Raw genomic sequence first — 111720 nt, 5'->3', positions numbered from 1 at the left:
CCAACGGTTCGATGATGGTGTGTGTGTCCGGGTGCAAGAGCCGGCGTTTGGTGCTAGATCTTTAAAGTAAATCTCGTGCTTGCTCACGCGTCGTTTGAACCGGCCCTCGCGGCCGGTTTTTTTTGCGCCTGGTTAGGGGGGCGTGCATTTAGCGGGTTCACCCGTGAACAGGCCTGAACGGGCAACAGAACCACGCTGGTGCACATTTGCCCATTCGCTGGGCAGATCGGTAACCCAACTTCCGGGCTGTTCCAGATACGGCACAAAATAATGCGTTTCAAATATAAATAACTGTTTTATATGGATATTTTACAACTTTAAAACACTGGCACAAAACCTGCTCCATTCCCTGTGCAAAACAACATATCACCCCTGAAACAAAAAACCCGCAATCCAGGGCGACGCTCCCTTATTGCCTGGGGAAAACTACTTAATCTTGCAGGGCATGGCATGAACAAATATGTGATAAGCCTCGGTTTCATTCTCGGCAGTTGCGCAAGTCTCGCCTCCGAACCCGGCCCCGCCGCCCCCGACCAGCCGCCAGCGGTCAAGAAGCCGTTCCCACACATCGCCTGGCGCAGTGACGATGGGCAAAGCAGCCTGGATATCGGCGGAGCCCTGCGCATCAACTACCGCGACGAGCACTGGGACACCACCGAGAACAATGGCCGCTTCCTGTTCGACACCTTCCGCCTGGATGTCCAGGCCAGCCACCGCCAGTTATTCAGCGATGTCGGCTACTGGTTCCAGGATGACGGCAAACGCTCCATCGACCGCGGCTTCGTCGGCTACCGCCTCAGCCCGCAAGCCAACCTGCAACTGGGCGCGCCGTTTAAACCCTTCGGCCTGGAACCCTACCCGCAATTTGGCTGGAGCTATCACATTCCATTTTTCATGGGCTACGGCGTGAGTGCCGGTACGGGCCTCAAATACAGCTACAAGGATGATCGATGGGACCTGCAGTTGGGGTACTTCCCGCGCATGTTGCCCTCCAGCCTGCGTTACTCGCCAGAAGTCGGGCGCTATGCCGACTTGAACGACAACGCCGTTCCCTTCACCCAGTCTCGCCAGGACAACGAAAAGCGCCACCAGGTCAACGCGCGCGTGGCCCGCACGTTCAGTGGCGAAGGTTGGAAATCCGAACTCGGCGCGTCGCTGGCAGCGGCTGAACTGTACAACGCCACCACTGACGATGACGGCGACTACTGGGCTGGCGGCGTGCATGCCCTGTTCAATCACGGGCCATGGACAATCACTGGCCAGGCGATCCGCTATGCGTACGACCCGAAGAACCCGGCAGGGGTCAGTGACGACGCCGTATTGATGGGAGGCAACGGCCTGACGCCGGCCTACCTGATTGCCTCGAAGGCGACCATCGGTGCGGTGAACGTCGGCTACGACGTGTTCACGCCCAACCTGGGGCAATTGAAGAAGATCAAGTTCTACACCGACTACAGCCGGATGATGAAAGATAAAAGCGGTTGGGACGACTCGCAGATGTTCACGGTCGGCGCCCAGTTCCTGGCCATGCCGATCATGGCCTGGGTCGATTTGACCTGGGCACGCAATGCCAACCCTTTCGGCGGCGCGGAGAACGGGACCGGTTGGACCAGCACCCGCTCGGTGGGTAGCAATGACTGGTATTACCGGACCAATATCAATATTGGGTATTATTTTTGATGGGCTTGTCGGTGGCATTGTGCCGCGTTTGAGATCGAGCGCCGCCCGCGCGGCGCATCGCGAGCGCCTACGTTTGTTTCGGGCCAATTATGCCTGCGCGAATTGCGCGCGACGTACACACAAGGCGGTCGCGCGCACCTGTCACAGGCGTTTTGGCCGAATACAAACGTAGGAGCGAGCGTAGCTCGCGATGCGCCGCGCGGGCGGCGCTCGGTTTCGAATACGCAACAAAACGCTCGGCATGCCCCAGGTGGCCCCTACCCAATCTCAATCGGTACAGACACCCAAGCCAAACCGCATTACGATAGGCAGCCCTCCCGACACGTAACGCCCCATGCCCCCCGAGCAAACCCCAGCCTACAAGATCGTGCTCTGGCGCCTGGAGCAGGATGCCCAAGGTTACCCACCCGCGTCGGTCGAAGGCCTCTGGGCAAAGCCCACCGTAGCTGGCTACAAGGTCGACAGCATTCCCTTCTATGCCTACGGCATCGCTCCCGGCGACACCATCAGCATCCGTGAAGACGGCGAACAATGCTGGTTCGAAACCCTGCTGCACGGCGGCGGTGCTTCGGTGTTCCGCATCCTGGTAAAAGCCGCAGGCGACCTGGAACAAGTGCGCGCAGCGCTCGAGGATTTTGGCTGCCCCTACGAAGTCGAAAAGGCGGTAAGGATGCTGGCCGTCGAAGTCCCGCCTGCACGTTCACTCGACACCGTGCTCTACTATCTGCTGACCCAGCGCGAAGCCGGCACACTGGACTTCGAGGAAGGCGTGCTGCGCCACACCATCCCCGAAGAGTTCCGCTAAGCGCTTACGCCTCGGCCAACCGTGCCGCCGGCTTGCGGAACACGAACAGCAGACCGACCACGATCAGCCCCATGCCCAACAAGCTGAGCGGCGCCAGGCGGTTACCGAAGATCAGCAAGTCCATCACCGCCGTCACCGCAGGCACCAGGTAGAACAGGCTGGTGACGTTGACCAGGTTACCCCGCGCAATCAGCCGGTACAGCAGTAAGGTGGCCAGCAACGACACCACCAGCCCCATCCACAGCAGCGCGCCGATGAAGCCACCGCTCCATTGCACATGCAGCGGTTGCAGCGGTGCGAATAGCCCGCACAGGGCAAAACCGGCCAGGTACTGCAGCGGCAAGGTGCCCATGGGGTTGTCGGTGATGCGCTTTTGCAGGATCGAACCCAACGTCATGCTGGCCAGCGCCAGCAATGCGAACAGCATGCCGGCCAGCGATACCCCGCCCAGGTTGATGCCCTGAAACACCACCATCACCAACCCGCCAAGCCCCAGGCCCAGACCGAACAGCCGGCTCCAGGAACGCTGGCGTTCCATGATCACCACGGTGAGGATCGGTTGCACGCCCATCACCGTGGCCATCACCCCAGGGGTGACGTGGGTGTCGAGCGCCAGCAGGTAGAAGATCTGGTAGGCGCCCAGCAGCACGCAACCGGTGCCCAAGGCCCGCAGCACCGCCGCACGGCCTCGCGGCCAACGCAGTCCGAGCAACGGGCTGATCAGCAGCAGACCGGCCAAGGCCAGCGCCGAGCGCAGCAGGAGAAAGGCAAACGGGCTGGCATGGGCCAGACCGAGCTTGGAAACGATCGCACCGCTGCTCCACAGCAGGACGAACAGACTGGTCGTGGCCGCCGAGGCCACGGACGCTTTGGAAAAGACAGACATGTATGCCACCTGTAATCGGGCAAAAAAGCCGAACGGAGGGCGTGTGCTTCAGTGAGGGAAGTCGCCGACCGTGTTCAGTAGGTTGCGGGTGCGAAGGGAGACGGCCAGAAGCCGATCAGCCCAGCACGACCCCGCAGCGAGGCGGAGCTACGCCGCCTACGACGCCACTGACAGGTGGTGGGTAATGACTGATCATGACCGGCTGCTGACTGCCACGCACGCCCCTGCCCGCGACTGGCGCGATGGCAAAGCATGTGGTGGTAGGGATGGCAGGCATGAACAGGGTCTTCGAGGAAATGACTGCGAAGGACTATAGCGGTGGATTGTTCCTGCGACAAGCACTCGATGAGCGGTGGCAGCGGCCTTGTGTCGCGAAAGGGCCGCCACGCGGCCCCAGGGCGACCTTTCGCAACAATCAGAACAACCAGCGATACAGCAGGTACGCCACCACCACTGCCAGCACTGGCCGCAGGATGCGGTAGGCCTTGGGGTTGGCGCGTTTGAACTGCTTCATGCGGGTGCTGATCTTGTTGCTGAAGCGCTTGCTCCAGGCGTACGCCTGGTTGATGCCGCCAACACGCTCGTCATCAGTGTTCTGCGGCGCGGTGGCACGCCCGAGGAAGGCGCTGACCTTACGGTTGATGCGGGTCATCAGCGAGCTGCTGAGCGGGCGCTCGATGTCGCAGAACAGGATCACGCGGGTGACGTCGGTTTCATTCTTGACCCAGTGCACGTAGGTCTCGTCGAACATCACGTCCTCACCGTCACGCCAGGCATACACCTGCCCGTCGACATAGATACGGCAGGCATCGGAGTTCGGCGTGGACAGCCCAAGGTGATAACGCAGGGAGCCGGCGAACGGGTCGCGGTGCGGGTTCAGGTGGCTGCCTCCGGGCAACAGCGCAAACATCGCGCCCTTGACGTTTGGAATGCTGCTGACCAGCTCGACGGTCCTGGGGCACAGTGCCTCGGCCGATGGCAGCGGCTTGTCGTACCACTTCAGGTAGAAGCGCTTCCAGCCTTTCTTGAAGAACGACCCGAAGCCAGCGTCGTTGTCCTTCTCGGCAGCGCGAATGTAGCCCTCGTCGAACAGGCGCATGGCCTCTTCGCGGATTTCCTGCCAGTTATCCTTGAGCACATCCAGCTCAGGAAAGCGTGTGCGGTCCAGGTAAGGCTTGGACGGCACTCCGGAGAACAGGTACATCAGCGCGTTGTAGGGGGCGAACAGTGCCGAATGGTTGACGAACTGGCGCAACACCGGGAGCCGCGCCTTGCCACGCAGGTGCACGAACAGCACGCTGCCGAAGAACACCAGCAGCACACCTGCCTTGGCGACGAAGGAAAAGGTCATGCAACACTCCTTGCTGAGCAGCAGGCCAGCGCTGCCTGATGCTGACGAAAATCATCCGGCCATCATAAACCGATCCCGCTCCGGTAAAAACAACCGGAACGGGATGGCTGTATTAAAGATTTTGTAATAAACCGGTTCGCCGAGTATTGCCCGGTGTCAGCTTACTGCTGGTTTTCCTGCTCGCTGAACATGTCGCTGAACAGCATGCTCGACAGGTAGCGTTCGCCGGAGTCGGGCAAAATCACCACGATGGTCTTGCCCTGCATCTCCGGCTTTTCGGCCAGGCGCACCGCCGCCGCCATGGCCGCGCCGCAGGAGATGCCGCAAAGAATGCCCTCTTCGCGCATCAGGCGGATGGCCATGGCCTTGGACTCTTCGTCGGTGACCGTCTCCACCTGGTCGACGATCGACAGGTCGAGGTTCTTCGGTACGAAGCCTGCGCCGATGCCCTGGATCTTGTGCGGGCTGGGCTTGAGCTCTTCGCCGGCCAGGGTCTGGCTGATCAGCGGCGAAGCCACCGGCTCCACGGCCACCGAGAGGATCGACTTGCCCTGGGTGTGCTTGATATAGCGCGATACACCGGTAATGGTGCCGCCGGTGCCAACGCCTGCGACCAGCACGTCGATGGCGCCGTCGGTGTCGTTCCAGATTTCCGGGCCGGTGGTCTTTTCGTGGATCGCCGGGTTGGCCGGGTTGTCGAACTGGCCGGGCAGGAAGTACTGAGCAGGGTCGCCAGCGACGATTTCATTGGCCTTCTCGATCGCCCCCTTCATGCCCTTGGCAGGCTCGGTGAGCACCAGTTCGGCACCAAGGGCCTTGAGCACCTTGCGTCGCTCCAGGCTCATGGACGCCGGCATGGTCAGGATCAGCTTGTAGCCTCGGGCCGCTGCAACGAAAGCCAGGCCGATACCGGTGTTACCCGAGGTGGGTTCGACGATGGTCATGCCCGGCTTGAGCTTGCCGCTGCTCTCGGCGTCCCAGACCATGTTCGCGCCAATCCGGCATTTCACCGAATAACCAGGGTTGCGCCCTTCGATCTTGGCCAGGATGGTCACCCCACGCGGGGCGATGCGGTTGATCTGCACCAGCGGCGTATTGCCGATGGAATGGGCGTTGTCTGCGTAGATACGGCTCATGGCAGTGTCCTTGAACATGAGATGCAGGGAAAGACTTCAAGGTTAAGCCTGCCCCGGTGGCCAGTAAAGCCTGTTCGAACTCCCCCGCCAGCCCCGTGGTCCACCCTTCAACCTGCCCAGGAGAGCCCCAATGACCGCTCGCTACCGTTGGCCGCTGGTCGGCCTGGCCAGCCTGCTCGTGCTGCTGGCGGCCCTGCACCTGGCACTGCCTTACCTGGTGCGCGACTACCTCAACGAAAAACTTGCCGATATGGGCGACTACCGCGGCCAGGTCAGCGATGTGGACCTTGCCTGGTGGCGAGGGGCTTACCAGATCAACGGCCTGAAGATCGTCAAGACCACCGGCAAGGTGCCAGTGCCCCTGCTCGACGCCCCCCTGATCGACCTCTCGGTGAGCTGGCGTTCGCTGTGGTATGACCGGGCAGTCGTCGCTGAGGTCACCTTCGTGCGCCCCGAGCTTAACTTCGTCGATGGTGGCAACAAGCAGTCCTCGCAGACCGGCCAGGGTACCGACTGGCGTCAACAGCTGGAAAAGCTGCTGCCCATCACCCTCAATGAGGTACGTATCGAAGACGCCACCCTGAACTTTCATAACTTCAACTCCAGACCGCCGGTCGACCTCAAGGCCACCCAGCTCAACGCCAAGGTGCTCAACCTGACCAACGTACGCAACGAAAAAGGCCGTCGTGACGCCCGTTTCGACGGCAGCGCTCGCTTGCTGGGCGATGCGCGGGTAGAAAGCCGCGCGACCTTCGACCCGTTCAGCGACTTCGACAACTTCGAATTCCGCCTGCGTGCCACCGGCATCGAACTGCGCCGACTGAACGACTTTGCCAGTGCCTACGGCAAGTTCGACTTCAATGCCGGCCATGGCGACCTGGTGATCGAAGCCCAGGCCAGCGACGGCAGGCTAAGCGGCTACATCAAGCCGCTGCTGCGCGATGTCGATGTGTTCGACTGGCAGCAGGATGTCGAGAACAAGAACAAAGGCTGGTTCCGCTCGATCTGGGAGGTGCTGGTCGGTGCCAGTGAAACCGTGCTGAAAAACCAGCCCAAGAACCAGTTCGCCACCCGCGTGGAACTCAGTGGCAGCGTACACAAGCAGGATGTCAGCGCCTTCGAGGCCTTCCTGCAGATACTGCGCAATGGCTTCATCGAAGCATTCAATGCACGTTATGAGCAGCCTTCTCCTGATTCCGACTGAATATTAGCGCGACGCACCATTCAGAGACTGAATGCCCGGTCTGCGTTTCCAGCTGCCTGGGCGCGGGTTATAGTCGCTGGCAAATGACAAACCTGTGTTGTCCGTTTCGGCCCTGTCGCCGACAACCCGGCTCCCTCCGGTACGCCGCGAGGGCCAATACGGACACCCACCGAGGAGCGGTTCATGAAGTTCGAAGGTACCCGTGAATACGTCGCCACAGACGATCTGAAACTGGCAGTCAACGCAGCGATCACCCTGGAGCGCCCGTTGCTGGTCAAGGGTGAGCCGGGTACCGGCAAGACCATGCTCGCCGAACAACTCGCCGCCTCCTTCGGCGCCCGTTTGATCACCTGGCACATCAAATCCACCACCAAGGCCCACCAGGGCTTGTACGAGTACGATGCGGTCAGTCGCCTGCGCGATTCGCAGCTGGGCGTGGACAAGGTCCACGACGTGCGCAACTACCTGAAAAAGGGCAAGCTGTGGGAGGCGTTCGAGGCTGACGAGCGGGTGATCCTGCTGATCGACGAAATCGACAAGGCCGACATCGAGTTCCCCAACGACCTGCTGCAAGAGCTCGACAAGATGGAGTTCTACGTCTACGAAATCGACGAGACCATCAAGGCCAAGCAGCGCCCGATCATCATCATTACCTCCAACAACGAAAAAGAGCTGCCCGACGCCTTCCTGCGCCGCTGCTTCTTCCACTACATCGCCTTCCCCGATCGCGACACGCTGCAGCAGATCGTCGACGTGCACTTCCCGAACATCAAGCAATCGCTGGTCAGTGAAGCGCTGGACGTGTTCTTCGATGTGCGCAAGGTACCGGGCCTGAAGAAGAAGCCGTCTACCTCCGAGCTGGTCGACTGGCTGAAACTGCTGATGGCCGACAACATCGGCGAAGCGGTGCTGCGCGAGCGCGACCCGACCAAGGCCATCCCGCCGCTGGCCGGGGCATTGGTGAAGAATGAACAGGACGTGCAACTGCTGGAGCGCCTGGCCTTCATGAGCCGACGCGGCAACCGCTGACAGGAGCCGGCCATGCTGCTCAACCTGTTCAATGAAATGCGCGCGGCCAAGGTACCGGTGTCGGTGCGCGAGTTGCTCGACCTGCTCAATGCCCTGCAAAAGCGTGTGGTGTTCGCCGACATGGACGAATTCTACTACTTGGCACGGGCCATCCTGGTCAAGGACGAGCGTCATTTCGACAAGTTCGACCGGGCGTTCTCGGCCTACTTCAAGGGCCTGGAAAACCTCGACCGACACCTTGAGGCGCTGATCCCCGAGGACTGGCTGCGCAAGGAGTTCGAACGCTCGCTCAGCGATGAGGAAAGGGCGCAGATTCAGTCCCTGGGCGGCCTGGACAAGCTGATCGAGGAATTCAAGAAGCGCCTCGAAGAACAGAAGGAACGCCACGCCGGCGGCAACAAGTGGATCGGCACCGGCGGCACAAGCCCGTTCGGCTCGGGCGGGTTCAACCCCGAAGGCATTCGCGTGGGCGAGGCCGGCAAGCGCCAGGGCAAGGCGGTCAAGGTCTGGGACCAGCGCGAGTACAAGAATCTAGACGACCAGGTCGAACTCGGCACCCGCAATATCAAGCTGGCCCTGCGCCGCCTGCGCAAGTTCGCTCGCGAAGGCGCCGCCGAAGAGCTTGATATCGACGGCACCATCGACCACACCGCCCGCGATGCCGGGCTGCTGAACATCCAGATGCGCCCCGAGCGGCGCAATACGGTCAAGCTGTTGTTGCTGTTCGACATCGGCGGTTCGATGGACGCCCACGTCAAGGTGTGCGAAGAACTGTTCTCGGCCTGCAAGACCGAGTTCAAGCACCTGGAGTATTACTACTTCCACAACTTCGTGTACGAGTCGGTGTGGAAGAACAACCTGCGCCGCACCTCGGAGCGCTTCTCCACTTTCGACCTGCTGCACAAGTACGGCGATGACTACAAGGTCGTGTTCGTCGGGGATGCGGCGATGGCACCTTACGAAATCACCCAGCCCGGTGGCAGCGTCGAGCACTGGAACGAAGAAGCCGGGTATGTGTGGATGCAGCGCTTCATGGAGAAATTCAAGAAGATCATCTGGATCAACCCCTATCCTAAGCAAGCCTGGGACTACACGGCTTCGACGCATCTGGTACGGGATCTGATCGAGGACAAGATGTACCCGCTGACCTTGCAGGGGTTGGAGGATGGCATGCGGTATCTGTCGAAGTAGGCTCGGTCGATAGCGGCCCTGTCGCCACGGGTCGTCGGGGCGACAGGGCCTTTGGCGTTACCCCCAACGGCGCAGGTAAGCCTGCTGCTCCCGCCAGGCATCCTCCTGAAGCACTGCCCTGAACCGCACCGTCGCCCCCGGCATGCACTGGGCCAATCGCGCCAGTGCCAGCGGCGTCAATGCCCCCAGTCGTGGATACCCACCAATGGTCTGACGGTCATTGAGCAGCACGATCGGCTGCCCATCCGGTGGCACCTGCACGGCTCCCAGGGGGATACCCTCGGAAATCATCGGCGCGCCCTGGTAGACCAATTGCGGTCCCAACAGGCGAATCCCCATGCGATCGGCGCGGCTGTCCAGCGTCCAGTCCGAATTGAACGCCTCGAACAGACTGGTGCCGCTGAAATCCCCGATCTGCGCGCCCATCACCAGGTCCAGAACAGGCTTTGCGCCATAGCCTGGACGCAGCGTTTCGGGCACCTCACTCAAGGCCGATGCGCTGCCTTCGAACGTCAGCACCTGCCCCTTGCTCAAAGGCGCCCCGCAACCATCGACGCCGCCCAATGCTTCACGCACGACCGTGGCGCAGCTACCCAGGACAGCTTCGGCATCGACCCCACCGGGCACCGCCAGGTAGGCTCGAACGCCCTGTTTAGGCTGCCTGAGTGTCAGCCGCTGCCCTTTGGCCAGCGTGAACGCGCGCCAAGGCGATAAAGGTTGATCGTCAAGCCGCGCATCCAGGTCAGCGCCGGCCAGGGCCAGCACGCAATCCTGCTCGGCCAGGACGGTAAAACCGCCCAGCGCCACTTCGATTACCGGCGCGCCCAATGGATTACCCAGCAGCCAGTTGGCCCAGTACATCGCCACCCAATCCAACGCCCCGCCCTGGGTCACCCCCAGATGCCGGACGCCAAAGCGCCCTGCGTCCTGCACCTGGCACAGCGCGGTGCTGGTTTCGATCCTCAACTGCTTCATGCCTGTGCCTCCAGCGGGCTGTCATCGCCACCCAACGCCAGGAACCGGGCATGGGTGACCGCCACGAAGCGCACCCGGTCACCCGGTTGCAGCAAGCTGTAGCCCTCGCGTTGTCGGTCGAACAAACGAACCGGGGTGCGCCCGATCAAGTTCCAGCCCCCTGGCGATACTGCCGGGTAGGCCGCGGTCTGGCGCTCGGCAATACCGACGCTGCCCGCCGCCACGCGTTTGCGCGGAGTGCTCAGGCGTGGCGAGGCCAAGCGCTCGTCCACCAGCCCCATGAAGCCGAAACCGGGGGCGAAGCCCAAGGCGAAAACCGGGTATTCGCGCTCACTGTGCAAACGGACCACCTCGTCCTCGGACAAGCCGCTGCGGGCGGCCAGCACCGGCAGTTCAGGGCCGACACTGGCGTGGTACCACACCGGAATCTCATGCCGATACCCGCTGTTGCCTGTATCTGGCTGCACACCTTCCAGCGCGTGTACGATCAACCTCCTCGCCTCTGCCGGCGCCAGGTCGCACTGCACCATCAACGTGGTATAGGACGGCACCAGATCCACCAGGCGCTCTCCGAAGGCCGCCCGAAGCCGCTGGCTGGCCGCCAGGATCCACGGCATGTTGGCTTCGTCGATGGCGTCGAACAGGCGCACCATCAGGCTGTCGATGGCCACGACCTCGATACGCACCTTCATGCGCGCTCCAGCGCATCGAGGGCTTGGCGAATCTGGCGCACGGCGGCCACGGAGCTGTCGTTGTCGCCGTGCACGCAGAGGGTGCTGGCGTTCAGGCGCAGCGCGCTGCCATCGCTGGCGACCAGGGCCTCGCCATGGGCCAGGTGCAGGGCCTGTTCGACCACCAGCGCCGGGTCGTGGTGAACAGCGCCCGGCAAGCGGCGGGAGACCAGATGCCCACTGGCGGTGTAGGCGCGGTCAGCGAACGCCTCGAACCACAGCGGCACGCCAATTTCATCACCCAGCGCCTGGGCCGCGCTGTCGTCGGCGGTGGCCATCAGCATCACTGGCAAACCGGCGTCATAGGCCGCCACGGCTTCGAGTACGGTGCGCAGCTTGATTGGGTCGGCCATCATGTCGTTGTACAGCGCACCATGGGGCTTCACGTAAGCCACCCGGCCGCCAAGCACCCTGCAGATGCCGTCCAGCGCACCGATCTGGTAGTGCAACAGATCGCGGATTTCCTCGTTGCTGCAGGCCATCGACCGGCGACCGAAGCCAACCAGGTCTGGATAGGCCGGATGGGCACCGATGGTCACTCCGTGATCCAGCGCCATGGCCACGGTACGGCGCATGATGCTCGGGTCACCGGCATGGTAACCACAGGCAATGTTGGCGCAGTCGATGTAAGGCATGACGTCAGCGTCCAGGCCCATGCGCCAGTTGCCGAAACTCTCACCCATGTCGCAATTGAGTAGCAGGCGTTTCACCTTGCGTGCTCCCGTGTCGATGTTCATATGCCTACCTTAACGTGCCTGAAGCTGTTTGCCGCGGGTTTCCGGCAGGCTCAGCGCCGCCAGGATCACCACGCCGTACGAAACTGCGGAAAACACGCCAATGCCCAGCCCCAAGGGCACCTTCTGGCCGAGCAGCCCGATCATCAACGGGAACAGCGCGGCGATCACCTTGCCGATGTTGTAGCAAAAACCCTGCCCCGATCCCCGGATACGCGTGGGGAACAGTTCGGTCAGGAACGCCCCCATGCCGCTGAAGATGCCCGAGGCGAAGAAGCCCAGTGGGAAGCCCAACCACAACATCACGCCATCGCTGACCGGCATCTGCGTGTACAGCAGCACGATGACGAACGAACCCACGGCGAACAGGATGAAGTTCTTCTTGCGCCCCAGCAGATCGGACAGGTATGCACTGACCACATAGCCCACGTACGAGCCAACGATCACCATGGCCAGGTAACCGCCCGTGCCCAGCACGCTCAGGCCGCGCTCGTTCTTGAGGAACGTCGGCAGCCAGGAGGTAATGGCGTAGTAGCCGCCCAGGGCGCCAGTGGTCAGCAGGGAGGCTCGCACGGTGGTCCAGAGCATGCCGGGGGCGAAGATCTCGTAGAAATGCGCAGGCGCCTCGGCCTTTTCCACCGCCTTGGCCGCACGATAGACCTCCGGGTCCTTGACCAGACGACGGACGAAGATCACGAACACCGCCGGCACCAGCCCCAGCAGGAACAACGCCCGCCAGGCTTGCTCCGCCGGCAGCCAGGAGAACAGCAGCGCGTACAAAATCGCCGTGAGCCCCCAGCCGATGGCCCAGCCGGATTGCACCATGCCCACCGCCTTGCCACGGTCCTGGGCGCGGATCACTTCGCCGATCAGCACCGCGCCAGCGGTCCACTCGCCACCGAAACCGAAGCCCATCAAGGTACGGGCAATCAGCAACTGCTCGTAGTTCTGGGCGAAGCCGCACAGGAAGGTGAAGAAGGCGAACCACAGCACCGTCAGTTGCAAGGTGCGCACGCGACCGATGCGGTCGGAGAGAATACCGGCGATCCACCCGCCAATGGCTGAGGCGATCAGGGTGCTGGTATGAATCAGCCCGGCCTCGGTGGTGCTGATGCCCCACATCAGGATCAGCGTGGGAATGACGAAGCTGAGCATCTGCGTGTCCATGCCATCCAGGCCATAGCCGATCTTGCAGCTCCAGAAGGTGCGTCGTTGCTGTTTGTCGATGTCGCGATACCAGGCCAATGGCCCGGTCGAGCTGGGGGAAGACATCTGTTGCACGCCGGATGGGTTCATGCTTGCCTCGGCTTGTTGGTATTGTTTTATGGACGACGTCTGGCGTCGCGGCCTGTCACCATTGTTCAGAGGCCGTGCGGCTTGAGTCCAACGAGAAAAACCGCCGGTCTGGAACAAGAAAAACTGATCATGAACCTCCGTTTCCTCGAAACCTTCGTCTGGGTCGCGCGGCTCAAGAGCTTCCGCCTCACCGCGGACAAGCTGTTCACCACCCAGGCCTCGGTCTCCAGCCGTATCGCCGCGCTGGAGGCGGACCTTGGGGTTAAGCTGCTGCTGCGCGACTCGCGGGGCGTCAGCCTCACACCGGAAGGCAGCAAGGTGCTGGAGTACGCCGAGCACATGCTCGATACCGCCAAAGCGATGAAACAGTCGCTGGACAGCGACCGGACCAAGGTCGGGCGCATTCGCATCGGGGTGATGGACACGGTGATCCACACCTGGATGAGCGCGCTGGTGGCCGAGCTGACCGAGCGCTATCCGCACGTGGAAATCGAACTGGTGGCCGACACCGCGCTGAACCTGCGCGAACAGCTGCAAAAGGGCTTTCTCGACGTGATTCTGCAGACCGACCTGCTGCGCGAGCAGTCGATTCGCAGCCTGGACCTGGCCCGTTACCCGATGGGCTGGGTGGTGGCCACAGGCTCCAGCCACCACCGCGAATACGCCTCGCTCGCCGAACTGGGACGCGAACGGATCGTCACGTTTTCCAGAAATTCGCGGCCACATCAGGAAGTGCTCAGCCTCCTCCAGGGCGCGGGGTGCGAGATGCCCCGGTTGAACTGCGTGAACTCGGTGGCGGCGATTACCCGGCTATTGCGTGACGGCTTTGGTATTGGTGCGCTGCCGCCTGCGCTGGTGGATGCGGAACTGAGTCGCGGCGAGCTGGTGTTGATCGAAGGCCTGCAACCGCCGCCGAGCCTGGAACTGGTGGTGGCGTGGCAGACCGGGGTGGCCTTGGTCGACGAAGTGGTCAGGGTGTGCAGGCAAGTGCTGGAGGGCTATGCGCGGGATGTCGGCGGCCAGCGGATCGTGCTGGTCTGACGGTCTTGTCGCCCAAGACGCCCCTGTAGCGGGTGCGTTGCAGGCGCTGGCGACAATCGACTAGCGCCAGCTCTCTTTGACTGCCTTGCGCCGTCCACCCAGAATCACCCAGCCAAGCAGCACCAGCAGGCTCTCGACGGCAAACGCCAGCACGAATCCAGTGCCGATCCCCCAGCCAATCGCTTCAGGCACCAGCAGAAGCTGGTAGCTGTAGCCCTTGAGCGTCTCCTCGCGCAGTTGTGGCTCTGGCTGCACCAGCACATGCCAGGTGCGGCTCACCCACGAGCCTTGCAACGCCTGCCATTCATCCTCGAGCAACTGGTTGCGAATCAACAGGCTCTCGATGCTGTTGGCATCGCTGTTGAACACCGGGTCGTCGCTGCCGCGATAGTGCTTGAGCAATGCCTGCAGGTCACCGTTGAAGAACCGCTCGGCCGTCTGCTTGAAACCGTCGAGTGCCTGGCGCGACTCGAACAGGTGCGCCTCGACCCGCTGGGTGTAGTCCTTGACCAGCCCCGGAACCTGGATACCGGCCAGCAGGCCGAACGTGAACAGCAGCAACCGCAGATAACTTCTGAACATGCAGCGTCCTTAGCTCTGGCCGTGGGAAACGCACTCTCCGTGCCGCCACAACGCCCACTGGCCCGGCTCGTAGCGGTTCCAGGTTTCGTTTTCGGTGAGCGCTTCGGTGGCGATCACCGTGACCACGTCGTTGGGGGTGGTTTCGGTGTGAAAATCGACGATCAGGTCGACATCCTTCAAACGCGCGGCACCGAATGGCGCGCGTCGGGTAATGTGTACCAGCTTGGTCGAACAGAAGCAGAACAGCCAGTCGCCGTCGCTGAGCAGGCAATTGAACACGCCCTTGCCACGGTAACCGGCACAGGCCTCCACCAGCACCGGCAGCAACTGCTCCACCTCCACAGGCTCGGGGAAAGCCGCACGGATGCGGTTGAGCAGGTCGCAGAAGGCCGCTTCGCTGTCGGTGTCGCCCACGGGCCGGTAGAACGTCGCCTCGCCCTTGAAGTCGCCCAGCTGGCCGTTGTGTGCGAAGCACCAGTTGCGCCCCCACATTTCACGGACGAACGGATGGGTGTTGGACAGGCAGACCCGGCCGACGTTGGCCTGGCGGATGTGGCCGATGACCACTTCGCTCTTGATCGGGTAGCGCTGCACCAGGTTGGCGACTTCCGATTCGCTACTCGCCGCCGGGTCCTGGAACAGCCGCAGGCCACGGCCTTCGTAAAACCCGATGCCCCAGCCATCACGGTGCGGGCCGGTACGCCCGCCCCGCTGCATCAGGCCGGTAAAGCTGAAGACGATGTCGGTAGGGACGTTGGCACTCATGCCCAGCAGTTCACACATGCTCGTCGCTCCGTTTACAAGCGCGGTTCTACCCGGCCACGGCCGGTCATCGGCGTTGGCGCCGGGTCGTCGCGGTAGCGGTCGCGGCGGTCGGCACCGAAGGCGGACTCGGACGCGACCTGCTCATCCTCGGCTGCCTGACGCTTGGCGGTAGCCTCGGCATTCGCACGGCGCTCGCGGGCGCGTTTTTCCAGCGGCCAGCGGACCAGCACGAACAGTGCATACAGCGCGAAGGCGATCATGCCGTACAGAGCGAAATCGGAGACCGCGCGCCAGGCGTTGTTGCCCACCTTGAAGGCAACGTCCAGGGTGGTGATGGCGATGGCCGGGGCGAAGCTTTCCTTGACCGGGTCTACGATGGTTGGGGTCAGCAGCAGCACCGCCAGGATCACCCGCAGCGGTTCACGCAGCCAGCGCCACATCCAGCCGGTGAGTTTGAAGCCCACCAGCAGGCAGCCCAGGGCGGCAAGGGCGTAGAGGCCCCAGGCGAGGGTATAGTCGTTCTCGGTCATGGTGATCGTGCAAGCCAGGCAAAGAGATGCCTATGATAAACACTTTTCAGGGCGCAGGCGCCCCCCGGCGACAGCGCTAGCCTGTTAGGGCCTCTTCGCGGGTTTCCCCGCGAGGGGGCAGGTACGCGCACCGACAGCCCCCAGCCAAGAGATCCCCGATGCCCAGCAAACCTCAGCCCCCCATCGCCCGCCAAGGCTCGGCAACCGACCCCTACGCCTGGCTGCAACAACGCGACACCCCTGAAGTACTGGCCTACCTGCAAGCGGAAAACACCTACCAGCAAGCCTGCCTGGCCGACCAGGCGCCCTTGCGCGAGCAGCTGTTCGAGGAGATCAGGGGCCGTATCCAGGAAACCGACCTGTCGCTGCCCTCGCCCTGGGGCCCGTACCTGTACTACACCCGCACCACGGCGGGCGACGAATACCCCAGGCACTATCGCTGCCCGCGCCCGGCGGACGACGCCAACACCGTCGATGAAAGCCGCGAGCAGCTGCTGCTGGACCCCAACGCCCTGGCCAATGGCGGCTTCCTGTCGCTGGGCGCGTTCAACGTCAGCCCCGACCACCGCTTGCTGGCCTACAGCCTGGATACCAGCGGCGACGAAATCTACACGCTGTACGTCAAGGACCTGGCCGACGAGAGCGTCACCACCCTGCCCTTCGACGACTGTGACGGCAGCATGACCTGGGCCAACGACAGCCAAACGCTGTTCTTCGCCGAGCTGGACGACACCCACCGCCCGTGGCGCCTGCGCCGCCACACCCTCGGCGAGGCCTCGGCAGCGACGGTGTTCGAAGAGACCGATGGCCGCTTCTTCCTGCACTGCTACCGCTCCAGCTCCGAGCAGCAGCTGGTGCTGCTGCTCAACAGCAAGACCACCAGCGAGGCTTGGGTGCTCGACGCTAGCACCCCGCAAGCCGAATTCACCTGCCTGGCACCGCGCCAGGAAGACCACGAGTACTTCCCGGACCACGGCCAGCTTGACGGTGAGTGGCGCTGGTTCATCCGCACCAACCAGGATGGCATCAACTTTGCCCTGTACCACGCACCGGCCAGCCAGGTACCAACCCGCCAGCAATGGCAGGTGCTGGTACCGCATCGCGATGAAATCATGCTCGAAGGCCTGAGCCTGAACGCCAGCGCCCTGAGCCTGAGCCTGCGCGAAGGCGGCTTGCCGATCATCGAGGTTCGTCCACAGGGCCTGCAGCCGTACCGTGTCGAATTGCCCGATGCGGCCTACAGCCTGTATGTGCAGGACAGCCTGGAGTTTTCCAGCCCCCGCATTCGCCTGCGCTACGAGGCCCTCAACCGCCCGGCCCAGGTACGCCAGCTGGAACTGGCCAGCGGTGCCCAGCAAGTGCTCAAGCAAACCCCGGTGCTAGGGCCATTCGACGCCGACGACTACGTGAGCGAACGCTTGTGGGCTATCGCCCAGGACGGCACCCGTGTGCCGATCAGCCTGGTGCGCCGGCGTACGGATGCCGGCAAGGTCGTGCCACTGTACCTGTACGGCTACGGCGCCTATGGCGAGAGCCTCGACCCATGGTTCTCCCATGCCCGCCTGAGCCTGCTGGAGCGCGGCGTAGCCTTCGCCATCGCCCACGTCAGGGGCGGCGGCGAGCTGGGTGAGGCTTGGTACCGCGCGGGCAAGCAGGAGCACAAGCAGAATACCTTCAACGACTTCATCGCCTGCGCCGAGCACTTGATCGCCGAAGGCGTGACCTGTGCCGATCGCCTGGCCATCAGCGGCGGCAGCGCTGGTGGGTTACTGATCGGCGCCGTGCTCAACCTGCGCCCGGAGCTGTTCCGCTGCGCCATAGCCGAAGTGCCGTTCGTCGACGTTCTCAATACCATGCTCGACCCCGACCTGCCGCTGACCGTCACCGAGTACGACGAATGGGGTAACCCGCAAGCGCCAGAGGTGTATGAGCGGATCAAGGCCTACGCCCCCTACGAAAACGTGAAGGCCCAGGCCTATCCGGCCATGCTGGTGGTCGCCGGCTACAATGACAGCCGCGTTCAGTACTGGGAGGCCGCCAAGTGGGTGGCACGCCTGCGCACGCGCAAGACCGACGACAACCTGCTGCTGCTCAAGACCGAAATGGGCGCCGGCCACGGCGGCATGAGCGGTCGGTACCAAGGGCTCAAGGACGTGGCCTTGGAGTACGCGTTCGTGTTGAATGAGCTGGGCGTGGCGTAAATCGCGTTTTTTGTTGTCATACCCAGCGCAGCGCACCTGAAGGTCCTAACGCCGGCAATCCGGCTCCAGAAGGTGTGCCCCACGCTCTCGGACAACAGCCGCGAAGAAGAACGACACATGCCCGACCAAACCCTTCTGAACACCGAAATCCGCGACATGCTCATGGACTGCGGCCAGTTCGACAACCTGCAGCTCAGCGACTTCCAGGCCGCCGCTGGTTATTTCAGCCTGACCGAAATCCGTGAGGGCCATACCATCTTCAACGAAGGCGACGCCGGTACCTTCATGTGCATCCTGCACCAGGGCGTGGTCTCGGTGCGCAAGACAGACAGCACGGGTGCCCAGGTCGAAATCGCCACCCTGCGCAAGGGCCGCGCCTTCGGTGAAATGGCCGTACTCGACGGCGAACGGCGCTCGGCCAGCTGCATCGCCGCCAGCGACTGCCTGCTGTTGACCCTGGGCAAGGACTCGCTGGAAAAGATGCTCAATGAGGCACCCCGTATCGCCGCACGGATCATCCGCGCGCTGGCCGTGACCCTTTCGAAACGCCTGCGCATGCAGGATGGCCAACGCCTGGCACTTTAATCGTCGTCAGGCGGTGGTTTCACCGGTTCAGGGCGCAACCCAGGCAAAGGCTGGTCCTTGGGCGGTCCAGGCACCGGCATCGGTGGCAACAGCGGGCCACCTGGCTGGCTGTCATTCGCCTTGGGCGGCGTGCTCGGGGTGATTTGCGGGTAAGGCGTTGGCGTCGGCGTGCCAGGCGCTCCAGGCACGGGTGTGTTGATCCGCGGTGGCGTACCCGCGGCTTCGACTGTTGGCACCACGGCGAGCAGCAGCGCGGTGAGGATCGCACGGACCATCTGCAACCTCCTGTCGGGACCAATCTACAGGCTACGCCTTCCTGGCACTTTTTGCCTGTCCGAGGGCCCCGCAAGCGCGCTAGACTCAAGAGTAGAACCGTCATTTGCCTGATCAAGACAAAGGAAACACCATGAGTTCGGCCTCCACTTCCGCCGCCACCGCCCGCCTCGACCGCATCCTGGCCGACGCCAAGCGCGACAAAGAAATGGGCTACCGCGACAAAGCCCTGAAAATGTACCCGCATGTGTGTGGCCGCTGCGCCCGTGAGTTCTCCGGCAAGCGCCTGAGCGAACTGACCGTGCACCACCGCGACCACAACCACGACAACAACCCCCAGGATGGTTCGAACTGGGAGCTGCTGTGCCTGTACTGCCACGACAACGAGCACTCGCGCTACACCGACCAGCAGTATTTCAGCGAAGGGTCGACCAGCACGCCAAGCATCGCCAAGGCCACCCACAACCCATTCGCTGGGTTGGCGGGCATGCTCAAGAAAGACTGAACGTCGTTTCGCCCCCCCACTGCCGCCGGGTAGCCCGTATAATCGCGCTTTTTTGCGAAGGACCCCGGCACGTGGCAAACAAACGGTACAGCTGCATCGGCCTGTTCAATCCCAAATCAGCGGAGAACGTAGGTTCGGTGATGCGCGCAGCGGGTTGCTACGGCGTCAACTCGGTGTTCTACACGGGCAAGCGGTATGAACGCGCGCGTGACTTCGTCACCGACACCAAGCGAGTGCACTACGACATCCCATTGATCGGCATCGATGACCTGCAGCGCATCATTCCGCTGGGGTGCACACCCGTGGCGGTGGAGCTGGTCGAAGGCGCCCGCCCCCTGCCCGAGTACACCCACCCCGACCGCGCCATCTACATCTTCGGCCCGGAAGACGGCAGCCTGAGCGCCGATGTTCGGGCGTGGTGCGAAGAGACCATCTACATTCCGACCGAGGGTTGCATGAACCTGGCGGCGACGGTGAACGTGGTGCTGTATGACCGCTTGGCCAAGGGGTTGAATACCCGCTCCGGGCCCAAGTTCAAATAAGCGAACCGCGCTGGCGGCGGCCTATCAGTCGCCCGAAGCCAGGACCTTGCTTTGCAACGCCTCGGATCGGCGCCCCAGCACGTTTTCGCTGATCTGTACGAACGCCTCGGTGCTGACGCTCGGCAGGCGCATCAAGGCCCGGGCCACATCATCCAGCGAGCGCTTGGCCTGGGTGTGAAGACGGATCTCCTTGTCCAGCGCCTGCAACAACAGCACACCACGCGCCACCTGCGCCGGGGTCGCGTGCTCGCCGCCCAAGTGAGAGACCTTGGCCGCCTGCTTGTGCAGGCGCGCCTGCCAGGCCTGGTAACGGTCATCGCTGACACCGCCGGCCCGGCGTAACAATTCGCTGGCGTAGTAGTCGGTGAGGCTTTCGCCGATCCAGTCACTGTCCTCGTGGCCGTGGATCTGTGCGAACAACTGCACCAACTCGCGCAACAACGGACTGCTGCCATTTTCGCCCACCATGGGTCTGGCGCTGTGCAGGTACAACGATCCCTGCGCCGCCATCGCCCCGCGCCACATGCCATCGCGGGCCCCCACCACCAGCAGCTTTGGCGGGTTACGCGGGAACACCGCCTGCAACTGCGGCCAGACGAAGGTCAGCAGCGTCAGGTTGTCCATTCGGCGCATGCCCTGTCCCACCGGAGCGGCGACAGTGACCTCGGTCTCGCCCAGACGAGCACGGCGGCTGCCCAGATTGCCCGCGAGCATCCAACCGGTCGGGCGGTCGAACAAGCGCGACACGTTGTCGATGCGAAATTTGTCCTTGCCGATACGCGGCCACGCCGTCTCGACGCTTTTCCAGCCGGCAGGCAGGTCGAATGCCAGGCGCGCCACCAGCTCGGTACCGTCCTGCTGGTCGAGGCGCGCCGACGGCACCAGTTGCTCGCCCTGGAACAATGCCCAGTGCGGGGTCATGCGCGATGAATACGCGCCACTACGCAGTTTCTGGTCCAGTTGCACCCGGTAGCTGAGGCTGGTCTTGCCCGCCGCCGGATGCCACACGCCACGCTCACCCTGCTGTTGCCATTGCCCATCGGCCTGAAAACCGCTGTACGCACCCGCCTTGCCCAAGTCGAAATCCAGCGAGCGTACGGCGCTGCCATCGCCCAAGGTCAGTCGCACTTCGGCCTGGCCTTGTTCGGGCAACAGGCGCACCTGGTAATCGAGATCGACCTTCTTGGCCCAGGCTGGGGCACAGGCCACGAGGCCCAACAGCAACAACAGCTGACAACGCATACAGAAACTCCTTGTTTCCCAGAGGCGACTGGGCGCGCCGTTTCAGCTGGCGCGGAAAATCAGGTGGTCTTCCCAGTCGTCTTCATCCACATCATGCTCGCTGAGCATACGCCCGGACTGGGAAATGCGCTGTTCGTGGACTTGTTTGCGGTCACCGCACACCAGAGGGTGCCAGGCTGGCAGGTCCTTGCCCTCGCTGACCAGGCGATAGCCGCAGGTGCTGGGCAACCATTTGAACTGGTCGGCCTTGCCCGGCGTGAGCTGGATGCAGTCGGGCACATGGGCGAAGCGGTTGGGGTAGTCGCTGCACTGGCAGGTGTTCAGGTCCAGCAACTTGCAGGCGATGCGGGTGTAATAGACGCTGTTGTCGTCCTCGTCCTCGAGCTTTTGCAGGCAGCACAAACCACAGCCGTCGCAAAGCGATTCCCACTCCTGCGGGTCGAGTTGTTCGAGGGTCTTGCGCCGCCAGAACGGCGCGTCGTCAGCAATCATCACACGGGTTTCCTGCAGTCATCTTGAGTCCGCGGCGCGCGGCGGCGCCAGTCTAGAGCCTGGCCTTCGGCAAAGCCAGACCGCTTGTCAGTCCCGCGCGCAGGCAGTAGCGTGCGGTATTTCCCACCCATTGCAGGAGCAGCCATGAGCGCCAACCCTCGCATCGCCGATTACGCCATCAACGAGCAGTTCATCAACCGCTGGTCGCCCCGCGCCTTCACCGCCGAGCCGATCAGCGAAGCAACCTTGCTCAGCTTCCTGGAAGCCGCACGCTGGGCGCCATCGGCCTACAACTCGCAGCCGTGGCGTTTCCTTTATGCACGCCGGGACACCGCGCATTGGGAGCGCTACCTGGACCTGCTGGTGCCGTTCAACCGCAGCTGGGCGCAACAGGCCTCCGCGCTGGTGCTGATCATCTCCAAGACCACATTCGCCGCACCCGGCACCCACGAAGAGAAGCCGGCCCTGTGGCACACCTTCGACACCGGGTCCGCCTGGGGCCACCTGGCACTGCAAGCCAGCATCAGCGGTTGGCACACCCACGGCATGGCCGGGTTCGATCAGGCGTTGGCCCGCGAAACACTGAAAATTCCCGAGGGCTACGAGTTGCACGCCATGGTGGCGATCGGCAAGCTGGGCGACAAGGCCAGCCTGGACGAAGCGCTGCAAGCCCGTGAAGTGCCGAGCCCACGCCGACCGCTGAGCGAGTTGGCGGCCGAGGGTGATTTCAGCCTCTGAGCCTTTGGCTGGCTTTCCGGCTTGATCGCCGGCAAGCCGGCTCCTGCGTGGGGTTGGCCGCAACGCTGCAGATAGTTCAGTAACCCCGGGCGAAAGCCACTTCGCCACGCAACCCCTCGCCCGCCTGATACCCGCGCACATTCTCGACGAACAAGCGCACCATCGCCACCGGCGACGTCGGTGCCGAGCTATGCCCGGTCAGCAGCAAACCCCAGGCGGTCCAGAACGGATGCCGCTGGGGCAAAGGTTCTTGCCGGCAGACGTCGATCACCGCACCCGCCAGGTGCCCTTGCTTCAACGCCTCGACCAGGTCGGCATCGACCACGGCCACACCTCGACCGGCATTGATGAACAACGCACTGGGCTGGAACCGCTGGAACAGCGCTGCGTCGTACACATCATGGGTCGCTGTGGTATCCGGTAGCAGGTTGAGCACGTAGTCGACCTGCCCCACCAGCCGCGGCAAGTCCTCCAGGCCAGCCACCTCGACGAACGGCGCCTGCTCGCGGGCACGGCTGGCAACGCCGTACAGCGTCACCCCGAACGGCTGGAGAAACTCGGCCACGCACTGGCCGATATCACCGGTACCGACGATCAGCACCTTGCGCCCTTGCAGCGAACGCCCAGGACGATCATCCCAGCGCCGCTCGACCTGGCTGACCAGGCGTGACAGCACTTCGCGCTCATGGACCAGCATATAGGTCAGCATGTACTCGGCCATTACCTGGCCAAAGATGCCCACCGCCCGGGTCAAACGGTAATCACGCGGCAGGCCCTGGGCCAGCAACGGGGTGATGCCGGCCCAGGTCGATTGCATCCAGTCGGGTTTGTGGCCCTGGCGCAGCAGGCTTGCCAGCAAGTCCGGCTGGCCCAGCCATACCGGGCATTCTGGCGCCTGGCGCGCCAGTTCGGCGGAATCGCCGCTGGTCAGGATTTCCAGATCCGGGGCCAACTCACTCAGCAGGCGGGCATAAGTGGCATGATCCTGTTCAGCGATCAGAACGCGCATCGACGTGACAACCTTGACAGATAACGACAGCGGCCCGATCTGCGGGCCGCCTGGCAAAAGTGGGTAACCGCGCCTGGGTCAGGCGGGATCGTTACGGCGCAGCAACTCTTCGGGCAGGTGCTCGATGTAGTCGTCTTCAGGTGGCGGCATCTGCAGGTGATAGCCCTGGTTCTCCAGGTTCTCCAGCACCTTCGCGATGTCTTCGCGGGCCAGTTTGCGCTCAGGGGTCAACACCAGGTCGAAGGCGTGCACGGGGGTGCCGAAGAACGGCAGCAGGCCTTCGGGTACGCGCTCCAGGCCGTCGGCCTTGAGCACATAGAGGTACATTTCGTGCTTGCGGGGGCTCTTGTAGATCGAGCAGATACGTTTCATTGGGTCTCTCCGGCGCCCGCCAGGTTGTCCAGCAGGGCCTGGCCCATGCGCTGGCGACGCCAGCCGCGCAGCGAATCGGGCAGTTGATAAGGGCCATTGGGATAGCCGCTCTTGAGCAAGGCTTCCAGGGTCTTCTTGCGCAGCATCAGTTCCGGGGCGATGCCCAAACGTTCGCCTTCGGCCTGGCCAACGGCGCGCAGGCGCTTGAGGATGCCTGCGGCTTCGATCGGCAGTGGTTCGGGCAGCGCCTGCGGCCATTGCTCCTTGGGCAGGCCGGCGGCACGCTTGATCAGCTGGATCAGGAACTCGCCGTCCTGCCGAATGGTGCGCGGGTGCATCTCGTCGATCTTGGCCAGGCCCGACAGACTGTCGGGTTGGGTCCTGGCCATCGGCCACAGCGAGTGCTCCTTGAGGATGCGATTGCGCGGCACATCGCGGCTGCGGGCCTCTCGCTCGCGCCAGGCACAGAGTTCGCGCAACACCGCCAGTTGCTGGGGCGACAGCTTCCAGGCCAGCTTGACCTCACGGTAGAGGGTTTCAGGCTCGACCTCACGGCGCAGCTGAGCCACCAGCTCGGCACCGTCTTCCAGCACCCAGGCGTACTTGTCATCGGACAACCGCGGACGCAGGGCGGCGAACAGCTCGGCCAAATGCACGGCATCCTCGGCGGCGTAGCTCACCTGGGTTTCCGACAGCGGCCGCTGCAGCCAATCCGAGCGGGTTTCGCCCTTGGGCAGCTCGATGCCCAGCACTTCCTGAACCAGGCGCGAATAGCCCATGGAGAAGCCCAGGTTCAGGTAACCAGCCGCCAACTGGGTGTCGAACAGCGGCTGCGGCAGCTTGCCGGTAAGGCGCAGCAGCACTTCGAGGTCTTCGCTGCAGGCGTGCAGCACCTTGACCACGGCGCTGTCATCGAGCAGCTCGGCCAAGGGTTGCCAATTGCCGATCAGCAGCGGGTCGATCAAGAACGCCCGCTGGCCATCGCCGATCTGGACCAAACCGGCCTTGGGGTAAAAGGTGTCGACGCGCATGAATTCGGTATCGAGCGCGACGAACGGCAGTTCGCGCCAGCGCAGGCAGTGTTCGGCCAGGCTCTGGTCGTCACGAATCCAGTGTATTTCGATGGCCACGAGGCTCTCCCACTAACATTGGCGCGCAGTATATACGGCGCGGGCACTGCTGGTGAAACCTGCGCCATCCTTGAGGTCGATCAGTGGTGTCCTGGAAGCCTTGATGAGGGGGCTGGACATTCTCTCAGCGCTTGGCCGCCAGCCAAGGCCGGCAGCTGGCGAACATGTCCAGCGACTGCTGGTAGACCTCGGTGTGCACCTGCAGCAGGCCGAGCATCGAGTGGAACAGGTTGTCCTGGGACAACGGCGCGTCGCTGAGCTTGGCCAGGCAGTCGTTGTCGATGCCGAAGTCTTCACGGTAGCTGTCGGAGAACCAGGTCAGCAGCGGCACATGCTTTTGCTGCTCCGGTGCCATCATGTAGGGCGTGCCATGCAGGTACAGGTTGTATTCGCCCAGCGACTCGCCATGGTCGGACAGGTAGATCATCGCGGTATCGACCTTGTCCTGCTTGCTGCGCAGGATGTCGATCAACGAGGCCAGCACCTTGTCGGTGTAGGCAAGGGTGTTGTCATAACCGTTGATGATCTCCTGCTGGCTGCACTGGTCCAGCGCATTGCTCTGGCACACCGGGCCAAAGCGACCACTGTCCGCCGGATAACGCTTGTAGTACTCCGGCCCATGACTGCCCATCTGGTGCAGCACCAGCACGGTGTCCTTGTCGAGGTTGTCGATCAGATCGCCCAGGCCCTGCAGCAGGATTTCGTCATGGCATTCGCCGTTGGCGCAGAGCGTCGGGTCCTTGAGGTTGCTGACATCGACGAACTGCACACGGTCACAGGTGCCCTTGCAGCCGGACTGGTTGTCGCGCCACTGCACGGCAAGACCCGCGCGCTGGAGGATGTCCAGCAGCCCTTCGCGATTCTTGGCCACCCGTGCGTCGTAATCCTTGCGCCCCATGCCGGAAAACATGCAAGGCACCGACACGGCAGTCTCGGTCCCACAGGAGTGCACATCGGAAAATGCTACCAGGCCCTGCTCCTTGGCAAGGCTTGGCGTGGTGTCGCGGTCGTAGCCGAGCACCCCGAAGTTCTCTGCCCGTGCGCTTTCGCCCACGACCAGGACGGTCAGCGATTTGCGCTCATGGTGCTGCCAGGCGGCATCGCGACGGGCATCTTCGCCGTAGTTCTCGAACGGCCGCGCAGCCGTACCGACCCGCTCGCTGACATAGCCAATGGAAGCACCGACGATGTTGCTGGGGGTCAGCATCAGGCGCAGTTCGTGATGGTTTCGAAACAGCGACGACAGCCCTTGGTAGTTGACCAGCGCCACCGAGCCCAAGGCCACGACACAGGCACCGCTGACCACCAGTTTGCCGAGCAGTTCTCGGTGCCAGGCGCGGTAGGCGATGGGGGCCTTCCACAACAGGACCGAAGGCAATACACCGAGCAAAAGTATATAAAGCGCAAACTTCAAGGAGAGCAAGTCACGCACTTCGGCAACATTGGTCTCGGCGATATTACGAAACATCCCCGAGTCAATTAGCACACCATATTGGTTCATGAAGTAAGCGACCCCCGCGCCACTCATGAACAAGAGGATCAATAGCGGTTTTAATACGTAGCGGAAGGCAAACAGCGTCAAGATCAGATTGAAGGCGAACACCATCAGCAGGGCGAACGCCAACCCCAACCAAAGCCCGGTCATGCCCGGCGGCAGGATGTGCTCCAGGTGCTGCCAGAGGAAGGCATTGAAGCCGATCAACAGGTAAAGGCTGGCAAGCAGCGTAACCCATTCGGTCCGCAGGTATTTGAAGTTGAGCATCAGCGTTCGCAATCAAGAGTGATTATCAGCCAAGGCCTGAAAGGCACCTTGGTAAAGTTGGCGAAACTCTAGAAAGCGAACCATCAATTTTTCGTGAAAAAGACGCCAACAAATTCGTGAGCCAGCATCTTTTTCAAATTAGAAGCCGTTCATTCAGCTGTCATTCAGCCTGGCAGGTGGAGTTTGGCGTACGGCACTCGCTCGATGTCCAGTACCTCGACACACAGCTGAAGGTCCAGGCCGGGGTGCTGCGGGATGGCGTCGCGTAACACCTCGAGCAGACTGGCAGACAGTTGTGCCTTCACCTGGGGCGAACGTCCATCGAGGATGGCCAGCCGCACATGGGCGAAGGCCCGCTCACCCGGCGCGGTGCCGACCCGGTAGCGGGCAAACGCCTGGGCCCGGCTCTTGATGTCCCGTTCATCGGCGAACTGGCCACTCCCGACCAGCGCATGGTTCAGGCGCAGCAGCAGCGTATCGACATTCAGTTCACGCAGGTTGTCGCTGTATTCCAGGTTCAGATGGGGCATGGCGCAGGTTCCGGTTCGCCGAAGGGAGGCGACAGCCTACCCCAGTCCCCTACCTGCGCAAAGGCGGCTATCCTCAAAGGTCAGGACCTTACCGACAACCCGACAGAGGTGAAGAAATGCCAGTTCCGCACGATTTGCTCGCTGACCTGCACGTATCCGCCGACCAGTTCCAGGCACTCATCGACAAGGACCAGGAACTTCACAAGCTGCACAAGGAATACAACGCCAAGGACAAAGAAGTAGTGACTGCCGAAACCAACGGCACCAATGACGATGTGATCAATCGCCTGCGCAAGGAACGGTTACTGCTCAAGGACAAGATCGAACGGATCATTCATCCGCCCAAATCCTGATTCCACGCCCTATCGCCGGCAGGCCGGCTCCTGAACGGAGCCGGCCCAGCCTTCACACCGCAGCGGACGCCTTGAGCGCCCCGTCCAGATCCTCGATCAAATCGCGGTAATCCTCGATCCCCACCGACAGGCGCAACAGGTTTTCGCTGATCCCCATTTCGCCTTTCTGCGCCGGGCTCAGCGAATTGTGGGACATGCTCCAGGAATGGTTGATCATGCTCTCCACCCCGCCCAGGGAGTCGGCCAGGACAAAGATCCGCAACGCCTCCACCAGACGATTGAGCGCCGCCCGGTCACCCCCTTTGACCTTCATCGCCACCACCGCTCCGCCAGCGCGCATCTGACGCTTGCACAGCTCATGCTGCGGGTGGCTTTCCAGCCCCGGGTAATAGACCTTCTCGATCTGCGGGTGGCTTTCCAGAAAACGCGCCACCTGCAACGCATTGGCGCATTGACGCTCCATGCGCACGTCGAGCGTCTTTAGCCCCCGCAGGGCCAGATAGCAGTCGAACGGTCCCTGGATCGCGCCCACCGCCATGCTGATCTTGCGCAGGCGGGCCAGCAATTGCTCGTTGGCGGCCACCACCACGCCGCCGGTGAGGTCGGAATGGCCGCCGATGTATTTGCTCGCCGAGTGCATCACCAAGTCCACGCCCAGGGTGATCGGGCGCTGATTCCAGGGCGAACAGAAGGTGTTGTCGATGCAGGTGAGGATGCCGCGCGAACGGGCCAGGTCGCACACCGCCTTGATGTCGACCAGGTGCAACAGGGGGTTGGTCGGCGACTCGATCCAGATCAATTGGGTCTCGGGGCGAATCGCTTGCTCCACCGCGTGAATGTCGTTGAGGTCGACGTAGGTAGTGGTCAGCCCTGAGGTACGCCCGCGGTAGTCCTCCAGAATTCGGAATGTACCGCCATAGACGCCGTTCATAACCACCACATGGGCATCCTTGGGCAGCAGCTCGAGCACCGTGGCGGTAGCGTTCACGCCAGAGGCGCACGCCACTGCGCCAACGCCCTCTTCCAAGGCGGCGACACAGGTTTCGTAGGCATGCCGCGTCGGGTTGCCCACACGGCTGTAGGCGTACTCGGGGTTATCGTCCAGACTGCGCTTGATATACGAACTGGCGGTGTAGATCGGCGGGAAGATCGCATTGTCGGCGACGCTGGACTGTTCACCGGCGTGGATGGTACGGGTGGCGAAATTACGCGGCTTGTCGGACATGGTCGGGTCCATTGGTCGAAGGGAGACAGGTTGAAGAGCGCCACTATCTCACACCCGCGCAAGAGGCTCCTATAGCAGTATTTTTTGCTATTTCACGCTACCCTCGGAGAATAATTTTTCTCACTTGATCGCCAAAGGCCCATGGACAGTTTCGACCAACACATCCTGACCCTGCTCCAGCGCGACGCTTCGATTTCCCTCAAGGACCTGGCCGAGGCCGTCAACCTGTCCACCACCCCGTGCTGGAAGCGGGTCAAACGGCTTGAAGAAGACGGCTACATCATTGGCCGCGTTGCGTTGCTCGACCCGCAGCGGCTAGGGCTGGGCTTGACCGTGTTCGTCCAGCTCAAGACCCAACGCCACGACAGCGCATGGCTGGAGCAGTTCGCCACGACGGTGAACGGCTTCGAGGAGGTGATGGAGTTCTACAGAATGTCCGGAGACTGGGACTACATGCTGCGTGTGGTGGTGGGGGATATCGCGGCATATGACCGTTTCTACAAGAAACTGATCAACAGCACCGACGGACTTTCCAACATCACTTCCAGTTTTGCCATGGAGCAGATGAAGTACACCACGGCGTACCCGGTGCATCGTTCGTGACAGGTGCCAGCCTCATCACCGGCACGCCGGCCCCTGCAGCATCAGCGTGACGGCGATGATGGGCTGTGTTCAGTCCGCTGCCAGCACGGTGCCGATCCGGTTAACGGCCTTGGCTTTCTCCAGTCGAATGGCCACGAATTTGGAGGTTGGCGTGTAGGTCCCTTCGCCGTAACTTTCCAACGGTACCAGCGGGTTGGTCTCGGGGTAGTAAGCCGCCGCCTGCCCCTCGGGCACGTCATAGGGCACCAGACGGAACCCCGCTACACGACGCTCGCGGCCATCCTCCCACAGCGACACCATGTCCACCTGCTCACCCGGCTCGAAGCCCAGGCGGCGAATGTCAGCCTCATTGACGAACACGACCTCGCGCAGGCCGAACACCCCTCGGTAGCGGTCATCCAGGCCGTATAGCGTGGTGTTGTACTGGTCGTGCGAACGCAGCGTCTGCAGGATCAGGTCCGGCTTGTCACCACGGGCCAGCACCTGGGCATTGACCAGGTGTTCAGGCAATTGGCTGGCGCTGAAACGCGCCTTGCCAGTGGCGGTGCGCCAACTGCGCTCGGCGGCACTGTTGCCCAGGTGGAAGCCCCCCGGATGCTGCAGGCGCTTGTTGAAGTCGGCAAAACCCGGAATCACATCGGCGATCAGACTGCGTATGCGGCCATAGTCGGCGATGGCGTATTCCCAGTCGATGGGCTTGTTGCCCAAGGTGGCCTTGGCCATGCCGGCGATGATGGCCGGTTCTGAACGCAGATGGGGCGACCGTGGACGCAGTTGACCGTGGGAGAGATGCACCATGCTGAAGGTGTCTTCAACGGTAACACCTTGCGGACCGGTGGCCTGCAGGTCGATCTCGGTACGGCCCAGGCAGGGCAGGATCAGCGCATCGCGCCCGGTAACCAGGTGCGAGCGATTGAGCTTGGTGGAAATCTGCACCGTCAGCGCACAGTTGCGCAAGGCTGCGTGGGTACGGGGCGTATCTGGCGTGGCTTGGGCGAAGTTGCCCCCCAACGCGACGAAGACCTTGGCCCGCCCCTCTTCCATCGCCTTGATCGCCAGCACGGCGTTGTGCCCAGGGTTACGCGGAGCGCGAAACTGGAAGCGCTTCTCCAGCGCATCGAGCAGCCCAGCCCTTGGTTTCTCGTCGATGCCCATGGTGCGGTCGCCCTGCACGTTGCTGTGGCCACGCACCGGCGACAGGCCTGCGCCCGGCTTGCCGACGTTACCGCGCAGCAACTGCAAGTTGACGATTTCCTGCACCGTAGCCACCGAGTGACGGTGTTGGGTGATCCCCATGGCCCAGCACATGATCACTCGCTCGGCCTTGCGGTACATACGTGCTGCCAACTCGATCTCGGCCAGGGTCAAACCCGACTGCTCGACGATATGCTCCCAGGAGGTGGCATCCACCGCGGCCAGGTAGGCCTCGACGCCACTGGTGTGCTCCGCGATGAAAACATGGTCGAACACGGGGGGTTCCCCCTTGGCCAGGGCTTCGCGCTCCCACTGCAGAAGGAACTTGGCGATGCCGCGCATGGCAGCCATGTCGCCGCCGAGGGCCGGGCGGAAATACGCGGTGTTGGTCGGCTCGGAGCCATTGCTGAGCATCTCGAAGGGATGCTGCGGATGCTGGAAGCGCTCCAGTCCACGCTCCTTGAGCGGATTGAAGCACACCACCTGTGCGCCACGCTTGACCGCCTCGCGCAGGGGTTCGAGCATCCGCGGGTGGTTGGTGCCAGGGTTCTGGCCGATGACGAAGATCGCATCCGCCAGCTCCAGGTCGTGGAACACCACCGTGCCCTTGCCCACGCCAAGGGTTTCGGACATGCCGGTACCGCTGGCCTCATGGCACATGTTCGAGCAGTCGGGGAAGTTGTTGGTGCCGTAGGCGCGCACGAACAGCTGGTAGAGAAATGCCGCCTCGTTGCTGGCCCGACCCGAGGTGTAGAACTCGGCCTCATCCGGCGAGTCGAGCGCTTGCAGGTGCTGGGCGATCAGGGCGAATGCGTCGTCCCAAGTCGTTTCCACGTAGTGGTCGGAGGCCGCGTCATAGCGCATCGGGTGGGTCAGGCGACCCTGGTACTCCAGCCAGTAATCGGTCTGTTCGGCCAGGGCACTGACGCTGTACTTGGCGAAGAATGCCGGGTCGACCGACCGGCCGGTTGCCTCCCAGTTCACCGCCTTGGCGCCGTTCTCGCAGAACTTGACCATGTCGCTTTCCGGCGACTCGCCCCACGCGCAACCTGGGCAGTCGAAGCCGCCGTTCTGATTGGTCTTGAGCATGGCACGCAGGTTCTTGAAGGCGTTGTCACTGCCCAGCCAGCTCTTGGTCACGCTCTTGAGCGCGCCCCAGCCGGCGGCGGGGCCTTTGTAGTCCCTGATGTGTTCGTCTTGGCTCATGGGATGGATCCTCACGCGGGGCATTCGAAAAAGGCCGCCAGGTCGGTTGCCCGGCTTTTTTCCAGCGTATGGAGCCCGAACCGAGGCCGTCCAATCGAAATACCTTACGGCTCGATAAGCAGGCTCGATGATGCCCTACAGCCCATGCCACACGGGACGTGCAGCCACGATAGAGGGTATTTATCAATTAGTCGGAGAAAGCAATTTGACGGGGGTGGCGCCAGGTTATAGCTTGAACCTGACACGCGGCGTCCGCCGCCCCTACCTCATTCGAGCGCGAACGTGGAACAGAACAGCCGGCCCCTGATCGACGGCTTCAACCGGAAAATCGACTACTTACGGATGTCGGTTACTGACCGCTGCGACTTCCGCTGTGTCTATTGCATGGCCGAGGACATGCAGTTCCTGCCGCGCCAACAGATCCTTAGCCTCGAAGAGCTGTTCCAGGTCGCCGAACGCTTCGTCGCCCTGGGTACCCGAAAGATCCGCCTAACCGGCGGCGAGCCTCTGGTACGCCAGGGTATCGTCGAGCTGTGCCAGCGCATCGCCGCCCTGCCCGGCCTGCGTGAACTATGCCTGACCAGCAATGGCTCGCAACTGGGGCGAATGGCCCAACCGTTGTTCGACGCCGGCGTCTCACGCCTGAACATCAGCCTCGACAGTCTGAATGCCGAGCGCTTCAAGCAGCTGACCCGCACAGGCGACCTCAGCCAGGTGATCGCGGGTATCGACGCCGCCCGCCGCGCCGGTTTTCACCGGACCAAACTCAATTGCGTGGTGCTCAAAGGGCGCAACGACGATGAACTGGTCGACCTGGTGCGCTTTGCCATCGACCGTGACCTGGACATCACCTTCATTGAAGAAATGCCCTTGGGCGTTATCAGCGAACATGAGCGGGGCGAGTCGTTCTGCTCCAGCGACGAGGTGCGTGAGCGCCTGGCCGAGCATTTCACCCTGGTAGAGTCCACCGAATCGTCCCAAGGCCCGGCACGTTACTGGCGCCTGGCCGAGGCGCCGGACAGTCGGGTCGGCTTCATCTCGCCGCACAGCCACAACTTCTGCGCCACCTGCAACCGCGTGCGCCTGACCGTCGAAGGTCGCCTGCTGCTGTGCCTGGGCAATGAGCACTCGGTGGACCTCAAGCACGTGCTTCGTGCCCATCCGGGCAATCCCGAACGCCTGGAAAAAGCCATCCGCGACTCACTGCACCTCAAGCCATACCGCCATCATTTCGAAGTCGGCGGCGATGTGCAGATCCTGCGTTTCATGAACATGACCGGCGGCTGAGTGCCCGCCTCTGGACTTCCATGATCGTCCACTCCCGCCCTGATGTGCTGCGCGTGTTGTTCACCCTCAAAGGGTCGATCATCAAACGCATTGCCTTGCGTTGCCTCACGGTTACCTTGCTGGCGGCACTGATCGTGTTGGTCGAGCGGCACTTCCCGGCGTTCTTCTACCCGGTCAGCGCGACCCCGTTCACCCTGCTGGGCCTGTCGTTGTCGATCTTCATGAGCTTTCGCAACAACGCCTGCTACGACCGTTGGTGGGAGGGCCGCAAGGCCTGGGGCATGCTGATCATCGAGACCCGTTCGTTCGTGCGCGAGAGCGTGGCGATCACCGACGAGCAGTTGCGCAGCCAGTTGCTGCGCAGCCTGTGTGGCTTCGCCCATGCACTCAATGCCAGGCTGCGCAACGAAGACGACCTTGCCGCGGCACGTCCCTGGCTGGCCGACACGCACGGTATCAGCCCGCACAACGTTTGCGACGGCATCCTGCGCCAGGTCGGCGCGCAGTGCTCACGGCTGGCCGAACAGAACCACATCAGCGAGTGGCGCTACACCTTGCTGGAGCAGCGATTGACGGGACTTTCGCAGGTGCAGGCTACCTGTGAGCGGATCAAGGGCACGCCGTTGCCGTTCCCCTACACCCTGTTGCTGCACCGCACCATCTACATTTTCTGCCTGTTGCTACCGTTTGCCCTGGCCGAGCCGCTGGGCTGGCTGGCGCCGCTGTTCACCACCATCGTGGGTTACACCTTCTTTGGCCTGGATGCGATCGGCAATGAGTTGGAAGACCCGTTCGGGCGCGATGAGAACGACTTGCCCACCGATGCCATGGTGCGCACCATCGAACGGGATGTGCTGGCGGGGCTTGGGGTCGAGCCATTGCCCGAGGCGTTGCAACCGGTCGATCATGTGTTGAGCTGATGCCCCAATCGCCGCGGTTTACCGACGACTGGGGGCCGACATCAACCGCGGCTCTCGCACACCGCAATCGGCTTGAGGTGCGGTACGAAATTGCACGGCCGGTGGCGGGCGTCGAGCTGCTCGGCCAGGATCCCCTCCCAGGCCGTGCGGCAGGCACCGGTCGAACCTGGCAGGCAACAGACCAAGGTACCGTTGGCCAGCCCGGCCATTGCCCGGCTCTGCACCGTCGAGGTGCCGATATCGAGGATCGACAGGGCACGGAACAACTCACCGAAGCCATCGATGCGCTTGTCCAGCAGGCACTGCACCGCTTCAGGCGTGCTGTCGCGCCCGGTGAAACCAGTGCCGCCAGTGACCAGCACCACCTGCACGTTGTCGTCGGCTATCCAGGTGGCGACCTGGGCGCGGATCTTATACAGGTCGTCCTTGAGCAGCGACCTCGCCACCAGGCGATGGCCCATCTGCACCGCGCGGCTGGCCAACAGCTCGCCGGAGGTGTCGTTGTCGTAGGTTCGGGTATCGCTGACGGTGAGTACAGCGATGTTCAGCGGTACGAACACTGCATCGGGTTTGACGCTCACAGGGTGTGCTCCTCGAATGGCATTGCCGCCACGCTAGAGGCCTGGCCGCCAGGCGTCCAATCGATATGGCGAACGGGTTCATCGATCGGCTCTATCGGCCCATGCTACAGGCACCGGCTTGCCAGCAACACGGCCGGACACCATCAAACAATGGCCAGCCAGCCAAGACTTGGTTAAGGTCCACTTACCCAGCACACCAGGCCGCACCATGGACATCAAGCAACTGAAATTCCTCATCGCCCTCGACCAGACCCGCCATTTCGGCCAAGCCGCGGCGCTGTGCCATATCACCCAGCCCACGTTGTCGATGCGCTTGCGCAACCTGGAGGACGAACTGGACCTGGTGCTGGTCAAGCGTGGCCAGCGCTTCGAGGGATTCACCGAAGCCGGCGAGCGCATCCTGGCCTGGGCGCGCACCTTGCTCGCCGCCCACGACGGTCTGCAGGCCGAGGCCGCCAGTTGCCGTGGCCAGGTGGTCGGCAGCCTGCGCCTGGGCACCGTACCGCTGGCCAGCTTCAACCCCATGCACCTGCTGATGCCGCTGCGCGCCAAGTACCCTGAGCTGCACTTTCAGCTGAGCTCGCTCAGCTCCGAGCAGATCATCGACGGGCTGAGCCGCAACCAGCTCGACCTGGGCATCTGCTACCTGGACCAGGTCAACACCAGCTTCTTCGACGTGATCGAACTGGGCATCACCACCATGGGCCTGTTGCATGACACGCGCTTTTTCCAGTTCGACGCCCCACGACTGCACTGGGACGAACTGGCCGACATTCCGCTGGGCCTGCTGAGCAAGGGCATGCACTACCGCCAGTCGCTAGACCTGAGTTTCCGCAGCCGCGGCCTGGAGCCGCTGGCGGTGCTGGAAAGCGACTCCAGCTTCCAGCTGGTCCAGGCGATCACCGCCGGCGTGTGCTGCGCAGTCATGCCGCTGGACTGCGGGCTGGAAGCGCTGAGCGCACACATGCGCATCATCCCGGTAGTTGACGCCAGCATCCACAGCCCGGTGGGCCTGCTGCTACGTCGTAGCGAGCCACGCTCGGCGATTGCCGAGCAATGTTTCGACGAAGCTCGCGCCCTGTTTCAACCTTCCTGAGTTGCCGTCGCCTGGCGGTATTGCCTGGGTGTGAAGCCGGTCAGTTGCTTGAACTGCCGGCTGAACGCGCTGTGGTCGGTGTAACCGCATTGCAAAGCCACCTCGGTGATCGGCAAGTCGCTGTGCAGCAGGCGATGGGCGTGCTCCAGGCGCGCCTTGTGGATCATCTGCCGCGGCGTGAGGTGGAACACCCGCTTGCAGTAGCGCTCCAGCTGCGCCACGGAGATTCCAGCAATTCGGGTCAACTGGCCCATGCTGATGGGCTGGTGAAAGTGCAGACGAATGTGCTCGTCCACGGCGGCCAGACGCTGGTAGGCAGGGTGGGTATCGGCGGCTGACTGCAAGTCTACCGAGATGCCGACCAGGCCGATGATGCGCCCCTGCGGGTCGTACAACGGGCGCTTGTGGGTCAGGCACCATCCAGGCTCGCGGCTACCGTACAGATGCAGTTCCAGTTGGTCTTCCAGCACCAGGCCATGCTCCAGCACGCGACGGTCCTGTTCGGTGTAGCCCGGGCCCAGCTGTGCAGGGAACACTTCGGCGCTGGTCTTGCCCAGTAATGGCTGCAATTGCTTGAGGCCACAGCGCTGGACCAGGGTGCGGTTGGCCAGGACATAGCGGGCCTGGGTGTCCTTGATGAAGATGGCGGCGTTTGGGATGACGTCGAGCATCGGGAGCAACAGGGTGACGCTTGCCAGCAACACCTCGAGGGTGGCGGGGTTCTGTGCTTCCAGGGCTTGGTACAGGGCGTGGTGGGGCATCGGGATTCTCGGTTGATTGTGACGGCGCTTTCGCGGCACTCAGAATCGGCACCGCTTGTGCGGTGCATCGCGAGCGAGGCTCGCTCCTACGCTCGTTACGGGCCTGTTGGGCCTGTGACAGGCGCAGCAGATTGCCCTGTGCCACGCATGGAATCGGTACTGCTTGTGCGCTGCATCGCGAGTGAGGCTCGCTCCTACGCTCGTTGCGGGCCTGTTGGGCCTGTGACAGGCGCAGCAGATTGCCCTGTGCCACGCATGGAATCGATACCGCCTGTGCGCTGCATCGCGAGCAAGGCTCGCTCCTACGCTCGTTACGGGCCTGTTGGGCCTGTGACAGGCGCAGCAGATTGCCTTGTGCCACGCATGGAATCGGCACCGCCTGTGCGGTGCATCGCGAGCAAGGCTCGCTCCTACCCTCGTTGCGGGCCTGTTGGGCCTGTGACAGGCGCAGCAGATTGCCCTGTGCCACGCATGGAATCGGTACCGCCTGTGCGGTGCATCGCGAGCAAGGCTCGCTCCTACGCTCGTTACGGGCCTGTTGGGCCTGTGACAGGCGCAGCAGATTGCCCTGTGCCACGCATGGAATCGGTACCGCTTGTGCGGTGCATCGCGAGCAAGGCTCGCTCCTACGCTCGTTGCGGGCCTGTTGGGCCTGTGACAGGCGCAGCAGATTGCCCTGTGCCACGCATGGAATCGGTACCGCTTGTGCGGTGCATCGCGAGCAAGGCTCGCTCCTACGCTCGTTGCGGGCCTGTTGGGCCTGTGACAGGCGCAGCAGATTGCCTTGTGCCACGCATGGAATCGGCACCGCCTGTGCGGTGCATCGCGAGCAAGGCTCGCTCCTACCCTCGTTGCGGGCCTGTTGGGCCTGTGACAGGCGCAGCAGATTGCCTTGTGCCACGCATGGAATCGGCACCGCCTGTGCGGTGCATCGCGAGCAAGGCTCGCTCCTACCCTCGTTGCGGGCCTGTTGGGCCTGTGACAGGCGCAGCAGATTGCCTTGTGCCACGCATGGAATCGGCACCGCCTGTGCGGTGCATCGCGAGCAAGGCTCGCTCCTACCCTCGTTGCGGGCCTGTTGTGACTGTGACAGGCGCACATTGCCTTGTAGGAGCGAGCCTTGCTCGCGATGCGGTTGCGCTACAGCCAACACGCCACGATGCCTACAGCCTATCCAAGCGCACGAACGAATCGCCAGCGCTTTTCGCAATTGTGCCGATTTCGTCACCCACCCTGCAGAAAACCATCAAGAACCCATCCCCTCCCCCAGTCCACTCTATGCCCCACGCAAGCCGCACCACACCTACAAGAGCACGGCCAGAAAAGCCGCACATCGTGACATCAGACCTGCCTATCCAATAACCAACAAAAAGGCGAACCCATGTCAGGCAAATTCAAGAAACAGCTGTCATTGCTCGACCTCACCTTCATCGGCCTTGGCGCCATCTTCGGTTCAGGCTGGCTGTTCGCCGCCAGCCACGTATCGGCCATCGCCGGTCCTGCCGGTATTTTCTCCTGGTTCCTCGGCGGGTTCGCCGTCTTGCTGCTGGGCATCGTCTACTGCGAACTGGGTGCCGCCCTGCCCCGCGCCGGAGGCGTTGTGCGCTACCCGGTTTACTCCCACGGCCCGTTGCTCGGCTACCTCATGGGGTTCATCACCCTGATCGCATTTTCCAGTCTCGTCGCCATCGAGGTGGTCGCCTCGCGTCAATACGCGGCAGCATGGTTTCCCGAACTGACCAAGACCGGCTCGAGCGACCCGACGCTCCTCGGTTGGTTGGTGCAGTTCGGCCTGCTCTGCGTGTTCTTCCTGCTCAACTACCGCAGCGTTAAGACCTTCGCCAAGGCCAACAATCTGGTCAGCGTGTTCAAGTTCATCGTGCCGTTGCTGGTGATCGGCGTGCTGTTCACCTTCTTCAAGCCAGCCAACTTCGAGGTCCAGGGCTTCGCCCCGTTCGGACTGTCGGGCGTGGAAATGGCAGTGTCCGCCGGTGGCATCATCTTCGCCTACCTGGGCCTGACGCCGATCATCTCGGTCGCGAGCGAAGTGAAGAACCCCCAGCGCACCATTCCCATCGCATTGATCCTGTCGGTGCTGCTGTCCACTGCGATCTACGTGCTGCTGCAACTGGCGTTCCTCGGCAGCATTCCGACCGAGATGCTGGCCAATGGCTGGGCCGGCGTGACCAAGGAACTGGCCCTGCCCTACCGTGATATCGCCCTGGCGCTGGGTGTGGGCTGGCTGGCCTACCTGGTGGTGGCCGACGCGGTGATCTCGCCCAGCGGCTGCGGCAACATCTACATGAACGCCACTCCACGCGTGGTCTATGGCTGGGCGCAGACTGGCACCTTCTTCAAGGTCTTCACCCGCATCGACGAACAGTCCGGCATCCCACGTCCTGCGCTGTGGCTTACCTTCGGCCTGTCGGTATTCTGGACCCTGCCGTTCCCATCCTGGGAAGCGCTGATCAACGTCGTCTCGGCCGCTCTGGTTCTGAGCTATGCCGTAGCTCCGGTCTCGGTCGCCGCCCTGCGCCGCAACGCCCCGGACATGCACCGTCCTTTCCGGGTCAAGGGCATGGGTGTGCTCGGCCCTCTGTCGTTCATCATCGCCGCGCTGATCGTCTACTGGTCGGGTTGGAAAACCGTGTCGTGGTTGCTGGCCCTGCAGATCGTGATGTTCGTGTTGTACCTGCTGTGCGGCCGCTTCGTGCCCACCCAGCATCTCTCGCTTGGCCAACAGGTGCGCTCGTCCGCCTGGCTGATCGGCTTCTACGCCGTGACCATCCTGCTGTCCTGGCTCGGCAGCTTCGGCGGACTGGGTGTCATCGGGCACCCGATGGACACCCTGGTCGTCGCCGCCTGCGCGCTGGGCATCTACCACTGGGGCGCCACGACCGGCGTGCCGGCCCACCTGGTGCGCCTGGACGGTGACGACGAAAGCGAAGCCAGCGCCGAACCGCACCCTGGCCACCGCCCTGTCGCGGTCGCCTCTTGAACCCTGGCCCTTCTTCAATGGACACGACCATGAAACGCATCCATGTCATCGACTCCCATACCGGCGGCGAACCGACTCGCCTGGTGATCAATGGCTTCCCCTCGCTGAGTGGCCGCAGCATGGCCGAGCAACGCGACGAACTGCGCGAGCTGCATGACCATTGGCGCCGCGCCTGCCTGCTGGAACCACGCGGCAACGATGTGCTGGTCGGCGCGCTGTACTGCGAACCGGTATCGGCTGACGCCACCTGCGGGGTGATCTTCTTCAACAACGCCGGCTACCTGAACATGTGCGGCCACGGCACCATCGGCCTGGTCGCCTCGCTGCAGCACCTGGGGCTGATCGAACCCGGCGTGCACAAGATCGACACCCCGGTCGGCCAGGTCAGCGCCACGTTGCACGAGGACGGCGCCGTGACCGTCGGCAACGTACCCGCTTACCGCTATCGCCGGCAGGTCGCAGTCGAAGTGCCCGGTTACGGCGTAGTGCACGGCGACATCGCCTGGGGCGGCAACTGGTTCTTCCTGGTGTCCGAGCACGGCCAACACATCGAGCTGGATAACGTCGAGGCCCTGACCAACTACACCTGGACCCTGCTCAAGGCCCTGGAAGCGCGCGGTATCACCGGTGAAGACGGTGCGCCCATCGACCATGTGGAGTTGTTCGCCGACGACGCCAATGCCGACAGCCGCAACTTCGTGATGTGCCCCGGCAAAGCCTACGACCGCTCCCCTTGCGGCACCGGCACCAGCGCCAAACTGGCCTGCCTGGCCGCCGACGGCAAGCTCGCCGAAGGCCAGACCTGGACCCAGGCGAGCATCACCGGCAGCCAGTTCCAGGGCCGCTTCGAGCGTGAGGGCGAGCGCATCCGTCCGTTCATCACCGGTCGCGCCCACATGACCGCCGACGCCACCCTGCTGATCGACGAACAAGACCCTTTCGCCTGGGGCATCTGAACCGCCCCGGCTTCAACCCTCGACACCTGATTACCGCTAGGAGTGACTACCATGACCGACAACATCTTCACCGGCTGCATGCCTGCCCTGATGACCCCCTGCACCGCCGCCCGCAAACCGGATTTCGATGCGCTGGTGCGCAAGGGCCGCGAGCTGATCGAAGCCGGTATGAGCGCTGTGGTGTACTGCGGCTCGATGGGTGACTGGCCGCTGCTGACCGAGGCCGAGCGCCAGGAAGGCGTTGCGCGCCTGGTGGCGGCCGGCATCCCGACCATCGTCGGCACGGGTGCGGTGAATACCCGTGAAGCGGTGTCGCACGCCGCCCATGCCGCCAAGGTCGGTGCCGCCGGCCTGATGGTGATTCCACGGGTGCTGTCCCGTGGCGCCTCGCTGATCGCCCAGAAGCACCATTTCGCCGCCATTTTGCAGGCTGCGCCGAAACTGCCAGCGGTCATCTACAACAGCCCCTACTACGGCTTCGCCACCCGTGCCGACCTGTTCTTCGAACTGCGCCGCGAGTACCCGAACCTGATCGGCTTCAAGGAGTTCGGCGGCGGCGCCGACCTGCGCTACGCTGCCGAACACATCACCTCCAAGGACGACGACGTGACCCTGATGGTCGGTGTCGACACCCAAGTGGTACATGGCTTCGTCAACTGCAACGCCACGGGCGCCATCACCGGCATTGGCAATGCCTTGCCCCGCGAAGTGCTGCACTTGGTGAGCCTGAGCAAGCAGGCCGCCAAGGGCGACGCCAAGGCCCGTCGCTTGGCCCGTGAGCTGGAGTCGGCGCTGGCGGTACTGTCGTCGTTCGATGAAGGGTGCGACCTGGTGCTGTACTACAAGCACCTGATGGTGCTCAACGGCGACAGCGAATACACCCTGCACTTCAACGAAACCGACGTACTCACCGAGGCCCAGCGCAACTATGCCGAACAACAATACGCGCTGTTCCGCCAGTGGTACGCCAACTGGTCGGCCGAACAGAACATTGCGTGACTCTAGGGGGGCTGCTGCGCAGCCCTTTCGCGGCGCATCGCGCCCCAAGCTCTGATTCAGATTTCGAAGGAAGCCCCATGCACCTGACAGGTAACCTGCTGATCGGTCAAAACGCCGTGACCGGCAGCCGCGAAGCGCTTCGCGCCATCGACCCTGCCACCAACCAGGCTCTGGAACCGGCGTATGCCGGCGGCACAGGCGAGCACGTGGCTCAAGCCTGTGCACTGGCCTGGGCAGCGTTCGACGATTATCGCGAAACCTCGCTGGAACAACGCGCCCGCTTTCTCGAAACCATCGCCGAGCAGATCGAAGCATTGGGCGATGCCCTGATCGACCGCGCCGTCGCCGAGACGGGCTTGCCCAAGGCGCGCATCCAGGGCGAACGCAGTCGAACCTGCACCCAACTGCGCACCTTTGCCCGGGTCATACGATCAGGTGAATGGCTGGACGTGCGTGTCGACAACGCCCTGCCCGAGCGCCAGCCATTGCCACGCCCCGACCTGCGCCAGCGCCAGGTCGCCCTGGGCCCGGTGGCGGTGTTCGGCGCCAGCAACTTCCCGCTGGCCTTCTCGGTTGCCGGTGGCGACACCGCCTCGGCACTGGCCGCTGGTTGCCCAGTCGTGGTCAAGGCCCACAGCGCCCATCCTGGTACCAGCGAGCTGGTCGGCCATGCCGTGGCCCGCGCCGTGAAACACTGCGGCTTGCCCGAGGGCGTGTTTTCGCTGTTGTACGGGGCAGGCCGTGAAGTCGGCATCGCCCTGGTCAGCGACCCGCGTATCAAGGCTGTCGGCTTCACCGGCTCGCGCAGCGGTGGCATCGCTTTGTGCCAGGCTGCCCAGGCGCGCTCGGAACCTATCCCCGTCTATGCGGAAATGAGCTCGATCAACCCGGTGTTCCTGTTCGAAGCCGCGCTGCAAGCCCGTGGCGAGGCACTGGCCCAAGGCTTCGTCGCCTCGTTGATCCAAGGCGCGGGCCAGTTCTGCACTAACCCCGGCCTAGTGATCGCTCGCCAGGGGCAGGCCCTGCAACGCTTCATCCAGGCAGCCAGCGAGCAGCTCCGGCAGGCGGACGCACAGACCATGCTCGCCCCTGGCATCTTCGCCGCCTATGAAGCCGGCGTCGGCGCCCTGGCCGCGAACGCCAATGCCCAGCATGCGGCCAGCGGCAAGCCGCACACTGGCCCGAACCAGTGCCAGGCGCAGCTGTTCATCACCCAGGCCAGTGCATTGCTTGCCGACCCGGCGTTGCAGGCAGAAGTGTTCGGCGCGGCTTCGTTGGTGGTGGCCTGCGACAACGACGAGCAGATGCGCCAGGTTGCCGAACACCTGGAGGGCCAACTCACCGCCACGCTGCACCTGGACGATGCCGATATCGGCCGCGCACGTGCCCTGCTGCCGACACTTGAACGCAAGGCCGGGCGCATTCTGGTCAACGGCTGGCCGACCGGCGTCGACGTGTGCGATGCCATGGTCCATGGCGGGCCGTTCCCGGCCACATCCGATGCACGCAGCACCTCGGTCGGTACTGCGGCGATCCTGCGCTTCCTGCGCCCGGTGTGCTACCAGGGCATGCCTGATGTACTGCTGCCGCCGGCACTCAAGCACGACAATCCGTTGCAGTTGCGCCGCCTGCTCGACGGTAGACGGGAAAGCTAGCCATGGTCGAAACCCTTGAAACCGATATCGCCGTGGTTGGCGCCGGCATCGTCGGAGTCGCCTGTGCCCTGCAACTGGCCCGACAAGGCCGCCGCGTGCTGCTGATCGACCGTCAGCAACCAGGCCTTGGCGCCTCCTACGGCAATGCCGGACACCTGGCGACCGAGCAGGTGTTCCCTATCGCCGACCTGTCGATACTCAAGCGCCTGCCCCGCATGCTGTTGGACCCGATGGGCCCGTTGCGGCTGGACTGGAAGTACCTGCCAAAGGCCTTGCCCTGGTTCACCCGCCTGCTGCTCAACCTGCGGCCGGCACCGTTCCAACGCAGTGTGGCCGGCATCCGGGCGCTGAACGAAGCCAGCCTGGGGGCATGGCAGCGGTTGCTGGGGTCGATCGGGCGCAACGACCTTTTCAAGGAAGATGGCTCGTTGCTGGTGTTCGAGCGACCGGAAACGCGGCAGGCGCTCGATGCCCTGCAGGCGCGCATGCGTGAGCAGGCCGTGCCGGTGGAATACTGGTCCGGTTCTGCTGTTCAGACGGCGGCGCCGCAGCTCAATGCGCAGATCCAGGGCGGCTTGTTCTTCCCCCGTACCGGGCATTTCCTGGACCCTCACCGCGTGGTCGCCGAGCTGTTCGACGCTGCACGATCCTGTGGCATGCAGTTCGCTCGCCATGAAGTCGTGGGAGCCACACTGGAAGCGCATGGCGTGACCTTGGCCACCGCCCAACGTCAGCTCAAGGCGCGCCAGGTGCTGATCGCCTGTGGTGCCCATTCGGCGAAACTCACCAGCGCGCTGACCGGCAAACCGGTGCCGTTGGACACCGAGCGCGGCTACCACCTGATGTTGCCTGACGAGCAGCAGCGGTTGCCGTTCGCCGTCACCTCGTTCGAACGCAAGTTCATCATGACGCCCATGGCCGAGGGCCTGCGCCTGGCCGGCACGGTGGAATTCGCCGGGCTCGACGCGCCGCCGAGCATGCAGCGTGCCTGGCAGTTGCACCGTTTGAGCAAAGGGTTGTTCCGGCGAGACCTGAGCATCGAGGGGGCCACGCCATGGATGGGCTTCAGGCCATCATTGCCGGACTCGTTGCCGGTGATCGACCAGGTGTGCGAAGGACGGGTGATATTGGCGTTCGGGCATCAGCATCTGGGGCTGACCCAAGCGGCGGTGACGGCGCAATGGATTGCGCAAATGGTGGCGGGTAAGAGGGGATCGCAGATGGAGGCTTACCGGCTGGACCGGTTCTGATCCCCATTGCAAAGGCCGCGTCCACCTGTGGAAGCGGCCTTGCGTCGCGAAAGGGCCGCTCAGCGATAGCGCTCGAGCCAGTGTGCATATGGCGCTGGCAAGGTCCACGAGGCTTTATCGACCCCCAGTTCCTTGGCCGCGAAATACGCCCAATGCGGGTCCGCCAAATGGGCGCGGCCCACCGACACCAGGTCGAGCTGATCGGCCTTCAGTGCCCCTTCCGCCAACTGTGGCGTACCGAAGCCCCACGCCGAAGTCACCGGCAGACCCGCCTCACGGCGCACACGCTGGGCAATCGGCCCCATGAAGGCGGGCCCCCACGGAATGTGGGTGTCGGGAATGGTGAAACCGACGCTGACACTCAGCAGGTCCAGGCCACCCGCCTTGAAACGGCGCGCCAGCTCGATCGACTCTTCAAGGGTCTGCTCGTCGCGACCGTCATATTCCAGCACACCAAAACGCGCGGTCAGCGGCAGGTGCTCTGGCCACACTTCGCGCACGGCGGCGAGGGTTTCCAGCAGAAAGCGGCTGCGGTTCTCGAAGCTTCCACCATAGGCATCGGTCCGCCGGTTGGAATGCTCGGAGAAGAAGCTCTGGCCCAGGTAGCCATGGGCGAAGTGCAGTTCGATCCACTCAAACCCGGCATCGCGGGCACGGCGGGCGGCGTCGACGAAGTCCTGCTTGACCCGTGCGATATCCTCCAGGGTCATCGCACGGGGTACTTTCGGCAAGTGGGCACCGAAGGCGATGGCCGAAGGGGCGATGGTGTCCCAGCCTCGGGCGTCGTCGGCAGCGATATGGTCATCGCCCTCCCAGGGGCGGTTGGCACTGGCCTTGCGGCCGGCGTGGGCGATCTGGATGCCCGGCACCGAGCCTGCGGCCTTGATCGCCTTCACCACCGGGACGAAAGCTTCGGCATGCGCATCGCTCCAGATGCCCGCGCAACCGGGGGTAATGCGCCCTTCTGGCGATACTGCCGTGGCCTCGACCACCAGCAGGCCAGCACCACCCCGGGCAAGACCTGCCAAGTGCACATGGTGCCAGTCATTGATCATGCCGTCCTCGGCCATGTATTGGCACATCGGCGGGATCGCGATGCGGTTACGCAGGGTGACATCCTTGAGGGTATAGGGTTCGAACAGCGCGGACATGGACAGACTCCAAGGGTTAACGACATTTACGATAGTTCGATCATATTCGAACTATGGCAATTTGTGAAACCCCCGTTATCATGGCGACCATGCGAGCCTACAAACATCCCAACCCCGAAGACCTCATCCTGGAGCGCGTGCTCTACGCCCTGAGCGACCCTGTGCGCATGGAGATCGTGCGCCATCTGGCAGGCGTGGCCGAGGCCAGTTGTGGCGAGCTGGACGGCGGTCGGCCAAAATCCAGCATGTCCCATCACTTCCGGGTATTGAGGGATGCGGGGCTGGTGCATACGCGCAACGTCGGCACCACCCACATGAATTCACTGCGTAGCGAAATGCTCGATGAGCGCTTCCCTGGCTTGCTGGGGTGCATCCTGCGGCAGGTGTAGAGAACGAACGAGCTTCTCGGTGCCCGCACCGGCCCTTTCGCGGGTGAACTCGCGTCTGCAGGCTCCATCACTGCCTACCCAAGCCAAAAAAAAAGCCACGAGGTCACCCCCCGTGGCTTTCGTTCACGACGCTGCCGCTTACAGCGCCATGTCGTTCTCGGGCTTACTTTCCAGCGGCTGGCTCACACCGGTGCTGGTACCGACGCTCTGGTCGATCACCGGCGGTTTCTCCAGTTGCAGCACTTCAGCGGTGTAGTTCCACTCTTTCTGAGTAGCCGCCGCCGAATCGTTCAACTTGGTGCCGTAGCTCGGGATGATCTGCTTGATCTTGGCCTGCCACTCAGGGGTCGCGACCTTCTCCTTGAACACGGTTTCAAGCACATGCAGCATGATCGGCGCTGCAGTCGAGGCGCCTGGCGAGGCACCCAGCAGGCCAGCGATGGTGCGGTCTTGCGAGGCAACCACTTCGGTACCCAGCTTCAGCACGCCGCCTTGGGCTTCGTCACGCTTGATGATCTGCACGCGCTGACCAGCCTGCCACAGTTTCCAGTCTTCTTTCTTGGCGTTCGGGAAGTAGGTGCGCAGGGCTTCGAAGCGGTCGTCGTCAGACTGCATCAACTGACCGGCGAGGTATTCCACCAGCGGGTACTGGTCGATACCCACCTTGGCCATCGGCCATACGTTGTGGGTGGTGGTGCTGCTCAGCAGGTCCAGGTACGAGCCGTTCTTCAGGAACTTGGTCGAGAAGGTAGCGAATGGCCCGAACAGGATCACGCGCTTGCCGTCCAGTACGCGGGTGTCCAGGTGCGGAACCGACATGGGCGGCGCGCCGGTCGAGGCGATGCCATAGGCCTTGGCCATGTGCTGCATGGCCACGGTCGGGTTCTCGGTGACCAGGAACGAGCCACCCACTGGGAAGCCTGCGTACTCCTTGGCTTCAGGAATGCCCGACTTCTGCAGCAGCTTCAGCGCGCCGCCACCGGCGCCGATGAACAGGAACTTGGCATCGGTAGCCGACTCGGTACCGTCCTTCAGGTTCTTGTACTCGACGTGCCACGAGCCGTCTTCGTTGCGGGTGATGTCCTGCACTTCGGTGGACAGTTTCAGGTCGAACTTGTCCTGGGTCTTGAGGTGACCGACGAACTGGCGGGTGATCTCGCCGAAGTTGACGTCGGTACCGATGGGGGTCCAGGTCACGGCCAGCTTCTGGTTCGGGTCGCGGCCTTCCATCATCAGCGGGACCCACTTGGCGATCTGCGCGTGGTCCTCGGAATACTGCATCGGGCGGAACAGCGGGCTCGCCTGCAGCGCGTCATAGCGCTTCTTCAGGAACTTGATGTTGTCGTCGCCCCACACGAAGCTCATGTGCGGGGTGGTGTTGATGAACGAGTGCGGGTTCTTCAACACGCCCTGGCGTACCTGCCAGGCCCAGAACTGACGCGAGATCTGGAAGGCTTCGTTGATTTCGATGGCCTTGGAGATGTTGACGTTGCCGTCTTTGTCTTCCGGCGTGTAGTTCAGTTCGGCCAGCGCGGAGTGGCCGGTACCGGCGTTGTTCCAGCCGTTGGAGCTTTCTTCGGCGACGCCGTCCAGGCGCTCGACCATTTCCATCGACCAGCTTGGCTCCAGCTCGTGCAGCCACACGGCCAGGGTGGAGCTCATGATGCCGCCGCCGACCAGCAGCACATCGACTTTCTTGGTTTCTTCGGCGTGCGCTTGCATGAAGCTTGCAGCGACAGCCAGACCCAGCAAGGTCTTGCCAGCTTTCTTGAACATTGATCAATTCCAGTCAGTAGAACGAAGGGGGTCTGTGGCTAACCCGGGTATTGCTTGTTCTTCAGCGCAGGCTTGTTGTTGATCATTGTTCAGCAGCCAGAGAACCAGAAAACGACCCAGCCTTTTGTCGTATTGACCGACATGGCTGAATCGTTTCGCCGATTGTATCTGAAATGCCAGCACAAACAAATTGCAGGGCCCAGCGTCAAGGCGACAGGATGTCTCAGTGGACATCCACCGCTTGTGCCTGATTCCCCCCCAGGATATCCGGTCCCCCTGGTAAGGCGCAGTGGGTTTCCCCCCGACTTCTGGGCGCTTTGCCAGCGTACCTCCTAGTGTGCCGACGGCGGGAAGTCGATCTCGGTAGTGGCGATGTTGTTCAGGTAGTTGGTCAGGGTCAACAACGTGACCTGTGCCACCACCTCCACGATCTTGCCATCGTCAAGACCGGCCTCGCGTGCCGCAGCGATCTGCTCGTCGCTCAATTGGCCTCGGCTCTCGGTGATCTGGTGAGCCAGCGCTGCAACTGCGCTGAGTGTGCCGCTGCGGGCTTGGCCAATGGCCTCATCGCTCAGACCAGCCTTGGCACCAAAGAAGGCGTGTGCAGCCAGGCAGTAGTCGCAACCATTGATTTGCGAGGTGGCAAGGGCAACGACTTCACGCTCGGCGGCGCTCAGTGAGCTCTTGCCCAAGGCTTGGGCGAGGCCCAGGTAGCCCGTGAGCGCAGCCGGGGAGTGAGCCAGGGTCTTGAAGGCGTTGGGAATGAAGCCGAGACCTTTTTGAATGCCTTCGAGGGCTGTGCGCGAGCCAGCAGGAGCGTGGTCCAGCGAGAGAGCAGCGATACGCGTCATGGTAGTTCTCCAGTAGGTTGATTAGCCAGCTTGTCGATCAAGCCTGGAGCCAATCTTAGGGAGGTGGACTATCCTTTCGGCTTCAGATCGTCGAATATTTGCAACAGATCGTCTAAATTCGAGTGCGCCATGGACCGATTATCGACACTGCTCAAGCACTTCAACCTGCACGCGTCCACCTTCCACCAGGGTGGTTTCTGTGGAACGACCGGCTTTGATGGGCAACACAGTCTCGGCCACGCACATCTGCTGCGTTCAGGGCGTCTGGCCTTCAGCTGCGCGCGCGGCCAGCTCACCGAGCTGACCGAACCCAGCCTGATTCTGGCGGTGCGGCCGCAGGCGCATCAGCTGCTGGCCAGCGAGGCAGATGAAGCAGAGTTGGTGTGCGCTACCTTGCAGTTCGATGGCGGTGCCAATAATCCGCTGACCCTGGCTTTGCCGGACTTCATCATCAAGCCACTGCGCGAATTGCAGGGCCTCGATGGCACCCTCGACTGGTTGTTCGAAGAGGCCTTCGGCGACGAATGTGGACGGGATGTCATCCTCAATCGGCTGTTCGAGCTGATGGTGATCCAGCTACTTCGCCATCTGATCGCCAGCCGCAGCATTGCCTCGGGGATGATGGCCGGGTTGGCCAATGCTCAGCTGTCCCGCGCGCTGGTGAGTATCCACAACGAGCCACAGCGCAATTGGTCCGTGGCGCAGCTGGCGGATCGCTCAGGCATGTCACGCGCAAGCTTTGCTGCGCACTTTCGCGAGACCGTCGGTGTCACCCCCGCGGATTACTTGGCGAACTGGCGAATCAGCCTGACGCAAAAGCGCCTGCGCGAAGGCCGCCCCATCGCCCTGATTGCCGATGAGGTCGGCTACGAAAGTCCGTCAGCGCTGGCCCGCACCTTTCGCCGAAAGGTAGGCACGAGCCCAAGGGAATGGCTGCAGCAGATCACGCAAGACGCCTAGCCGAACGCTTTCCCCATTGCGTAAGCATCAACAGCACCGGCCTCGGCGTCCTGGTATGCAAGGTGCTCATGCCATCTCCGGCTCCATTTGCGTACGTCGCTCGACGCCGGACCGCTTCAGCATTGCAGCAGGTATCGCCAGGATGAGCATGCCACTGATGAATAGGCACAAGCCCAGCACGTAGGTGCCGTTGTTGATATTGCCAGTGAGGTTCTCCGCCACTGCCGTGATCATCGAGCCGGTGAAGCCGGACAAGTTGCCAATCGCGTTGATCATGCCAATGCCCGCCGCCGCCGCGACTCCCGACAACACGGTGCCTGGCAGCGTCCAGAAGATCGGCATCAGGCTCAGCACACCAGAAGCGGCAACCGTGAGGAAAACAATCGACAGCATGACGTTATCTGCGAACGCGGCGCTGAGCATCAAACCACAGCCGCCGATGAACGCAGGTATCGCTGCATGCCAGCGGCGCTCGCCCGTACGGTTGGAATGGCGCGCATTCAGGAACATCGCAATGACCGCCACGCTGTAAGGAATGGCGGTCAACAAGCCGATCTCCAGGCTGCTGGTCACGCCCGCGCTCTTGATGATCGACGGCATCCAGAAGGCCAAGCCATAGAAACCGGTATTGAACGTCAGGAGGATCAAGACCAGCAACCAGACTCGCGGGTTGAAGAACACATCGCCCAACCGCGAGACCTTACCGTGTTCCTCCTGTTGCAGGTTGGCCTTGAGCAATTGCTTTTGCGCATCCGACAGCCAACCAGCCTTGTCGATGTTGTCGCACAGGCAGGTGAACACCACCACAGCCATGATCACCGAGGGCAAGCCTTCGATCAGCAGCATCCATTGCCACCCCGCCAGGTCATGCCAACCATCCATTCGGGTCATCAGCCAACCCGACAGCATGCCGCCGAGGGTGAGGCTGACAGGCATCGCCATCAAAAAGCCCGACATGACTCGGCTTTGCCGATGAGTCGGGAACCAGTAGTTGAGGTACAGGATTACTCCAGGGAAAAAACCAGCCTCGCAAATACCCAGCAGAAAGCGCAGCACATAGAACATGGTGCTGGACTCGACGTGGAAAAACCCTGCCAACGGCTGGGTGAACGCGACGGCCATCGAAATGATCGCCCAACTCAGCATGATCCGCGCGATCCAGAAGCGCGCGCCGTAGCGATGCAACAGCAGGTTGCTCGGTACCTCGAACAGGAAATAGCCCCAGAAGAACACGCTCGCGCCCAGGGCGTACACGGTGTTGCTGAACTGCAGGTCATCGAGCATGCTCAGTTTGGCAAAGCCGATGTTGACCCGGTCCAGGTAGGCTGCGATGTAGCACAGCAACAGGACTGGCAGGATACGCAAGATGACCTTGCGGTAGGTGCGATCTTCGAACGCCTGATCGGGGGCGGGGGCGACATTGTGTTGAGCCATGGCCAAGCCTCTTGGCATGTCGTGCATGCCTGTTGTTGTTATCGAATGAGCACCGGGTACGACCGCACCCGGTGGTATTGCGCCTATCGGTAGCAGTGTTCAGCGAATCGGTTCACGGGTGGGCTGGCCGTCGACCAATCTCAGCAGCCCCAGGGGGTTGGCGTCGCGCAGTGCCTCGGGAAGCAGTGCATCAGGGAAGTTCTGGTAGCACACCGGACGCAGGAAGCGGTCGATCGCCAGCGTGCCGACAGAGGTGCCACGGCTGTCCGAGGTGGCCGGATACGGGCCACCATGAACCATCGCGTCACTGACTTCGACGCCAGTCGGGTAACCGTTGACCAGCACCCGGCCAACCTTCTGTTCGAGCACCGCCACCCAAGGCGCGGCCTGCGCCAGGTCGCCGGGTTCGCCAATCAGCGTGGCGGTCAGTTGGCCGCCAAGCGCGTGCAACGCGGCAACAAGCTGGTCCTGGTCAGCCAGTTCAACCACCACCGTGGCCGGGCCGAAGATCTCTTCTTGCAGCAGCGGCTCCCCCTCCAGCAACAAGTGCGCATCGGCCTGGAACAGCTGAGGCCAGGCCTGGTTACCCTGCTGCTCGGCCCCTGCAAGAAGGCGGATGCCGGCCCGCGCCTTGAGGGTGGCTACCCCCCGGGCGTAGCTGGCCAGGGTGTCGGCGTTGAGCATGGTTTGCGGCGCCTGCTCGGCCATCTGTGCGCACAGGTGCTCGACGAAGGCGCTGAATTGCGCTGAGCGTACCCCCAGCACCAAGCCTGGGTTGGTGCAGAACTGTCCACATCCCAATACCACCGAAGCGGTCAGTTCACGTGCCACGGCCTCGCCGCGAACGGCCAGCGCCTGGGGCAGCACCAGCACCGGGTTGATGCTGCTCATTTCGGCGAATACCGGAATCGGTCGAGGTCGCGCCGCCGCCATATCGCACAAGGCACGCCCCCCCTTGAGCGAACCGGTGAAGCCGACGGCCTGAATGTCAGGGTGCTTGACCAACGCCTCGCCGACCCTGCCGCCAAACACCATGTTGAATACACCCGCCGGCATGGCGCAGCGTTCAGCAGCGCCGACGATCGCCTCGGCGACCCACTGCGCCGTGGCCATGTGGCCGCTGTGTGCCTTGAACACCACGGGGCAGCCGGCGGCCAACGCTGCGGCGGTATCGCCACCGGCCGTCGAGAATGCCAGGGGGAAGTTGCTGGCGCCAAAGACGGCGACCGGCCCCAGGCCTATGCGGCATTGGCGGATGTCCAGGCGAGGCACTGGCTGACGCTCGGGCTGTGCACGATCGATGCGAGCGCCGGTGAAATCACCTCGTCGCAGTACGGTGGCGAACAGCCTCAGCTGGCCGCTGGTCCGCACCCTCTCGCCCTGGATACGCGCGGGGGGCAAGGCCGTTTCACGGCATACGGTTTCGATGAAGTCATCACCCAAGCCATCCAGGGCGTCGGCGATCGCATCGAGGAACTCGGCCCGGCGCGCGGCGGACAGTGCCCGGTAGACCGGATAGGCTGCAGCTGCCGCACGGGCAGCGGCGTCCACCTCCTGTTCCGTGGCTTGATGAAAGGCGTCGGGCAGTGCCTGTCCGGTGCGCGCATCGATGCTGTAAAGGGTCGCCTGGCCAGTAGCGCGGCGGCCCCCACCGATGAATTGTTGGCCTGCGTGTGACGTCATGGGTGATTCCTCGGCGTTACGAAAGACATGGGGCGCTAATCTAGGCGGCTCTGCGATTCTTGCCCAATGGCTTTTAGGGATCATCCGATAACGGAACGTTATCAATCCTCCGAAACACGACGCGCATGCGTCAGGAGGATCTCGGCAAATTCCAAGGCCGCGCCGCTCAAGGGCTCACCCTTGCGGGTGAGAATGCCGTAGTCCTGGGGTGTGAGGTGCAGTGGCGTGTCCAGATTGACCAGCACGCCACTGGCCAGGTGCGGCTCGACCATCGCCTGGGGCAACATGCCGATCATGGGCCCGCCCAGTAGCACCTTGAGGAAGGTCTGCATGGAAATGGTATCGATGGTGTTGCGCGGCACGGCAACGCCCGCCTCGGCGAAGGCCCGCTCCATGCGTCCGCGGATGGGCGTGCCCTTGGGGTAGAGAATCCACGGCCACTCCAGCAATTGTGGCAAGGTCACCGGCCCAACATTGCTCAAAGGGTGCTGGTCGTTGACCACGAAGCAGAAGGGCTCCGGCGCCAGCGGCTGGAAGTCGAAGCGCTGGCGCTGGGACACGTCGGTAAAGCGGGCCACAGCCAGGTGCAGGATCTTGTCTTCGAGCATGGCCATCAGGTGATCGCTGGTTTGCTCCACCACCTCGATCGACAGCAATGGCTTGCGCTGCTTGATCTCGACGATGGCATCCGGCAACGCCACGGCGGTGGCCGCGAAAATGCCACCCACCTTCAAGTGGCCGTGCCCACCCTGGCGCAGGCTGTCGATCTGATCGACGAAGTTGCGCGCATCGTTCAATGCGACCTGGGCATAGCGCAATACCTGCTCGCCCAATGCGGTGGGCGGCATGCTGCGCGGCAGGCGGTCGAACAGGGCGAAACCGAGCAGGTTTTCGATTTCCTTGAGCATCTTGCTGATCGCCGGCTGGGTAAGGTTCATCTGCTGCGCCGCCAAGTGCATGTTGTGGGTGCGCCCAAGGGTGTCGATGAGCAACAGGTGGCGGAACTTGAGCCAGTTGCAGACGTGGGAGAAAGACAGGTCCGACATGTGATCCACCTTTGTTGCAATAACCATATGTTATCGAATAGTGAAAAGATGCCATTGGAGTTTATCGCGCGGCTTGCCTAGCGTGCAGCTTTCCTGTTCCAAGAGATTTGATGCCATGCCGATAACCCTCACGCCCGCCAACACCCTGCCCGAGGATGGCCTGACCGGCACCCTGATCGGTCGCGCCTGGACCCCCGGCGAACCTGGGGGCCCTTCGCTGATCACCCTGCGAGCCGATGGCGTGTTCGATCTCTCCGAGCGCTTCGCCACCCTCAGCCAGCTACTCGAAAGCCAAGACCCCGTGCAGGCAGTGCGCAGCACCCCAGGCCGCTTCCTGGGCAGCGTAGAGGACTTGCTGGGCAACAGCGGCGAAGCGTTCGACGCCGACCTGCCCTATCTGCTCGCGCCGGTCGACCTGCAGGTGATCAAAGCAGCGGGCGTGACCTTCGCCGCCAGCATGATCGAGCGGGTGATCGAGGAGCAGGCTGGTGGCGATGCCAGCAAGGCGGAGTCCGTGCGCGCCACGGTGCGCTCGGTGATCGGCGACAACCTGCGCGCAGTGCGCCCTGGTTCTCAACAGGCCATGGCGCTCAAGGCACTGCTGATCGAACAGGGCATGTGGTCGCAGTATCTGGAGGTCGGCATCGGCCCGGATGCCGAGGTGTTCACCAAGGCCCCGGTGTTGGCGGCGGTCGGCAGTGGCAGCGCCATCGGCGTGCATCCGCATTCGGCCTGGAACAACCCCGAGCCTGAGGTGGTGCTTGCAGTGGACAGCCGCGGTCGCATCCACGGCGCGACCCTGGGCAATGACGTCAACCTGCGCGACTTCGAGGGGCGCAGCGCGCTGCTGCTGAGCAAGGCCAAGGACAACAACGCCTCCTGCGCGGTCGGCCCGTTCATTCGACTGTTTGACGAGACCTTCGACCTGGACGCGGTGCGCCGCTGCGTGATCGACCTGGAAGTCGTAGGCACCGACGGTTACCGCCTGATCGGCAGCAGCTCGATGGATCAGATCAGTCGCGACCCAGAGGATCTGGTCCGGCAGACGCTCAATGAAAACCACCAGTACCCCGACGGTTTCCTACTGTTCCTCGGCACCCTGTTCGCCCCGACCGAGGATCGCGACCTGCCTGGTGCGGGGTTCACCCACAAGCCTGGCGACCAGGTGCGCATCGCCAGCCCCTTGCTGGGCCAGTTGCACAACCAGGTGACCACGAGTGACAAGGCCCACCCCTGGACCTTCGGCCTCGGCGCGATGATGCGCAACCTGGCCGCTCGAGGGCTGCTGCAACACTGACGCAACGGGCACCCCTGGCACATGAAATCGGCGCCATGCGCTCCGGCGGCCTGGCGCCGGTCCTGGGTATCTTCTGGTCGGCCTGACCGGTGGGGCCTACTGGGTGCTGACGCTCTATACACTGGCGCTGTCTGAGCTAGCCCTGATCGGCACCTGGCTGTCGACCGAGACCCGTGGCCGCGACCTCGCCGCCCTTGATAACGCGATTGGCAGCACCGTCTCAGGGGTGCCCAGCCTTGCCCAGGCCAGCGTGTTGCAACGCCGACCGGTGCCCATAAATACAAGAGAGAATGACATGACCGATACCCTGAAACGCCCGTTGCGCAGCCAGCAATGGTTCGACGACCCGAGCCACGCCGACATGACCGCGCTGTACGTCGAGCGCTACATGAACTACGGCCTGACCCGCGACGAACTGCAATCCGGGCGGCCGATCATCGGCATCGCCCAGACCGGCAGCGACCTGACGCCTTGCAACCGCCACCACCTGGAACTGGCCCAACGGGTCAAGGCGGGGATTCGCGATGCTGGAGGGATCCCCATGGAGTTTCCGGTGCACCCGATCGCCGAGCAGAGCCGCCGACCAACCGCCGCGCTGGACCGTAATCTCGCCTACCTGGGCCTGGTGGAAATCCTCCACGGCTACCCGCTGGATGGCGTCGTGCTGACCACCGGCTGCGACAAGACCACACCGGCCTGCCTGATGGCCGCTGCCACCACGGACATGCCAGCCATCGTGCTCTCCGGTGGGCCTATGCTCGATGGCCACCACAAGGGCCAGCTGATCGGGTCGGGCACGGTGTTGTGGCATGCGCGCAACCTGATGGCCGCGGGCGAAATCGACTACGAAGGTTTCATGGAGATGACGACCGCCGCCTCGCCGTCGGTTGGCCACTGCAACACCATGGGCACGGCACTGTCGATGAACGCCCTGGCCGAGGCACTGGGCATGTCGCTGCCAGGCTGTGCAAGCATCCCCGCGCCCTACCGCGAACGCGGGCAGATGGCCTATGCCACCGGCCGACGCATCTGCGAGCTGGTGATGCAGGACGTACGCCCGTCGTCGATCATGACCCGCGAGGCGTTCGAGAATGCCATTGCCGTGGCTTCGGCCCTGGGCGCTTCGAGCAACTGTCCGCCGCACCTGATCGCTATCGCCCGGCACATGGGGATCGAGCTGTCGCTGGACGACTGGCAGCGCATCGGAGAGGACGTGCCGCTGCTGGTCAACTGCATGCCGGCGGGCAAATACCTGGGTGAAGGCTTCCACCGCGCGGGCGGCGTACCGGCGGTGATGCACGAACTGCGCAAGGCCGGCCGTCTGCACGAGGCATGCGCGACAGTCAGCGGCAAGACCATCGGCGAGGTGGTTCGCGATGCAGTCACCAGCAATCGCGAAGTCATTCTCCCGTTCGATGCCCCGCTCAAGCACAACGCCGGATTCATCGTGCTCAGCGGCAACTTCTTCGACAGTGCGATCATGAAGATGTCGGTCGTCGGTGAAGCCTTCCGCAAGACCTATCTGGCCGAACCCGGCAAGGAGAACAGCTTCGAGGCCAGGGCCATCGTGTTCGAGGGGCCAGAGGACTACCACGCCCGCATCGACGACCCTGAACTGGACATCGACGAGCGTTGCATTCTGGTGATTCGTGGCGCCGGCACCGTGGGTTACCCAGGCAGCGCCGAGGTGGTCAACATGGCGCCACCTGCCGCGCTGATCAAGAAAGGCATCGACTCGCTGCCGTGTCTGGGGGACGGACGCCAGAGCGGTACGTCGGCCAGCCCTTCGATCCTCAACATGTCACCGGAGGCAGCCGTCGGCGGTGGCCTGGCGCTGCTGCAGACCAACGACTGGCTACGGGTGGACCTCAACCAGCGGCGCGTCGACCTTCTGGTGGACGACGAAGAGGTGGCACGCCGGCGTGCAGCCTGGACGCCGAACATCCCTGCCTCGCAGACACCATGGCAGGAGCTCTATCGCCAACTCGTTGGGCAGTTGTCCACCGGCGGCTGCCTGGAGCCGGCGACGCTGCACATGCGTGTGATCGCCAGGACGGGCGGAGTGCCACGGCATTCTCATTGAAGATCCTGAAAAGGGCTCCCACGGTGAACCTGTGGGAGCTGGCGCAGCTTGCGATCGGACGCCATCACCCCCGCACCAGAGGCTGTTGGGCTACGTAAGGGACATGCCCCTCGCGTGCACGATGGACAGCGATGAACGCTCATCCGGGCCTCGCATGACCTGGACCCAATGGCCAAGGCGCTGCTGGAGGAAGCTGCGCTGGGGAGGATAAAACATTCAGACCGCAGCACGGAAAAGCCCCAGAAAACCTACCGTTTTCCAAGGCGTGATGTGCTCCCGGCAAGGGCTGATTCATGGTACCAATAGAACGCCGGTGACATCTCAGTCTTTTAGGTTGGGGGCAAGCGGTAACCAGATGCAGACTTCAAACCCGTCTTCTCGACCTGTTGCCGGGGAGCGCAATTTCATTCTGGCATTCACCCCCTGCACGATGGTTTTGGCAATCGCCAAGCCCAGTCCAGAACCACTGATCTCACTGTGACCGCGCACAAAACGCTCGGTCAGGTGCTCCAAGGTAGACTTCGGCACCGTTGGGCCGCTATTGATAACCCGTAGCTGTGCTTGTTCGGTCAGGCTGACTTCGACCGGTTGGTCCGTTGCTCCATACTTCAGCGCATTTTCAATCAGGTTGCGCAGCAGAATGCCAAAGGCGTCCGGGTCGATGATCGAGTAGACACCCGTCTGGCTTGGCAGTTGCAACTCAATGCGCTGCCCGCTGCGTTGGTTCCACTCGTCCACTCCGTGGGCAAGCAATGGAATCAGGTCCTGTGGCGTTTCGGACAACAGCCCGCCGCCCTCGGCTTTGGCCAGCTGCATGAGTTTTTCTGAAAGCCGTGAAAGCTCGCGCAACGCGTTCTCGATCTTCTGCGCACGCCTTCGCAATGGACCGTCGGGCGCTTCACGGTGTAACCGCTGGATCTGCGCCAGGGTCGAGGCCAACGGTGTGCGTAGTTCGTGGGCACTGTTGGCGGTAAAGCTGCGCTCGGCCTCCAGGGCATTGCGCAAGCGCTCCAGCAGGTGATTGACCGCCTCAGCCAGCGGATCGATTTCAGCCGGCAGGTGCTCCACCTTGATCGGCGACAGATCACCCACACCACGCGCTTCGATAGCACGGCGGTAAGCCAGCACGCTGCCAAGGCTGAAACGCACAAATAACCAGGTGCCCAGCAGGCTGATAGGAATCAACACCAACAAAGGCAACAACAACGCAAACAAGGCCTCCCGCGCGGCTTCGCGACGGTGACCAAGCGGTTCGGCAATCTCGATGAACAACGTCTGGCGCAGTGCACTGGCGCCATACAGTCGGTACTTTTCAGAAGTGGAAAAACCTTCGGTGGGTTGTCGATTGAAGATCTCCGGATTGGCGTCGTGAGACTGCATCAGAATCTTGCCCTTGGCATCGCGCACCAGGTACGTCAGGTATTCCTTGTGCATTTTCAGGGTCGCAACGTGCTGCGCAGTCCGAGGCGCTTGCCGATTGCTGATTTCCAGCTCGACCAAAGGCAGGATGCGTTGCGCTGTCTCTTCCAACGCGCCGTCGAACGCTTCGTTCAACTCGTGTCGCACCACCAGCCAGGCACCAACTGTCGCCAGCAGCCAGAGTAAAGTCATTCCCAGGGTTAGCCCCAGGCCGAGACGTATTTGCAGGCTCGAAGACGGCTTCATGCGGACATCAACCGGTAGCCCATGCCCCGCACGGTTTCAATCAGGTCGCGCCCAAGTTTTTTACGTAGGCGGCTGATGTAGACCTCGATGGTATTGCTTTCGATTTCGGCGCCGAAGGCATACAGCCGCTCTTCAAGCTGCGATTTGGACAGCAGCGCACCGGGGCGTTGTACAAACGCCTCGAACAGCGCCCACTCCCGCGCCGTGAGGTCCACCGTCGCACCGCTGCGCTGCACCGTACGGGCACTCATGTCGACCTGCAAGTCGCCGAGCTTGATCTGTGGATTGGGGTTGCCGCTATAACGTCGGGCCACCGCCGCTACACGGGCCGAGAGCTCAAACAGGTCGAACGGTTTAACCAGGTAGTCATCGGCACCGGCATTGAGACCCGCGATACGATCGGATATCTGGTCCTGTGCGGTCAGGATGATCACCGGCGTCACCTCCCCTGCCGAGCGTTGTTGACGCAGAAAATCCAGGCCAAGCCCATCCGGGAGCATCAGGTCCAGCAGAATCAAGTCGTAAGGCGTAGTACGGACGCTAGTGCGTGCGTGATCCAGGCGCTGCACCCAATCGACGGCGTGGCCGTCATCGGCAATCTGCTCGCGCACCGCTTCCCCCAAGCCTGGAGCGTCCTCGACCAATAGAACTCGCATCTGACACCTCCTGTGATGGTTGTCGGGCGGCACCTTAATCGTCCTAGCTGACGTGAATCTGAAGATTCAGCTGGTTGTCAGGAATGCACCTTAGGGTATGCCACAGACACCGACCCCGGCAGGAGATAGATCATGAAATCAGATTGTATCGCCAATGCCAGGCAGTTGAGCCTGCTGGTCAGCGGTTACGCCCTGGCCGCAGCCCTCGCGCCGAACGACGCCTCACCTGTCGATGAGTTTCAGGTTGCTGTCAGCAAGCAGGTCCAGACTCTCGATCCAACGATCAACAGGACGCTTTCATGAAAAAGATCATTGCAGCAACCTGCCTCGTCGGCGCCATTGCGCTGCCGGCGCTGGCCCAGGCCCGCGAAGTGACCTTGACCACACAACTCAAGGACTACAGCGGTAACGATGCCTACCTGGCGATCTACGTCACCGATGCCAATGGCCAATATCAGAAAACCCTCTGGGTAGCCGGCAAGAAGGCCAAATATTACAAACACTTGGGCGACTGGGCCCGTGGCAGCGGCATGAACCCGAGTGAGTTCGATGGGGTCAGCGGCGCCAGTGTCGGCAGTGGAAGCACGCTCAACGTCAGCGTGGAACTGGCAGACACCCTGATCGATGCCGGGTATCAGATTCGCATCGACAGCGCGGTGGAGGACAAACGTGACGCCCGCGGCGATGTGAGCGTACCCCTGACGTCCAAGGGCTCAGGCAAGCCCGCGGCCGGCAGTGTCTACGTCGACACCTTTACTTACGATCTGTAACACCCGCCACCGCTGGAGGCTGAACATGCTTCGCCAGTTCCATTCTCTTCCTGGCCTGATCGCCGCGCTGTTGGTCATGGTATTGGCCATGAGCGGCGCGATCCTGTCTGTCGAGCCAGCGCTGGAACGCCTACACGCCACGTCCACCTCCGCCGGAGAACGCACCGTCGCCCAACTGGCAGATCGCGTTGCCAACCACTTTACAGGCGTGGAGCAGATCCAACGCTCAGCGTCCGGCACGGTGATCGTCTACTACAACCAGAATGGCCAGGCCCGAGCGGAAAAGGTCGACCCTCTGACCGGCCAAGGCCTCGCCCCTTACGAACCATCCGCGTTCTCCCGCTGGATGAAAAACCTGCACCGCTCGTTATTGCTCGGCACACCGGGACATGGAGTGTCGGCTATCGGTGCCCTGTTCATACTGACGTTGTCAGTGTCCGGCGCGCTATTGCTGGCCCGGCGCCTGGGTGGCTGGCACAACCTGCTGCGGCCGCTGCGGGGTACTTTCAGCCAGCGCTGGCACGCTGAAGTCGGGCGACTGGCCTTGCTTGGGATGCTGCTGTCGGCATTGACCGGGCTCTATATGTCCGCCACCACCTTTGGTTTGATCGCTGAGGGCAATCAACATGAACCCGCCTTCCCCACTCACCTCAATGCCGGCCCGGCTTTGCCGGTGGCGAAGCTGCAAGCCTTGCAGGCCACCGACCTGAACGACCTGCGCGAGTTGGTCTACCCGAGTCCCGGCAACCCCCACGATGTGTTTTCCCTGCGCACGGGCCAGGGCGACGGCTATGTGGACCAGGCCAGCGGCGCCTTACTGTCCTATCAAACGCATGATTCGATGCACAACCTCTACGAACTGGTCTACCAGTTGCACACAGGCGAAGGCCTCTGGTGGCTGGGCCTGCCGCTGGGGCTATGCGCCCTCTGCGTGCCGTTGATGAGCGTGACCGGCATAGTGTTATGGTGGCGCCGCCGCAAAGCCGGCCCGAGCATCCGCCACAACAGCCCGGCTCACTCCGCCGACAGCGTGATTCTGGTTGGCAGTGAAAACAACAGCACCTGGGGTTTTGCCAAGACCTTGCATGACGCCTTGCACCAGAGTGGCCATCAAGTGCACAGCACGGCGATGAATGAATGGTCGGCCGATTACCGTAATGCCCAACGGGTGTTCATCCTCACAGCGACCCACGGAGACGGCGATGCGCCGGCTTCGGCTTCGCAGTTCCTCGCGCGGCTCGCCAAAACCGGCCTCAAGCCCGGCCTGCCCTTCGCAGTGCTGGGCCTGGGCGATCGCCAGTTTGCGCAGTTCTGTCAGTACGCGTACCAAGTGCAGGATGCAATGGTGCAGGCCGGTGGCTCGCCATTGCTGGGACTGGAAACCATCAACCGCCAGTCTTCTCAGGAGTTCGCTCGCTGGGGCCACGCGTTGAGCGACGTGTTGGGACAGGAGTTGGCACTGGTTCACACCCCGAAACAGCCGCGTACCCATTCATTGCAGTTGACAGAGCGGATCACCTATGGCGAAGAAGTGAACGCACCTACCCATATCCTGCGCTTCAAGGCTTGCGGCGAACTGCCAGGCTTCCTGGCCGGCGACCTGGTAGGGATTTTCCCCCCGGGCAGCCCAATCCCCCGCCTCTACTCGCTGGCCAGCGGTTCCCAAGACGGCACGTTGGAGATCTGTGTGCGTAAACACACCGCTGGCCAGTGCTCGGAGTATCTTCATGGCCTGGACATCGGCGCGCAGATCAAAGCCTTCATCCAGCCCAACCCGCAATTTCGTCCCGCGTCGGGCGTGCACCCGGTGATCCTGATCGGCGCCGGTACCGGTATCGGTCCTCTGGCCGGCTTTATCCGCAACAACAAGGCCCGACACCCGATGCACTTGTATTGGGGCGGCCGCAACCCAGCCTCGGACTTTCTCTACGAACCGCAGCTCAACCAATATTTGTCCGACCGCCGCCTAACGGCACTGCGAGCCGCCTTTTCTCAGGTCCAGGACCGCAGCTACGTGCAGGACAGGCTGATCAGCGATGCCCTGGCCTTGCGCAGGCTGTTTGAAAAAGGTGCCCAAGTACTGGTGTGTGGCAGCCGCGAAATGGCCAAGGGCGTCAAGCAGGCCCTTGATGAAGTATTGGCGCCGCTTAACCTCAGTGTACTGACCCTCAGGGCACAAGGACGCTACCGTGAAGATGTCTACTGAACTGAAGCGCTACAGCCTGAACGGCGAAACCATGGGTACCCGCTATACCGCCCTTTTTTATGCCGCCGCCGGGCTCGATATCGACGAAGTTAGGTTGCGCCTGACCCGCGCCGTGGCCCGGGTGGATCAGCAGATGTCTACCTGGAAACCCGACTCGGACCTCAACCGCCTCAATGCAGCCCCCGAGCAGCAATGGGTGCCGGTGCCCAAGGAACTGACAACGGTCCTGACTGCTGCATTGCACGTCAGCCAGCAATCCGGCGGTGCCTTCGACATCGCTGTCGGTGACCTGGTGAACGCCTGGGGCTTCGGCCCAGGGAAGCAGACGGTCACCGCGCAGGCGATCGGCACCCTGATGCCGGGCGCCCGGCTGTTAGCCAGCGCCGCATTGGTGGTTGATCCACAACGCAATCAGGTGCTCAAGCGCGAGCCGTTGAACCTTGACTTGAGTGGCATCGCCAAAGGTTTTGGCGTGGATGAACTGGCCCGTTGCCTGGAGACTCTGGGTATCACTCGCTACCTGGTCGGTATCGATGGCGAGATGCGCGCCCGCGGTCTCAAACCTGACGGCCAAAGCTGGGCCGTGGCCCTGGAAAAGCCCAAACGAGGCGTGCGTGAAGTCATGGGCGTGATGGAACTCAGTGATGCCTCAATCGCGACTTCCGGCGACTATCGACACTGGGTCGACGTGGCCGGTCAGTCCTATGCTCACACCATGAACCCGGCCACCGGCGCGCCGCTGTGCAGTCCGCTCGCCGCCGTCACCGTGGTGGCGGCCTCGTGCATGCTCGCCGATGCCTGGGCCACGGCGCTCATGGTCCTGGGCGAGACCGAAGGCCCGCGTCTGGCTCAGGAACGCGGGATGGACGCGCTATTCGTACTGCGCGAGGGGGAACAGCTCAAAGAACTATCCATTGTCGGCGGACAGTTGCAGACGCAAATCGACACCCGCTGACACGGATGCGGACGTGTTCCTGTCCGCGGTGTACCGCCTGATAACAGTGAATCACGTTGCACAGGCGCAGCGTTCAGGCTACCACTGGCTGGTCAGTGTTATCGGGACACGCAGCGGCGCAGCGGGGCCGTTACGCTGCCCGCACATCTCGTCGTGCACCACCTGTTGGACCAACATGCAGGGAATCGGTGGCATGTCGGCCAGCAAGTGCCGCAGCTCGGTCGTCGAGCGCACGCGAACCGGTTGCCCATGGGCATCGCTCAATGTCACGGGACCGGCGTCGGTCAAGGCACGGAGGACGTAGAAGCCACCCTCCAGCGACAACAGTTCCAATTCCTTTGCTTCGCCGGTCGATACCAGTTGGGTAAGCGCGATCAAGTTCATGATGTACCCTCGGACAGGTGGCGGAAAATAGGTTGGATCGACCGCTCTCCACGCCTGGTCGGCTTGCGTTCGAGCGTCATCCATGAGGTGCATCCAGTCGTCCAGTGCCGCCCGCCGACCGCAGCCCAACGAGCAGCACCCCATAATTCTGTACAAATATAGCACCATGTACAGATATTATACTTACTTGCATAGATTTCCATGCGCAGTGCCCCCGGTCAGGCAACGGCCTGGGCACCGCACGAGGCCAAGCCGGAAAGAAGGATTCGCTCATGCTGTACATAGTCATGCTCGGTGGTCGCCATCCACGGGCACGTATCGAGGTACACGACGTGCTGTTTGCACAGGCCGACTCACTCGAGCAAACGTACCCACAACTGTGCCAAGGCTGGTTCGGGAGCCGCCAGGGCCTGCACATCGACTCGTGGATCGAAGTCAGCGGTGTCGACCACTACCGCGTCGAGTTCAGTCAGGCGGCGCCTGGGTCGGATGACCCTCGACTGTTCTTCATCAACCTTGGAGGCTACGAGGACGGGGTGTTTGGCGAGGCCCACCGTTACCTGCTGGTGGTGGCCAGGGACAAGGCAGAGGCCAAGCGTCTGGGCAAACGACGCCTGCAGGCAAACTGGCTCAAGCAGCATATCGATACGGTACTGGAAGTCGACGACTGTTTGCCGATTGAGTGGGTGAACGGCCGTTACGTGCACCTGATCGAAGGGCCCCATGACGGCTTACGGCAATACAGCGACTATATCGTGCTCTGACCTTGTACAGGTTTAGCCTCGATCAACACTGCAACAGCCCACCGGAGGACCGCCTGATGAATCGCATTGCACCCGCGAAATTAAAGCTCTCCAAATGGACCGCGCGGCACCCTGAGAATAAAGAAAAGCACTTCCTGGTGACGGACCTTGAGCTCGACGACGATGGCATCTTGCTGCGTGTCGAACTGGAAGCGGTGCACAGTGGCCGTAGCCAATGGCTAGATTGGCGAACACTGCGCGACTCAGAGACCTGGATGATGGGCTGGCGCTGAAAACATCCGCCCGCACGCCGTGCACTGCGTCTTCGTGCAAGCCGATCGGGCTCCGCCATGTAGATCGGCTAGAACTCAAACAACACGGCAAATGCGCTGAGCAGCAAGCAGAGGCTCACCACAAGGGTTAAGTACCCTCGCATCGGCAAGTACCATCGAGGCAACGCTTGCGCCAATTTCTGGTCCTGCCAAAGATGAACGATAAAACCGGCAGTCAACATCAAACAGCCCAATGGCACGGCGACAAGTGTACTAACCCAACCAACAAGGGCAGGTATGACGCTCCACACGAGCCGCGCTCGACGATGCTCAGCGAGCATACCCTGCAAGGCCATGGCGAATCCCCAGTGCAAGGCGCCGATGAAGCTCAATATCACAGCGCCATAGCTCACCAGCATAGCCGACCACAACGACCGGTATTGAGCATAAAAAAGGACAAGCAACGTTAATCCAATAAACGGCAGCAAACCGCCGTAACCAAGGACAGCAAAGCGGCTGGGCGATAACGGGGTAGATACTGAATTCATTTGAATGACCCTCTTCGACCGGCACCCAATGGACCAGTCAACCAGACGCTTCTTTTCATACCGGTGTCAGTTATTTCTGCCCGATGAGCTGAAGAAACTCTTGTCGGGTCGTCGGTGAGTCGCGAAATTCGCCCAACATCACAGATGACAGCATGACGGAGTTCTGCTTCTCGACACCGCGCATCATCATGCACATATGCTTTGCTTCAATAACCACTGCCACCCCGGCAGCATCGGTAATATCCTGGATGGCACAGGCGATTTGCCGCGTTAAGTTTTCCTGTATCTGCAAACGACGCGCGAACATGTCGACCACACGAGCAACCTTCGATAGGCCGAGCACCCGTCCTGTCGGCAGGTAGGCGACATGAGCCTTGCCGATAAATGGCAATAAGTGGTGTTCGCACAGTGAATAAAGCTCAATGTCACGGACCACGATCATTTCATCGTTCTGAGACTCGAACAAAGCACCGTTTATGACCTCGTCAAGCTTCAAGGTATAACCGTTGCATAGGTGCTGCATTGCTTTTGCCGCACGCTGAGGCGTATCCAAAAGCCCTTCGCGCTGCGGGTTTTCTCCAATGCCGATAAGAATGTCGCGGTAATACGCAGCTAACGATGGGTACATTTGGACGCCTCACGGGTGCAACGAAGAGCACCGTCGGGATGGGGTAGCCACGCCAAGTGTGGCCTCAAGCGACAGAAAAGCCTGTAACAACCGGCAAGCAGTGGGCGTAAAGGGCGCCAGGCCAGTGGCGCAACATACATGCCCACCCCTGCGGCCCGCCAGCTCCATAGGGTCGCGTCCAAGCCGGTGACCCATAGCCCATTGGCGAACCTCCCATGCAAAGAAGCCTTCAGTTGCTCGACAGTGACGCCCAACGATCCGGGGTCGAAATCCGCATCTCCGATGTCTACCAGAAGCAGCCTGCCCCCCGTCGACCGCCGCCGCAGGAAAGCGATTTCCCTGGCGCACAGTGGGCAAGCACCGTCGAAGTACAACGTCAAAGGCCATTCGCAATACATGTACAACACCTAATTTTTGTATAGGTTTTTGTACAATTTAGCCGACTTCGGGAAATGCGCAATACCCAAGTGGTGCAACCACCACGTTCGAGACGGGGCCGTCTTTCAGGGATGGGGTACAAGACGTAATGGCAGGGCCTGCAGTGGCCGGGGAAAACGCGGACCCTGAACGCGCCCCAAAAACACAAAACCCCTGACTCCTTATCAGGAATCAGGGGTTTCGCGCTTCACATGTATGGCGGAGAGATAGGGATTTGAACCCTAGGTACTGTTGCCAGTACAACGGATTTCGAATCCGTCCCGTTCGACCACTCCGGCATCTCTCCAATGCCGCGCATCATACCAGCGAATTCTGAAAACGCAAACCTTTATTTGCAAAAAAATCGCGTGGTATCAGGCGCTTGCGTGAACATGCGCCTTACAGCGGCACGCCCAGGCGCTTGGCAACTTCTTCGTAGGCTTCGATCACGTCGCCCAGACCCTGGCGGAAGCGGTCCTTGTCCATCTTCTTACGGGTTTCTTTGTCCCACAGGCGGCAGCCGTCGGGGCTGAACTCGTCGCCCAGGACGATCTGGCCGTGGAACACGCCGAACTCCAGCTTGAAGTCGACCAGCAGCAGGCCTGCGTCGTCAAACAGCTTGGTCAGTACCTCGTTGACCTTTAGCGACAGCTTTTTCATCTCTGACAGCTGCTCGGCGGTGCCCCAACCGAAGGCAACGACGTGGGATTCGTTGATGAACGGGTCGCCCTTCTCGTCGTTCTTCAGGAACAGCTCGAAGGTGGACGGCTCGAGCTTGATGCCTTCTTCCACGCCCAGGCGCTTGACCAGGCTGCCCGCTGCGTAGTTACGCACCACGCACTCGACCGGAATCATGTCCAGCTTCTTGACCAGGCACTCGTTGTCGCCCAGCAGCTTGTCGAACTGGGTCGGCACGCCGGCTTCTTCCAGTTTCTGCATGATGAAGGCGTTGAACTTGTTGTTCACCATGCCTTTGCGGTCGAGCTGTTCGATACGCTTGCCGTCGAACGCCGAGGTGTCGTTACGGAACAGCAGGATCAAGCGGTCGGCGTCGTCGGTCTTGTAAACCGATTTGGCTTTGCCGCGGTAGAGTTCGTCGCGTTTTTCCATGATGGAGGGCTCCGCTTGCTTGAGTTGTTGGGCTAGGCGATTTCACGCCAGTCGAGCCCGTGTTCCTGATTCGCCACCTGGAGCCAGTCCGGGTCGCACCCAAGGGTGTCGACAAAGCACTGGCGGGCCAGTTGTGGCAGGTTGTTCTTGCTGCTGAGGTGGGCCAGCACCAGGTGTTGCAGGTGCTGCCAGCCCAGCTCGGCCACCAGGTTTGCTGCCTGGTGGTTGTTCAAATGTCCTTGGCTGCCGCCGACCCTCAACTTCAAGAAGTGCGGGTAATGGCCGCGGGCAAGCAGGTCGCGGCAATGGTTGGCCTCGATGAGCAATGCATCCAGGCCTTGGTAACGCTCGACCAGGTGCCTGTCGTACGAGCCCAGGTCGGTCAGCATGCCAAACCGTCGGCGCCCATCGCTGAACACATACTGCAACGGTTCGAATGCATCGTGCTCGACCCGCAGCGCGCTGACTTCCAGGCTGCCGATACGCAAGCAGTCGCCACAGGCGAGAAAACCGGCCACCTCCACCGGCTTGCGCAAACCGCGCAAGGTGCCCTGGCTGAGGTAGACCGGTACATTGTAGCGCCGTGACAGCAAGCCCACCCCATGCACGTGGTCGGCATGTTCGTGGGTCACCAGCACCGCGCTCAGCTGGGCCGGCGACACACCGAGCAGCGCCAGGCGTCGCTCGGTTTCACGCAGGGAAAAGCCACAATCGACCAGGATGAAGGTGTCACCACTGGCGATCAGCGTGCCATTTCCCTGGCTGCCGCTTCCGAGTACCGCGAAGCGCACTTAGCCCAGGTGGTCCTGAATGGCGCTCAGCACGCGGCGGGCAACATCGGCCGGGGCCACGGTGTTGATGTTCTTCTCGACCGTTACCTGCACGCTCTCGCCCACCTTGCTCAGGCGGACCTGATAACGCTCGGCACGGGCTTCACGCTCTTCCTTGGTTGGCTCGCTGCCGAACATGCGGCCGAAGAAACCAGGCTCGTTCTGCTTGTCTTCAGGCTTTTCCGACAGGTTGATGTAGTACAGGCCCAGACTGCGGTTGATGTCCTCGACACGCCACTCGCCACCCTGCTCCAGGGCACGGCCTACGCTGGACCAAGCGCGGTCCAGGTCGGCGCCCAGGTACAGCACCGGGTTGCCACTGCCGTCTTCGCTCAGACTGACGCGGCTCGGAGCATCGAAGTCGCGGGCCGCGAGCAGCGAAACCGAACCGCCCTTCTCGGCGCTGCGGTTCATGCTGGCAAGCATTTCATCGACCAGCAGGGCATCGGCGCCGGTATTGCTGGAGCTGGACGGGAAGTCAGGCTCGGCGGTGCTACCGGCCGGGCGCTCGACGCTGACGACGTACACCTCGGAGGTGTTGCGCTGCACGCCGGGTTCCATGCGAACACGTACGCGCACTTCGCTGTCGCCGCTGCTGGCGGTGCTCGCCAGGCGCTGGCCGAGCGAAGCGGACAGTTCGTCGAAGCGCTGCCAGGTGGTGTTGAATTCACCGGTCTGCGGGCGCTCTTCGGCAATGCGGAAACCATTGTCCTCGAAGAACTGACGGGCCACCGGCCACACCTCGGCAGGCGAGTGCTGGGCCAGCACCCAACGGCTGTTGCCGCTGCGTTGCAGGCTGTAGTCGCTGGCTTCGGCCGCAGCGGTCAGTGGTTGCGGACGTGGCACTTCGAACTCGCCAGTGGCGCGGTCGTCGGCGACGTTGCGGGGGATCGGCAACAGCGGGTCAAGGCGCTTGACGTTGCTGGCGTCCGGCGGCAGCTGCATCGGCGCGGTCGGGTGCGCTTGCAGGTAGTCGCTGCCGCGGTCGCGGAAATAGCCATCCTCGCCCCACAACCAGCCACAACCACTGGTGCTGGAGATGATCAGGGCGAGCGTGGAAAGACCAGCCAGTCGCTTCATGCGGTGTACTTCCTCGATTAAACCAGTACGCCGGACTGGCGCAAGGCAGTACGGACTTTTTCGTGACAGCCTTCGCTCAGCCAGGTCAGCGGCAGGCGGATGCCCTTCTGCATCAGGCCCATTTCCACCAGCGCCCATTTCACCGGGATCGGGTTGGACTCGCAGAACAGGTCTTTGTGCAGCGGCATGAGTTTTTCGTTGATTGCACGGGCCTTCTCGGCATTGCCCTCAAGGGCGGCCTCGCACAGGTCGGCCATTTCGCGCGGGGCGACGTTGGCGGTAACGGAGATGTTGCCCTTGCCGCCCATCAGGATCAGCTCGACAGCGGTCGGGTCGTCGCCAGACATGACGATGAAGTCCTTGTCGACGCCATCGAGGATGGCCTTGGCACGCTGCAGGTCGCCAGTGGCTTCCTTGATACCGATGATGTTCTTGACCTTCGACAGGCGGATCACGGTCTCGGCCTGCATGTCGCAGGAGGTGCGGCCGGGTACGTTATAGAGGATCTGCGGGATGTCGACGGCTTCGGCGATGTGCTTGAAGTGCTGGTACAGGCCTTCCTGGGTCGGCTTGTTGTAGTACGGGACCACCAGCAGGCAGGCGTCGGCGCCAGCGTTCTTGGCGTTCTGGGTCAGGTGCACGGCTTCAGCGGTGGAGTTGGCACCGGTACCGGCGATGACCGGAATCGGCTTCTTGCTGTGCTTGACGCGCTCGACCACGTGCTTGATGACCAGGATGTGTTCTTCGACATCCAGCGTGGCCGACTCACCGGTAGTGCCGACTGCGACGATCGCATGGGTGCCGTTTTCCAGGTGGAAGTCTACAAGTTTGTCGAGGCTGTCCCAATCAAGACGCCCTTGTGCATCCATGGGTGTGACCAATGCCACCATACTGCCCGCAATCATGTAACTGCTCCTGCCGGAAAAAGAGAGCGGTAATGGTACTGGGGGCATCGGCCTTGCACAAGCGAAGCAGGCGGGCGGAGCATTCCCCTTCGCGTCGGTTTTCGCTACCCTTGATCCTTTGATCGGTGCAGCACGGCCCGCCGGGCCGTCGACCCTGCTCCCCGCCAGCGTCCGCGACCTCGCATGCGAGCCCGGGGCCCTGTCGACCGGAGGCTTTCGCCCGTCCTGTGCCGACCGCTCATCGCTTTAGGAATGCTGCATGTCCACCCCCACCGTCCGCGAACAATTCCTCGTCATCAGCGCCCTGGGGCCCAACCCCATGGAGCTGGCCAATGTCCTCAGCCGCGCCGCCTTCGAAAACCGCTGCGCGGTGGTCACCTCGCGCCTGAGCCGCCATGGCGAGACCAGCGCCCTGGTCCTGCAGGTCGGTGGCAGCTGGGATGCCCTGGCGCGCCTGGAAGCCATGCTGCCGGGCCTGGGCAAGAAACACGGCCTGACCCTCGATGTAGTGCGCAGCGCCGACCAGGAGGTACGCCCCCAGGCCCTGCCATACGTCGCCTACATCAGCGCCGCCTACCGCCCGGATATCATCAGCGAGCTGTGCCAGTTCTTCCTTGACCACCGCGTCGAACTGGAAGCCTTGACCTGCGACACCTACCTGGCGCCGCAGACCGGTAGCAGCATGCTCAATGCCCAGTTCACCGTGATCCTGCCGGCCGGCACCCAGATCAGCTGGCTGCGCGACCAGTTCCTCGACTTCGCCGATGCCCTGAACCTGGATGCCTTGATCGAGCCTTGGCGCCCACAGAACCCCATGTAAGGAAGCTTCCCATGGCCGTAGAACTCGACAAACCCGTCGCCGATTTCCAGGCCCAGGCCACCAGTGGCCAGGCCGTGAGCCTCGCTGCGCTCAAGGGCCGCCAAGTGGTGCTGTACTTCTACCCGAAGGACAGCACGCCGGGCTGCACCACCGAAGGCCAGGGTTTCCGTGACCAGCACGCAGCCTTCGAGGCCGCCAACACCGTGGTGTTCGGTGTTTCCCGCGATGGCATCAAGTCCCATGAGAATTTCAAGGCCAAGCAGGGCTTCCCGTTCGAGCTGATCAGCGACAAGGACGAGGCGCTTTGCCAATTGTTCGACGTGATCAAGCTGAAGAAGCTGTATGGCAAGGAGTACCTGGGCGTCGACCGGAGCACCTTCCTGATCGACAAGGACGGTGTGCTGCGCCAGGAATGGCGTGGGGTGAAGGTGCCGGGGCATGTGGACGCCGTGTTGGCGGCGGCCCAGGCATTGAACAAGGCTTGAGCCTGATGGGGCTGCCCTGCAGCCCCCCCCCAGATTACAACATCGGCGAAACGCTAGGCTCCTGCCGCGGCCAGGCATCCAGTACCGCCTTGATCAACGTCGCCAGCGGGATCGCGAAGAAGATCCCCCAGAAACCCCACAACCCGCCGAACAGCAACACCGCACAGATGATCGCCACCGGATGCAGGCTCACCGCTTCGGAGAACAACAACGGCACCAGCACGTTGCCATCGAGTGCCTGAATGATCGCGTACACCGTCATCAGGTAGATGAACTGATCACCCCAGCCCCATTGGAACAGTGCAATCAGCGTCACCGGCACGGTCACCACCACCGCTCCGACATAGGGCACCACCACCGACAGCCCCACCAACAGTGCCAGCAGCGCGGCATAGTTGAGTCCCAGGCTGATGAAGGCAATGTAAGTGGCAATGCCGCAGATCAGGATCTCGATGCCCTTGCCGCGAATATAATTGGCAATCTGCCGGTTCATTTCGCTGCCAACCCGGTTGAGCAGGCTGCGCTGACGCGGCAGGTAACCGCTGACCCAGCGGGCGATCAACTCGCGGTCCTTGAGGAAGAAGAACACCAGAATCGGCACCAGCACCAGGTAGATCATGGCGTTGACCAGCAAGGGCAGGCTGGACAGCGAGAAGGTCAGCGCCCACTGGCCGAACTTGCCGATTTCACCGCGCACCGACTCGATGGCGTGCAACACCTGCTCATCCGAGACCAAGTGCGGGTAGCGCTCTGGCAACAGCAGCAACAGCGACTGCCACTTGCCCAACATCCCCGGCAACTCGTTGAACAGCGTGATCAACTGGTGCCAGAGCAACGGTACCAGCACCAGCAGGACCACCGCCAAAGCCCCCATGAACAGCGCGAACACCACGCTTACCGCCACCCGCGTAGGTACCCGCAGGCGCTCCAGGGCGTTGACCAGCCCCTGCATCAGGAAGGCCAGCACCAGGCCCGCGAGCACCGGCGCCAACATGCCGCCAAGGGTCAGCACCGCCGTGAAGGCCAGGAACAGCAGGACCGCCAGCACCACCGCCTCCTCATCGGAGAAGTAGCGCTGTATCCAGTCGCGAAGCACTTTGAACATTGACGATCCTTGATTGAGACTCAGGCCTTGCGCAGCCAGTAGGTGAAGACGCCGGCCTCGGCCGTTTCGTGCAGCAGGGTATGACCGGCCAGCTGGGCAAAAGTGCGGAAGTCGCGCTGCGAGCCGGCATCGGTGGCGACCACCTTGAGCACCGCGCCACTGGCCAGGCGGTTAAGCTCCATCTTCGCCTTGAGCAGGGGCAGCGGGCAGTTCAGCCCGCTGGCGTCGAGTTCGGCGTCGCAGGTCAGGGTGTCACTCATTGCAGGCGTCTCCAGAGGCTTGGTCAGGCAGGTTCGCTAGGATACCGCCACTGGTCGCCAACGTGTGAGCGGGCTACAGTAGGGGCTTTGATCCGACGCGAGCTTCGTGCATGAATCTACTGCGCCCTACCCTGCTGACGCTGGCCTGCCTGATGGCCCTTCCCGGCCACGCCGACGACCTGCCGTCACTGGGCGACGCCAGTTCAGCAATCGTCTCGCCGCAGCAGGAGCACCAGCTTGGCCGCGCCTGGCTGAGCCTGTTGCGCGGCAACGTCAACCAGCTGAACGACCCACAACTCAAAGACTACGTCGAAACCAGCGTGTACCGGCTGGCCGAAACCAGCCAACTGCAAGACCGACGCCTTGAGTTCATTCTGATCGACAGCCGCGAACTCAACGCCTTTGCAGCGCCTGGCGGCATCGTCGGGGTCAACGGTGGCCTGTTCCTCAATGCCCAGACCGAAGGCGAATACGCCTCGGTCCTGGCCCACGAACTGGCGCACTTGTCCCAGCGCCACTTCGCCCGCGGCGTCGAGGCCCAGCAACGCATGCAGTTGCCGATGATGGCAGCGCTGCTGGCTGGTATCGTGCTGGCCGCAGGTGGTGGCGGCGATGCCGGCATCGGCGTGATCGCCGGCACCCAGGCAGCGGCCATTCAGGAGCAACGGCGTTTCTCGCGGCAGAACGAGCAGGAAGCCGACCGCATCGGCATCCAGAACCTCGAGAAAGCTGGCTACGACCCGCGCAACATGCCATCGATGTTCGAACGCCTGGCGCGCCAGTACCGCTACGATGCCAAGCCACCCGAATTTCTGCTGACGCACCCGGTGACCGAGTCGCGTATCGCCGACACCCGCAACCGCGCCGAACAGGCGCCCAAGGGGGGGGTGGAAGACAGCCTGCGCTACCAACTGATCCGCGCCCGCGTGGCATTGACCTACGAAGGCACCCCAGGCCTTGCAGCCAAGCGCTTCCGCGCCCAGCTCGACGAAAATCCGAACATGGACGCCGCCCGCTATGGCCTGGCCCTGGCGCAGATCAAGGGCGGCCAACTCAATGAAGCGCGGGAGAACCTCAAGCCGCTGCTGGCCAAGGCACCCAACGACATCACCTACAACCTGGCGCAGATCGACCTGGACATTACCAACAACCGCCTGGCCGATGCCATGCAGCGGGTGGAGCGGATGCGCGGTTTGTACCCGGGCAATTATCCGTTGAAACAAGTGCGTGCCGACCTGCTGGTCAAGCAGGGCAAGCCAGCCGAGGCGGAAAAAGTTCTGGATGACCTGCTCAAGAGCCGCCCGGACGACCCGGACGTGTGGTACGACGTGGCTGAAGTTCGCGGACTGTCAGGCAATACCATTGGCTTGCATCGCGCCCGCGCGGAGTACTTCACCCTGGTGGGCGATTTCGACCAGGCGATCCAGCAGCTCGACTACGCCAAGCGCCGTGCGGGCAGCAACTTCCCGTTGGCGGCGCAGATCGACCAGCGCCAGCGCGAGGTGATGGAGCAGCAGCGGATGGTCAAGGACATGATGGGACGCTGACGAGCGCCCGATCACTGCCAAGCCAGCACCTACAGGCATAGCACTTGTAGGCGCCGGCTTGCCGACGATCAGGTTTCAAGCATTTCCGGAAAGCTTCAGGCGCGCCGCCTGGGTGAAGTCCAGCATGCGATTCAAAGGCTTGATCGCCTTCGGCACCAGCGCTGGGTCCACGAAGATTTCATTGCTGCCCTTGCGCATGCAATCCAGCACCCGCTCCAGGGTGTTCATGGCCATCCATGGGCAATGTGCGCAGCTGCGGCAAGCGGCGCCGTTACCCGCGGTGGGCGCTTCGACGAACTCTTTGTCTGGGCACAGCTGCTGCATCTTGTAGAAGATGCCGCGGTCGGTGGCGACGATGAAGGTCTTGTTCGGTAGGGTCTGGGCAGCCTTGATCAACTGGCTGGTGGAACCTACCGCATCGGCCAGCTCGATGACCGACTCCGGCGACTCCGGGTGAACCAGAATGGCAGCGTCCGGATAAAGCGCTTTCATATCGGCCAGCTGACGCGACTTGAATTCTTCATGGACGATGCACGCGCCGTCCCACAGCAGCATGTCGGCCCCGGTCTGCTTCTGGATGTACCGCCCCAAGTGCTGGTCCGGGCCCCAGATGATGGTTTCGCCGTTGTCCATCAGGCTTTCGACGATTTCAAGGGCGCAGCTGGAGGTCACCACCCAGTCGGCACGCGCCTTCACTGCGGCGGAGGTGTTGGCGTAAACCACCACGGTGCGTTCGGGGTGCTGGTCGCAGAAAGCGGAGAACTCTTCGACCGGGCAACCCAGGTCGAGCGAGCAGGTCGCTTCCAGGGTCGGCATCAGCACGCGTTTTTGCGGCGTGAGGATCTTGGCCGTTTCGCCCATGAAGCGCACGCCGGCGACAACCACGGTTTCGGCCGGGTGATTCTTGCCGAAACGCGCCATTTCCAGCGAGTCGGACACACAGCCACCGGTCTCTTCGGCCAGCGCCTGGATGACCGGGTCGCAGTAATAGTGAGCCACCAGAACGGCGTTCTGGGCCTTGAGCTCGGCGGCGATGGCCGCACGGTATTCGGCCTCCTGCTCGGCTGTCAGCGGGTTGGGCTGCTTGGCGTCAAGATGGGCCTGAACCAAAAGGCGTTCGGAAATCTGGGTCATGATCGCTGGACCTGCGGGCGCGCATGCGCGTCATATCGAGTGTATCACCCGGCCCTGGCAGATCGGCTAGCGGTGCCGGACGGCAGGCATGCCGCCACGGCCCTCTGCGGGCGCGGATTATTATCGGACGCCGAAGGCTACAGACAATCAAGGGAATTCAAAAGCGGTTTTTTGTGTTGCCGGTGCAGGCCTATTGCGGCCTGCGCCTGCTCCAACAGGTGCCACCCCCTGAAGGCTGTGGTTACCCGTATGAGCCGGCGCAGCCAGCAACAAGGCCAGCAGCAGCGCCCCAAAGAGTGGGTTTAGCCCTGAGGCTGCATCGACGCGAAGTGCGCCGCGAGAATCATGGCGAACTCTTCGACGGTCATCTTCTTGCCATTGAAGTCGACCATGCCGTTGGCGTAGTGCAGGCTCGACACCACATCAGTGCCTTGCACGGTCGCCATACCGCTTTGCAGCGCCATCATGCCGACCATTTCGCCGGCCTGGCTCGACTGCTGGGCGATCGCCTGGGCATCCGTCTGGCCCTCGAGCAGCGCCCGCAGGGTAGCCAGGTCTCCGATCATGGGCTTGGACAGCGACAGCTTGCCCTTCACCTCGGTAACCAACTGCTTGCCCAACTGGTCGGGCGGCAGGTCGAACGAGTCGGGCTTGGCGAAGTCCATCGACAGGCTGAAACGGCTCTCGCCATTGGCAGTCTTGAACGACAGGTTCTCCAGGGCCACCTGTGGCTTGGATGCCAGCAACTGCTGCAGGTCACCTTGGAATTTGGCCTTTTCCGCCTCGTCCATCTGGATTACCGGCACCGCCTGGCCAGCCTCCGCTGCCTCCTGGAATTCCGGCAGGTGCGCCTGGTACCACTTCGACAGTGCCTCCATGGCCGGGGCATTCAACGACTTGAGGCTTATCGCCATCTGCGCGCTGCCCACTGCGCGGCCATCCCAGGTGATGTCCTGCACCTTGTAGTCCACGCGACCACCAATGGTGTCCGGGCCATCCAGCGCTTGCACGGCTTTCTGTTCGAAGCCCTTGAGCATCAGCACTTCCTGCTTAAGCCCCAAGGTCGCCTTGGCCTCGGCCAGTAACAGATCGAAGTTGCCGACATAGAGTGCTTCGTGTTCGGTGGCGGCGAGGTTGCCGTCGACAGCCAACCCCTTCAGTTCGAACGTGGCAGGCGGATGATCGTCGCCCACCAGCTTCATCTCGAAACGCTCGGCAGTGCCATGGAACTTCGATGCCTTGCCTTCCCGGTCACTACTGACCGCCAACTGCATACCTGAGAAGTCCAGGGTCGAGCCATTGTCCTCAGTCACCTTCACGGGGGCCAGGAATAGGGTGCCTTCGACGCTGCCGTCATAACCGAGGCTGGTGTGCGACGTCAGGGGCGCCTTGTCCCCTGCCGCGGCATACCAGGCTGCGGTCGAGTCGTCCTTGTCCAGCGCACTGTTGCTGGCCGCCATCACTGGCACAAGCTTGAACGCTTTCACCCGAGACCATGGGAACGGGCCATGCTCGATCTGGTCGGTGACACCCAGATCGAAGCTCAGGGTTTCGCCATCGGACAGGTGAATATCCTTGGCCTTGACGCGATAGTGCGCGGTGCTGCTGAAAAAGTGCTGCTCGAGGGAGGCCACTTCGACGGTCATGCTGCCGCCAATGCCGACCAGGGCTTTTTCAAGCTGTACGTTGGCCTGCTTGACGGAGCGCTCCAGCTCCGCCGGAAGTTGCTTGCCGGTGTACCAGGCGCCCGCGGTGGTTGCGACGGCAATGGCGATGGCCAGGCCGGAAAGAATGCCTACTGATTTCTTCATGAATAGAACCGATTGATGTCCATATGGGCGTGCACGCAGCCGAGGGCTACGTGGCAGCGGAAGAATATCACCGACACCCTTCCGGGGTGATGGCCAAGGGGTAGAAATAGCGTTTTTAGGAAACGCCTGACGCGTGAATTGGCAACGTCCTATTCGTCAATTTTTTCGAACATATGCAATGATCAAAACCGCAAAAAATCGCGCACAAAGCGAACAAATAGGGCTTTACGCTGATAAATATGACGTTTTCGTAACATCTTGTCATGTTTAACTTGACACCCACCCCACCCATCGTTTTTTATTTTTCTCACCTTGCTAGCGCCCGATCCACAAAGAAGAAAAGTCGCGTCGTGATCATGCCTTTTTGCACCCATCCTCACGCACCACCGTCCTAGCCCCAGGACCCGCCATACCCGACACCGGCGCCCGTCCGCGCCTCTTCCTGCTCCACACAATAAAGGTGAACAACATGGAGCCCACCCGCTCGCCCTTGCCGCACGCGCAGCTCGCCGCGCACGCCGTCCACGCCCAGCCGCAGGAGCCATGCCAGCATGCAGACTGACCACAGCGCCTCCGGCAGCCACCAGTTCCGCAAGTCCCTGCGTCTCTGGCATGTGGTGATCATCGGCCTCGCCTACCTGACACCGATGACCGTTTTCGACACGTTCGGCATCGTTTCAGGGATTACCTCCGGGCATGTACCCAGCGCCTACATCCTCGCACTGTTGGGCGTGCTGTTCACCGCCGTGAGCTATGGCACCCTGGTGCGACGCTTCCCTCAGTCGGGCTCGGCCTACACCTACACCCAACGCGCGATCAACCCGCATGTTGGCTTCCTGGTGGGTTGGTCGTCGCTGCTGGACTACTTGCTGCTGCCAATGGTCAACGCGCTGCTGGCCAAGCTGTACCTGTCGGCGATGTTCCCGGAAGTGCCGGAGTGGATGTGGGTGGCTGGCTTCGTCAGCCTGATCAGCCTGATCAACATGCGCAGCATCAACCTGGTGGCACACTTCAACCTGCTGTTCGTGGTGGTACAACTGGCAATCATGTCGGTGTTCGTCTACCTCTGCGTACGCGGCCTGAGCCAGGGCGAAGGCGTGGGCACCACCTGGAGCCTGACACCGTTCACCGACGCCCAGACCCAGTTCAGCGCCCTGGCAGCCGGTGCGACCATCCTATGCTTCTCGTTCCTGGGCTTCGACGCGGTCACCTGCCTGTCCGAGGAAACCAAAGAGCCGGGCAAGATCATCCCTCGGGCGATCTTCCTTACCGCACTGATTGGCGGCGTGGTGTTCATCACCGTTTCATACTTCATGCAGGCTTACTTCCCGAACAACGCACGCTTCCATGACCCGGAAGCAGCCTTGCCGGAAATCGCCCTGTACGTCGGCGGCAAGCTGTTCCAGTCAATCTTCATCGCTTGCACCGTGATCAACACCATCGCCTCGGGCCTGGCCTCGCAGACCAGCGTCTCGCGCCTGCTGTACGTGATGGGCCGCGACAACGTGATTCCAAGCGGTGTGTTCGCCCGCCTGCACTCCCGCTACAAGACCCCGGTGGTCAACATCGCCGTGGTTGGCCTGATCTCGTTGTCGGCGATCTTCTTCGACCTGGTCACCGCGACGTCGATCATCAACTTCGGCGCACTGGTCGCGTTCAGCTTCGTCAACTTGTCGGTGATCAGCCACTGCTACCTGCGCGAAGGCAACCGTCAGGGGCTGGCCAACCAGATGAAGTACCTGGTCCTGCCGACCATTGGCTTCTGCATCATCGCCAAGCTGTGGCTCGACCTGAACGAGCACTCGCTGATGTTCGGCGGTATCTGGGCGCTGCTTGGCCTGCTGCACCTGGCCTGGCTGACCAAGGCGTTCCGGGTTGCGCCACCGAACTACATCGCTGAATGACGCTTGCCCCCGACAACGCCCGCGCCTGATCGCGGGCGTTGCCATTGATCGAAAAGGAAAGCCCCATGCCGCTGCGCCGCCTCTCTATCCAGTGGAAGATCACCCTGCTCGCCGGCCTGTGCCTGCTGGTTATCGTTGCATTGCTGGTATCGACCTCGCTGACCCAGGCCCGCCGCAGCGCGGCGCTGGTAAACCAGGCCAACACCGAAATGCTCGACCACAGCGCGCGCCTGCGCCTGCAAGCCCACGCCGAGACCCAGGCATTGCGCATCCAGCGCTACTTCATGGACGCCTATCAGTACGGCAATGGTTTCGCCCGCCTGGTGCAGGCGCTCAAGGCGCGCGGCGACGCCGACCTGCGCCCGGCCCTCACCCAACAGGCCAAGGCTGCCCTGGCGGCCAACCCGGATCTGTTCGGCCTGTACCTGGTGTTCCAGCCCAATGCACTGGACAATCAGGACACCCAGCACATCGCCCGCAGCAACGAGGGCAGTAACGACGCTGGCCGATTCTCGATGTACTGGTCGCAGCCGCGCCCCGGCACGCTGGAACTGGAAGCCATGCCCGAGTCGATGCTGGCGGACACCACCCTGGGCGTCGCCGGCTTCCCCAGCAACCGCTGGCTGACCTGCCCGCTAGAAACCGCCAAGCCCTGTGTGCTGGACCCTTACTTCGACGAAGTCAACGGCCGACAGGTGCTGATGACCAGCATCGCCCTGCCCCTACTGGAGAACGGCAAGGTGGTGGGCGTGATCGGCCTGGACATCGGCTTGGACAACCTCCAGCAACTGGCCCTCGCGGGCCGCAAGGAGCTGTTCGATGGCCAGGGCCAGGTCAGCATCGTCAGCCCGGCCGGCCTGCAGGCCGGCAACAGTCGCGACAGCAGCCAGCTGTCCAAACCTCTGAGCCAAACCCCTGCCGACGGCTTGCTGCGCATTGCCCGCAGCTTCGCCCCCATTCCCAATGCCGCGCCCTGGCAGGTGCTGCTAGAGTTGCCCGAGGCGGTGCTGCAAGCCCCGGCAGTAGCCCTGAACAAGCGCCTGGACGGGCACAATCAAAGTGCCAATCTCACCAGCCTGCTGATCGGCCTGGGCGCCGCGGTGATCGGCCTGTTGCTGGTATGGCTGACCGCCCGCGGCGTTACCCGACCGATTCTCGCCGTGGCAGCACGCCTGCAAGACATCGCCAGCGGTGAAGGCGACCTGACCCGGCGCCTGGACTATGCCCGCCAGGATGAACTGGGCCAGCTCACTGGCTGGTTCAATCGTTTCCTCGACAAGCTTCAGCCGGTGATCGCCCAGGTCAAAGGGTCGCTGCAGGAAGCTCGCGGGACCGCCGACCAGTCTGCCGCCATTGCCAGCCAGACCAGCGATGGCATGCAGCAACAGCAAAGGGAAATCGAACAGGTGGCCACCGCCGCCAACGAAATGAGTGCCACCGCGCAGGATGTCGCCCATAACGCGGCCCAGGCTGCCCAAGCCGCCCGGGGCGCAGACCAGGCCAGCCGCGAAGGGCTGCAACTCGTTGCCAGCACACGCCAGACCATCGACCAGCTGGCCGCCGACATGGACGCGGCCATGATCGAAGCCCGCAACCTGGAGAGCCGCAGCGAGCAGATCGGCTCGGTGCTGGAGGTGATCCGCGCCATTGCCGAGCAAACCAACCTGCTGGCCCTCAACGCCGCCATCGAAGCGGCCCGCGCGGGCGAAGCCGGCCGTGGCTTTGCGGTGGTGGCCGACGAAGTGCGCAGCCTGGCGCAACGCACCCAGGTGTCGGTGGAAGAGATCCGCCAGGTGATCGAAGGCCTGCAGCAAGGCACCCAGGATGTGGTGGGCGCCATGCATGAAGGCCAGCGCCAGGCCCAGACCAGCGCCACGCACATGGAACAGGCATTACCGGCACTGCAGCGTATCGGCGAGGCGGTGGCCGTGATCAGCGACATGAACCTGCAGATCGCCTCGGCTGCCGAGGAGCAGAGCGCCGTGGCCGAGGAGGTGAACCGTAACGTGGCGGGCATTCGCGACGTTACCGAGTCGCTGTCGGGCCAGGCCGACGAGTCGGCGCGGATCAGCCAGGCGCTGAACCGGCTGGCTAACCAGCAACAGGCACTGATGGAACAATTCCGCGTCTAGCCTGTAAAGGCCCCATCGCCGGCAAGCCGGCGACAAGGCCAACGCAAGACCCGCCCTTTCTGATCGAGCCATGACCATGGATGCACCCAACAAAACCCCATTCTTCGACCTGACCAGCGAACAGGGCCTGCTGCGGGCCTCTATTGCTGTCACCCTGTTCATCGCCACCATTGGTATCGCGTTCGGCGTAGCCTCCGGCTCGTTCTCGATCGTCTTCGATGGCGTCTATTCGCTGGTCGACGCCAGCATGAGCGGGCTGTCACTGGTGGTGGTCAAGCTGATCACCTCCCATACCACCACCCTGCATATGTCGCGCAAGCTGCGCGAGCGCTTCACCATGGGCTTCTGGCACCTGGAACCGATGGTGCTGGCGCTCAACGGAATCCTGCTGTGCAGCGTGGCCATCTATGCTTTGATCAACGCAGTGCTCAGCCTGCTGGAAGGCGGACGCCATCTGGAGTTCGACATCGCGATCATCTACGCGGTGCTTACCGTGATCGCCTGCGTCACCATTGCCATGATCGAAGCCCGCGCCAATCGCAAGCTCGGCTCGGACTTCGTGCGCATGGACGTCAAAGGCTGGATCATGTCGGCGAGCATCACCGCGGCCCTGTTGATCGCCTTCTGCTTCGGCTACGCCGTTCAGGGCACTGCCTGGGAATGGATGTCGCCATACATCGACCCGGCGGTGCTGGGCCTGGTCTGCCTGGTGATCATTCCGCTGCCACTGTCGGTGATCCGCCAGGCGCTGTCGGAGATCTTCCTGGTCACCCCCAGCGACCTGAAACTGCATGTCGATGAAGTGGCCAAGCACTTCGTCGCCCTTCACGGCCTGCAGTCGTACCGCGCCTACGTGGCCAAGGTCGGACGCTCGCGAGAGATCGAACTGTTCTTCATCGTGCCACCGGACATGGGGGCCAAGACCATTGCCGAATGGGACGCACTGCGCGATGAGGTGGGCAATGCGATTGGCGGCGAAGGGCCGGATCGCTGGCTGACGGTGGTGTTTACCGGGGACAAGGAGTGGGCGGAGTAAGGCGCGCTATGGGGCGACCACCGGCAAGCCGATCTGCCCACGTGATTTTTTCGACACCGTCTTTCCACTGACGGGATTGAGCACGCTGCAAAAGCTGCGGACAATGGGGCGCGATACCTCATCGCCCAATACCTTCCCGATGCGAACAGCGCCATGCTCAAAATCTTCAGAGAAAAAAAATTCAAGAAAGCATTCCGAAAAATGGGAGGCAAGGCAGCCGGGGGGCCAGATTCCTTCGCCTCCCGCGCCAGCGCATCCATCGAGGAGGGTGTCAAGCTAGGACACATCCGAGTGGAGCCCCCTTCGTTGTCGATTGGTGCGCATACCTACATCAGAAGCGGGACCAAATTATCCTTGATCGCCGAAATTGGCCGCTTTTGCTCCATTGGGTCTGACTGCACGCTTGGCCAGGAGAAACACACGCACCCAATGGACTGGGTGAGCACACACCCGTTTCAATACGAGACCGGAGCATTGTCCTACTCCCCCCAACTATCCTGGACCACCGTAGGACACGACGTTTGGATCGGGCACGGCGCCACCGTGTTGGAGGGCGTGAATGTCGGTACAGGGGCAATCATTGCGACAAGAGCCTTGGTGACCCGCGACGTGCCACCCTACGCAATCGTGGGGGGAAACCCAGCGAAGATCATCAGATACCGCCACAGCGCCGAAACCATTGAGCGACTTCTCCAAAGCGAATGGTGGAACCTTGACCTCGAATTCCTGAGAAGCCTTCCTCTTGACGATACGGAGGCGTTTCTCAAGATTATCGAAAACAGCGCCGGTCTACCGCAGGCAACGTATTCAAGATTGAAAGTCGCCAAACGCACCGCGCAGTGAACGTCCGCAATGGAGTGAAGGAGCCTTGAAAGGTTCGTGTTCAGGCCACCGGCCATACCATGGCACAGCGACTTTCCGGCGCGAATCCGTGCTTGTACTCCTCGCTCAGTATCGCCGCCAGCCGCTGATCAAGGTCTTTGGGGGCCTTGGCCTCAAAGCCCAGGCGGGCGTAAAAGGGGGCGTTCCACGGCACGCTCGTGAATGTCGTAAGCGTGACGAAACCAAGTCTGTGTGACCGCGCGTGATCCTTCGCCGCTTCGATCAGATGCCGCCCTATACCCTGACCTTGCATCGATTGGTCCACCGATACTTCATGGATGTGAAGTTCATTGCCGTGGCGCTCAGCGCTGAGAAATCCTTGCGGTCGATGTTCGGCATCGATTGCAACCCAGCAGGTCGACTGTGCAATGAGTTGGCGATGACGCTCTACGGACATCGGAGGCGACTCAGCCAGCCAACTCAGCTGATCGATCAGGCGAAAGGATTGAGCGGCGGAAGTTTCTATGGCGGGCAGAAGTGGCGCATCTTCCGGCACAGCGGGGCGGATGATAAGCATGCGTCGTCCAAAAAGGGTCACGGATCGTTCATGAATGCTAGAACGAAAAAGCCCACCATAGAAGGTGGGCTTTTCAACACATCTAAGTGAGGCTTGGGTGCCTCATACAGCAGCATGACCAGGTATGGCTTAGTGAAGCCGTGTTTCCTGTACTCGCGGACTGCTGTGAATATGGTGGGTCGTGTAGGATTCGAACCTACGACCAATTGGTTAAAAGCCAACTGCTCTACCAACTGAGCTAACGACCCGTTGGATGGCGCGTATAATACTGATTTCTAACGGGAAATCAACACCCCATCGCAAAATTTTTTAAAAATATCGCGTCGGGTCCTGTACACCGGCGGCCTTGAAGCCCTCGGCACGCAGGCGGCAGCTGTCGCATTTGCCACAGGCACGGCCGTCATCGTCGGCCTGGTAGCAGGACACGGTGAGGCTGTAGTCCACGCCGCGAGCAAGACCCGCCTGGACGATCTGTGCCTTGCTCATGTTCTGCAGTGGCGCCTGGATACGGAAGCCCTGCCCCTCTACACCAGCCTTGGTGGCAAGGTTGGCCATGCGCTCGAACGCTTCGACGAACTCAGGGCGGCAATCGGGATAGCCGGAATAGTCCACCGCGTTCACACCAATAAAGATATCGCGCGCTTCGAGCACTTCAGCCCAACCCAGCGCCAGCGACAGGAACACCGTATTGCGAGCCGGCACGTAGGTCACCGGAATGCCCTCGCCCGGGGTTTCCGGCACATCGATGCTGCTGTCGGTCAGGGCCGAACCGCCAATACCATCAAGGTTCAGGCCGATGACCTTATGTTCGACGACACCCAGGTCCCGCGCTACGCGAGCGGCTGCGTTAAGCTCGGCACGGTGGCGCTGGCCGTAATCGAAGCTCATGGTATAGCAGCTGTAGCCCTCGGCCTTGGCCATGGCCACCACCGTGGCCGAATCCAGGCCGCCGGACAGCAGAATTACCGCGCGTTTCTCACTCATGTACTGCTACTCCTTCAATCAACGTCCAGGTTCGTCGTTCCACAGCAGCTTGTGCAGCTGCAGCTGGAAGCGCACGGGCAGGTTGTCGGCTACGATCCAGTCCGCAAGGTCGGTGGCGCTCACCTGGTGATGACTTGGTGAGAACAACACTTCCCCGGCACGTTCAGCGAGGTTGTACTGAATGAGCTTGGAAACCGCCCAGTCATAGTCCTCGCGAGAGCAGATGACGAACTTGACCTGGTCATTGTGGGTCAGGTGCTCGATGTTCTCGTAACGGTTTCGGTGAGACTCCTCCGAGCCGGGCGTCTTGAGGTCGACTACACGGCTGACGCGGGTATCGGTGCCGGCGATATCCAGGGCACCGCTGGTCTCGAGGGAGACTTCGTAGCCGGCATCGCACAGCCGCTGCAGCAGCGGCAAGGCGTTGGGCTGGGCCAACGGCTCGCCACCGGTTACACAGACGTAACGCGGCTTGTAACCGGCCACCTGCTCGAGAATGTCGTCGAGGGTGCGGACGGTGCCGCCACTGAAGGCGTAGGCACTGTCGCAGTACTGGCAACGCAGGGGACAACCGGTAAGGCGCACGAATACTGTGGGCAGCCCAGCCGTTCGCGTTTCACCCTGCAAAGAGTAAAAGACTTCGGTGATGCGTAATGTGTCTTGCATGATCGCCACGGGCGTGACAGCTAAACAGGCTGTCCGCCTCCGTCAGGCACTGTTGCGGACTCGACATGGCGTTATCCGCAGCAGCGTGTTTACGAAAAAAGGGCATTGATTCTAACGAAAAAACCCGCGACAAGCGCGGGTTTCTTTCAAGCATTGCAGCTTAGAGCTTCTGCAGGTCACGCTGGGCCAGTTGCGCGGCGGATGTGCCTGGGTACTGGCTGATGACTTGCTGGAGGATGCCCTTGACCTTGTCGGTATGCCCCATACGGCGCTCGACATCAGCCAGTTTGTACAGCGAATCCGGCACCTTGCTGTGCTTGGGGTACTTCTGGCCAACCTGGGCGAAGGCCTGGCTGGCAGCCTGCAGATCGCCCTTGGCCAAGTTCACCTCACCCAGCCAATACTGGGCATTGCCGGCGTACTGACTGTTGGGGTACTTGCGCAGGAAGGCGCCGAAGGCTTGTGCAGCCTTGTCGAAGTCCTTCTGCTTGATCAGGTCGAAAGCGGCATCGTAATACAGCTTCTCTTTCGCCGGATCACCCGGTTCGCTACTGGCGGCCGGTTGTTGCGCAGCAGCGCCAGCGGCGCCTGCTGCAGCACCGGCGGCGGCACCAGGTGCACCGCCGGTAGAAGAATTGTCAGGGGTCGCGGCTGGCGCGGCGCCACTGTTGATGCGACGGTCCAGATCCTGGTAACGCTCCAGGTTTTCCTGCTTCATGCGGGCCACATCGTTCTGCAACTCTTCGATGATGCCCTGCTGGCGGGAAATCTGATCCTGCATCTGTTGCAGCTGCATGAACAGCTGGCCCTGTGCAGAGGCAGGGGTCGAAGCCCCTGCCCCGGCATAGGCGCCGCTCGTGCCATAACCCGAAGGTGGGTAAGCACCTGCGTTGTCATCTACTACAGGAACCTCAGCCCAAGCCGCAAGCGGCAGGCTGAGTGCGAGGACGGTTACTACACGGCGGCACATACGCATGAGAACTTACTTACGCAGTTCTACGCGACGGTTCTGAGCCCAGGACTGCTCGTCGTTGCCAGTGGCAACCGGACGCTCTTCGCCGTAGGAGACCAGTTCCAGTTGAGCAGGGGAAACGCCCTGCAGAACCAGGTAGCGCTGAACGGCCTTGGCACGACGCTCACCCAGAGCCATGTTGTACTCGCGGGTGCCGCGCTCGTCGGTGTTGCCTTCCAGAACAACGCGGTTGCCGTTGGCTTTCAGGTCCTTGGCGTGAACGTCCAGGGCGCGCATGGCTTCTGGCTTCAGATCCGAGCTGTCGTATTCGAAGTAGAAGGTGGTGATTGCGCGCAGGGCGGCTTCTTCGCTCAGGGAGCCGTCGACAGCGCCAGTGTTGGCACCGTAGCCAGCGTTCGGGTCAACAGCGCCTTCACCAGCGTTGTCGCCGCCTTTCGAGGAGCAACCTACAGCTACGGCCATGGCCAGAGCCAGCGCAGCAAATTTACCAAACTTCAGCATTTCCATCGTGAAACTCCTAATGAAACCCCAGTGTGTTAAGCAAAAGTATTACGCCGCAATCAGTTCAGGTAAGGGGACCAGGACGGTTCTCTGACTTCGCCTTGAGCGGTAGGAAGTGGGAGCCTCACGCGTCCATTAAGCGACACGAGCATCAAGACTCCCCGGCCCTGCTGGCGGGTGGCGTAGATTAGCATGGTGCCGTTTGGCGCAACAGTGGGAGACTCATCAAGACTGGTCTCGGAGAGAATCTTTACACTTCCACGTTGCAGATCCTGGGCAGCCACTTTGAAGTTGGTGAAACCCTGCTGACGGTGAATCATCACCAAGGTCTTTTCATCGGCCGAAAGTTTCGGGTTGGCGTTGTAGTTACCCACGAAAGTTACGCGCTCGGCACCACCACCGCTGACCGACTGCTTGTAGATCTGCGGTTTGCCGCCACGGTCGGAGGTGAAGTACAGGGTGTTGCCATCTTTACCCCAGAACGGTTCGGTATTGATACCCGGGCCGGCGGTGACGCGGCTGATCTGGCGCGAGGCAACGTTCATCACATAAATGTCCGGATTGCCATCCTTCGAAAGTACGAAGGCCAGGCGGGTGCCATCCGGGGACCAGGCTGGTGCACCGTTCAGGCCCTCGAAGTTGGTGACCTGTTCGCGGCGACCGGTATCGATGTGCTGGATGAAGATACGCGGACGCTTCTGCTCGAACGAGACATAGGCGATGCGTTTGCCATCCGGTGCGAAGCGCGGCGACAGGATCGGCTCGCGCGACTGCAACAGGGTCACAGCGCGGGCACCATCGTAGTCCGAACGCTGCAGGGTGTAGCGGGTGTTGTTGGCCGAGAAGCGCTCAGCGGTCACGTACAGCATGCGGGTGGAGAATGCACCCTTGATGCCGGTGAGCTTCTCGAACGACTGGTCGGCGATGTAGTGGGACATGTCGCGCAACTGGTCGACACCGCCCGCGACGCTGCCGGTCAGCACTTGCTGCTCGGTGGCGACGTTGAACAGTGCGTATTGAACCTGCAGGCGCCCGCCCGACGGCACGATGCTGCCAACCATGACGTACTGGGCACCAAGGGCTTTCCAGTCACGGAAGATCACTTCGCTGGCCTGGGTCGGCTGGCTGATCATGTTCTGCCGTGGAATTGGCGCGTAGTAGCCAGAGTTGCGCAGGTCGTTACCAATGATATCGGCCATGTCTTCCGGCAGCACGCTACCACCCTGCAGACCGAACGGCACAACCGCGATGGGCGTAGCCCTGTCGCTGCCGCTGGTGACCAGGATGTTCTTTTCCTCTGCCATGGCCATGCCAGCCACGCAGCAGAGCATGACCAGCATTCCTCGAAGGAGTTTAATCACAACGCAAGATCCTCAGGTGTAAATGTCATCTTGAACGAACGGTACGGATTGAACTCGTTCGGCTTCAAGCCCTGCATTTCGGTCAAGCGACCGATGTTCTTCACTGCTGCCACCGCCGAACTGTCGAATGGACCGTCTCCACTGGAGCGAGCCACACTGACGCCGGTAATGGTGCCATCCGGCAGCATGCTGATCTGCAGGACTACCGTCATGCCTTTGCGCGCAGAAGGTGGACGCGCCCAGCCTTCGGCCGCGCGCATACGAATCAGGTCGTCGAAATCACCGGCCACCTGGTCCCCCTGCTCGTCGGCCAGGGCCTGCTGCCGCTCGGTGGTGTCGGACAACAGCTCGGCCAATGCCTGGGCTTTCTTGTCTTCCGCCGCCTTGCGAGCCGCTTCCTGTGCCTTCTTCTTCTGGGCATCTGCCGCGGCCTTTTTCTTGGCCTCTTCAGCTGCCTTCTTCTTCGCTTCCTCGGCCGCCGCTTTCTTCTTGGCGTCCTCGGCTGCTTTCTTCTTCGCCTCCTCGGCGGCCTTTTTCTTGGCCTCCTCAGCGGCTTGTTTCTTGGCTTCTTCCTCGGCCTGCTTCTTGGCCTCTTCCTCTGCCTTTTTCTTGGCGATGTCAGCCTGCTGTTTCTCAGCGGCTTTCTTCGCTTCTTCAGCCTTCTTGGCTTCGGCGGCTTTCTTGGCCTCGGCAGCCTTGGCAGCCTCTTCGGCCTTCTTGGCCTCGGCGGCTTCGCGGGCCTCTTCGGCCTTTTGAGCGGCGTCGGCTTTCTTTTGTTCCGCGGCCTTTATGGCCTCCTGCTCGACCTTCTTCTGCTCCAGCTGCTCGACCTCGGTCTGGCGCGAAGCGGTTTTCTTCGCTTCCCCGGCAATCTTCTGATTGGTCTGGGTGGTCGCCTGGCTCTTGGATTTGAGCTGGTACAGGGTCGCCTGGACGATCGGCTTGGAAGGCGGCAGCTCAGGCGTCATCGCAAAGCTGACGAACAGCATGGCGAACACCAGCACATGCAGGCCGATGGCCCAGATGCTGGGCCAGAAGTAGCTTTCCGAGGCGGATGGCTCTCGCTGCTGCATCAGGGCGCCTCGGTAATCAGGCCAACGTTACCGACACCGGCCTTCTGCAACCCGCCCATGGCGCCCATGACGGCGCCGTAGTCGACAGCCTTGTCGCCACGAATGAAGACCTGGGTCTGTTTGCCCTGGTCGCGACCGGCGGCGATGATCTTGGTCACCGCACTGGTCATTTCCGGCAGGGTCATGGCCTTGTCCATCTGCTTGTCGGTGTCGACTTCGCTGCCGAGGTTCCAGTAGTAGGTTTTGTCGGCCTTGATGGAGATGGTCAGGATCTGGACGTTGTTGTCCTGCGGCAAGGCTTCACTGGAAACCTTGGGCAGGTCGACCTTCACGCCCTGGTTGAGCATGGGGGCCGTCACCATGAAGATAACCAGCAGCACCAGCATCACGTCGATGTAGGGCACCACGTTCATCTCGGCGACCGGCTTGCGTTTGTGGCGAACTCGGGCCATGGGCTTCTACCTGCTTACTCTTCGCTGGTGTGCACTTTACGGTGCAGGATCGCCTGGAACTCGTCGGCGAAGGTGTAGTAACGGCCGATCAGCACTTCACTGCGGGCAGCAAAACGGTTGTAGGCGATGACCGCGGGAATTGCGGCGAACAGGCCGATTGCGGTGGCGATCAGGGCTTCGGCGATACCAGGAGCGACAGTGGCCAAGGTGGCCTGCTGGGCGCTGGCCAGGCCACGGAAGGAGTTCATGATGCCCCATACGGTACCGAACAGGCCGATGTACGGGCTGGTGGAACCGACGGTGGCCAGGAACGGCAGGCTCTGCTCGAGCTTTTCTTCCTCACGGGAGATGGCAACGCGCATGGCACGGCCAACGCCTTCCATCACTGCATCCGGGTCGACGCCAGGTTGCTGGCGCAGACGCGAGAACTCTTTGAAACCGGCACGAAAGACCTGTTCAACACCGGAGTCAGGATCGGGGTTGCTGCCAGCCTGGCGATAGAGCTTGGACAGATCGATACCCGACCAGAAACGCTCCTCGAAAGCATCCAGCGCACGACGACCGGCACGCAGCATGGTGCTGCGCTGGAAGATCATGATCCATGAAGTGACCGAGGCAGCCACCAAGGCCAGCATGACCAACTGCACCACGATGCTGGCATTGCTGACCAGACTCCACATGGAGGTATGGTCGACGACGTTAGCTTCCACGCTTATTCTCCTGCATTCGATTGAGTACCCGTGCCGTCCGCCAGGAAGGCGTCACGCAGCTCTGGGGGAATGGCCCGGGGTTTGAAAGTGTCGGCGCGCACGGCGGCCACCAGGAACTGCCCCTCGCAGAGCAGCGTTTCATCCTTTTCCCGCCAGACCTGCTGTACGAAACGCAGACTGGCGCGATTGAGTTCAAGTACTTGCGCGGTGACCCGGAGCTCGTCGTCCAGGCGCGCCGGCGCGTGATAGCGTGCTTCGCTGGAGTGGACCACGAACAGGAGGTTTTCTCCGGCCAGCTGCGCCTGGGAAAAGCCCAGGTGGCGCAACCGCTCCGTGCGCGCACGCTCCATGAATTTCAGATAATTGACGTAATACACCACGCCACCGGCATCGGTGTCCTCGTAATAGACGCGACAACGGTGTGCGAACGGTTCCAGGCCATTTTGCGCGCGCATACTCTAGTGCTTACTCCTCAGCTTGCCAATCCGCTGTAGCAACTGTTTTTTCTTAAATAATGTCTGATTGCCAGCAACCCTGCGGCATGCCAGCGGTAGGACCACGAAAAGCGGGATTCGATCTGTCATTCATCGCCTGGCTCGCAATAATCGCCCCCCTCCCCCAGCCTTCCGGGCACGTTCAGACCGAAATGCAGGTAGGCATGCCGCGTGACTACGCGCCCGCGCGGGGTGCGCATGATATAGCCTTGCTGGATCAGGTAAGGCTCGAGCACATCCTCGATGGTGTGGCGCTCTTCGCTGATGGCCGCCGCCAGGTTGTCCACGCCCACAGGGCCGCCGTCGAACTTCTCGATCATGGTCAGCAGCAGGCGGCGGTCGGAGTGGTCGAAACCACGCTCGTCGACATCCAGCAGGTTCAACGCCAAGTCGGCCACGGCCTTGGTGATCTGCCCCTTGCCACGCACTTCGGCGTAGTCGCGCACCCGGCGCAGCAGTCGGTTGGCGATACGCGGCGTGCCACGGGCACGCCGGGCAATTTCGAAGGCACCCTGGTCCTCGATCGAAAGCCCGAGGATGCTGGCCGACCGACTGACGATGGTGGCCAGGTCCTGGTTGCTGTAGAACTCCAGACGCTGAACGATACCGAAGCGATCGCGCAGCGGGTTGGTGAGCATGCCGGCACGGGTGGTGGCACCGACCAGGGTGAACGGCGGCAGGTCGAGCTTGATCGAGCGGGCGGCAGGCCCTTCGCCGATCATGATGTCGAGCTGGAAGTCTTCCATGGCCGGATACAGCACTTCTTCGACCACTGGCGACAGCCGGTGGATTTCGTCGATGAACAGTACGTCATGAGGTTCAAGGTTGGTCAGCATGGCTGCCAGGTCACCCGGCCGTTCGAGAATAGGGCCCGAGGTACTTTTGACCGATACGCCCATCTCATGGGCGATGATATTGGCCAGGGTGGTCTTGCCCAGCCCGGGCGGACCAAAAATCAGGGTGTGATCCAGCGACTCGTGGCGACCACGAGCAGCCTGGATGAACAGGGACATCTGCTCGCGCACGACGGGCTGGCCGATGTATTCATCCAGCCGCAGCGGGCGAATCGCCCGGTCCTGGACTTCTTCACGGTCGCGGCCAGTGGCGGCGATCAAGCGGTCGGCTTCGATCACTTGGTAATCATCCCCTTCAGGCTACGGCGAATCAGCTCTTCGCTACTCAGGCCAGCCTTGTCCTTGATGGCGGATACCGCCTTGCTCGCCTCCTGAGGCTTGTAGCCCAGAGACACCAGCGCACTGACCGCATCGGCCTCGGCGTTGTTGGCGCTGCTGACCGACACCGGCCCATCGGAGACGAGCGTGAACATCGCAGGCGAGGTTTCCCAGGCCTTGAACCGGTCCTTGAGCTCGACCAGCAAGCGCTCGGCGGTCTTCTTGCCAACGCCGGGCACCCGCACCAGCGTCGAAGCGTCCTGGGCCTGGACACAGCGCACCAGTTCGTCAACCTCAAGGCCAGACATCAAGGCCAACGCCAGCTTCGGTCCTACGCCATTGAGACGAATCAGCTCGCGAAACAGCTCACGCTCGCGCTTTTCATGAAACCCATACAGCAGGTGCGCATCCTCGCGCACCACCAGGTGGGTATGCACGGTGACCGACTCGCCCACCTTGGGCAGACGGTACAGGGTGGTCATCGGCACTTCGAGCTCATAGCCCACGCCATTGACATCGATAATCAGGTGCGGCGGCTGTTTTTCCGCCAGGGTGCCGCGCAAACGTCCAATCACGTTCCGATCCTTCCTCTCGGGGAGCCGATCAAAGACCGCACAACCCTATCAGCAAAAGCAGCGGGTGAACGTTTCACCCGAGCAAAATGTGTATCAGCGCATGAAGTGCTTACAGACGCAAGCGTCCACCACGCCGCCGAGCCGTCGCCAAGCCGTGAGGCACCAGGCTGGAGCGGGTATGGGCATGACACAAGGCGATGGCCAGTGCGTCGGATGCATCGATCTGCGGTTTCTGGGTCAATTTGAGCAAATGCATGACCATCATCATCACCTGCTCCTTGTTTGCCCCCCCGGTACCGGCAACGGCCTGCTTGACCTGGGTGGCACTGTACTCGGCGATTTCCAGACCCGCCTCGGCGGCGGCAACGATCGCCGCGCCACGGGCCTGGCCAAGCTTGAGCGCCGAGTCGGCATTGCGAGCCATGAACACCCGCTCGATCCCCATGGTCACCGGGCCGTGCTGGGCGATGATTTCTCCGACACCACGAAAGACGATCTGCAATCGCTCATGCAGCTCGCCACTGCCGGTGCGGATGCAGCCCGACGCCACGTACTCGCAACCACGCGCGGTTTGGCGTACCACGCCGTAACCGGTGATCCGCGAGCCGGGGTCGATACCAAGAATCAGAGTCATAGTGCCTGTCGTACAAAGCCCATGTTTAAACACCATTGGGGCCGCTGCGCGCCCCATCACTGCAAGCCAGCGATGGGCTGCACAGCGGCCCCAATAAAGCTACCTGCCTGGCCCGGATGCCCAGGACACCTTAGCCAAGTTTTTCCAGGATCTCTTCGGAAATCTCGGCATTGGAGTAGACGTTCTGTACGTCATCCAGGTCTTCGAGCATGTCGATCAGCTTGAGCACCTTCTCGGCCCCGTCCTGGTCCAGTTCGGCGCTGGTGGTCGGCTGCATCACGATCTCGGCATCGGCGGCCTTGAAGCCAGCTTCCTCCAAGGCGTTACGCACGGCATAGAAGCTGTTGAACGAGGTAAACACATCGAACGAACCGTCTTCGTTGGCCACAACGTCATCGGCATCGGCCTCCATGGCCGCTTCCATCAGGGCATCCTCGTCAAGGCCAGGGGCAAAGCTGATCTGCCCCTTGCGCTCGAACAGGTACGCGACCGAACCATCGGTACCGAGGTTGCCGCCACATTTGGTGAAGGCATGGCGAACGGCCGCTGCGGTGCGGTTGCGATTGTCGGTCATGGCTTCGACCATGATGGCCACGCCACCTGGGCCATAACCTTCGTAGCTGAGCTCTTCGACGTTGTCGCTTTCGTTGGTGCCAGCACCACGGGCCACGGCCCGGTCGATGATGTCGCGGCTCATGTTGGCGCCCAGCGCCTTGTCCAACGCCAGACGCAGGCGCGGGTTGGAGGCCGGATCAGGCCCGCCCTGCTTGGCGGCGACCGTCAGCTCGCGGATCCACTTGGTGAAGATCTTGCCTCTCTTGGCATCCTGGCGCTCTTTGCGGTGCTTGATGTTCGCCCACTTGGAATGACCAGCCATATCGACTCCAAAATCCTTGATACAGAAACAAGTTCCGCCCCGTAGGGCGGAACGCGTGTGATCTTGCGCAAAAGCGCATGGGCGCAACCCTGCGGGTGCGCCCGCGGTCCGCTTACTCGACCTTGGTCTGCTCGCGCAGACGGATGTGCAGCTCGCGCAGTGCCTTGGCATCGACCATGCCAGGGGCCTGGGTCATGACGCACGCGGCGCTCTGGGTTTTCGGGAAGGCGATCACTTCACGGATCGACTGGGCGCCGGTCATCAGCATGACCAGACGGTCCAGACCGAAGGCCAGACCACCGTGTGGCGGTGCGCCGAACTTCAGAGCGTCGAGCAGGAAGCCGAACTTCTCTTCCTGCTCTGCCGCCTCGATACCCAGCAGGCGGAATACCGCCTGTTGCATTTCCTTGCGGTGAATACGGATCGAACCGCCACCCAGTTCGGTACCGTTGAGCACCATGTCGTAGGCACGGGACAGCGCGCCGGCCGGGTTGGCCTCGAGCTCTTCAGGGGTGCACTTCGGCGCGGTGAACGGGTGATGCAACGCGGTGAAGCTGCCGTCTTCGTTCTCTTCGAACATCGGGAAGTCGACCACCCACATCGGCGCCCACTCGCAGGTCAGCAGCTCGAAGTCGTGGCCCAGGCGGATACGCAGCGCGCCCAGGGCTTCGCTGACGATCTTGAACTTGTCGGCACCGAAGAACACGATGTCGCCGTCGACCGCACCCACGCGATCGAGGATCACGTTGAGGTTGGCCTCAGGGATGTTCTTGACGATTGGCGACTGCAGGCCTTCGACGCCCTTGGCACGCTCGTTGACCTTGATGTACGCCAGGCCCTTGGCACCATAGATGCCCACGAACTTGGTGTACTCGTCGATCTTGCTGCGCGGCATGCTGGCACCGCCAGGCAGGCGCAGGGCGGTCACGCGGCACTTCGGATCGTTGGCCGGGCCGGCGAAGACTTTGAAGTCGACGTCCTTGAGCTGATCGGCAACGTCGACCAGCTCCAGCGGAATACGCAGGTCTGGCTTGTCGGAACCGTAACGACGCATGGCCTCCTCGAAGGTCATGTGCGGGAACTCGCCGAACTCCAGGTCCAGCACTTCCTTGAACAGCTTGCGGATCATGCTCTCGGTGAGGCCCATGATCTCGGATTCGTCCAGGAAGCTGGTTTCGATGTCGATCTGGGTGAATTCCGGCTGACGGTCGGCACGCAGGTCCTCGTCACGGAAGCACTTGGCAATTTGGTAGTAACGGTCGAAACCGGCCACCATCAGCAGCTGCTTGAACAGCTGCGGCGACTGCGGCAGGGCAAAGAAGCTGCCAGCGTGGGTACGGCTCGGCACCAGGTAGTCGCGCGCACCTTCCGGCGTGGCTCGGGTGAGGATCGGGGTTTCGACGTCGAGGAAGCCGTTCTCGTCGAGGAAGCGACGAATGCTGCTGGTGATGCGCGAACGCAGGCGCAGCTTGTCGGCCATTTCCGGACGACGCAGGTCGATGAAGCGGTAGCGCAGACGGGTTTCCTCGCCCACGTCGGAGTATTCGTTCAACGGGAAGGGAGGGGTTTCCGCTTCGTTGAGCACATTCAGCTGGTAGCCGAGGATTTCGATGGCGCCGGAGGCCATGTTGGCGTTCACCGCACCTTCCGGACGCTTGCGTACCTTGCCAGTGATCTGCACGACATACTCGCTGCGCACGCGGTCGGCAGCGGCGAAGGTTTCGGCGCGATCCGGGTCGAACACGACCTGAGCCATGCCTTCGCGGTCACGGATATCGAGGAAGATCACCCCGCCGTGGTCGCGGCGACGATGGACCCAGCCGCAAAGGGTGACTTCCTGGCCGTCCAGGCTCTCGTTCAGTTGGCCGCAATAATGGCTGCGCATCATGATGGTGGTTTCGCTTCTCGTGATTCGTGTATTCGGTGGAGGTCTTGACCGCCCAGAGGGCTAATACTGCAAGACCCGACTACTGCAATTCAACTCAGTCGGCCTTGTCGCCGCCTGCCAGATTCTTTTTTGCCCCGGTCTTGAAGTCGGTTTCGTACCAACCGTTACCGCTCAGGCGGAAACCGGGCACCGACAGCAGCTTCTTCAACGCAGGCGCCTGACACGCCGGGCAATCGGTCAGCGGCGCGGCGCTGATCTTCTGCAACACCTCCATCCGGTGATCGCAGGATTCACATTGATAGTCATACAGGGGCATGGATGTCTCTCGTCAACCACAACGCAGGCTGCCGGGGCAGCAAAAAGCGGGATTATATATGGTTAACAGGCGCTGCGCAGCCCGCCCGGCGATCAGCGTCCGCTCGGCGGCTCAAGCAGCCAGGCGACGCAGATCACCCGAATCAGGCCACTGAAGTTCCTCACCCCGCCCTGACGCAGGTGCACCTCGCGGTCCACGTACGACAGCACAGCACTGACCGAACAGCCATTGGCTGCGGCAATCCGCTCCAGGATGCGCCAGTAGACCGCCTCCAGGCGCAAGCAGGTGGAAAATCCGTTGAGCCTTACCGAACGGGACACCGGCTGGATCTGCAACATGTCGAAATCGGCCTTGAACGGGTCGACGCACTGCCGACCTGGCCAGCGCCCTTGATTACCCCCTCGCTTCATCGCTTGCATCGTGTCTTGCATCGGGTCACTCCACTGCCACGGGAACTCAGCCCCAATGAAGCCCGCGACACCCACCGCTAAGCAGCGGCAAGGGTTTCCCGCCAAAACGCCAAAGCCCGATTGCGCTGGGCACAACCGGGCTTTATCAGGATTCCGACGCAATAAGACGACTATTTACCGTCCAACAGCACCCGCAACATCCAGGCCGTCTTCTCGTGCACCTGCATCCGTTGAGTCAGCAGGTCGGCGGTCGGCTCGTCACTGACCTTGTCCACCACCGGGAAAATGCTGCGCGCCGTACGCACCACCGCCTCCTGACCCTGCACCAGCTGCCGGATCATTTCGTCCGCTGCTGGCACGCCCTCTTCTTCCTTGATCGACGAATGTCGCGCGTAAAAGGCATAGGAACCGGGCGCAGGGAAGCCCAAGGCACGAATGCGCTCGGCGATCGAATCGACGGCCAGCGCCAACTCGTTGTATTGCTCCTCGAACATCAGGTGCAACGTGCGGAAGGACGGGCCGGTGACGTTCCAGTGAAAGTTGTGGGTTTTCAGATACAGCACATAGGTATCCGACAACAGGCGAGAAAGCCCTTCGACGATGGATTTGCGATCTTCTTCAGAGATACCGATATCGATTGCCATGAAGTTCCCCTTTTCCATGATGGCTTGTTGAACAAGCGGGCCCGAAACACTGTACCAACACTTTCCCCAACCCGCATGTGACACAAGGCAATGGATCGACGGCAACCGCCCTCGGTTTGAGAAGCCCCCGCCTTTGCTGTTAAATAGGCACGGTGCCACCCGTGCGGATTGTCATTGCCGGGTGCATAGGCTGGCCTGCCACGTGTTCGCGCTCTACACCTCATGCGCACCGTGCCGCCAGCTCTTCCTGTGATCGGCCTTATCAACTGTGAGCCAACCCATGTTCAAGATCGTCCATCTGGTGACGGGCGTAGCGGCTTTGCTGCTGTCGCTCATACCTGGCCTGAAAACCGATGCAACACCTTTCCTGCAACAACCCGACGCGGTCTACCTCGCCCTGCTCGGCCTGCTCAACCTGCTGCTCGCCCCGGTCGTACCGCTGTACTACCGAGGCGCTCGCCAGCAATTGCAACACCTGGCCTGCGCCCTGCTGGTGGTGGCCGTGGTGCTGCAGACCCTGACGCTGCTGGCACGCCCGGAAATGGGCAACCTGGCCGCCCTGGTCTGTGCGGCATTGGCCGTCGCGCTGCACCTGGCCGCTGGCTTCGCGCGCAGCGGCCGCAAAGCCCGCAGCACCCAGCAGGCGCCCCTGGAAGGCGGCAAGCGCGATACCGGCACCGTCAAGTGGTTCAATACCTCGAAGGGCTTTGGCTTCATCTCCCGCGATTCGGGCGATGACATCTTCGTCCACTTTCGCGCCATTCGTGGCGAGGGCCACCGCATTCTGGTCGAAGGCCAGCGCGTGGAGTTTTCGGTGATGCATCGCGACAAGGGCCTGCAAGCCGAAGACGTGGTCGCGGTTACCCGCCGCTGACCGTGCACGGCCCTGGCCACCCCAGGGCCGCCCTTCAATAATGTGGCGGAGGCGCCTCTTCGCCTTCACCACCATATTGCCCGACCATTTCTTCGTATCGCTTGATCAGCTCGGCCATCTGCAACTGCAGGCGCTCGATCACCCGCCCCTGCTCGACCACCACATCATTCAATGCCTGAATGGTGTCATCCTGGAACGCCTGACGGGTCTCCAGCTCGATGATGCGCGATTCGGCAGACATTTCAGGCCTCCTGGTATTGATCATCGAGCCGCGCACGCAGGCGCTGGCGTATGGCGTCGACCTGCCCTGGGCCGTGCTCGATCGCAGGCACCTTGCCCCACACCGGCGCCGGCCAGGCTGCATCGCCATGGCGGCGTACGATGACGTGCATGTGCATCTGGCTGACCACGTTACCCAACGTGGCCACATTCATCTTGTCGCCAGCGAACTCATCCTTGAGGACTTCAGCCAGGTAGGTGGTTTCCTTCCACAACTGGGCCTGCTCATCGGTGCTGAGGTCGAACAGCTCGCTCACACCTTCGCGCCGTGGCACCAGGATGAACCAAGGGTAATTGGCATCCTTGCTCAGCAACACACGGGACAATGGGAAATCCCCCAGCACGAGGGAATCCTGCTGCAAACGCGAATCCAGGACGAACACGGCAAACCTCCTAAGAAAACAGCCCCGTCGAATGCGGGAAAACCTGCGCAGAGGATACCCTGCTTCGCCCCTTTGGACATGCAACGGCTCGAATTGCGCTCACTTTCGGTTCACGGACGAGCCACCTTTGCACGCTTGCGGTAACACTGCGCTACTTTTCGCACCAAAATGATGCCGAAAATGTGGATTCCACCACACATCCCCCCACGCAAACGACTCAACTTGAACAGTCCGCGGTAACACATTGACTTTTAAGGCAGCTTTTGGGCATTTGCCGACGTGCTTCGGCGGTAGACCACCCACCCCGATACCGCCCCGTATTTGCGGGACTTCGCGCCCCTTGCCCGGGGATTTTGTGAAAATTTCATGAAGCGTTGCGAATTTTGAGCACGGTTGTTGCATTCCCTTCACGCCAAGTCGGCACGACACCTGCATTGACCGGGTGGACGCGACAAATAACAACAGCGGCATTGGAGGCACCAGGGAGTTTCTCGAACCGGACTTTCTTATTACAGATCGATTACGGTGACAGAAACAGCGCTGGCGTTGTACGCCTCACTTGGGGAGGCGTGATTTGCGACATGGAACTACCTAGAAGCGACATGGGCGTAACGTTACCGAAAGGATGTTTATTCCCATATCGCCAACAACAGTCAGCGTGCTATACATTTTCGCCGACATAACAAGAAAGAGCTGTCCCATATAACTAAAAAACTTGGGCACAGCGGTACTCTTCCTAAAAACCAAAGGAGCAAATCACGATGCGCGTGATGAAGTGGAGCATGATCGCCCTGGCCGTTGCGGCAGGGACCTCGCAGTTCGCCGTAGCCTCTTCGCAAGACGAAGCAAAAGGTTTCATCGAAGACAGTTCGCTGAACCTTAAGACTCGCGCCATGTACATGAACCGCGACTTCAAGCACGGTGCAGGCAACATTGCCGACCCAACCCGCTCCAGCGGCTTCAAGAGCGGCCACCGCGAAGACAGCGGCGCATCGCTGCTGGGCACCTTCGAATCCGGCTTCACCCAGGGCACCATCGGCGTGGGCGTTGACCTCATGGCCATGGGTAGCGTCAAGTTCGATGGCGGCAAAGGCACTGCCGGTAACGGCCTGTTCCGCACCGACAGCGACGGCCACCCGGAAGATTCGCAAGGCAAAGGCGGCGCAGCCGTCAAGTTCCGCCTCTCCGACACCACCCTGAAGTATGGCCGCCAGTTCGTCGCAAGTCCTGTGTTCGCGACCGATGACAGCCGTCTGCTGCCAGAAGTGGCGGAAGGCACCTTGATCACCAGCAAGGAGATCAAGGGCCTGGAATTGAGCGCCGGTCGCTTCACCGCGCTGAGCTCGCAAACCGGCATGGGCAAGGACAGCATCAACGGCAAGCACACGCCTGGCCTGACGTCGGCCAACATTGCCGGTGCCACCTACTCCTTCACCGACAACTTCGTCGGTACCCTGGCAGCCTCTGATGTCGATGACTACTTCAAGAAGCAGTACATCAACCTCAACTACACCCTGCCGATCGATGATACCCAAGCGCTGAACTTCGACTTCAACGGCTATCGCTCCAAGGACCAGGGCCAGAAACTCTACGGCGAACTGGACAACAAACTGTGGAGCCTTGCAGCTGCCTATAGCCTGGGCGGCCACAAGTTCACCCTGGCCTACCAGCGCTCCAGCGGCGACACCGGCTACCTGTATGGCGTCGATGGTAACGGCACTGTCTTCGTGTCCAACTCCATCCAGATCTCCGACTTCGTCGGTGCCGAAGAGAAATCCTGGCAGGCTCGCTACGACCTGAACATGGCTTCCTACGGCGTACCTGGCCTGAGCTTCATGACCCGTTACGTCTACGGTGACAACATCGAGACTACTTCCAACACCGAAGGTAAGGAACACGAGCTCAACGTCGAGTCCAAGTACGTCATTCAGGAAGGCCCGGCCAAAGACCTGTCCTTCCGCGTACGCTACGCCGTTTACCGTGCAAACAACGCGTACAACGCCGACTACGCTTCGGACAACAACGACCTGCGCCTGATCCTCGAGTACCCGCTGAGCATCCTGTAAGCTTCGGCCAACAGCGCTTCGCAATTGAAAAAGCCCGGCACATGCCGGGTTTTTTCTTGGCTGACAACTGCCAGCCAGTGCTGCATTCTGTACGCTTTCGTTTCGCCCCCGTACAATGCGGGGTCATTTCACATTCAGGCAATCGACACGGCTCACCATGCGCACCAGTCAATATTTGCTCGCCACCCAAAAAGAAACCCCTGCCGACGCCGTGGTCATCAGCCACCAGCTCATGCTGCGCGCTGGCATGATCCGCAAGCTGGCCTCCGGCCTGTATACCTGGCTGCCGATGGGCCTGCGGGTAATGCGCAAGGTCGAGGCCGTGGTCCGCGAGGAAATGAACGCTGCTGGGGCCCTGGAAGTGTTGATGCCAAGCATCCAACCTGCCGAGCTGTGGCAGGAGTCCGGCCGCTGGGAGCAATACGGCCCTGAACTGCTGCGCCTGAAAGACCGCCACAATCGTGACTTCTGCGTCGGCCCGACCCACGAAGAGGTCATCACCGACCTGGCCCGTAACGAGCTGTCCAGCTATAAACAGCTGCCGCTCAACATGTACCAGATCCAGACCAAGTTCCGTGACGAGATCCGCCCGCGCTTCGGCCTAATGCGCGGCCGCGAGTTCATCATGAAGGACGCCTACTCGTTCCATGCCGACCAGGCTTCCTTGCAAGAAACCTACGACCGCATGCACCAGGCGTACAGCAATATCTTCACTCGCCTGGGCCTGGACTTCCGCCCAGTGCAGGCCGACACCGGCTCTATCGGTGGTAGCTACTCTCACGAGTTCCACGTACTGGCCGAGTCCGGCGAAGACGACGTGATCTTCAGCGACACTTCCGATTACGCAGCCAATATCGAGAAGGCCGAGGCCATCCCGCGCGAAACCGTGCGCCCTGCGCCAACTGAAGAACTGCGCCTGGTCGACACCCCGAATGCCAAGACCATCAAGGATCTGGTGGACAACTTCGGCCTGCCGATCGAGAAAACCGTCAAGACCCTGATCGTCCGCGGTGCCGAGGAAGGCAAACTGGTCGCCCTGGTGGTCCGTGGCGACCACGAGCTCAATGAAATCAAGGCCGCCAAGCTGGAACAGGTTGCCGACCCGCTGGTCATGGCCACCGATGCCGAACTGCGCGAGGCCATTGGCGCCGGTGCTGGCTCGCTCGGCCCAATGAACCTGCCGATGGAGTGCATCATCGACCGCTCGGTCGCCCTGATGAGTGATTTCGGCATCGGTGCCAACATCGACGACAAACACTACTTCGGCGTGAACTGGGAGCGCGACCTCCCCGTCCCGCAGGTCGCTGACCTGCGTAATGTGGTCGAAGGTGACCCGAGCCCGGACGGCCAGGGCACCCTGGTGATCAAGCGCGGTATCGAAGTGGGTCACATCTTCCAGCTCGGCACCAAGTACAGCGAGGCGCTCAAGTGCCAGGTACTGGGCGAGAACGGCAAGCCGGTCACCCTGTCCATGGGCTGCTACGGCATCGGCGTGTCCCGCGTGGTCGCCGCGGCCATCGAGCAGAGCTATGACGACAAGGGCATCATCTGGAACGACGCCCTGGCCCCGTTCCAGATCGCCCTGGTACCGCTGCGCTACGAAACCGATGTGGTTCGCGAGGCAACCGACAAGCTGTACGCCGAGTTGACGGCTGCCGGCTTCGAAGTGTTGCTGGACGACCGTGACAAGAAGACCAGCCCAGGCATCAAGTTTGCCGACATGGAGCTGATCGGCATCCCGCACCGCATCGTCGTCAGCGATCGCGGCCTGGCCGAAGGCAACCTGGAGTACAAGCACCGCACCGAGCAAGAGGCTCAGGCACTGCCGCTCAATGAAGTGCTGACCTTCCTGCAGGCCCGCGTTCGCCGCTGATAACCAATGCACGAGTGATCATGTCCAAGCGAAGTACCTTTACCCTGGGGGGCGCCGCTTTGTGCGGCGCCCTGCTGGTCAGCGGCTGCGCCAACCAGATGTCCCAGCGCAGCGAGCACGAGGAACGCGTCGAGCGCAAATTGCTCGAGCACAGTCTGCAGATCGATGTCGGCGAGCCGAAGGTGATGGAACTGCCTCAACGGCGCGTTCGGGTCAATGAGCAGAAGCGCTTCGAAGTCACCGAGTTCGAAGTCACCCGTCGCTATGACCGCTACACGCCCTACCAGCCCTGGCGGGAGATCTACGAGATTCCGCTGGGTGCGGTGGCAGTGGTTGCCGGGATCGGCGCCAATGTGGTCAACGTCTTCGCCTTGGGCAACCTGCCGGACAGCGTCACGCACGATTGGCTCAACTACGGCGTGGCCGGGGTAAACCCGTTCATGAACGTGCAGTCCAATGGTCGTGCTCAGCAAAACCTTGCAGGCATCAGCGAAGTGCAGAAGGGCAAACGTGAAGAGTTCACCAGCATGCCCTGGAGTGAACGCCTGGTCGAGGTGAAGGCTGGCAAGCAAACCCACGAGCTGACCACCGACAGAAACGGCGTCTTGCGCCTGAACCTGCTGGACAGCCCGTTCTCCGAGCAGCACCTCAACCACGTCGGCACCCTGCACCTGCATGTGGCTGATGAAGAGAACGCCGTGCGTGGCGATGCCAGCTTGTTGGTCAGCGCCACGCTGCGCAACAAGTTGCTCGAAGCCCATGAGCTGATTTTCGATGACCTGGAAGACGATGACGTCGGCCAGTGGGTACACCGGGTCAAGCGCCTGTCGGAGCTGGGCCTGGAAGAAGAGGCCAGTGAAATGGAGCAGAGCCTGATCGAGCTGACCCGCAACGATCCGGAGCTGCAACAGGAGTTCCTGCAAGCGCTGACCAAGGCTACCGGCCGGTTGGTGGCAGATCCGGGCGTGCAGTAATAAAGCATCGCTGATAAACCGGCCTCTCCAGATACCGCTAAAAAAGCCAGACGCTCGACTCCGTGAAAGCGGCCTTGCGTCGCGTTAGGGCTACACAGGAGCTCTATCGTGACGCAAGGCCGCTTTCACGAGGTTGGCCGACACTGCATTGCTCACGGCCCTGGGAACAGCTCCAACTGCTCATGGGCCCCTCGCAAGTCCCGCAGCCTCACCCCTACCCCCAGCAAACGCACCGGCTTTCCGCCACGGGCAAAAGCCTGGCTCAGCAACTGCCGATAACTTTCCAGATCCCTGCCCGCCCCCGCCTGCTCCAGGGTGGTCTGGCTAAAGTCATGGAACTTGACCTTCACGAAAGGTTTGTCCGGTCGATAGCTGCTGTCCATTCGGGCGATTCGCTCATTCAGACTGGCCAACAGTTCAGGTAACCGTTCAAGACAGCTGGCGAGGTCAGGCAGGTCGGTGTCGTAGGTGTTCTCCACACTGACCGACTGCCTGCGACTGTCGTTGTGCACTGCCCGCTCGTCGATACCGCGCGCCAGCCCCCATAACCGCTCGCCGAAACTGCCGAACTCGCGCACCAGCGCAAGTCGCGACCAATCCCGCAGGTCATCGCATGTGTCGATCCCCAGGCGCGCCAGCTTATCTGCTGTGACCTTGCCGACGCCATGCAGCCTGGCCACCGGCAAAGCGGCGACGAAAGCCTCCACCTCATCTGGAGTGATGACGAACAGTCCATTGGGCTTTCGCCAGTCACTGGCAATCTTGGCCAGGAACTTGTTCGGCGCCACACCCGCCGAAACCGTTATGTGCAAGGTGCGCGCGACCCGCCGACGAATATCTTCGGCAATCCGTGTAGCGCTGCCGGAAAACCACTGGCTGTCGCTGACATCCAGATAGGCCTCGTCCAGCGACAACGGCTCGATCAGCTCGGTATAGTCTCGAAAAATGGCGTGGATCTCGCGCGAGGCCTCGCGGTAGGCATCAAAGCGCGGCTTGACGATCAGCAGGTCAGGGCACAGCTTGAGTGCATGCCGCGAGGACATGGCCGAACGCACGCCATAGGCGCGGGCCTCGTAGTTGCAGGTGGCGATCACCCCCCGCTGTTCGGGCTGCCCCCCTACCGCCATGGGGCGCCCCGCCAGACTCGGGTCGTCACGCATCTCGATTGCGGCATAGAAACAATCGCAGTCGATGTGAATGATCTTGCGCTGGGACATGGCCTACCATCGGCACTGTAAATTCATACAGATAGTAGCGTAAGCGCCCCTTATGGAAACAGCCCGCATGCGACAAGACCGGCCAATCGGGCTGAAAGCCACGTCAATCCTGAGCTGCGGACTCATTGCATACGCTAAGAGATTGAACAAAAAAGGTTTTTTTCACGAAACAGCTTGACATAGGGAAGCAAATCCGTAGAATTCGATCTCACAGGCGCGGGATGGAGCAGCCTGGTAGCTCGTCGGGCTCATAACCCGAAGGTCGTCGGTTCAAATCCGGCTCCCGCAACCAGATTCGAGAAAAGGCCACTGTTCACACAGTGGCCTTTTTCTTTGGCCCTTGAAAAAGGCGCGGAAGAAAAATGACGAAAAATCAATGCTTAATGCTTGACAGCCGTCCGCGAAACTGTAGAATGCGCACCACTGACGCGGGATGGAGCAGCCTGGTAGCTCGTCGGGCTCATAACCCGAAGGTCGTCGGTTCAAATCCGGCTCCCGCAACCATATTCGTCAGAACAAACCCCGCCTGTTTAACAGCAGCGCGGGGTTTGTTGCTTTTCCCCTCCAGGAAATTCCCCGCCTTACCCCCCCCTACGGCCAGGCCCCGTGTATTGGATGAACTATCTTTAACCCGCTCGGACGGCTAAAAGCGACGTCGCCCGGAGTAATATCTGGATACGTTTTCCAAAGGGACTTTCTCTTGGCCGCACCTTTCCCCCACCTCGCGCTGTGTGCACGGGGTACCCCATGACCTCCCGCAACCCTGAGCCTCAGGCTACCATCGCCTCGGCCCTACCCAGCGCCGCGCACCAGCTGACCTGGCTGGAGCGCATAAGCCGTTATCGCCAACCCATCGGGCTGGCGGTGACCTTGTTGCTGTTCGCCATGGGCCTGATCGCCTGCCGGCACCTGTTGAGCGAACTCGACATCTATGCCTTGCACGATGCCATGCTCAGCGTGCCGACCCGTGCGCTGCTCGGCGCCTTCGTGGCCACCGTGGTGGGCTTCGTGATCCTGCTCGGGTACGAATGGTCGGCCAGCCGCTACGCAGCCGTGAAACTGCCGCTACGCACTTTGGTGCTGGGTGGTTTCAGTGCGTTTGCGATTGGCAATGCCATCGGCCTGTCGATGCTGTCTGGCGGCTCGGTGCGCTACCGCCTGTATGCGCGCCAGGGGCTGGGTGCCGGGGAAGTTGCGCGGATGACGGTGTTCGCCAGTCTCTCCCTTGGCTGCGCGCTGCCTCCCCTGGCAGCCTTGGCCACCTTGAGCGACCTCTCTGCCGCAGCCACCGCCTTGCATATGGCGCCAACACTGTTGGCAGGTATCGCGATTGCCGTGCTGGCCGCGTCCGTCGTGCTGGTCATCGGGCTATACCGCCGACGCCAGGCCGAACAACCCTTGGCCGACAACCTGCTGGTACAAGTCGGACGCCGTACACTGCGCCTGCCCGGGGCTCGCCTGACGCTGCTGCAGTTGCTGATCACCGCCCTGGACGTCGCTGCGGCAGCCACCGTGCTCTATCTACTGCTTCCAGAGGCTCCGCCATTTGGCGCGTTCGTGCTGGTGTACCTGTTGGCCCTGGCCGCAGGCGTGCTCAGTCACGTACCGGGTGGCGTCGGCGTCTTCGAAGCGATTCTGCTGGCAGCCTTCGCTGATCAATTGGGCGCAGCGCCCCTGGCGGCGGCGCTGCTTCTATACCGCCTGATCTATGTCGTGCTGCCGCTGCTGATGGCATGCGTGCTGCTGCTGGCCAACGAAGCCCGTCGCTTACTGTTCGCCCAGCAGGCTATCAAGGCAGCCTCCGGGCTGGCGGCGCCGATCCTGGCGATCCTGGTGTTCCTCTCCGGCGTGGTCCTGCTGTTCTCCGGTGCGACACCGGAAATCGACACCCGCCTCGAACATATGGGGTTCCTCGTACCTCACCGACTGATCGATGCCTCGCACTTTGGCGCCAGCCTGATCGGTGTCCTGTGCCTGCTGCTGGCCCAAGGCTTGCGGCGCCGACTGTCGGCCGCCTGGCTACTGACCACTGTGTTGCTGCTGGTCGGTGCCTTGTTATCGTTGCTCAAGGGCTTCGACTGGGAAGAAGCGAGCCTGCTGACCGTGACCGCAGCCTTGCTGGCGTTGTTCCGTCGCTCGTTCTACCGCCCAAGCCGCTTGCTGGAACTGCCATTCTCGCCAATCTACCTGGTAGCCAGTGCCTGCGTGGTCGGAGCGTCGGTCTGGTTGCTGCTGTTCGCCTATCAGGATGTGCCCTACAGCCACCAGTTGTGGTGGCAGTTCACCCTGGACGCCGATGCCCCGCGTGGTCTTCGCGCCGCGATGGGCAGTGCGGTACTGCTGGTGATCGTCGCCCTGACCTGGCTGTTGCGCACTGCCCGCCCAGTGATCCACCTGCCAGATGATGATGAACTGCAGCGCGCCCACCAGATTCTGCTGGCCTCCGACCAACCCGACGGAGGCCTGGCCCTGACTGGCGACAAGGCGCTGCTGTTCCACCCAAGCGACAAGGCCTTCCTGATGTATGCGCGCCGTGGTCGCAGCCTGGTGGCCCTTTACGACCCCATTGGCCCTGCGCAAGAGCGCGCCGAAATGATCTGGCAGTTCCGCGACCTGTGCGACCTCCATCATGCCCGCCCAGTGTTCTACCAAGTGCGAGCGGAGAACCTGCCCTTCTATATGGATATCGGCCTGACCGCGCTCAAGCTCGGCGAAGAGGCCAGGGTCGACCTGCGCCGCTTTGACCTCGAAGCCAAAGGCAAGGAAATGAAAGACCTGCGCTACACGTGGAACCGCGGCGGCCGCGATGGCCTGAGCCTGGAAATCCACGAACCCGGCCAAGCGCCCCTGGCTGAACTGAAGGAGATTTCCGACGCCTGGCTCGGCGGCAAGAACGTGCGCGAGAAAGGCTTCTCGCTCGGGCGCTTCAGCGCCGAGTACCTGCAGCACTTCCGTATCGCCCTGATTCGCTTCCAGGGCCGGCCGGTGGCCTTCGCCAACCTGCTGGAAACCCACAGTAACGAACTGGCCAGCCTGGACTTGATGCGCGCTCACCCCGAAGCGCCGAAGCTGACCATGGAATTCATGATGATCGGTCTGATCCTGCATTACAAAAGCCGAGACTATGCACGCTTCAGCCTGGGAATGGTTCCGCTTTCCGGCCTGCAACCGCGCCGTGGCGCCCCGCTGACACAGCGGTTGGGTTCGATGGTGTTCCGCCGCGGCGAGCAGCTTTACAACTTCCAGGGTCTGCGGCGCTTCAAGGACAAGTTCCAACCGGACTGGGAACCCCGTTACATGGCCGTGCCGGCCGGGCTCGACCCGCTGGTGGCACTGGCTGACACTGCCGCCCTGATTGCCGGCGGCCTGACTGGATTGGTGAAACGTTGATGATCCGACGCTATTGGTTGTACGTACTGGTTCCCTTGCTGCTGGCCGCGCTGTGCGGCGCCCTGGCCTTCTGGCTATGGGCTCGCCCGGCGCCCGAGGCGCGCCTTGAACAGCTGACCCTGGACGGCACCAGCATGACCCGGGTAACTCCGGGGGTTCACGCCAAGGCCAGGGTCGCCATCGGCGTACCCCAGGACCAAGCCCTGACCGGCAAGCAACTGCTGGACCTCAGCCAGGCTGGCGAAGCGCAACTGGTGCAAGTGATTCTGCCGCCGAGCGACTGCGCGAAACAGCAACAGGCGATGGACCAGGCCCTGAGCCAACTGTCCGACAAGCCGACCCTGGTTGCCGGTATTGGCCCGGGTGCGGCTCAAGCCTGGCGCTGGCTGGCCAGTCAGAGCGATGACAAGGCCCGCGCCATCTCCGTCGACTTCAGCCTCGAACAGCCGGGCTGTGCCACTGCCCTGCCGAAGTCTGCGGCCCACGGTCACTGGAACGTAGCCTGGAACGACAACCCCGATGACGCCAGCGCTGCGTTCGTGCGCGACCAGGCCAATGCCGAGACCAGCATCAGCGATTACGACATCCATCTGCCGCAGGTACTCAAGACGCAGTTGACCCAGGCATTGGTCGGTCGCGACGGTAACGCGCTTGCCATTCCGGTGGTGGAAGTCCCGGCTGGCCAAACCACCGATACCGTGACCCTGTTCCTCTCGGGCGATGGCGGCTGGCGTGACCTCGACCGCGACGTGGCGGGTGAGATGGCCAAGCTCGGCTACCCTGTGGTCGGTATCGACACGCTGCGTTACTACTGGCAGCACAAGACCCCGGAGCAAAGTGCCGCCGACCTGTCCGAACTGATGCAGCATTACCGTCAGAAATGGGGCACCAAGCGCTTCGTGCTGACCGGTTACTCGTTCGGCGCAGATGTGCTGCCAGCCATTTACAACCGCCTGCCTGTCGAGGATCAGCAGCGAGTCGATGCCGTGGTTCTGCTGGCGTTCGCCCGCAGTGGCAGCTTCGAAATCGAAGTCGAAGGCTGGCTGGGCAAGGAAGGTCAGGAAGCGCCGACCGGGCCGGAAATGGCCAAGCTGCCAGCGTCGAAGGTAGTGTGCGTCTATGGTGTTGAAGAGACCGACGAAAGTGGTTGCACCGACAAGACTGCCGTGGGCGAGCGCCTGAAACTGCCAGGCGGGCACCACTTCGACGAAAATTACCCGGCCTTGGCCAAGCGCCTGATCGGCGAGATCGAGACCCGTCAGGGCAAGTCCAGCGTCGCTGAACAGAACTGAGGCGTAGCCACGCTCCCACAGGATTACCGTGGGAGCGGCTTTGTGTCGCGAATGGGCCGCAAAGCGGCCCCTGATCACAGCCTCCCTGCATCCAGAAGGGCTGCTACGCAAGGCCGCGATGCGCGTCAGATCTCGACTTGAGTCCCCAACTCGATCACCCGGTTCAACGGCAGGTTGAAGAATCGCAGGTTGCCGTTGGCATTCTTCAGCAAGAACGCGAACAGGTTGCCCCGCCAGCGCGACATCCCTTCCAGGCGCGAAGCGATGACCGTTTCACGGCTGAGGAAGTACGTCGTGCGCATCGGGCTGAAATCCAGCTCATCCAGATGGCACAGCTTCAGCGCTTCAGGCACGTCGGGCTCGTCCATGAAGCCAAAGTGCAGCAACACGCGGAAGAACCCATCGCCGTAGGCCTCCACCTCGAAACGCTCCTGCTCCGGCACCCTTGGCCGGTCTTCGCTGACCACGGTCAGCAGCACCACCTGGCTGTGCAGCACCTGGTTGTGCAGCATGTTGTGCAACAAGGCATGAGGCACTGCATCAGGCCGCGCCGTCAGGAACACCGCGGTGCCCTCGACGCGGTGCGGCGGCTGCACGCGGATGCTGCTGATGAACACCGGCAGCGGCAAGCCGCCTTCGTCGATACGGTCCACCAGAATCTGCTTGCCACGCTTCCAGGTGCTCATGAGCAGGTACAACACCCCGCCCGCCAGCACCGGGAACGCACCGCCCTGGACGATCTTCGGCACGTTGGCGGCGAAGAACAGCCCATCCACCAATAGGAAGCCCAGCAGAATCGGCACGGCCAGCACCGGCGGCCACTTCCAAAGCAGCAGCATCACGGCCGACACCAAAATCGTGGTCATCAGCATGGTGCCCGTCACCGCCACACCGTAGGCTGCAGCCAGGGCGCCAGAGGATTCGAAACCGATCACCAGCATTACCACGCCGGCCATCAGCGTCCAGTTGACCGCACCGATGTAGATCTGCCCCTGCTCGTGACTGGACGTATGCTGGATCTGCATGCGCGGGATATAGCCCAGCTGGATCGCCTGGCGCGTCAGGGAGAAGGCTCCGGAAATCACCGCTTGCGAGGCGATCACAGTCGCCAAGGTCGCAAGCCCGACCAAAGGCAGCAGCGCCCAGCCTGGCGCCAACAGATAGAACGGGTTGCGCGCGGCCTCGGGGTTCTGCAGCAAAATGGCGCCCTGGCCAAAGTAGTTGAGCACCAAGCCTGGCAAGACCAAAGCGAACCAGGCGCGGGCGATCGGCTTGCGGCCGAAATGCCCCATGTCGGCATACAGTGCCTCGGCCCCGGTCAGTGCCAGCACGACCGCGCCGAGAATGGCGACCCCCATGCCCGGGTGCACGATGAAGAAGTTCACCGCCCAGCCCGGATTGACCGCCTTGAGCACCTCAGGGCTTTGCGAGATGCCATAAATCCCCAGCGTTCCCAGCACCACGAACCAGGTCACCATGATCGGACCGAACAGCTTGCCGATCTTGTCGGTGCCATGCTTCTGCACCAGGAACAGCGCCACCAGTACCACCAGCGAAATCGGCACTACCCAGTGGTCGATGCCTTCGAACGCCAGGCCCATGCCTTCGACCGCCGACAGGACCGACACTGCCGGAGTGATCATGCTGTCGCCATAGAACAGCGAAGCCCCGATCAGGCCACTGACCACCATCAGCGTGCGCAACCGCGGATAGGCCGCCGTGGCCCGCCGCGCCAGCGCCGTCAGGGCCATGGTGCCGCCCTCCCCCTG

Annotated in this window: 109 protein-coding genes, 4 tRNA genes and 1 pseudogene (2 of these 114 only partly in view); 48 read left to right on the top strand and 66 right to left on the bottom strand. The window is 62.1% G+C overall.

What is annotated here, in order from left to right; all coding sequences use genetic code 11:
- The 3 genes from C4Q26_RS18840 to C4Q26_RS18830 form a co-directional block, all read left to right on the top strand.
- Positions 1–65: the 3' end of a PDR/VanB family oxidoreductase gene (locus C4Q26_RS18840; protein ID WP_023381742.1), read on the top strand. It extends 895 nt beyond the left edge of the window; the window shows 65 of its 960 coding nt (coding positions 896–960); its start codon lies beyond the left edge, outside the window; it ends in the stop codon at positions 63–65.
- A gap of 385 nt (positions 66–450) precedes the next feature.
- Positions 451–1680, top strand: a complete 1230-nt coding sequence (locus tag C4Q26_RS18835; RefSeq protein WP_104883396.1) for a hypothetical protein — start codon at positions 451–453, stop codon at positions 1678–1680.
- A 334-nt stretch (positions 1681–2014) separates the two neighbouring features.
- Entirely contained in the window at positions 2015–2485 is a 471-nt protein-coding gene (locus C4Q26_RS18830; RefSeq protein WP_104883395.1) for a DUF4265 domain-containing protein, read from the top strand.
- 4 nt (positions 2486–2489) lie between these two features.
- Here the strand turns inward: C4Q26_RS18830 and C4Q26_RS18825 are convergent, their stop codons facing one another.
- The 3 genes from C4Q26_RS18825 to cysK all read right to left on the bottom strand — a co-directional run bounded on the left by C4Q26_RS18825 (position 2490) and on the right by cysK (position 5858).
- Complete coding sequence (locus C4Q26_RS18825) at positions 2490–3371, bottom strand: DMT family transporter (RefSeq protein WP_104883394.1); 882 nt, start codon at positions 3369–3371, stop codon at positions 2490–2492.
- A 415-nt stretch (positions 3372–3786) separates the two neighbouring features.
- Positions 3787–4722, bottom strand: coding sequence for an aspartyl/asparaginyl beta-hydroxylase domain-containing protein (locus C4Q26_RS18820; protein WP_023381746.1), 936 nt, complete (start codon positions 4720–4722; stop codon positions 3787–3789).
- Positions 4723–4883: 161 nt separating this feature from the next.
- Complete coding sequence (gene cysK, locus C4Q26_RS18815; RefSeq protein WP_023381747.1) at positions 4884–5858, bottom strand: cysteine synthase A; 975 nt, start codon at positions 5856–5858, stop codon at positions 4884–4886.
- A gap of 130 nt (positions 5859–5988) precedes the next feature.
- Here cysK and C4Q26_RS18810 point away from each other — a divergent pair, with 130 nt between their 5' ends.
- From C4Q26_RS18810 to C4Q26_RS18800, 3 genes are all read left to right on the top strand, one after another.
- Positions 5989–7062, top strand: a complete 1074-nt coding sequence (locus C4Q26_RS18810; protein WP_023381748.1) for a DUF748 domain-containing protein — start codon at positions 5989–5991, stop codon at positions 7060–7062.
- A gap of 183 nt (positions 7063–7245) precedes the next feature.
- Positions 7246–8091: a MoxR family ATPase gene (locus C4Q26_RS18805; protein WP_023381749.1), complete on the top strand. Its 846-nt coding sequence runs from the start codon at positions 7246–7248 to the stop codon at positions 8089–8091.
- Between the two features lie 12 nt (positions 8092–8103).
- Positions 8104–9282 (top strand): VWA domain-containing protein, encoded by a 1179-nt coding sequence (locus C4Q26_RS18800; RefSeq protein ID WP_023381750.1) that lies wholly within the window; start codon positions 8104–8106, stop codon positions 9280–9282.
- Between the two features lie 57 nt (positions 9283–9339).
- Here C4Q26_RS18800 and C4Q26_RS18795 read toward each other — a convergent pair whose 3' ends face one another.
- Genes C4Q26_RS18795 through C4Q26_RS18780 form a run of 4 tightly spaced genes read right to left on the bottom strand, consistent with a single transcriptional unit; the run spans position 9340 to position 13018 of the window.
- A complete protein-coding gene (locus C4Q26_RS18795; protein WP_023381751.1) occupies positions 9340–10257 on the bottom strand; it encodes a biotin-dependent carboxyltransferase family protein in 918 nt (305 codons plus the stop codon).
- Positions 10254–10949 (bottom strand): 5-oxoprolinase subunit PxpB, encoded by a 696-nt coding sequence (gene pxpB / locus C4Q26_RS18790; RefSeq protein WP_104883393.1) that lies wholly within the window; start codon positions 10947–10949, stop codon positions 10254–10256. The genes C4Q26_RS18795 and pxpB overlap by 4 nt, the downstream gene beginning before the upstream one ends.
- A complete protein-coding gene (locus C4Q26_RS18785; RefSeq protein WP_027907425.1) occupies positions 10946–11725 on the bottom strand; it encodes a 5-oxoprolinase subunit PxpA in 780 nt (259 codons plus the stop codon). The genes pxpB and C4Q26_RS18785 overlap by 4 nt, the downstream gene beginning before the upstream one ends.
- Positions 11726–11734: 9 nt before the next feature.
- Positions 11735–13018 carry an MFS transporter gene (locus C4Q26_RS18780; protein WP_023381754.1) on the bottom strand — a complete coding sequence of 428 codons (1284 nt, stop codon included), beginning with the start codon at positions 13016–13018 and terminating at the stop codon, positions 11735–11737.
- 129 nt (positions 13019–13147) lie between these two features.
- On the opposite strand from C4Q26_RS18780, the gene C4Q26_RS18775 reads away from it, so the two are divergent.
- Entirely contained in the window at positions 13148–14059 is a 912-nt protein-coding gene (locus C4Q26_RS18775; RefSeq protein ID WP_023381755.1) for a LysR family transcriptional regulator, read from the top strand.
- A gap of 60 nt (positions 14060–14119) precedes the next feature.
- Here the strand turns inward: C4Q26_RS18775 and C4Q26_RS18770 are convergent, their stop codons facing one another.
- From C4Q26_RS18770 to C4Q26_RS18760, 3 genes are read right to left on the bottom strand one after another with little or no spacing between them, the layout of a single operon-like run.
- Positions 14120–14641: a DUF2937 family protein gene (locus tag C4Q26_RS18770; protein WP_023381756.1), complete on the bottom strand. Its 522-nt coding sequence runs from the start codon at positions 14639–14641 to the stop codon at positions 14120–14122.
- Between the two features lie 9 nt (positions 14642–14650).
- The gene (locus C4Q26_RS18765) at positions 14651–15424 is read right to left on the bottom strand and encodes a class II glutamine amidotransferase (protein ID WP_023381757.1); all 774 of its coding nucleotides are present in this window, start codon (positions 15422–15424) and stop codon (positions 14651–14653) included.
- A 14-nt stretch (positions 15425–15438) separates the two neighbouring features.
- On the bottom strand, positions 15439–15936 hold the full coding sequence (locus tag C4Q26_RS18760) for a hypothetical protein (protein WP_023381758.1): 498 nt from the start codon (positions 15934–15936) through the stop codon (positions 15439–15441).
- 158 nt (positions 15937–16094) lie between these two features.
- On the opposite strand from C4Q26_RS18760, the gene C4Q26_RS18755 reads away from it, so the two are divergent.
- Together C4Q26_RS18755 and C4Q26_RS18750 are read left to right on the top strand one after the other, a co-directional pair.
- Positions 16095–18137, top strand: a complete 2043-nt coding sequence (locus tag C4Q26_RS18755; RefSeq protein WP_104883392.1) for a S9 family peptidase — start codon at positions 16095–16097, stop codon at positions 18135–18137.
- Between the two features lie 117 nt (positions 18138–18254).
- Positions 18255–18722 (top strand): cyclic nucleotide-binding domain-containing protein, encoded by a 468-nt coding sequence (locus C4Q26_RS18750; RefSeq protein WP_023381760.1) that lies wholly within the window; start codon positions 18255–18257, stop codon positions 18720–18722.
- On the opposite strand, the gene C4Q26_RS18745 is transcribed toward C4Q26_RS18750, so the two are convergent.
- Positions 18719–18997: a hypothetical protein gene (locus C4Q26_RS18745; RefSeq protein ID WP_023381761.1), complete on the bottom strand. Its 279-nt coding sequence runs from the start codon at positions 18995–18997 to the stop codon at positions 18719–18721. The genes C4Q26_RS18750 and C4Q26_RS18745 overlap by 4 nt on opposite strands.
- A 131-nt stretch (positions 18998–19128) precedes the next feature.
- Here C4Q26_RS18745 and C4Q26_RS18740 point away from each other — a divergent pair, with 131 nt between their 5' ends.
- Together C4Q26_RS18740 and C4Q26_RS18735 are read left to right on the top strand one after the other, a co-directional pair.
- A complete protein-coding gene (locus C4Q26_RS18740; RefSeq protein ID WP_023381762.1) occupies positions 19129–19500 on the top strand; it encodes a YajD family HNH nuclease in 372 nt (123 codons plus the stop codon).
- Between the two features lie 71 nt (positions 19501–19571).
- Positions 19572–20042, top strand: coding sequence for an RNA methyltransferase (locus tag C4Q26_RS18735; protein ID WP_008095669.1), 471 nt, complete (start codon positions 19572–19574; stop codon positions 20040–20042).
- Between the two features lie 24 nt (positions 20043–20066).
- Here C4Q26_RS18735 and C4Q26_RS18730 read toward each other — a convergent pair whose 3' ends face one another.
- Together C4Q26_RS18730 and C4Q26_RS18725 are read right to left on the bottom strand one after the other, a co-directional pair.
- A complete protein-coding gene (locus C4Q26_RS18730; RefSeq protein WP_027907423.1) occupies positions 20067–21284 on the bottom strand; it encodes a hypothetical protein in 1218 nt (405 codons plus the stop codon).
- A gap of 42 nt (positions 21285–21326) precedes the next feature.
- Positions 21327–21776 (bottom strand): YcgN family cysteine cluster protein, encoded by a 450-nt coding sequence (locus C4Q26_RS18725; protein ID WP_023381764.1) that lies wholly within the window; start codon positions 21774–21776, stop codon positions 21327–21329.
- A gap of 144 nt (positions 21777–21920) precedes the next feature.
- On the opposite strand from C4Q26_RS18725, the gene C4Q26_RS18720 reads away from it, so the two are divergent.
- Complete coding sequence (locus tag C4Q26_RS18720) at positions 21921–22514, top strand: nitroreductase family protein (protein WP_023381765.1); 594 nt, start codon at positions 21921–21923, stop codon at positions 22512–22514.
- Between the two features lie 76 nt (positions 22515–22590).
- Here C4Q26_RS18720 and C4Q26_RS18715 read toward each other — a convergent pair whose 3' ends face one another.
- The 5 genes from C4Q26_RS18715 to C4Q26_RS18695 all read right to left on the bottom strand — a co-directional run bounded on the left by C4Q26_RS18715 (position 22591) and on the right by C4Q26_RS18695 (position 27317).
- Positions 22591–23523 carry a D-2-hydroxyacid dehydrogenase gene (locus C4Q26_RS18715; protein WP_104883391.1) on the bottom strand — a complete coding sequence of 311 codons (933 nt, stop codon included), beginning with the start codon at positions 23521–23523 and terminating at the stop codon, positions 22591–22593.
- A 78-nt stretch (positions 23524–23601) separates the two neighbouring features.
- Positions 23602–23895 carry a YcgL domain-containing protein gene (locus C4Q26_RS18710; RefSeq protein ID WP_023381767.1) on the bottom strand — a complete coding sequence of 98 codons (294 nt, stop codon included), beginning with the start codon at positions 23893–23895 and terminating at the stop codon, positions 23602–23604.
- Positions 23892–25025: a ribonuclease D gene (rnd, locus tag C4Q26_RS18705; RefSeq protein WP_104883390.1), complete on the bottom strand. Its 1134-nt coding sequence runs from the start codon at positions 25023–25025 to the stop codon at positions 23892–23894. Before rnd ends, C4Q26_RS18710 begins: the two co-directional genes overlap by 4 nt.
- A gap of 124 nt (positions 25026–25149) precedes the next feature.
- The gene (locus C4Q26_RS18700) at positions 25150–26787 is read right to left on the bottom strand and encodes a phosphoethanolamine transferase (RefSeq protein WP_023381769.1); all 1638 of its coding nucleotides are present in this window, start codon (positions 26785–26787) and stop codon (positions 25150–25152) included.
- A 164-nt stretch (positions 26788–26951) separates the two neighbouring features.
- Entirely contained in the window at positions 26952–27317 is a 366-nt protein-coding gene (locus C4Q26_RS18695) for a 5-carboxymethyl-2-hydroxymuconate Delta-isomerase (protein WP_023381770.1), read from the bottom strand.
- A gap of 116 nt (positions 27318–27433) precedes the next feature.
- On the opposite strand from C4Q26_RS18695, the gene C4Q26_RS18690 reads away from it, so the two are divergent.
- Positions 27434–27670: a YdcH family protein gene (locus C4Q26_RS18690; RefSeq protein ID WP_023381771.1), complete on the top strand. Its 237-nt coding sequence runs from the start codon at positions 27434–27436 to the stop codon at positions 27668–27670.
- Between the two features lie 52 nt (positions 27671–27722).
- On the opposite strand, the gene C4Q26_RS18685 is transcribed toward C4Q26_RS18690, so the two are convergent.
- The gene (locus C4Q26_RS18685) at positions 27723–28907 is read right to left on the bottom strand and encodes a PLP-dependent aspartate aminotransferase family protein (RefSeq protein WP_023381772.1); all 1185 of its coding nucleotides are present in this window, start codon (positions 28905–28907) and stop codon (positions 27723–27725) included.
- A 129-nt stretch (positions 28908–29036) separates the two neighbouring features.
- Between C4Q26_RS18685 and C4Q26_RS18680 the strand changes: the two genes are divergently transcribed.
- Positions 29037–29498 (top strand): Lrp/AsnC family transcriptional regulator, encoded by a 462-nt coding sequence (locus tag C4Q26_RS18680; RefSeq protein WP_023381773.1) that lies wholly within the window; start codon positions 29037–29039, stop codon positions 29496–29498.
- A gap of 69 nt (positions 29499–29567) precedes the next feature.
- Here the strand turns inward: C4Q26_RS18680 and C4Q26_RS18675 are convergent, their stop codons facing one another.
- The gene (locus tag C4Q26_RS18675) at positions 29568–31898 is read right to left on the bottom strand and encodes an FdhF/YdeP family oxidoreductase (RefSeq protein WP_023381774.1); all 2331 of its coding nucleotides are present in this window, start codon (positions 31896–31898) and stop codon (positions 29568–29570) included.
- 282 nt (positions 31899–32180) lie between these two features.
- On the opposite strand from C4Q26_RS18675, the gene moaA reads away from it, so the two are divergent.
- Together moaA and C4Q26_RS18665 are read left to right on the top strand one after the other, a co-directional pair.
- On the top strand, positions 32181–33185 hold the full coding sequence (moaA, locus tag C4Q26_RS18670; RefSeq protein WP_027907422.1) for a GTP 3',8-cyclase MoaA: 1005 nt from the start codon (positions 32181–32183) through the stop codon (positions 33183–33185).
- 20 nt (positions 33186–33205) lie between these two features.
- A complete protein-coding gene (locus C4Q26_RS18665; RefSeq protein ID WP_104883389.1) occupies positions 33206–34105 on the top strand; it encodes a bestrophin family protein in 900 nt (299 codons plus the stop codon).
- Positions 34106–34146: 41 nt separating this feature from the next.
- On the opposite strand, the gene moaB is transcribed toward C4Q26_RS18665, so the two are convergent.
- Complete coding sequence (gene moaB / locus C4Q26_RS18660) at positions 34147–34686, bottom strand: molybdenum cofactor biosynthesis protein B (protein ID WP_023381777.1); 540 nt, start codon at positions 34684–34686, stop codon at positions 34147–34149.
- 208 nt (positions 34687–34894) lie between these two features.
- On the opposite strand from moaB, the gene C4Q26_RS18655 reads away from it, so the two are divergent.
- Complete coding sequence (locus C4Q26_RS18655; RefSeq protein ID WP_104883388.1) at positions 34895–35782, top strand: LysR family transcriptional regulator; 888 nt, start codon at positions 34895–34897, stop codon at positions 35780–35782.
- On the opposite strand, the gene C4Q26_RS18650 is transcribed toward C4Q26_RS18655, so the two are convergent.
- Positions 35770–36543: an AraC family transcriptional regulator gene (locus C4Q26_RS18650; protein ID WP_023381779.1), complete on the bottom strand. Its 774-nt coding sequence runs from the start codon at positions 36541–36543 to the stop codon at positions 35770–35772. The genes C4Q26_RS18655 and C4Q26_RS18650 overlap by 13 nt on opposite strands.
- A 1381-nt stretch (positions 36544–37924) precedes the next feature.
- On the opposite strand from C4Q26_RS18650, the gene C4Q26_RS18645 reads away from it, so the two are divergent.
- The 5 genes from C4Q26_RS18645 to C4Q26_RS18625 all read left to right on the top strand — a co-directional run bounded on the left by C4Q26_RS18645 (position 37925) and on the right by C4Q26_RS18625 (position 44401).
- A complete protein-coding gene (locus C4Q26_RS18645) occupies positions 37925–39541 on the top strand; it encodes an APC family permease (protein ID WP_023381780.1) in 1617 nt (538 codons plus the stop codon).
- A 29-nt stretch (positions 39542–39570) separates the two neighbouring features.
- Positions 39571–40497: a 4-hydroxyproline epimerase gene (locus C4Q26_RS18640; RefSeq protein ID WP_104883387.1), complete on the top strand. Its 927-nt coding sequence runs from the start codon at positions 39571–39573 to the stop codon at positions 40495–40497.
- Positions 40498–40548: 51 nt separating this feature from the next.
- A complete protein-coding gene (locus C4Q26_RS18635; protein ID WP_104883386.1) occupies positions 40549–41496 on the top strand; it encodes a dihydrodipicolinate synthase family protein in 948 nt (315 codons plus the stop codon).
- A gap of 77 nt (positions 41497–41573) precedes the next feature.
- Positions 41574–43151, top strand: a complete 1578-nt coding sequence (locus C4Q26_RS18630; RefSeq protein ID WP_104883385.1) for an aldehyde dehydrogenase (NADP(+)) — start codon at positions 41574–41576, stop codon at positions 43149–43151.
- Positions 43152–43153: 2 nt separating this feature from the next.
- Positions 43154–44401 carry an FAD-dependent oxidoreductase gene (locus C4Q26_RS18625; RefSeq protein WP_104883384.1) on the top strand — a complete coding sequence of 416 codons (1248 nt, stop codon included), beginning with the start codon at positions 43154–43156 and terminating at the stop codon, positions 44399–44401.
- A 59-nt stretch (positions 44402–44460) separates the two neighbouring features.
- Here C4Q26_RS18625 and xenA read toward each other — a convergent pair whose 3' ends face one another.
- On the bottom strand, positions 44461–45552 hold the full coding sequence (xenA, locus tag C4Q26_RS18620) for a xenobiotic reductase XenA (protein ID WP_023381785.1): 1092 nt from the start codon (positions 45550–45552) through the stop codon (positions 44461–44463).
- A 53-nt stretch (positions 45553–45605) separates the two neighbouring features.
- Here xenA and C4Q26_RS18615 point away from each other — a divergent pair, with 53 nt between their 5' ends.
- Entirely contained in the window at positions 45606–45941 is a 336-nt protein-coding gene (locus C4Q26_RS18615) for a helix-turn-helix transcriptional regulator (RefSeq protein WP_023381786.1), read from the top strand.
- 138 nt (positions 45942–46079) lie between these two features.
- Here C4Q26_RS18615 and mqo read toward each other — a convergent pair whose 3' ends face one another.
- Entirely contained in the window at positions 46080–47717 is a 1638-nt protein-coding gene (gene mqo / locus C4Q26_RS18610; protein WP_023381787.1) for a malate dehydrogenase (quinone), read from the bottom strand.
- 332 nt (positions 47718–48049) lie between these two features.
- Entirely contained in the window at positions 48050–48568 is a 519-nt protein-coding gene (locus tag C4Q26_RS18605; protein WP_027907418.1) for a carboxymuconolactone decarboxylase family protein, read from the bottom strand.
- A 129-nt stretch (positions 48569–48697) separates the two neighbouring features.
- Between C4Q26_RS18605 and C4Q26_RS18600 the strand changes: the two genes are divergently transcribed.
- Positions 48698–49528 (top strand): AraC family transcriptional regulator, encoded by an 831-nt coding sequence (locus tag C4Q26_RS18600; protein WP_104883383.1) that lies wholly within the window; start codon positions 48698–48700, stop codon positions 49526–49528.
- Between the two features lie 66 nt (positions 49529–49594).
- Here C4Q26_RS18600 and C4Q26_RS18595 read toward each other — a convergent pair whose 3' ends face one another.
- The 3 genes from C4Q26_RS18595 to C4Q26_RS18585 all read right to left on the bottom strand — a co-directional run bounded on the left by C4Q26_RS18595 (position 49595) and on the right by C4Q26_RS18585 (position 53691).
- The gene (locus C4Q26_RS18595; protein WP_049818778.1) at positions 49595–50980 is read right to left on the bottom strand and encodes an MFS transporter; all 1386 of its coding nucleotides are present in this window, start codon (positions 50978–50980) and stop codon (positions 49595–49597) included.
- 81 nt (positions 50981–51061) lie between these two features.
- Positions 51062–52645 carry an aldehyde dehydrogenase (NADP(+)) gene (locus tag C4Q26_RS18590; RefSeq protein WP_104883382.1) on the bottom strand — a complete coding sequence of 528 codons (1584 nt, stop codon included), beginning with the start codon at positions 52643–52645 and terminating at the stop codon, positions 51062–51064.
- A gap of 101 nt (positions 52646–52746) precedes the next feature.
- Positions 52747–53691: a LysR family transcriptional regulator gene (locus C4Q26_RS18585; RefSeq protein ID WP_027907415.1), complete on the bottom strand. Its 945-nt coding sequence runs from the start codon at positions 53689–53691 to the stop codon at positions 52747–52749.
- Positions 53692–53806: 115 nt separating this feature from the next.
- Between C4Q26_RS18585 and C4Q26_RS18580 the strand changes: the two genes are divergently transcribed.
- Together C4Q26_RS18580 and C4Q26_RS18575 are read left to right on the top strand one after the other, a co-directional pair.
- Entirely contained in the window at positions 53807–54988 is a 1182-nt protein-coding gene (locus C4Q26_RS18580) for a fumarylacetoacetate hydrolase family protein (RefSeq protein ID WP_027907414.1), read from the top strand.
- A 295-nt stretch (positions 54989–55283) separates the two neighbouring features.
- Positions 55284–57071: an IlvD/Edd family dehydratase gene (locus C4Q26_RS18575; RefSeq protein WP_027907413.1), complete on the top strand. Its 1788-nt coding sequence runs from the start codon at positions 55284–55286 to the stop codon at positions 57069–57071.
- A gap of 321 nt (positions 57072–57392) precedes the next feature.
- On the opposite strand, the gene C4Q26_RS18570 is transcribed toward C4Q26_RS18575, so the two are convergent.
- A complete protein-coding gene (locus C4Q26_RS18570; protein WP_041925532.1) occupies positions 57393–58736 on the bottom strand; it encodes an ATP-binding protein in 1344 nt (447 codons plus the stop codon).
- Positions 58733–59392 carry a response regulator transcription factor gene (locus tag C4Q26_RS18565; RefSeq protein WP_023381798.1) on the bottom strand — a complete coding sequence of 220 codons (660 nt, stop codon included), beginning with the start codon at positions 59390–59392 and terminating at the stop codon, positions 58733–58735. The genes C4Q26_RS18570 and C4Q26_RS18565 overlap by 4 nt, the downstream gene beginning before the upstream one ends.
- Positions 59393–59524: 132 nt before the next feature.
- On the opposite strand from C4Q26_RS18565, the gene C4Q26_RS27905 reads away from it, so the two are divergent.
- The 4 genes from C4Q26_RS27905 to C4Q26_RS18550 are packed head-to-tail and all read left to right on the top strand — an operon-like array spanning position 59525 to position 63323.
- Positions 59525–59695, top strand: a complete 171-nt coding sequence (locus C4Q26_RS27905; RefSeq protein ID WP_155950781.1) for a hypothetical protein — start codon at positions 59525–59527, stop codon at positions 59693–59695.
- Positions 59692–60162 carry a DUF2271 domain-containing protein gene (locus C4Q26_RS18560; protein WP_023381799.1) on the top strand — a complete coding sequence of 157 codons (471 nt, stop codon included), beginning with the start codon at positions 59692–59694 and terminating at the stop codon, positions 60160–60162. Before C4Q26_RS27905 ends, C4Q26_RS18560 begins: the two co-directional genes overlap by 4 nt.
- 25 nt (positions 60163–60187) lie before the next feature.
- Positions 60188–62368, top strand: a complete 2181-nt coding sequence (locus C4Q26_RS18555) for a PepSY domain-containing protein (RefSeq protein ID WP_104883381.1) — start codon at positions 60188–60190, stop codon at positions 62366–62368.
- Positions 62358–63323: an FAD:protein FMN transferase gene (locus tag C4Q26_RS18550; protein ID WP_104883380.1), complete on the top strand. Its 966-nt coding sequence runs from the start codon at positions 62358–62360 to the stop codon at positions 63321–63323. The genes C4Q26_RS18555 and C4Q26_RS18550 overlap by 11 nt, the downstream gene beginning before the upstream one ends.
- A gap of 78 nt (positions 63324–63401) precedes the next feature.
- On the opposite strand, the gene C4Q26_RS18545 is transcribed toward C4Q26_RS18550, so the two are convergent.
- Positions 63402–63707, bottom strand: a complete 306-nt coding sequence (locus C4Q26_RS18545) for a DUF6482 family protein (RefSeq protein WP_023381803.1) — start codon at positions 63705–63707, stop codon at positions 63402–63404.
- Between the two features lie 272 nt (positions 63708–63979).
- Here C4Q26_RS18545 and C4Q26_RS18540 point away from each other — a divergent pair, with 272 nt between their 5' ends.
- Both C4Q26_RS18540 and C4Q26_RS18535 read left to right on the top strand, forming a co-directional pair.
- Positions 63980–64471 carry a DUF1543 domain-containing protein gene (locus C4Q26_RS18540; RefSeq protein ID WP_023381804.1) on the top strand — a complete coding sequence of 164 codons (492 nt, stop codon included), beginning with the start codon at positions 63980–63982 and terminating at the stop codon, positions 64469–64471.
- A gap of 56 nt (positions 64472–64527) precedes the next feature.
- Positions 64528–64743 (top strand): TIGR02450 family Trp-rich protein, encoded by a 216-nt coding sequence (locus tag C4Q26_RS18535; RefSeq protein ID WP_023381805.1) that lies wholly within the window; start codon positions 64528–64530, stop codon positions 64741–64743.
- Positions 64744–64811: 68 nt separating this feature from the next.
- Here the strand turns inward: C4Q26_RS18535 and C4Q26_RS18530 are convergent, their stop codons facing one another.
- The 8 genes from C4Q26_RS18530 to dapA all read right to left on the bottom strand — a co-directional run bounded on the left by C4Q26_RS18530 (position 64812) and on the right by dapA (position 70240).
- Positions 64812–65270: a DUF3429 domain-containing protein gene (locus tag C4Q26_RS18530; protein WP_104881360.1), complete on the bottom strand. Its 459-nt coding sequence runs from the start codon at positions 65268–65270 to the stop codon at positions 64812–64814.
- 70 nt (positions 65271–65340) lie between these two features.
- Entirely contained in the window at positions 65341–65898 is a 558-nt protein-coding gene (folE, locus tag C4Q26_RS18525; protein WP_023381807.1) for a GTP cyclohydrolase I FolE, read from the bottom strand.
- On the bottom strand, positions 65883–66296 hold the full coding sequence (locus tag C4Q26_RS18520) for a thiol-disulfide oxidoreductase DCC family protein (RefSeq protein ID WP_023381808.1): 414 nt from the start codon (positions 66294–66296) through the stop codon (positions 65883–65885). Before C4Q26_RS18520 ends, folE begins: the two co-directional genes overlap by 16 nt.
- A 236-nt stretch (positions 66297–66532) precedes the next feature.
- Positions 66533–66622, bottom strand: a tRNA-Ser gene (locus C4Q26_RS18515).
- A 92-nt stretch (positions 66623–66714) separates the two neighbouring features.
- Positions 66715–67425, bottom strand: a complete 711-nt coding sequence (gene purC / locus C4Q26_RS18510) for a phosphoribosylaminoimidazolesuccinocarboxamide synthase (RefSeq protein ID WP_104883379.1) — start codon at positions 67423–67425, stop codon at positions 66715–66717.
- 32 nt (positions 67426–67457) lie between these two features.
- On the bottom strand, positions 67458–68216 hold the full coding sequence (locus tag C4Q26_RS18505; protein ID WP_027907408.1) for an MBL fold metallo-hydrolase: 759 nt from the start codon (positions 68214–68216) through the stop codon (positions 67458–67460).
- The gene (gene bamC, locus C4Q26_RS18500; protein ID WP_023381873.1) at positions 68217–69335 is read right to left on the bottom strand and encodes an outer membrane protein assembly factor BamC; all 1119 of its coding nucleotides are present in this window, start codon (positions 69333–69335) and stop codon (positions 68217–68219) included.
- Between the two features lie 17 nt (positions 69336–69352).
- Positions 69353–70240 carry a 4-hydroxy-tetrahydrodipicolinate synthase gene (gene dapA / locus C4Q26_RS18495; RefSeq protein WP_023381874.1) on the bottom strand — a complete coding sequence of 296 codons (888 nt, stop codon included), beginning with the start codon at positions 70238–70240 and terminating at the stop codon, positions 69353–69355.
- Positions 70241–70499: 259 nt separating this feature from the next.
- On the opposite strand from dapA, the gene C4Q26_RS18490 reads away from it, so the two are divergent.
- Together C4Q26_RS18490 and C4Q26_RS18485 are read left to right on the top strand one after the other, a co-directional pair.
- The gene (locus tag C4Q26_RS18490; protein ID WP_023381875.1) at positions 70500–71060 is read left to right on the top strand and encodes a glycine cleavage system protein R; all 561 of its coding nucleotides are present in this window, start codon (positions 70500–70502) and stop codon (positions 71058–71060) included.
- Positions 71061–71071: 11 nt separating this feature from the next.
- Positions 71072–71545, top strand: a complete 474-nt coding sequence (locus C4Q26_RS18485) for a peroxiredoxin (RefSeq protein WP_023381876.1) — start codon at positions 71072–71074, stop codon at positions 71543–71545.
- A 34-nt stretch (positions 71546–71579) separates the two neighbouring features.
- Here C4Q26_RS18485 and C4Q26_RS18480 read toward each other — a convergent pair whose 3' ends face one another.
- Both C4Q26_RS18480 and C4Q26_RS18475 read right to left on the bottom strand, forming a co-directional pair.
- Positions 71580–72650, bottom strand: a complete 1071-nt coding sequence (locus tag C4Q26_RS18480) for an AI-2E family transporter (protein WP_023381877.1) — start codon at positions 72648–72650, stop codon at positions 71580–71582.
- Between the two features lie 20 nt (positions 72651–72670).
- Positions 72671–72910 carry a sulfurtransferase TusA family protein gene (locus C4Q26_RS18475; protein ID WP_023381878.1) on the bottom strand — a complete coding sequence of 80 codons (240 nt, stop codon included), beginning with the start codon at positions 72908–72910 and terminating at the stop codon, positions 72671–72673.
- Positions 72911–73020: 110 nt separating this feature from the next.
- On the opposite strand from C4Q26_RS18475, the gene C4Q26_RS18470 reads away from it, so the two are divergent.
- Positions 73021–74457: a M48 family metalloprotease gene (locus C4Q26_RS18470; protein ID WP_023381879.1), complete on the top strand. Its 1437-nt coding sequence runs from the start codon at positions 73021–73023 to the stop codon at positions 74455–74457.
- A 75-nt stretch (positions 74458–74532) separates the two neighbouring features.
- On the opposite strand, the gene nadA is transcribed toward C4Q26_RS18470, so the two are convergent.
- A complete protein-coding gene (nadA, locus tag C4Q26_RS18465; protein ID WP_104883378.1) occupies positions 74533–75591 on the bottom strand; it encodes a quinolinate synthase NadA in 1059 nt (352 codons plus the stop codon).
- Between the two features lie 302 nt (positions 75592–75893).
- Positions 75894–77402 (bottom strand): YdgA family protein, encoded by a 1509-nt coding sequence (locus C4Q26_RS18460; protein WP_027907407.1) that lies wholly within the window; start codon positions 77400–77402, stop codon positions 75894–75896.
- 551 nt (positions 77403–77953) lie between these two features.
- On the opposite strand from C4Q26_RS18460, the gene C4Q26_RS18455 reads away from it, so the two are divergent.
- The 5 genes and pseudogenes from C4Q26_RS18455 (at position 77954) to C4Q26_RS18440 (ending at position 83317) form a co-directional block, all read left to right on the top strand.
- On the top strand, positions 77954–79306 hold the full coding sequence (locus C4Q26_RS18455) for an APC family permease (protein WP_023381882.1): 1353 nt from the start codon (positions 77954–77956) through the stop codon (positions 79304–79306).
- A 65-nt stretch (positions 79307–79371) separates the two neighbouring features.
- Positions 79372–80532, top strand: a pseudogene (locus tag C4Q26_RS28865) (chemotaxis protein); the annotation flags it as partial.
- A 150-nt stretch (positions 80533–80682) separates the two neighbouring features.
- Positions 80683–81438 (top strand): methyl-accepting chemotaxis protein, encoded by a 756-nt coding sequence (locus C4Q26_RS28860; RefSeq protein ID WP_371919402.1) that lies wholly within the window; start codon positions 80683–80685, stop codon positions 81436–81438.
- Between the two features lie 76 nt (positions 81439–81514).
- Positions 81515–82474: a cation diffusion facilitator family transporter gene (locus C4Q26_RS18445; RefSeq protein ID WP_023381884.1), complete on the top strand. Its 960-nt coding sequence runs from the start codon at positions 81515–81517 to the stop codon at positions 82472–82474.
- A gap of 153 nt (positions 82475–82627) precedes the next feature.
- Positions 82628–83317 carry a CatB-related O-acetyltransferase gene (locus tag C4Q26_RS18440; RefSeq protein WP_023381885.1) on the top strand — a complete coding sequence of 230 codons (690 nt, stop codon included), beginning with the start codon at positions 82628–82630 and terminating at the stop codon, positions 83315–83317.
- 40 nt (positions 83318–83357) lie between these two features.
- On the opposite strand, the gene C4Q26_RS18435 is transcribed toward C4Q26_RS18440, so the two are convergent.
- The 19 genes from C4Q26_RS18435 to C4Q26_RS18345 all read right to left on the bottom strand — a co-directional run bounded on the left by C4Q26_RS18435 (position 83358) and on the right by C4Q26_RS18345 (position 97603).
- Complete coding sequence (locus C4Q26_RS18435; RefSeq protein ID WP_049818777.1) at positions 83358–83873, bottom strand: GNAT family N-acetyltransferase; 516 nt, start codon at positions 83871–83873, stop codon at positions 83358–83360.
- A gap of 172 nt (positions 83874–84045) precedes the next feature.
- A tRNA-Lys gene (locus C4Q26_RS18430) sits at positions 84046–84121 on the bottom strand.
- Positions 84122–84182: 61 nt separating this feature from the next.
- Positions 84183–84857, bottom strand: a complete 675-nt coding sequence (gene queC / locus C4Q26_RS18425) for a 7-cyano-7-deazaguanine synthase QueC (RefSeq protein WP_023381894.1) — start codon at positions 84855–84857, stop codon at positions 84183–84185.
- 18 nt (positions 84858–84875) lie between these two features.
- On the bottom strand, positions 84876–85523 hold the full coding sequence (queE, locus tag C4Q26_RS18420) for a 7-carboxy-7-deazaguanine synthase QueE (protein ID WP_023381895.1): 648 nt from the start codon (positions 85521–85523) through the stop codon (positions 84876–84878).
- Between the two features lie 160 nt (positions 85524–85683).
- The gene (gene ybgF, locus C4Q26_RS18415) at positions 85684–86499 is read right to left on the bottom strand and encodes a tol-pal system protein YbgF (protein WP_027907403.1); all 816 of its coding nucleotides are present in this window, start codon (positions 86497–86499) and stop codon (positions 85684–85686) included.
- 6 nt (positions 86500–86505) lie between these two features.
- Positions 86506–87003, bottom strand: a complete 498-nt coding sequence (gene pal, locus C4Q26_RS18410; protein ID WP_023381906.1) for a peptidoglycan-associated lipoprotein Pal — start codon at positions 87001–87003, stop codon at positions 86506–86508.
- A gap of 53 nt (positions 87004–87056) precedes the next feature.
- Positions 87057–88328, bottom strand: a complete 1272-nt coding sequence (gene tolB / locus C4Q26_RS18405; RefSeq protein WP_041925740.1) for a Tol-Pal system beta propeller repeat protein TolB — start codon at positions 88326–88328, stop codon at positions 87057–87059.
- A gap of 26 nt (positions 88329–88354) precedes the next feature.
- Entirely contained in the window at positions 88355–89431 is a 1077-nt protein-coding gene (gene tolA, locus C4Q26_RS18400) for a cell envelope integrity protein TolA (protein ID WP_023381908.1), read from the bottom strand.
- Positions 89431–89883 carry a protein TolR gene (gene tolR, locus C4Q26_RS18395; RefSeq protein WP_012315816.1) on the bottom strand — a complete coding sequence of 151 codons (453 nt, stop codon included), beginning with the start codon at positions 89881–89883 and terminating at the stop codon, positions 89431–89433. Before tolR ends, tolA begins: the two co-directional genes overlap by 1 nt.
- Before the next feature lie 14 nt (positions 89884–89897).
- Positions 89898–90593 carry a protein TolQ gene (gene tolQ, locus C4Q26_RS18390; protein WP_023381909.1) on the bottom strand — a complete coding sequence of 232 codons (696 nt, stop codon included), beginning with the start codon at positions 90591–90593 and terminating at the stop codon, positions 89898–89900.
- A gap of 2 nt (positions 90594–90595) precedes the next feature.
- Positions 90596–91048 carry a tol-pal system-associated acyl-CoA thioesterase gene (gene ybgC / locus C4Q26_RS18385; protein WP_023381910.1) on the bottom strand — a complete coding sequence of 151 codons (453 nt, stop codon included), beginning with the start codon at positions 91046–91048 and terminating at the stop codon, positions 90596–90598.
- A gap of 125 nt (positions 91049–91173) precedes the next feature.
- Positions 91174–92220, bottom strand: a complete 1047-nt coding sequence (gene ruvB / locus C4Q26_RS18380; RefSeq protein WP_023381911.1) for a Holliday junction branch migration DNA helicase RuvB — start codon at positions 92218–92220, stop codon at positions 91174–91176.
- The gene (gene ruvA / locus C4Q26_RS18375; protein WP_104881358.1) at positions 92217–92834 is read right to left on the bottom strand and encodes a Holliday junction branch migration protein RuvA; all 618 of its coding nucleotides are present in this window, start codon (positions 92832–92834) and stop codon (positions 92217–92219) included. Before ruvA ends, ruvB begins: the two co-directional genes overlap by 4 nt.
- A 109-nt stretch (positions 92835–92943) precedes the next feature.
- A complete protein-coding gene (gene ruvC / locus C4Q26_RS18370; RefSeq protein ID WP_004375291.1) occupies positions 92944–93468 on the bottom strand; it encodes a crossover junction endodeoxyribonuclease RuvC in 525 nt (174 codons plus the stop codon).
- 130 nt (positions 93469–93598) lie between these two features.
- Positions 93599–94345 carry a YebC/PmpR family DNA-binding transcriptional regulator gene (locus C4Q26_RS18365; protein WP_023381913.1) on the bottom strand — a complete coding sequence of 249 codons (747 nt, stop codon included), beginning with the start codon at positions 94343–94345 and terminating at the stop codon, positions 93599–93601.
- 112 nt (positions 94346–94457) lie between these two features.
- Complete coding sequence (gene aspS, locus C4Q26_RS18360; RefSeq protein WP_027907400.1) at positions 94458–96233, bottom strand: aspartate--tRNA ligase; 1776 nt, start codon at positions 96231–96233, stop codon at positions 94458–94460.
- A 94-nt stretch (positions 96234–96327) separates the two neighbouring features.
- Positions 96328–96549, bottom strand: a complete 222-nt coding sequence (locus C4Q26_RS18355; RefSeq protein WP_023381915.1) for an FmdB family zinc ribbon protein — start codon at positions 96547–96549, stop codon at positions 96328–96330.
- Between the two features lie 92 nt (positions 96550–96641).
- The gene (locus C4Q26_RS18350) at positions 96642–96968 is read right to left on the bottom strand and encodes a ribbon-helix-helix domain-containing protein (protein WP_104884056.1); all 327 of its coding nucleotides are present in this window, start codon (positions 96966–96968) and stop codon (positions 96642–96644) included.
- 161 nt (positions 96969–97129) lie between these two features.
- Complete coding sequence (locus tag C4Q26_RS18345) at positions 97130–97603, bottom strand: Dps family protein (protein ID WP_023381917.1); 474 nt, start codon at positions 97601–97603, stop codon at positions 97130–97132.
- 280 nt (positions 97604–97883) lie between these two features.
- Between C4Q26_RS18345 and C4Q26_RS28595 the strand changes: the two genes are divergently transcribed.
- Positions 97884–98477, top strand: a complete 594-nt coding sequence (locus C4Q26_RS28595; protein ID WP_027907399.1) for a cold shock domain-containing protein — start codon at positions 97884–97886, stop codon at positions 98475–98477.
- A 34-nt stretch (positions 98478–98511) separates the two neighbouring features.
- Here the strand turns inward: C4Q26_RS28595 and C4Q26_RS18335 are convergent, their stop codons facing one another.
- On the bottom strand, positions 98512–98718 hold the full coding sequence (locus C4Q26_RS18335; protein WP_023381919.1) for a SlyX family protein: 207 nt from the start codon (positions 98716–98718) through the stop codon (positions 98512–98514).
- A 1-nt stretch (position 98719) separates the two neighbouring features.
- A complete protein-coding gene (locus C4Q26_RS18330; RefSeq protein WP_104881357.1) occupies positions 98720–99139 on the bottom strand; it encodes an HIT domain-containing protein in 420 nt (139 codons plus the stop codon).
- 761 nt (positions 99140–99900) lie between these two features.
- On the opposite strand from C4Q26_RS18330, the gene C4Q26_RS18325 reads away from it, so the two are divergent.
- From C4Q26_RS18325 to C4Q26_RS18315, 3 genes are all read left to right on the top strand, one after another.
- A complete protein-coding gene (locus C4Q26_RS18325; protein WP_023381921.1) occupies positions 99901–101205 on the top strand; it encodes an OprD family porin in 1305 nt (434 codons plus the stop codon).
- A 157-nt stretch (positions 101206–101362) separates the two neighbouring features.
- Entirely contained in the window at positions 101363–103078 is a 1716-nt protein-coding gene (locus C4Q26_RS18320) for a proline--tRNA ligase (RefSeq protein WP_023381922.1), read from the top strand.
- A 20-nt stretch (positions 103079–103098) separates the two neighbouring features.
- Entirely contained in the window at positions 103099–104052 is a 954-nt protein-coding gene (locus C4Q26_RS18315) for a lipoprotein (RefSeq protein WP_023381923.1), read from the top strand.
- Between the two features lie 152 nt (positions 104053–104204).
- Here C4Q26_RS18315 and dinB read toward each other — a convergent pair whose 3' ends face one another.
- Positions 104205–105269: a DNA polymerase IV gene (dinB, locus tag C4Q26_RS18310; protein ID WP_104881356.1), complete on the bottom strand. Its 1065-nt coding sequence runs from the start codon at positions 105267–105269 to the stop codon at positions 104205–104207.
- A gap of 215 nt (positions 105270–105484) precedes the next feature.
- Between dinB and C4Q26_RS18305 the strand changes: the two genes are divergently transcribed.
- From C4Q26_RS18305 to C4Q26_RS18290, 4 genes are all read left to right on the top strand, one after another.
- Positions 105485–105561: transfer RNA gene (locus tag C4Q26_RS18305), tRNA-Met, on the top strand.
- 135 nt (positions 105562–105696) lie between these two features.
- Positions 105697–105773 (top strand) — tRNA-Met (locus C4Q26_RS18300).
- A 243-nt stretch (positions 105774–106016) separates the two neighbouring features.
- On the top strand, positions 106017–108659 hold the full coding sequence (gene mprF, locus C4Q26_RS18295) for a bifunctional lysylphosphatidylglycerol flippase/synthetase MprF (protein WP_027907395.1): 2643 nt from the start codon (positions 106017–106019) through the stop codon (positions 108657–108659).
- Complete coding sequence (locus tag C4Q26_RS18290) at positions 108659–109951, top strand: virulence factor family protein (RefSeq protein ID WP_023381926.1); 1293 nt, start codon at positions 108659–108661, stop codon at positions 109949–109951. The genes mprF and C4Q26_RS18290 overlap by 1 nt, the downstream gene beginning before the upstream one ends.
- A gap of 125 nt (positions 109952–110076) precedes the next feature.
- On the opposite strand, the gene C4Q26_RS18285 is transcribed toward C4Q26_RS18290, so the two are convergent.
- On the bottom strand, positions 110077–111720 hold the 3' portion of the coding sequence (locus C4Q26_RS18285; RefSeq protein WP_104881355.1) for a potassium transporter Kup. 267 nt of this gene lie beyond the right edge of the window; 1644 of the gene's 1911 nt are visible here — the last part of the coding sequence; its start codon lies beyond the right edge, outside the window; the stop codon is at positions 110077–110079.

This window comes from Pseudomonas sp. SWI44 (assembly GCF_002947915.1).
In the GTDB taxonomy this organism is placed as follows: domain Bacteria; phylum Pseudomonadota; class Gammaproteobacteria; order Pseudomonadales; family Pseudomonadaceae; genus Aquipseudomonas; species Aquipseudomonas taiwanensis.
The sequence above is the reverse complement of the archived record's forward strand: the minus strand, read 5'-3'. Positions and strand labels throughout refer to the sequence as shown.

What these genes read in the sequence shown, in the direction of transcription:
- C4Q26_RS18585 (WP_027907415.1), bottom strand. Translation starts at nt 53,691, where the DNA reads ATGTCGGACCTGTCTTTCTCCCACGTCTGCAACTGGCTCAAGTTCCGC.
- C4Q26_RS18640 (WP_104883387.1), top strand. Translation starts at nt 39,571, where the DNA reads ATGAAACGCATCCATGTCATCGACTCCCATACCGGCGGCGAACCGACT.
- C4Q26_RS18765 (WP_023381757.1), bottom strand. Translation starts at nt 15,424, where the DNA reads ATGTGTGAACTGCTGGGCATGAGTGCCAACGTCCCTACCGACATCGTC.
- C4Q26_RS18325 (WP_023381921.1), top strand. Translation starts at nt 99,901, where the DNA reads ATGCGCGTGATGAAGTGGAGCATGATCGCCCTGGCCGTTGCGGCAGGG.
- C4Q26_RS18570 (WP_041925532.1), bottom strand. Translation starts at nt 58,736, where the DNA reads ATGAAGCCGTCTTCGAGCCTGCAAATACGTCTCGGCCTGGGGCTAACC.
- C4Q26_RS18365 (WP_023381913.1), bottom strand. Translation starts at nt 94,345, where the DNA reads ATGGCTGGTCATTCCAAGTGGGCGAACATCAAGCACCGCAAAGAGCGC.
- C4Q26_RS18355 (WP_023381915.1), bottom strand. Translation starts at nt 96,549, where the DNA reads ATGCCCCTGTATGACTATCAATGTGAATCCTGCGATCACCGGATGGAG.
- C4Q26_RS18720 (WP_023381765.1), top strand. Translation starts at nt 21,921, where the DNA reads ATGAGCGCCAACCCTCGCATCGCCGATTACGCCATCAACGAGCAGTTC.
- dinB (WP_104881356.1), bottom strand. Translation starts at nt 105,269, where the DNA reads ATGTCCCAGCGCAAGATCATTCACATCGACTGCGATTGTTTCTATGCC.
- dapA (WP_023381874.1), bottom strand. Translation starts at nt 70,240, where the DNA reads ATGATTGCGGGCAGTATGGTGGCATTGGTCACACCCATGGATGCACAA.
- C4Q26_RS18335 (WP_023381919.1), bottom strand. Translation starts at nt 98,718, where the DNA reads ATGTCTGCCGAATCGCGCATCATCGAGCTGGAGACCCGTCAGGCGTTC.
- folE (WP_023381807.1), bottom strand. Translation starts at nt 65,898, where the DNA reads ATGTACCCATCGTTAGCTGCGTATTACCGCGACATTCTTATCGGCATT.
- C4Q26_RS18630 (WP_104883385.1), top strand. Translation starts at nt 41,574, where the DNA reads ATGCACCTGACAGGTAACCTGCTGATCGGTCAAAACGCCGTGACCGGC.
- queC (WP_023381894.1), bottom strand. Translation starts at nt 84,857, where the DNA reads ATGAGTGAGAAACGCGCGGTAATTCTGCTGTCCGGCGGCCTGGATTCG.
- C4Q26_RS18725 (WP_023381764.1), bottom strand. Translation starts at nt 21,776, where the DNA reads ATGATTGCTGACGACGCGCCGTTCTGGCGGCGCAAGACCCTCGAACAA.
- C4Q26_RS18605 (WP_027907418.1), bottom strand. Translation starts at nt 48,568, where the DNA reads ATGACGCGTATCGCTGCTCTCTCGCTGGACCACGCTCCTGCTGGCTCG.
- C4Q26_RS18480 (WP_023381877.1), bottom strand. Translation starts at nt 72,650, where the DNA reads ATGTTCAAAGTGCTTCGCGACTGGATACAGCGCTACTTCTCCGATGAG.
- purC (WP_104883379.1), bottom strand. Translation starts at nt 67,425, where the DNA reads ATGGAAAAACGCGACGAACTCTACCGCGGCAAAGCCAAATCGGTTTAC.
- C4Q26_RS18470 (WP_023381879.1), top strand. Translation starts at nt 73,021, where the DNA reads ATGAATCTACTGCGCCCTACCCTGCTGACGCTGGCCTGCCTGATGGCC.
- C4Q26_RS18665 (WP_104883389.1), top strand. Translation starts at nt 33,206, where the DNA reads ATGATCGTCCACTCCCGCCCTGATGTGCTGCGCGTGTTGTTCACCCTC.
- C4Q26_RS27905 (WP_155950781.1), top strand. Translation starts at nt 59,525, where the DNA reads ATGAAATCAGATTGTATCGCCAATGCCAGGCAGTTGAGCCTGCTGGTC.
- C4Q26_RS18760 (WP_023381758.1), bottom strand. Translation starts at nt 15,936, where the DNA reads ATGACCGAGAACGACTATACCCTCGCCTGGGGCCTCTACGCCCTTGCC.
- C4Q26_RS18445 (WP_023381884.1), top strand. Translation starts at nt 81,515, where the DNA reads ATGGATGCACCCAACAAAACCCCATTCTTCGACCTGACCAGCGAACAG.
- C4Q26_RS18775 (WP_023381755.1), top strand. Translation starts at nt 13,148, where the DNA reads ATGAACCTCCGTTTCCTCGAAACCTTCGTCTGGGTCGCGCGGCTCAAG.
- C4Q26_RS18625 (WP_104883384.1), top strand. Translation starts at nt 43,154, where the DNA reads ATGGTCGAAACCCTTGAAACCGATATCGCCGTGGTTGGCGCCGGCATC.
- C4Q26_RS18540 (WP_023381804.1), top strand. Translation starts at nt 63,980, where the DNA reads ATGCTGTACATAGTCATGCTCGGTGGTCGCCATCCACGGGCACGTATC.
- C4Q26_RS18580 (WP_027907414.1), top strand. Translation starts at nt 53,807, where the DNA reads ATGCCGATAACCCTCACGCCCGCCAACACCCTGCCCGAGGATGGCCTG.
- C4Q26_RS18545 (WP_023381803.1), bottom strand. Translation starts at nt 63,707, where the DNA reads ATGAACTTGATCGCGCTTACCCAACTGGTATCGACCGGCGAAGCAAAG.
- ybgC (WP_023381910.1), bottom strand. Translation starts at nt 91,048, where the DNA reads ATGCGCGCGCAAAATGGCCTGGAACCGTTCGCACACCGTTGTCGCGTC.
- C4Q26_RS18615 (WP_023381786.1), top strand. Translation starts at nt 45,606, where the DNA reads ATGGCAATTTGTGAAACCCCCGTTATCATGGCGACCATGCGAGCCTAC.
- C4Q26_RS18680 (WP_023381773.1), top strand. Translation starts at nt 29,037, where the DNA reads ATGGACAGTTTCGACCAACACATCCTGACCCTGCTCCAGCGCGACGCT.
- C4Q26_RS18770 (WP_023381756.1), bottom strand. Translation starts at nt 14,641, where the DNA reads ATGTTCAGAAGTTATCTGCGGTTGCTGCTGTTCACGTTCGGCCTGCTG.
- tolB (WP_041925740.1), bottom strand. Translation starts at nt 88,328, where the DNA reads ATGCTCTGCTGCGTGGCTGGCATGGCCATGGCAGAGGAAAAGAACATC.
- C4Q26_RS18745 (WP_023381761.1), bottom strand. Translation starts at nt 18,997, where the DNA reads ATGGTCCGTGCGATCCTCACCGCGCTGCTGCTCGCCGTGGTGCCAACA.
- C4Q26_RS18655 (WP_104883388.1), top strand. Translation starts at nt 34,895, where the DNA reads ATGGACATCAAGCAACTGAAATTCCTCATCGCCCTCGACCAGACCCGC.
- C4Q26_RS18750 (WP_023381760.1), top strand. Translation starts at nt 18,255, where the DNA reads ATGCCCGACCAAACCCTTCTGAACACCGAAATCCGCGACATGCTCATG.
- C4Q26_RS18650 (WP_023381779.1), bottom strand. Translation starts at nt 36,543, where the DNA reads ATGCCCCACCACGCCCTGTACCAAGCCCTGGAAGCACAGAACCCCGCC.
- C4Q26_RS18560 (WP_023381799.1), top strand. Translation starts at nt 59,692, where the DNA reads ATGAAAAAGATCATTGCAGCAACCTGCCTCGTCGGCGCCATTGCGCTG.
- pxpB (WP_104883393.1), bottom strand. Translation starts at nt 10,949, where the DNA reads ATGAAGGTGCGTATCGAGGTCGTGGCCATCGACAGCCTGATGGTGCGC.
- C4Q26_RS18645 (WP_023381780.1), top strand. Translation starts at nt 37,925, where the DNA reads ATGTCAGGCAAATTCAAGAAACAGCTGTCATTGCTCGACCTCACCTTC.
- ybgF (WP_027907403.1), bottom strand. Translation starts at nt 86,499, where the DNA reads ATGCGTATGTGCCGCCGTGTAGTAACCGTCCTCGCACTCAGCCTGCCG.
- C4Q26_RS28860 (WP_371919402.1), top strand. Translation starts at nt 80,683, where the DNA reads ATGCAGCAACAGCAAAGGGAAATCGAACAGGTGGCCACCGCCGCCAAC.
- C4Q26_RS18600 (WP_104883383.1), top strand. Translation starts at nt 48,698, where the DNA reads ATGGACCGATTATCGACACTGCTCAAGCACTTCAACCTGCACGCGTCC.
- queE (WP_023381895.1), bottom strand. Translation starts at nt 85,523, where the DNA reads ATGCAAGACACATTACGCATCACCGAAGTCTTTTACTCTTTGCAGGGT.
- C4Q26_RS18830 (WP_104883395.1), top strand. Translation starts at nt 2,015, where the DNA reads ATGCCCCCCGAGCAAACCCCAGCCTACAAGATCGTGCTCTGGCGCCTG.
- C4Q26_RS18345 (WP_023381917.1), bottom strand. Translation starts at nt 97,603, where the DNA reads ATGGCAATCGATATCGGTATCTCTGAAGAAGATCGCAAATCCATCGTC.
- aspS (WP_027907400.1), bottom strand. Translation starts at nt 96,233, where the DNA reads ATGATGCGCAGCCATTATTGCGGCCAACTGAACGAGAGCCTGGACGGC.
- C4Q26_RS18550 (WP_104883380.1), top strand. Translation starts at nt 62,358, where the DNA reads ATGTCTACTGAACTGAAGCGCTACAGCCTGAACGGCGAAACCATGGGT.
- C4Q26_RS18715 (WP_104883391.1), bottom strand. Translation starts at nt 23,523, where the DNA reads ATGCGCGTTCTGATCGCTGAACAGGATCATGCCACTTATGCCCGCCTG.
- C4Q26_RS18475 (WP_023381878.1), bottom strand. Translation starts at nt 72,910, where the DNA reads ATGAGTGACACCCTGACCTGCGACGCCGAACTCGACGCCAGCGGGCTG.
- C4Q26_RS18800 (WP_023381750.1), top strand. Translation starts at nt 8,104, where the DNA reads ATGCTGCTCAACCTGTTCAATGAAATGCGCGCGGCCAAGGTACCGGTG.
- C4Q26_RS18685 (WP_023381772.1), bottom strand. Translation starts at nt 28,907, where the DNA reads ATGGACCCGACCATGTCCGACAAGCCGCGTAATTTCGCCACCCGTACC.
- C4Q26_RS28595 (WP_027907399.1), top strand. Translation starts at nt 97,884, where the DNA reads ATGTTCAAGATCGTCCATCTGGTGACGGGCGTAGCGGCTTTGCTGCTG.
- C4Q26_RS18825 (WP_104883394.1), bottom strand. Translation starts at nt 3,371, where the DNA reads ATGTCTGTCTTTTCCAAAGCGTCCGTGGCCTCGGCGGCCACGACCAGT.
- C4Q26_RS18595 (WP_049818778.1), bottom strand. Translation starts at nt 50,980, where the DNA reads ATGCCAAGAGGCTTGGCCATGGCTCAACACAATGTCGCCCCCGCCCCC.
- C4Q26_RS18730 (WP_027907423.1), bottom strand. Translation starts at nt 21,284, where the DNA reads ATGCGTTGTCAGCTGTTGTTGCTGTTGGGCCTCGTGGCCTGTGCCCCA.
- C4Q26_RS18795 (WP_023381751.1), bottom strand. Translation starts at nt 10,257, where the DNA reads ATGAAGCAGTTGAGGATCGAAACCAGCACCGCGCTGTGCCAGGTGCAG.
- C4Q26_RS18290 (WP_023381926.1), top strand. Translation starts at nt 108,659, where the DNA reads ATGATCCGACGCTATTGGTTGTACGTACTGGTTCCCTTGCTGCTGGCC.
- C4Q26_RS18785 (WP_027907425.1), bottom strand. Translation starts at nt 11,725, where the DNA reads ATGAACATCGACACGGGAGCACGCAAGGTGAAACGCCTGCTACTCAAT.
- C4Q26_RS18350 (WP_104884056.1), bottom strand. Translation starts at nt 96,968, where the DNA reads ATGCAAGCGATGAAGCGAGGGGGTAATCAAGGGCGCTGGCCAGGTCGG.
- mqo (WP_023381787.1), bottom strand. Translation starts at nt 47,717, where the DNA reads ATGTTCAAGAAAGCTGGCAAGACCTTGCTGGGTCTGGCTGTCGCTGCA.
- C4Q26_RS18455 (WP_023381882.1), top strand. Translation starts at nt 77,954, where the DNA reads ATGCAGACTGACCACAGCGCCTCCGGCAGCCACCAGTTCCGCAAGTCC.
- ruvC (WP_004375291.1), bottom strand. Translation starts at nt 93,468, where the DNA reads ATGACTCTGATTCTTGGTATCGACCCCGGCTCGCGGATCACCGGTTAC.
- C4Q26_RS18435 (WP_049818777.1), bottom strand. Translation starts at nt 83,873, where the DNA reads ATGCTTATCATCCGCCCCGCTGTGCCGGAAGATGCGCCACTTCTGCCC.
- C4Q26_RS18710 (WP_023381767.1), bottom strand. Translation starts at nt 23,895, where the DNA reads ATGAAACGTATCTGCTCGATCTACAAGAGCCCCCGCAAGCACGAAATG.
- C4Q26_RS18810 (WP_023381748.1), top strand. Translation starts at nt 5,989, where the DNA reads ATGACCGCTCGCTACCGTTGGCCGCTGGTCGGCCTGGCCAGCCTGCTC.
- C4Q26_RS18820 (WP_023381746.1), bottom strand. Translation starts at nt 4,722, where the DNA reads ATGACCTTTTCCTTCGTCGCCAAGGCAGGTGTGCTGCTGGTGTTCTTC.
- tolA (WP_023381908.1), bottom strand. Translation starts at nt 89,431, where the DNA reads ATGCAGCAGCGAGAGCCATCCGCCTCGGAAAGCTACTTCTGGCCCAGC.
- C4Q26_RS18555 (WP_104883381.1), top strand. Translation starts at nt 60,188, where the DNA reads ATGCTTCGCCAGTTCCATTCTCTTCCTGGCCTGATCGCCGCGCTGTTG.
- C4Q26_RS18490 (WP_023381875.1), top strand. Translation starts at nt 70,500, where the DNA reads ATGTCCACCCCCACCGTCCGCGAACAATTCCTCGTCATCAGCGCCCTG.
- pal (WP_023381906.1), bottom strand. Translation starts at nt 87,003, where the DNA reads ATGGAAATGCTGAAGTTTGGTAAATTTGCTGCGCTGGCTCTGGCCATG.
- C4Q26_RS18315 (WP_023381923.1), top strand. Translation starts at nt 103,099, where the DNA reads ATGTCCAAGCGAAGTACCTTTACCCTGGGGGGCGCCGCTTTGTGCGGC.
- C4Q26_RS18485 (WP_023381876.1), top strand. Translation starts at nt 71,072, where the DNA reads ATGGCCGTAGAACTCGACAAACCCGTCGCCGATTTCCAGGCCCAGGCC.
- C4Q26_RS18835 (WP_104883396.1), top strand. Translation starts at nt 451, where the DNA reads ATGAACAAATATGTGATAAGCCTCGGTTTCATTCTCGGCAGTTGCGCA.
- tolR (WP_012315816.1), bottom strand. Translation starts at nt 89,883, where the DNA reads ATGGCCCGAGTTCGCCACAAACGCAAGCCGGTCGCCGAGATGAACGTG.
- C4Q26_RS18780 (WP_023381754.1), bottom strand. Translation starts at nt 13,018, where the DNA reads ATGAACCCATCCGGCGTGCAACAGATGTCTTCCCCCAGCTCGACCGGG.
- C4Q26_RS18590 (WP_104883382.1), bottom strand. Translation starts at nt 52,645, where the DNA reads ATGACGTCACACGCAGGCCAACAATTCATCGGTGGGGGCCGCCGCGCT.
- mprF (WP_027907395.1), top strand. Translation starts at nt 106,017, where the DNA reads ATGACCTCCCGCAACCCTGAGCCTCAGGCTACCATCGCCTCGGCCCTA.
- C4Q26_RS18755 (WP_104883392.1), top strand. Translation starts at nt 16,095, where the DNA reads ATGCCCAGCAAACCTCAGCCCCCCATCGCCCGCCAAGGCTCGGCAACC.
- C4Q26_RS18320 (WP_023381922.1), top strand. Translation starts at nt 101,363, where the DNA reads ATGCGCACCAGTCAATATTTGCTCGCCACCCAAAAAGAAACCCCTGCC.
- C4Q26_RS18460 (WP_027907407.1), bottom strand. Translation starts at nt 77,402, where the DNA reads ATGAAGAAATCAGTAGGCATTCTTTCCGGCCTGGCCATCGCCATTGCC.
- C4Q26_RS18530 (WP_104881360.1), bottom strand. Translation starts at nt 65,270, where the DNA reads ATGAATTCAGTATCTACCCCGTTATCGCCCAGCCGCTTTGCTGTCCTT.
- C4Q26_RS18575 (WP_027907413.1), top strand. Translation starts at nt 55,284, where the DNA reads ATGACCGATACCCTGAAACGCCCGTTGCGCAGCCAGCAATGGTTCGAC.
- C4Q26_RS18695 (WP_023381770.1), bottom strand. Translation starts at nt 27,317, where the DNA reads ATGCCCCATCTGAACCTGGAATACAGCGACAACCTGCGTGAACTGAAT.
- C4Q26_RS18675 (WP_023381774.1), bottom strand. Translation starts at nt 31,898, where the DNA reads ATGAGCCAAGACGAACACATCAGGGACTACAAAGGCCCCGCCGCCGGC.
- C4Q26_RS18805 (WP_023381749.1), top strand. Translation starts at nt 7,246, where the DNA reads ATGAAGTTCGAAGGTACCCGTGAATACGTCGCCACAGACGATCTGAAA.
- C4Q26_RS18535 (WP_023381805.1), top strand. Translation starts at nt 64,528, where the DNA reads ATGAATCGCATTGCACCCGCGAAATTAAAGCTCTCCAAATGGACCGCG.
- C4Q26_RS18700 (WP_023381769.1), bottom strand. Translation starts at nt 26,787, where the DNA reads ATGCTCAACTTCAAATACCTGCGGACCGAATGGGTTACGCTGCTTGCC.
- C4Q26_RS18520 (WP_023381808.1), bottom strand. Translation starts at nt 66,296, where the DNA reads ATGTATTGCGAATGGCCTTTGACGTTGTACTTCGACGGTGCTTGCCCA.
- cysK (WP_023381747.1), bottom strand. Translation starts at nt 5,858, where the DNA reads ATGAGCCGTATCTACGCAGACAACGCCCATTCCATCGGCAATACGCCG.
- C4Q26_RS18740 (WP_023381762.1), top strand. Translation starts at nt 19,129, where the DNA reads ATGAGTTCGGCCTCCACTTCCGCCGCCACCGCCCGCCTCGACCGCATC.
- nadA (WP_104883378.1), bottom strand. Translation starts at nt 75,591, where the DNA reads ATGACCCAGATTTCCGAACGCCTTTTGGTTCAGGCCCATCTTGACGCC.
- C4Q26_RS18690 (WP_023381771.1), top strand. Translation starts at nt 27,434, where the DNA reads ATGCCAGTTCCGCACGATTTGCTCGCTGACCTGCACGTATCCGCCGAC.
- bamC (WP_023381873.1), bottom strand. Translation starts at nt 69,335, where the DNA reads ATGAAGCGACTGGCTGGTCTTTCCACGCTCGCCCTGATCATCTCCAGC.
- C4Q26_RS18635 (WP_104883386.1), top strand. Translation starts at nt 40,549, where the DNA reads ATGACCGACAACATCTTCACCGGCTGCATGCCTGCCCTGATGACCCCC.
- C4Q26_RS18565 (WP_023381798.1), bottom strand. Translation starts at nt 59,392, where the DNA reads ATGCGAGTTCTATTGGTCGAGGACGCTCCAGGCTTGGGGGAAGCGGTG.
- C4Q26_RS18440 (WP_023381885.1), top strand. Translation starts at nt 82,628, where the DNA reads ATGCTCAAAATCTTCAGAGAAAAAAAATTCAAGAAAGCATTCCGAAAA.
- xenA (WP_023381785.1), bottom strand. Translation starts at nt 45,552, where the DNA reads ATGTCCGCGCTGTTCGAACCCTATACCCTCAAGGATGTCACCCTGCGT.